Below are 97008 nucleotides of genomic sequence, written 5' to 3' on the forward strand. Positions count from 1 at the left end.
TCTCAGGGAGCAAGCTCCCATTGATTCGCTCGACTTGCATGTATTAGGCACGCCGCCAGCGTTCGTCCTGAGCCAGGATCAAACTCTCCGATAGAATTTGACTTGCTCATGTTGCACTTTTTTTATAGTGTGTGCCCACTCAAAAAATTAACGTTGGCGCTTTGTTTTGTTCAGTTTTCAAAGAGCAATCTTTCAACTTTTTCATCTTAACACAAGAATGAATAGTTGTCAACTTCTACGAAGTTTTTCTGGTTTATTAAATCGCCTTCTCTCTTGGCGACTTCTTTATGATACTCTCCTCACATAATAAAGTCAACATCTTTTTTTAAAAAAATAAACTTACCTTTATTAAAGAAAAATATAAAGCTTATACAATTGATTGAAGCACTTTTTCATTGCATCTATATTATTGTTACTTCTTCAATAAATTAATCAAGATTCACAACGGAAAATAAAATGGCTCATACCATTTATCTTCTATAAAGAGTATCCCTGATTTAACTCTCAACATATATAAAAAGACATACATGCCCCCTATATCAGCATGTATGCCCCTTTTCACCCTTTTTGAATAAACACTACCTTCAAATAGTCGCCTTCTTTAAATTCAGAAATTGTTTTAAAATCCTCTGGTAAAGAAAACTCTTCAAGTATTCTATACCTTTCATTACTCTCACGAAAAGCTCCATCAATAAATTGCTTAAATTTCTTCATATCAAATGTACTACAATTAGTCGAAGCTACAATTATTCCATGATCTTCAGTAATTTGAATCGTTTCTTTTAATAAATTTTGATAATCCTTCGCTGCACTAAATGTAAATTTCTTTGATTTTGCAAAGCTCGGTGGATCAAGGATGACCATATCGAATCTTAAATTCTTTTTTATTGCATATTTAAAATAATGAAATACATCCATTACAACAATATTGTGTTTTTCAGGATCAATACCGTTTACACGAAACTGCTCCTCCGTTTTTGGTAAACTCCGATTGGCTAAATCCACACTTGTCGTTCTTGCCGCTCCGCCTAGTGCGGCAAATACAGAAAAAGCCCCTGTATAAGAGAACATATTGAGCACATGCTTCCCCTTTGCATATTGATCACGAATCGTACGACGTACATCCCGTTGATCAAGGAAAACCCCCACCATCGCTCCATCATTCAAATAGACAGCGAATTGAACGCCATTTTCTTTCACAAGTAATGGAAATTCCGGCTGCTCACCTAGAACAAAATCATCATCTTCCACATACTGCCCTTTCGTATCAAAGCGCTTTTTCTCATAAATTGACTTCACTTTAACAACTTGTTGTAACGCATTAATCACATACTCTTTAAATGTATAAATCCCTTTGCTATACCAGTTAATTACATAGTGACCGTCATAATAATCAATAATTATGCCGCCAATGCCATCTCCCTCTCCATTAAAGAAACGAAAGGCAGTCGTTTCAGGATTTTCAAAGAAAGCTTGGCGGTTCTGAAAGGCTTGACGAATTTTTTTCACAAAAAATTCGGTATTGATACTTTCATGTTCGCTTCGCGTTAGCAGCCAGCCATATCCTTTATTTTGCTTCCCAAAGTATCCTCTAGCAATAAAGTGATTACGCTCATCCACCAACCTAATAATGGCCCCTTCATCTTGAAGATCCTGACTATTTAAGATAGATTCCTTCATAATCAACGGATACCCTTTTTCATACTTAGGAACAAATTTTGCTTTTACTTGAATCTGCATCTCTATATTCATTGATTCCATCTCTTCTCTACTTTCTCGATTTATGTCCTTTCCCATTCTACCCTAAAATGAACAAAAACCTTCATATAGAATAAAAGCAGCTTGATGTTTTCCATCAAGCTGCTTTTATTCTTTTCTATTTTATCGTACTTCTAAATGTAATTCTCCCGCTTTTACTTTCCCCATCATTTTTAATAAACGATGAATAGAAAGTGTAATGATAATAGGCAATACCATACCAACTGCTACGTAAATTAAAAATGTTGTTAATCCTTGTGTTGTGACAATCGCAATCGGTGCAATCAATGAGCTTAATCCCATGCCAGCCAATTCATACGATACTTGAAAATCAAATAACATCGTGGCAATTGGTGCACAAACGATTGCAGCAATAAACGTCGGAATCACATAAAGCGGATTTTGAATTAAATTCGGAAACTGAACTTTCGGTGTAACAACTGATTGAGCTAAGAAACCGCCTAAATCATTATCTCTTAAAGACATAGCTGTAAAGCCTACAAATTGTACTGTACATCCAATTAACGCCGCTGCACTTGATACTGGATCCATCTGCAAAGCAATCGCTAGCGCAGCAGAGGATGCGGGGGTCATTAAAAGAATACTCCATACAAGAGAAATAACCATTGAACCGATTAACGGTGAACCTTCAACCCCCATTGTAATTTGACTACTTAACCAGTTTAAAAACGGTGTTACAACTAACGCTAAATAATAACCGGATACTCCCCCAACTAACACAGCTGCAAATGGAATTGCCATAATATCAAGGATTGTTTTACCCTCTAAACGTTTCCCAATATACGTTGCAATTAACGCTGCGATGACCGCACTAATTGGTTGTCCTGTGACAATCGTAAAAGCACCCTCAGCTGTTCGCTGAATCGCCGCGCCACCGACCGCACTAGAAGCCATTGCACTAAAGATTACTAATGAGTTACCGCCTAACTGATAGGCAACTCCAGCACCGATGGCTGGCCCTAATAGAACTTTCGCTGCGCCACCGATTGCCAAAAAGACATCCCATCCTAGATACTTACCAAATGATTCGAATAATAAACCAATCCCTAACGTGACCAATACCGCATTCGCAATTCCTGTCGAAGCTTTATACATTCGATCACTAACATATCCTCGTTCTTTCATCTTATTTCAACTCCCAGAATTTTCTGAATTTTCAAACCTATATAATCAAATAAAAACCCGTCCTTTTGGATGGGCGCTCGCTTTCACTTATTACTGCTTGAGCGCCTTCGTAAAACAATGACAAGCGGGACTCAAACAATTCCATGTTATGGTTGTTTCAGTCCTTTTAACATAATAAGAGAATAATAATATTAGTAGCTGTATGTGTATGATTACTCATTGAAATGTTCCCCTTCCATAATGTCTGTTGTTATAATATCACTAATATTCTGAAAATGTAAACAATAAATTCTATTCTGATAAAATAAAAACGCTTACATAACAAATATTAAACTGTTGATTTATAAACATTTTACAGAAAATCCTGCGTTTAACAATTGCTCGTCGATATATTTTGATATAATTATTAGTTTTCCTCAAAAATTACTCCAATATAATACAGGAAAAGCACTAACTTTTTTCAATGTTATCTTTATAGAACAATTCTCTAATCCATCCCTAAAAAAGAAAAGTCACTTTTAATCAAAAGGCTTTGTTATAGAAAACGGTTGATTTTTGGCTCCTGCTCGCTCTGGTCTCATAAAACGCGAGAGACCCCAATCGTTTTATCAACAATATTGTCTAAGACAACCAATCAAAAAAGAATCCATCTAAGATGAATTCTCCCCTAATGTTATTGAAACCCTTGTAATTGATTAAAGAAGTCCCTCATAAAATCATAAAAAAGTTGTTCCGTAGGCATCAAGCTTCGATCAGTTGGAATAATCACCCCTACAGAGCGCCTTACTTGAGGATCTTTAATTCGTAATTTCACCGTTGAGCGCGGCAAACTATCCACTAGTGTAATTTCTGGAATTAACGTTACGCCAAGTCCTGCTGCTACTAAACCTTTAATTGCATCAGTATCTTCTCCTTCAAAGGCAACGTTCGGTTCAAACCCGTGCTGACGACAAGCATCAATCACCACGTCTCTTAAAATAAATCCCGTTGGATACAATACAAAAGAATCATTTTGAAGTTCACTTAATTTTAAAGATGATTTCTGAGCTAAAGGATGATTTTCTGAAACAAGCGCCACCAGTTCTTCTGTGAAAAATATTTCACTTTCAATTTTTTTATCACTCGGTGGCGTTGGCCCAAGTAACGCCATACTTATATCACCTTTAATGACTGAATCAATTAAGTGAACATACGCACCTTGCTTTAATTTAAAACGAACATTTGGATATTGCTTTCGAAAGGCAGAAATTACATTAGGCAGTACATTCGCAGCTAAACTACTGGGGAAACCAATTCGAACAGTCCCCTTTTCTGGATCGAGACTTTCCGCTAATTCCCTTTTCGCCTCATTAATAACGCCAACGACTTGTTGCATATGATTTAAGAATGTTTTACCAATTGGTGTAAGTTTAATTGTACGACCTTCACGGAAAAATAAATGTACACCTAATTCAGCTTCTAAATTAAATATTTGTCTACTCACAGCAGATTGAGCAACATGTAAAGCCGCGGCTGCTTCCGTCATATGTTCTCGTTTTGCTACTTCTATGAAGTATTCAATCTGTCTTAGTTCCATATATGTAACCTCTTTCATCTTAAAACGGCATTTTATTTATCTAATATTCAGATTGTTATTATTAATTCTACACGATACGATACATATATCAAAAACATTAAATTAATAACTTTTGTTTACATTATATAATAACCAAATTATTAAATTAAGGGGAGACAGACAAAATGGCAACTATCCAAGAGACAAACCAACAAGAACTTCAAATTGCTAAAGATTATGTAAGCACTGTATACCAACAAGTAAAAGACAGAAATCCAAATGAAAGTGAATTTCACCAAGCTGTTAAAGAAATTTTCCTTTCATTAATTCCTGTTTTCGCTAAACAACCTAAATATATGGAAGCTGGTATTCTAGAGCGTATCGTTGAGCCAGAACGCATGATTACTTTCCGTGTTCCATGGACAGATGATCAAGGTAAAGTACATGTAAACCGTGGTTTCCGTGTACAATTCAACAGCGCAATCGGACCTTACAAAGGTGGATTACGTTTCCACCCATCCGTTAATGCAAGTATTATCAAATTCTTAGGATTTGAACAAATTTTCAAAAACTCATTAACTGGACAGCCAATCGGTGGCGGTAAAGGTGGATCCGATTTCGATCCTAAAGGTAAATCAGATGCAGAAATCATGCGTTTTTGTCAAAGCTTCATGTCTGAATTAGGTCGTCACATTGGTCAAGATACAGACGTACCTGCAGGTGATATCGGTGTTGGCGGTCGCGAAATCGGCTATATGTTCGGACAATACAAAAAAATGCGCGGTGCTTATGAAGCTGGTGTTTTAACAGGTAAAGGTCTTGGTTTCGGCGGAAGCTTAGCTCGTACAGAAGCAACTGGATACGGTACAGTTTACTTTATGCAAGAAATGTTAAAGGATAAAGGCTTACAATTCCACGGCAGCACAGTTGTTGTATCTGGATCAGGTAACGTGTCAATCTACGCAATCGAAAAAGCAACTCAACTAGGTGCAAAAGTAGTTGCATGTAGTGATTCCAACGGTTACATCTACGATAAAAACGGAATTAACCTTGATACAGTAAAACGCTTAAAAGAAGTAGAAAGAAAACGTTTAAGCGAATATGTAGATGCTCATCCTGAAGCGGAATATTATGAAGGCAGCACAGGTATTTGGTCTATCCCTTGTGATATCGCTCTTCCATGTGCAACTCAAAACGAGATTGATGAAGAATCGGCAAAATTACTTGTTAAAAACAACGTAAAAGCTGTTGGTGAAGGTGCGAATATGCCTTCAACACTTGAAGCAATCGATGTCTTCTTAAATAACGGAATCCTTTTCGGACCAGCAAAAGCAGCTAACGCTGGCGGTGTTGCAGTTTCTGCTCTTGAAATGGCTCAAAACAGTGCAAGAATTGCTTGGAGCTTTGAAGAAGTTGATGCAAAACTACACGCAATCATGGAAAATATCTATAAAAACAGCGTTGAAGCAGCTGAAGAATACGGCCAACCTGGTAACCTAGTAGTAGGTGCTAACATCGCCGGATTCCTTAAAGTAGCAGACGCTATGATGTTCCAAGGACTTGTTTAATTTCATATAACTTAGTTAAGACTGTCGAGATTTTCTCGGCAGTTTTTTTATTGATTTTGATCTATTTATAAAAGGCTTTTAGCTTGTTTCACATGAAACAAGCTAAAAGCCTTTTATAAACTGAACGGAATCTTTTATATGCAACATTTTATAAAATGAATGGTAATATAGGGAAAAGAAACATAAAAGGAGGTGCGCTATCATGTCAGGGCTTATGATTGTACACCTAGGGATAGCTTTCCTATTATTGCTGCTTGGCTGGAGTATTCGACAAAAAAAAGCATATTGGTTAATATCCGGCTTTAATAATCGCTCAGATGCAGAACAACAACAGCTAATTCAAAATGGCTATCCTCAAAAAACAGGCTCTTGGCTTCTGCTAACTGGAATGGGCTTGCTTATTTTACTGCCTTTATCCTTTACGTCTTTCCCTTATGCATTCGAAGTTCAATTTGGCTTTCTCCTTATTTTCACATTAAGCGGCAGCATTTATCTATCGAAATATGAGCTGCCAGCAAAGCGTAAGCGAAGCTATATTATTTATTCTACTCTCTTTGTCATTATAGTAGGGTTCGTTACCACGCTTTTTCTTATTGGAGAAAAAAAGAGTGAATTCATTTTAAAGGAGACATCATTTGAGATTACCGGTATGTCTGGGGATGAATGGTCTTACTCAGACATCACAGGAGTGAATTTACTAAATGAAATGCCTACAGTTACATCCAAGTTAAATGGCTTTGGCACCGAACGGGTTGCAAAGGGCTCTTTTAAAGTAGAGGGCTATAACCGCAGTATACTGTTTATTCATAAGGATGGGTCGACTCAAGTTCTACACATAGAAGTCGACGGAAAGAACATCTTCATTAATGGCGAGGATGCAGAGGAAACCAAAGCTTGGTATAAACAGCTACAGTCAGTTACATATAAATAAACCCACCTATCTATAAGGCTGTGTTCAATCAACAGCGTCATATAACAAAGTCTCAAAAAAAGCAGGATTCCTTAAAGAACGAACTTTAAGAAAGCCTGCTTTTTACTGTTTTATTCTTTTGTTACCAATTTCAATGGTACAGAAATCGTTTCTTCTACTTTTTCACCTTTAAGGATTTTTTCAGCAGCTGCGATTGCTTCTTCACCGATTAAAGCAGGTTGTTGCGCAACTGTTGCTGATAAGTCTCCTGCTTCAACAGCTTTTAGTGCATCTTCATTACCATCAAAACCAACAACAAGAATATCTTTACCTGTTGCTTTAATTGCTTCGATTGCACCTAAAGCCATTTCATCATTATGAGCAAATACACCTTGAATATCTTTATTTCCTTGAAGCATATTTTCCATTACATTAAGACCTTTTGTACGGTCAAATTCAGCTGTTTGGCTTGATAAAACATCTAGTTGCTTATCCGCAATATTATGGAAGCCCTCACCGCGTTCACGAGTAGCAGAAGCACCTGATACACCTTCTAATTCAACTACTTTTGCGTTTTCACCAAGTTGTTCTACGATATATTTAGCCGCTTGTTCTCCACCAGCTACATTATCAGAAGCGATAAATGTTACAACTTCTCCTTCATCTGCAGAACGGTCAACTGTAATAACCGGAATTCCTGCATCATTAGCTGATTGAACAGCTGAAGAAACCGCAGCTGAATCTGTAGGATTGATAATTAAAAGGTCTACTTTTTTCAGAATTAAGTCTTCAATTCCACTAACTTGTTTTGCTGTATCATCTTGAGCATCAACAACAGAAACTTTCATTCCTTTTTCTTTTGCTTTTGCTTCAATACCCTCTTTTAATGAAACAAAGAATGGGTTATTTAATGTTGAAATACTTACACCCACCGTTACATCTTCCATTGACTCTTTTGGCTCAGCCTTGTTGTTCTCTAGTTTAGACTCAGATGAGCAAGCTGCTAAAACCATGAGCGAAAGAACCATCAAAATTGAGAATAACTTCTTCATTGTATGCACCTCTTTTAAGATTTTTTACGATCTAATAAGACCGCAACTATGATAACTACACCTTTCACCACTTGTTGATAGAAAGATGAGACACCTAACAGGTTTAGACCATTATTCAGTGTACCGATAATTAGTACACCAATTAATGTACCGAATAAGCGACCTTTCCCGCCATTTAAGCTTGTACCGCCCAATACAACCGCAGCAATTGCATCCATTTCATATGCTTGACCAGCTGTAGGTTGTGCAGAATTTAAACGAGATGTTAAGATTGCTCCTGCCAAAGCGGCCATTGTTCCAGCAATCCCGTAAATCATAATTTTGACACGGTCTACTTTAATACCAGAAATTCGTGCCGCTTTCTCATTCCCACCAATTGCATATGTTTTTCTTCCGAAAGACATTTTATGAAGCAGGAACCATAATACGAAAAAGGCAATAATCATAATGACTACTGGAACAGGTATTCCAAAGAAGTACCCTCGACCAAGCATATGGAATAACTCTGAATCCCCTAATCCTGTAACGGGCTTACCTTCTGTATAAACGAGTGTTAAACCACGATAAATAGTCATCGTTGCAAGGGTTGCAATAAATGGTGCCATCTTTCCTTTTGTAATAAGCAATCCATTTAATACACCCATTAGTGTACCCAGTAAGACCCCAACTAATATAGCTAAAATTGGGTCCATCCCAGACACCATCATACCCGCCATTAATGCACTAGATAACGCTAAAATAGAACCAACAGATAAATCAATCCCACCTGTTAAGATAATAAAGGTCATCCCAAATGCAATGAGTGCATTAATCGATGTTTGACGCAATAAGTTCATAATATTTAAAGGTTCCAAAAAGGATGGATTTAACGCTGCGATGACAACAAATAAAAGCAGCAATGCGAATAGCGGTCCAAACTTTTGCCAAATCGATGTATTACCATCATTTAGTTTTCCTTGTGTACTCAACCTAGTTCCCTCCTGTCGCTAATGCCATAATTTTTTCTTGTGTTGCTTCTTGTCTAGCTAATTCACCAGCAATTTTCCCTTCATGAATAACCAAGATTCGATCACTCATTCCAAGAACTTCTGGAAGCTCGGAAGAAACCATAATAATCGCTAAGCCACGCTCTGTAAGTTCATTCATTAGTTCATAAATTTCTCGTTTCGCACCTACATCAATCCCTCTTGTTGGCTCATCCATAATTAATACTTTAGGAGACGTACCAATCCATTTGGCAATAACGACTTTTTGCTGATTTCCTCCAGATAAATTACCGATAATGGTTTCTGTTGAAGCTGTTTTTACGGACAGACGTTTCACCATCATCTCCACAAACTGCTTTTCTTCGTTTGCTTTCACGATACCATTTGGAGCAAAGCTTCCTAAATTCGGTAACCCTATATTTTCTCGAACTGAAAAGTCTAGAATAAGGCCTTCATCTTTACGATTTTCGGTAATAAAGGCTAGTCCCTGTTTTACCGCATCTATCGGTTGACGAATGCTTACTTTCTTTCCTTCAATGAAAACCTCACCGCTATCGGCCTGATCCACTCCAAAGAGAGCACGCATAATTTCTGTTCGACCTGCTCCCATCAACCCTGCAACACCAAGAATTTCTCCTCGACGTACAGACATATCGACATGGTTAAATACGCCTTTTCGACTTAACCCTTTAATCTCTAAAACCGTTTCACCTAGCTTTGCTTCACGATGCGGGAAACGATCTTCTAACTCACGGCCAACCATTTTCTTTACCACTTCTTCAAAGCTTGTCTCTGGAATAGGAGTCGTATCTACGGTTTGACCATCGCGCATTACGGTAATCCGATCACAGATTGCAAAGATTTCTTCCATTCTGTGTGAAATATAAACAAGTGAGACACCTTTAGCTGTAAGCTCTTTCATGATTTCAAACAGCTTCTCAATCTCTCGATCCGTCAAAGCGGCCGTTGGCTCATCCATAATAATGACTTCTGCATCCGTCATCAACGCTTTCGCAATCTCAATCATTTGCTGTTCTCCAACAGAACAAAGACCTGCCTCTTTATCAAATGGAAGCGAAATATTTAACGTCTTAAAAATGTCACTCGCGATTTTTTGCATTTCTTTTGTTTTTAAAACACCAAATGCATTTGTAAGCTCACGACCAATAAATAAGTTTTCTAAAACAGTCATTTCTGGCCAAATATTTAATTCTTGGCGAATGAAGGCTAATCCTGAACGCTCAGCTTCAAGCGAGTTTTTAAACACCGTCTCTACGCCATTAATCTTAATCGTTCCTTTATCTTGTTTATGAAGGCCGGTTAAGATATTCATCAAGGTTGATTTTCCAGCACCATTTTCACCCATAAGTGCATGGACCTCACCTGGTTCTAGATCAAAGTCCACACCTTCTAGCACCTTATTTTGACCAAACGCTTTATAAATATCGCGCATCTCGATTTTCATCTTCTGCACCTCGTTTCATTAAAAAAATACACCAGACTGTAAGATACAATTGGAATAAGGTGTTATTTCTCCTGTGCGAATAACTACCTTCGCCTTTTTCGTCAGCTCTTTAAATTCTTCATGTGACACATAGACCACATTGCCTTGAAATTGTTGTTCGATAAACTGATGCTGCGCAGGATTCTGTTCCTTCACTTCTTCAGCTGCAATCGTTTGCTCTACGACCATATCTTCGTGTACAAGGCGAACTACTTCTTGAAAAGTAGGCGTGCCTGCTTTTAACGCTAAATCAATTTTCGGTACATGAGAAGGAACAGGTAATCCGGCATCGCCAATCACGATATAATCAGTATGTCCTAAATCAACTAGAACCTTTGCAATAGCACTGTTTAATATGCCGTGACGTTTCATCCATTCAAGCTCCCTTCCACTTCGGCTCTTGTCGGCATACCGCCTTGAGCGCCGAACTTTGTTACGGAAAGTGAAGCTGCTCGATTCGCAAATCTTACGCTTTCTTCATAACTCTTTCCTTCTGCAACAGCTACCGCAAACGCACCATTAAACGTATCTCCGGCTCCCGTTGTATCTATCGCTTCCACGATAAAGCTAGAAATAACCCTCTCTTCATTTCCATCAAAATAGCGAACGCCATTCTTTCCTTCTGTAATGAAAATTTTATTAGGATATCTTTTAAGTACGTCAGCACGATTTTCCCCTTCAAATAAAAGTACAAATTCATGCTCATTTGGTGTAATATAAGTGGATTGTTCAATAACAACCTCACTGATTTTACGCGCAGGAGCTGGATTTAGCAATAATTTTTTACCTAGCTTTGTACAAAGTTCCGCTAAATAAACAACGGTTTCTTCTGGAATCTCTTGTTGTACTAAAATAATATCTGCACGTTCAATAGCTGGCTGAGCTTGTTGAACAAATTGTGGAGTAACAGAATCATTTGCCCCTTTTACGACAATAATACTGTTGTCTCCTTCTGCAAGCGTAATGTGAGCTGTACCTGATGCAATACCTGTAACCGGTTCCACATACGTTATATCAATACCGTTGTCTCGTAAATTATTTTTAATCGCTTGTCCGTAAACATCATCTCCTACACAAGCAATCATACTAACCTCTGCTCCTAAACGCGCCGCTGCAACAGCTTGGTTAGCTCCTTTTCCGCCAGGGACCGTTCTAAATGAATCACCTAGAACAGTTTCTCCTGCGATAGGACGTTTATTTGCTGTCACGACTAAATCTATGGCCACACTTCCGACAACTGCTATTTTCACCATCGTTGATTACTCCACCTCTCTTGTTGTTTCTCTTTCTATAAATGACACAGGAAATACGGTGTGTATCTCTTCTAGTTTTTCCTGATTAATTTTTTTAATTAAAATTTCTGCAGCCTTGGCTCCCATTTCATAGGCTGGCTGTTGAATAGTGGACAACGCGGGATGCAATAAAGCTGTAAATGAAACATCATCATAGCCAATCACTTGAATGTCCTCCGGCACGCGTTTTCCCATTGCTAAAGCTTCCTGCAAAATGGTTGCCGCCACAATGTCATTACAAGCGATAATGCCATCTGTCTCCGGATATTTCACCAATACTTCTTTAGCACACTTTCTTGCTCCTTGATAAGAGAGTGTGGAATCTAAAATATGAACTTTCACATCAGCATCTTCCAGCACACTTAATGCTGATAAATATCGCTCATAGACCGTTTTAATTTCAACAGGCCCTCTAATAATCGTGATTTCTTTTGCACCTCGTGCTAGTAATATCTCTGCAGCAAGTCTACCACCTTGTTGTTGATCGGCATACACAGCTGGCAAATGTCCTGCTGTACGGTCAAGTAATACAGCTGGAATCGTTAAATTATCAAATATCGTATGATCTTGTTCATTAGTCGATATAATCAAGCCAACGACATTGTTTTGCAAAAAGGTATCTAGATACTCTCTTTCCTTTTTTCTATTTTCATCACTATTGCCGAAAATGAGACGATATCCTTCCCGTTGTAAATAATCTTCAATTCCCCTTGCCATTTCGGGGAAAAACGGATTTGTAATATCAGGTAGAATCAAGCCGATTAGTTTTGATTTTCGTTTATATAAAGACCTCGCTACTTCATTCGGTTTGTACTGCAGTTTTTTAACAGCTGCAATTACAGCCTTTCTTGTATCTTCATGAGCATAGCCACTGCCATTTATCACGCGTGAAACTGTTGCAACAGATACGCCAGCTTCCTTTGCTACATCCCGAATTGTTGCCAAATCTCTCACCTCAATCTTGAAAATGTGTAACCGTTTCCACATTATTTAAAGATAGCATGATTTATTTTAGATATCAATAACTCTTTTTATACATTACTTGTGAACTTAAATCATCATCAAGGAGATAAAAAGCAGAACTACTATTTATATGAAGATAATGGTGTATTTTTCATATAAAAGTGTGAAAAAGGGAACAATCGCTTTTTACTAATCAGACAATATCTAGTATGATAATTACAAAAATATACAAAAATAGATAAAAAGGAGGGAAATGAATGAAAAGAAACGATACCATGATGCAATTTTTTGAATGGCATGTACCAGCAGATGGCTGTCATTGGCAAAGATTAAAGCATGCTGCACCTCAGTTAAAAGCAGTCGGCATTAACGCCATTTGGCTGCCGCCTGTTTCAAAAGGGCAATCAGCAAACGACAATGGGTACGGGATATATGACGGCTATGACCTTGGGGAATTTAATCAAAAAGGCACTGTTCGTACTAAATACGGGACAAAGCAAGAGCTCCTTGAAGCAATTGAAGTTTGCCGCCATGAGGAAATTCGTGTGTATATCGATATCGTCATGAACCATAGAGCAGGGGCAGATGAAACAGAACTATTCGATGTTGTCGAAGTGGATCCAGAAAACCGAATGAATGAACTATCGAAGCCATTTGAAATAGAAGGATGGACGAAATTTACGTTCCCAGGTAGAAATCAACAATACTCCTCATTTACATGGAATGCCCATCATTTCAACGGAACAGATTACGATGAGAGAACTAAAAAGATCGGAATTTACCGCTTGCTAGGTGAACATAAAGGATGGAGTAAGAATGTTATCGATGAATTAGGCAACTATGATTATCTCATGTTTGCAAATATTGATTATGATATCCTTGAAGTACGTCATGAAATGATTTCATGGGCAAAGTGGGTCATCGATACATTGAAATGCGACGGCTTTCGCTTAGATGCTGTTAAACATATTAATAGCGACTTTATGAATGAATGGTTACAGGCAGTCCATTCTTATACACGTAAACGCTTTTATATCGTAGGAGAGTTTTGGCAAGCAGATGCTCATGTACTTCAACACTATTTAAAGCAAACAAACTATCAATTGAACTTATTTGATGTCGCTCTTCATTATAAATTTTATGATGCCGCCAAAGCTGGCACCGACTTCGATTTACGAACTATTTTTCATCAAACCCTCGTTCAATCACACCCTTCACATGCTGTTACATTTGTTGATAATCACGACTCCCAACCTTATGAATCACTTGAATCTTGGGTACTAGATTGGTTTAAACCACTAGCCTATGCCCTTATTTTGCTAAGACGCTCTGGCCGCCCTTGCGTATTTTTCGGTGACTATTATGGCATTCGTGGCCCTGTACCAGTCCAAGGCAAACAAGAGATGCTCGACTCTTTATTATATGCACGTTATGAAAAAGCATATGGAAAACAAAAAGACTACTTTGATAATCCCCATGCTATTGGCTGGGTTCGATTTGGAAAGCCTTCGATTCAAAAGTCTGGATGTGCTGTTATCCTTTCTAATGACAAAGCTACCGAAAAGCGCATGTTTGTCGGTAAACAGCGCGCTGGAGAAGTGTGGGTCGACCTCACAGAAGCTCACCCTGCAAAAATCACGATTGAAAAAGATGGATTCGCTACCTTCCCTGTTCAAGCAAAAGGCGTGTCTGTTTGGGCTTTAAAATAGAATTAGTAAAACTAAAGGGCATGAGTCCAGTGCAATACCAAAATCATGCCCAAACGGTTGCCTAACATTCGTGTCTAACCTTTTTGGCTCACTTCATAATAGCAAATTTTGTTTGCTTCTCCTGAAGGCTTCTTTTTAAATCAGCATAACAGTGGCTATTAATCTCGTAATATTGTTGAGATGTCAAATTAAGTTGCTGTTGACTCATAATTTTTGAAAGTAGTTCTCCGCAATATAATGACTAACATAAAATGGAAATACTTACTCATAATAGTCGGCTTTCTTCATCTTTTCTGACGCTTCATCAACAAGATTCATAATTTCCCTCGCATAGTGCAGTAAAATTTCACCTTGCTTCGTTAACTCTACTTTTTTCCAGAACGATGAAATAGCTTAGAATCAAAATTCTCTTCTAATTTATTTATATGATGACTAATTGTAGGCTGAGAACAATACAATCGTCGAGCAGCTTCCGTAAAAGAATGACATTCAGCTAAAACAATAAAGGACTCCATTTTCTCTAATGTATTCATCTCTACTCCCCTTCTCATAAAGATAAACTTAAATACGATAATGATAATCATTATCATATTTAAGTTTATCAGCCATTGCTTTTATTGTCTATTTTTATAGAACACCATTCTCTATTACTCAATGATCTTCATTACTCTTTGCATCTGTATAAGTTGTGTTTTTTGGTCAACAAGCATCGTTCTTGCAATACGTCTCAAGTCCCCACTGTTGGTAAATTGTAAAATTGTAATCTCCATTTCAACCGTTCCTTCATGAAGCGAAATCATTTCTTCTAAAAAATGTTGGTTAATATCCCCTTTAGTTTTAGCCCTTTCCATTTTCTCAATCATTTGTTGAAACGAATCTTTATATACTTCCAAATAAGCTTCTTCCTTTTCTAACTCTATATGGGGATGTTCTTTCATTTCCTCTAAAAGTACCTTCATTTTATCTAATTCAATAAGTTGATTATGGACTATCTTTTTGGCAATCCGTTTCACTTCTGAATGGTCACTAAACCTCATGATATTTTCACACATAGCAATGGACGCTTCATGAAGCGGAATCATTTCATACAAGAAATCAAGTGTTGCATCACCAGTGTTTGGAACATCCTCTACCTTCGTTTTCATCATTTGTAAGGCAATACGATAATAATCGAAGTACGCTTCTTCCTTTGAACTCATTTTTGCATCAACACTATCTATTAATGCAATCCAAACTATAAGTCCAATCCATAAATGCTTGGTCCACCCTCTCATCTAAGCCCCCCTTATCATTAACTCCATTTTATTATGAAAGAAAAAGATTGGGTTTATACTGAACAAAATGCAAAAGGAAACACGCCGCTGTTACTTGTACAAATTTTACACGTGTGAAAAGCCTGAGATAGGAATAGATTAAAATTATTCCCGCCAAACGATACGATTTTATATAATGAAAGAACAAAGAAGCGATTCAATGTAGAGGAGAAAGTAATATGGCCTTAAATTATGATATCGACAAATTAACGAACCTTGGGATTTCCATCGGGATTCTACTCTTATTTTTGTTGTTAAGAAAGATATTTACTACATATATCTTTAAATTCATTTTAAAAATCAGCAAAAAATCGCCGACCAATTTCTTTACACATATTTTTAATTCTTTTGAACAGCCGATTCGTTGGTTATTCATCATAATTGGTGTATATGTAGCACTTCGTTACTTCCCTTATTTAGACCAAAAAGATCCATTGTTCTTAAAGTTCTTTCGTGCCAGCGTAATTTTTATTATTAGCTGGGGATTATATAATATGTCTTCTGCTTCATCAGTCTTATTTGAAAAGATAAGAGACCGCTTTGATATTAATATGGACCAAATCCTTATCCCATTTTTATCAAAGGGTTTACGTTTTATCATTATCGCGATTAGTTTCAGTATTATTGCCCAAGAGTTTAATTATGACGTAAACGGGTTTGTAGCAGGATTAGGACTGGGCGGTCTTGCTTTTGCCTTAGCTGCAAAAGACGCTATTGCCAATTTCTTCGGCGGGATTGTCATTATTATCGAAAAACCTTTTTCGATCGGGGATTGGATTCAAACAGCAAGTGTAGAAGGAATTGTTGAAGATATCACATTTCGAAGTACTTCTATAAGAGCGTTCTCCCAAGCCGTAGTAACCGTGCCAAATGCAGCACTATCCAATGAGGTCATTACCAACTGGAGCAAGATGGGGAAAAGAAGTGTTACCTTTAGACCTGAGTTGAAATACGATACTCCAAGACATAAAGTGAAAAATGTATTAGAAAAAATAGAATTTGAATTACGTAATCATCCAGGCGTTCACCAAGAAACTATTTTAGTTAAGTTGGAGCAGCTACATATAAGCGGCCTTATGATTTACATTAACTTCTTTACGAATTCGACACAACTTGCAGACTATTTAACAGTAAAAGAAGACATCAACTATGCCATTATGGAAATTCTTGAAGAAGAACAGGTATCGCTTGCCTTCCCTACTAGTACAATTATTGTGGAACAAGATAAAACGGCACAGACGAGTCAGGTGTCAAACTCATAATAAACAGGCCCAATAATAAATAGGGCCTGTTTATTCTATATAAAGCCCATTTGATTTTCTGACATCTCTCATACGAACAGGAGCCAAAAATCAACAGTGTATTCAAATAAACATTGTTCTATCAGTTTAACAAGTTGAACAGGTATAGTTTTCATCGAGACTGCTTCTTATAATTTGATGTATCAATATTTGCAACCCTTTTTCTTTGGTAGTAAAATTATTCCATACATCCATATAAAACTTGTACTATAAGCATGATAATTAAGGAAAAACGAATAATAAAAGAGCAATATATACAAAATTTATTCGATAAGAACTATGCGTACATTGGAGGGGATAAACAATGACTAATCACGAGGAAGTACGATTAAGACCATTAGAAAGAGAAGATTTGAAATTTGTCCATAAACTGAATAATAATGCTAAAATTATGTCTTATTGGTTTGAGGAACCGTATGAAGCCTTTGTTGAATTACAGGACTTATTCGATAAACATATCCATAATCAAGGGGAACGCCGCTTTATCCTTCAACAAGGAACGGAAATTCTAGGTCTAGTCGAGCTAGTAGAAATTGATTACATCCATCGCAGAGCTGAATTCCAAATTATTATTGATCCGAAATACCAAGGTTATGGACATTCATTAACCGCGACTCGTTTAGCGATGAATTATGCTTTTTTTATTTTAAATTTACATAAGCTATATTTGATTGTTGATAAAACAAATGAAATAGCCATTCATGTTTACCAAAAAGCCGGCTTTCAAATCGAAGGCGAATTACAGGATGAATTCTTTGTTGCTGGTAAATATCATGATGCATTAAGAATGTGCATCTTCCAAGAACAATATATCGAAATGAAGGAGAGCGAAAATTCCTAAAATTAAGAACATAATATTGTGGGTACTGCTCCCCCTGAAATTATGGTATCATAATAATATGGTAACGTACTAAAGGAATATTATAATATAGACAAAGGAGAATTTCTTCAAAATGAAACGTATAGCAACTATGATTTTGACTTTAGTAGCTATGTTCTCCATCCTTACGGCTTGCGGTACAGCGGAGGATAAAGGAACAGATCAAACTAAAGATCAAAAAGATACTTTAGTTATCGGGATTGACGATCAATTTGCTCCAATGGGCTTCCGAGATGAAAATAATGAAATCGTTGGCTTCGACATTGATTATGCTAAAGCTGCTGCTGAAAAAATGGGCATGACAGCTGAATTCCAGCCAATCGATTGGAAAACAAAGGAATCCGAACTAAGCAGTGGACGAATTGACCTTATTTGGAACGGATATACGATTACAGATGAACGCAAAGAAAAAGTTCTTTTCACAAAACCATACTTAGAAAATGCACAGGTTGTTGTGACTTTAACCGATTCAAAGCTAAAAAAACTGGATGATCTATCAGGCAAAGTTGTAGGTATTCAAGCTCTTTCTTCTGCATCTGATGCCCTAAATGCTAATCCAATTAAATCAAAAATCAAAACAGTAACAGAGTTTAAAGATAATGTACTTGCACTAAGTGATTTAAAGACAGGCCGTATAGATGCAGTCGTTATTGATGAGGTTGTTATTAATTATTATATGTCTAAAGAAAAAGATACATTTAAACTACTTGACGAATCGCTTGCACCGGAACAATATGGTGTAGGTGTGAAAAAAGGAAATGAAGAATTATTAGAAAAGCTTCAAAAAGCACTTGATGAGATGAATGAAGATGGTACAGCTGCTAAAATCTCAGAAAAGTGGTTTGGCGAAGATAAAGTATTAAAGTAAACAGACTGAACAAATTATGACAAAAACAGGATTTCCTCTGGAAACCCTGTTTTGTTTTGGAGGAATCCTTTCATGGCCGATTATTTCAATACAATGATTATGCCTATGCTGGAAGGGGCACAGATGACGATTCTCTTATTTTTGATCGCTATCGCTGTCTCCATTCCACTAGGCTTTCTACTCACATTAGCTGTAAATAGCCGTTTTAAACCATTATCCTGGCTTGCGCAAACCTATATTTACTTAATGCGCGGTACACCGCTGTTACTGCAATTATTGTTAATTTGTTTTGGTCTGCCGCTTATTCCTGTAATCGGGGAATATCTAATTTTGGATCGCTTCGTTGCGGCTTGTTTAGGTTTTATTTTAAACTATGCAGCGTATTTTGCTGAAATCTTCCGCGGCGGCCTTCTCTCTATTGATAAAGGCCAGTATGAAGCTGCTAAAGTACTCGGTTTAAATAAATGGCAAACGACGACACGGATTATCTTACCGCAAATGTTCCGTATCGCCCTTCCTTCTGTTTCGAATGAATCGATTACGCTAGTTAAGGATACGGCTCTTCTCTATGCTGTTGCCGTACCGGAATTATTACACTTTGCTCAGACTGCTGTAAACCGCGACTTTACAATCGTGCCATTCTTTATCGCGGGTATAATCTATCTCTTAATTACGCTCGTCTTAACGATGTTCTTTAAATGGCTCGAAAAACGATTCAAATTCGAATAAAAAGGAGTGGCGAATATGGCTATCATTGAAGTATCCAATCTCAAAAAATCATACGGCAAATTAGATGTACTCAAACAGATTACTTTTGATGTAAATAAAAATGATGTAGTGGCCGTAATCGGTCCCTCTGGTTCTGGTAAAAGTACGATGCTCCGCAGTCTCATTCATCTTGAAGAAATTAACGGCGGCAGCATTCGTGTAACAGACGACTATTTAGTGAAAAACGGCGTTTATTCAAAAGCGCAGGAAGTTAAAAAAATTACTTCCAAAATGGGTATGGTCTTTCAGCATTTCAATCTCTTCCCGCATCTTACGGTAAAAGAAAATTTAGAGATTGCGCCTAAAATGTTAAAAACAGAATCCATATCAGCCATTCAACAACGAAGCGCTGAGCTCCTCAAGAAAATTGGACTATCTGATCGAGCAACAGCATACCCGGCCAATCTCTCTGGTGGACAAAAACAACGAGTAGCCATTGCCCGAGCACTGATGATGAATCCCGAAATTTTGCTGTTTGACGAGCCTACCTCTGCTTTGGATCCCGAATTAACAGGGGAAGTTTTACAGGTTATGAAGGACCTTGCGGAAGAACAAATGACGATGATTGTCGTAACACATGAAATGGGCTTTGCCAAGGAAGTAGCCAATCGAGTCATGTTCATGGATAATGGAGAGATTATCGAATCTGGGCATCCAGAAGAGTTATTTAACAATCCGCAATTTGAGCGAACAAAAGCATTCTTAAATCGCAACTTAAAGTAAGAATTAATACTTTTTCATATAATAAGAATGGCAGGGGGCACACACCCTGCCGTTCTTATTAAAAGTATGTTGAAAACGCTTACTTAGTTCTTTATTTTTGTGTGAAAGTGGCTGGCATTACAACAGCAATCACTTCTCCACGTGCACAAAGTGTATCATTTGCAAATACTTCTGTTTCCACTTTCCATTTCTTCGGATGAATCTCTGTCACTTTCCCAACCGCTCTTAACGGAACATGTTGTGGGGTTGGTTTCATAAATTCTACATTTAATGCAGCCGTTACAAACCGTGGTGGCGGTACGATTCCATCTCCTAGTTCATGTCCATTTTTACGATGCAAGGCTAATGAAGCTGAACCTGTTCCATGACAATCAATGAACGAAGCAATCAAACCTCCATAAACAAATCCCGGAATTGCTGTATGTTCCGGCTTCGGTATGTAAATAGTTAGCGTATTTTCCCCTTCCCAGCCAGTTCGAAAATGATGACCCTCTTTATTTAATCTTCCACACCCATAACACCAAGCAAAATCATCTGGATATTCATCTTGAATAGCCTTTACCAATGTTTCCTCCATAATCTCTCCCCCTTTTAGACTATAGTATAACATATCAAATTCTATATTTTTACATAATAACCATTAATTTTACAAAAAAGACGAAACTTTAATGCTAGATAACTCTCTATCATTAAAGTTTCGTCCTTCTTTTGAATACCTTACGATTCTACTACTTCATCATTTTTTGAACTAACTCTCGATTTCGCTTTTTAAAAACTTCATTATGCGAAGAGACCATTCCAGCATGACTAGCATCAGGTTGAATGAATTGCTTTGCTCTATTTACAGCATTTGCGGCATCTTGAAAAGCACCCGCTATTAGATGGACTTTTCCATCATGCTTTAAAATGTCCCCTGCCGCATACAATCCTTCCACTGAAGATTCGCTAGATGCATTCCCTTCAATATAGTAATCATCCACTAGTTTGATATCCAGTTTACTGTTTTCAAGTAACGTTTTATCCTGTTCATATCCATGATTAATGATGACCTCATCGATCGACACATACGTAACCTCTTCTGTTTCATGATTCGTTAATTGCACCCGTTCAATTGTCTCATGACTAGAATCAGCGATTAGTTTTGTAATAGACGTATTCAGAAAACAAACAGCCGAACTATTCATTAATTGTGTGACTTGCGCTTCATGTCCTGCTAAAACATCCTTTCGATACGTCAAATATACCTTTTTCGCAATAGGCTCTAATTCATTGGCCCAATCGATTGCCGAGTTTCCCCCGCCTGAAATAATGACTGTCTTATCCTTGAAACGCTTTAAAGACTTTACTGTGTAATTTAAATTAGATACTTCAAATCTCTCAGCACCTTCTATTGCTAGCCTTTGTGGATTTAAAATTCCTCCCCCAACGGCCATAATAACCGTTTTCGAAAAGTGCTTTCTTCCAGATGCAGCATGTAAAATAAAAATCCCGTCTTCATTACGTGTAATGGATTCTACTTTCTCATTTAACACGACTTCCGGATGAAACGTTAGTCCTTGCTCTACAAGTTGCTCTATTAATTTTGCTCCAGGAACAGGAGTAATTCCTCCAACATCCCAAATCATTTTTTCTGGATATACATGAATTTTCCCACCTAGTTGTGGTTGGTATTCTATAAGCTTTGTTTTCATTTCTCGAAGTCCGCTATAAAAAGTGGAGTAAAGACCTGCTGGTCCTCCCCCAATCACCGTCACATCAAATAATTCGAATTGTTCCATTTCCGTTCACTCCTTGGTAATCAAACATAAAATGATTATCATTCTCATTTAAATATACCCCTTTTCCCTTGTTTTTACAACCAGAAAATTATTGACCAAAAACCAAATCGCACTTGCCAATATAATTGGACGGAATGTAGTCGAACCTGACGGAATTCCAGTAGGCATTATCGTTGCCTTAATTGGTGCCCCTTATTTTATGTATTTGTTATTAAAAAATAAACGAAACAGAGACTGTCTTACTTAGACAGTCTCTGTTTCGTTTATTACACCATTAGCTTACACAAATCATTTGTAAATTCTAACGGATCTTGAATTGGTAAACCTTCTATTAACAGTGCTTGATTATATAAGAGATTTGTATATAATCGAACCTTTTCTTTATCATCCTGTTCGAAGGCTGATTTGAGTGAATGCCAAATCTCATGGTTTACGTTAATTTCTAAAATTTTATCTGCTTTAACCTGTTGGTTATTCGGCATCATATTCAGTACTTTTTCCATTTCAATCGACAATTCGCCATTAGCTGATAAACAGACTGGATGGGTTTTTAATCGTTTAGATACTTTCACATCTGTTACTTTTTCCGATAATACCTCTTTCATCAAGTCAAAGAGCTCTTTATTTTCCTTCTCCTCTGCTTCATGCTTATTATCGTTTTCTTCTTCAATTCCTAAATCACCGCTGGATACGGATTTAAACTCTTTCTCTTTATAGTTCAGCAACATTTTAATCGCAAATTCATCCACATCATCTGTAAAGTACAAAATTTCATATCCTTTATCAGCAACTAGCTCGGTTTGCGGCATTTTTTCAATTCGTTCGTTTGTTTCACCTGTTGCATAATAAATATACTTTTGATCCTCAGGCATTCTTGATACGTATTCATCTAGCGTTACTAATTTCTTCTCTTTTGATGAGTAGAACATCAATAAATCTTGTAAAACGTCTTTTTCTTGTCCGAAATTATTATACACACCAAATTTTAATTGTCTGCCAAATGATTGATAAAATGCTTCATATTTTTCACGGTCATGTTTTAATAAACTTTCTAGTTCCTTCTTAATTTTCGTTTTAATATTTTTAGCGATGAACTTTAATTGTTTATCTTGCTGCAAAATTTCCCGGGATATATTAAGCGATAAGTCTTCTGAATCAACCATCCCTTTTACAAAGCTAAAATAGTCTGGAAGTAAATCCGGACATTTTTCCATAATTAACACACCGTTAGAATATAGCTCTAATCCCTTTTCAAACTCTTTTGAATAATAATCAAAAGGAATGTTTTCAGGGATAAATAAAATCGCATTATATCTTACCGTACCATCAACTTTTACATGGATATGCTTAATTGGTTTATCAAAGCCGTACCGTTTTTCTTGATAAAAGTTTTCGTAATCCTCAGCAGTCAGTTCATTTTTATTCTTTCGCCAAATAGGAACCATACTATTAATTGTTTGTTCTTCTTGATAATCCTCGTATTCATCTTCGCTACCTTCTTTTAATCTTCGGCTAGTAACATCCATTTTAATTGGATAGTGGATAAAATCAGAGTACTTTTTAATAATTCCCTTCAGACGATACTCTTCTAAATACTCCTCATACTTCTCATCTTCGGTATTCTCTTTAATGGTTAAAATAATCTCTGTGCCGACTGTTTCTTTCTCGCATGGCTCAATTTTATAGCCATCAGCCCCTTCGGACTCCCACTTATATGCTTCATCGCTGCCTAAAGCCTTACTGATGACCGTTACAACATCTGCAACCATAAAAGCGGAATAAAATCCTACACCAAATTGACCGATAATATCGTGGCCATCTTTTAATTCATTTTCACTTTTAAAAGCTAGAGATCCACTCTTTGCAATGGTTCCAAGATGCTGCTCAAGTTCTTCTTTGGTCATCCCAATTCCAGTATCGGTAATTGTCAATGTCCGGCCTTCTTTATCCGCCGAGACCTTTATATAGTAACTATCTTTATCAAACGTTAATGTATCATCTGTTAATGCTTTGTAATAAATTTTATCGATTGCATCACTAGCATTCGAAATCAACTCTCGTAAGAAGATCTCTTTTTGAGAATAAATGGAGTGAATCATCATATCTAATAATCTTTTAGATTCTGCTTTAAACTGCTTTTTTGCCATATTAAAGGGTCTCCTTTCATAATCAAAGTAACTTAACATCCATACTTACTTATATTAGCTGCCATTAGCACTCTTTATACTAGAGTGCTAACCATTATTTAAATAACATATAATAAAGGAAAATGTCAATATATAGGTTGCATTAAATTAAATTTCTTGCATAACAAAACGATTATCCTATATTTTGAGCAATAACAAATTTTGTGTAAAAATTTGTTATTGCATAGACACACACCTTGAATTCTGTTATATTAAATTAGTTACCTTGGGTAATAATTACCTTAACTAACTATATGCAGGAGGTGTTTCCCATAAAGGCATTTCAAAAGTTCTTCCATCAATTCACGCTTTTATACCGCCCTTTTGAAAACAAATTAAATATACTGCTTAGCCAGCATCAGATCCAAAGAGCGCAATGGACGATTTTATACTATTTATCCCTTAACGGTTCAATAACGCTTGTAGAGCTTTCTAACTATTTAAGCGTAGAAAAACCTACTGTTACTAGAACCATAAATCGCTTAGAAGAATTAGGATATGTCGAGCAAATTCCAAGCAAGGACAAACGGGAAAAGAGAATGCAGCTTACCGAGCTAGGCAAAGAAGTATACAAGCATGTCCGTATAACAATTGATCAATTTGAGCAGGACATTTTAAAAGGAATCTCGGAACAAGAGCAGCTCAATGCCATCCATATCATGAAGGAAATACACAATAATCTTATAGAGTGGGAGGATAAAAATTGACTTCATCAAGACCTAAACTTTGGACAAAAGATTTTATCATTGTTTCCTCTGTTAATTTTCTCTTAACTTTAATCTTTTATTTATTAATGGTAACCATTGCAGTGTATGCTGTGAATGAATATCATGCTTCCACAAGCCAAGCGGGACTTGTAACAGGAATTTTTATTATTGGGACGTTAATTGGACGACTATTTATCGGCCGTGTTATTGATTTGATTGGCCGAAAAAGAACATTAATTATCGGCTTAATCTTCTTTACTTTGACGACATTTTTATACTTTTTAAATTTCGGCATTGCTTTCTTACTTTTTAATCGTTTTATACATGGTGTAACGTTAGGCATGGCAAGTACAGCGGCTGGTACAATTGTAGCCCAAATTATCCCGCAAACAAGAAAAGGAGAAGGGATCGGCTACTTTAGTATGAGTGCAACACTCGCTACCGCAATTGGTCCTTTTATTGGGCTATATATGAGCCAACATACAAGCTTTCAGATGATTTTTAGCTTCTGCCTTGCTTTGGGAGTAATTAGTTTAATTACCGCCTTCTTTGTATATGTACCGATATTAGAGAAATCAGCAAAAAAATCAGAGGTAAAAGGATTCAAACTTTCTGATTTTATTGAGCCTAAGGCACTGCCCATTGCATTTGTTACGCTGGCAGTAGCCTTCTGTTATTCCAGTGTTCTTTCCTTTATCAACTTCTATGCAATGGAAATTAACCTGATTGATGCGGCTAGCTTTTTCTTCATTGTATATGCTATTGCAGTATTAGTTTCACGCCCTTTCACAGGCCGCTTAATGGATGTAAAAGGGGCAAATATTGTTATGTACCCTGCCTTTGTTTTCTTTGGCGCTGGGTTGCTGCTTCTCAGTACAGCAAATAACAGCATCACTTTATTATTATCTGGTGCCCTTATCGGTCTTGGGTTTGGTAATATGCAATCCTGTACTCAAGCTATTGCCGTAAAATTGACTGAATCTCATCGCATGGGGTTAGCTACGTCGACTTTCTTTATCTTTCTTGATGCAGGATTAGGTTTCGGTCCTTATGTACTTGGGTTTATTATCCCAATGACTGGCTATAAAAATTTATATATCATTTTAGGTATCTTCAGCTTAGTCGCATCTATTCTTTATTTCCTTCTACATGGTAAGAAAGAAAAAATGATAAGATCTGAATCTGAACATCAAATTTCAGCCTAAGAAAGACAGAAAACGGGATACCCTATCTAGGGTATCCCGTTTTCTTTTCACTTTCCATCATTTAATATAATACGATTCACTATATCGGTGTTATTCATAAAGCATGTATTATGAGAATATTTCATGCCTTAATGCCCTGGAAAAAAGGCCATCTGAATGACAAAAATAATTCCGAAAAGATAAATGATTGGATGTATATCTTTCCCTTTACCACTTACAAGCTTGATGATTGGATACGTAATAAATCCAATTGCAATTCCAGTTGCAATACTTCCCGTTAAAGGCATGGTCAAAATAACTGCAAAGGCCGGGAATGCTTCATCAAATTCCTTCCAATTGATTTTCGCTAACCCTTCCATCATATAACAGCCAACAATGATTAAAGCCGGAGCTGTAATAGCTGAAAGTGATGAAATAGCTGCTACTAATGGTGAGAAAAATAGAGCAATTAAGAAGAGAATCGCAACTACGAAAGCAGTCAGTCCAGAACGACCTCCAGCTGCCACCCCTGACGATGATTCAACATAAGCACTAGATGGACTCGTACCTAGTGTCGCGCCAACTGTTGTCGCAACAGCATCTGCAGCAAGAGCTGATTTAGCTCTTGGCAGCTTTCCATCTTTCATTAGACCCGCTTGCTCCGCTACTCCAACCATTGTTCCCGTTGTATCAAAAATAGTAACAAGCAAAAAGGCAAACACTACTGTATATAATGAATTCGAAAAAACACCTGTAATATCTAAATCAAAAAAGACAATTGCCGGTGGTGTAGATACAACACCTTCCATTTGTAACATTCCCATAAAATAACCGATGATTGCCGTAATAAGCATACCAATAAACAAAGCACCCTTTATTTTACGAGCAATTAAAATGAACGTGATAAACAGGCCAACAATCGATAAGATTGTAACAGGCTTATGTAAATCACCCAAAATTACAACGGAATTAGGGTCCGCTACAACAATCCCCGACATTTTCAATCCAATAAATGCAATAAATAAACCAATCCCTGCTGTAATTCCATATTTTAAGGAAGTAGGCATCGATTCAATAAGCAATTGACGAAATTTAGTCAACGACAAGATGATGAATATAATCCCTGCTAAAAAAACCGTTCCAAAAACAACTTGGTAACTTACTCCTTGGGTAGCAACAACGCTTGTAAAATAAGCATTCATACCCATACCAGGAGCAATGGCAATCGGATAATTTGCCAAGAGAGCCATGATTAATGTTCCAATAGCCGCAGCCAAAATGGTCGCAATAAATACTTGATTAAACGGCACACCCGCAGCGGACAGGATGGCAGGATTCACAACAATAATGTAAGCCATCGTTAAAAAGGTTGTAAAACCAGCTAATATTTCCGTCCTTACATTTGTTCCTAGTTCGCGCAATCTAAATAAACGTTCCATATATCCTCCCTAATAAAAGAAATTCCTAACTATAAATGGGCAGACTGAACTACCCATTCGTAGTTAGGAATTTTCGGCTCCTAGTAGAAACTCTCAGACCGTATCACTGAGAATATACGAATGAACATGATTTTTCTTTTTTTAACTCCGCAATTATATTAAACGAATATTAACATTACGTCAATACACATCGTTCGTTTTATTATGTTTATTTTCACCATTGACGAGTTTAATTTTAAATAACATTATAAAAAACACGAATAAAATGCCCTAAACTATAGGATCTGCTTCATTAGGTATCGATATACCTTTTTCATCAAAGATTAAAGCACTTACAACAAAAATTACCTATCTAACAATTTTTATGTCATATCTTTTAACATAAAAACATTATTTTTAATCATTTTACATTTTTATTTAACCTCGACTTTACTTCTTATAACAAAAAGATTATAAATCTAGTATGTTTGCACAATAAAAAAAGGAATTTTCAGATAAAATTACAATGAAATGTGAAAATAAACATGATACTATAAGAACATAAACGAAATGATGTTATAAAAAATAACATCAATCAGTATATTAATTAACGGAATATTTCGTTTTTATCATTCTTAATATTGAATTCTTATTTAAAGAAAAACACTTTTTATACAGTTAAAAAAGCCATTATTACAGATTGAAACGAATGAAAGAAAGGAATGAACAAACTATGGGATTAGAAGCTTTAAAAGAACAAGTAAAAAGAGACCTTTCCTATCTTGCCTTTGGAGGTGAAGATTGGGTTCACCCACTCAATCATTCTGAAGGACATGTTTATGATGTAGTCATTGTCGGCGGCGGTCAAAGTGGCTTAGGTGCCGCTTTTGGTCTTATACGTGAACGAATATCTAATATCCTTGTAATCGACGAAAACCAGGAAGGATTAGAAGGGCCTTGGGAAACCTATGCTCGTATGATTACATTGCGAACACCCAAACATCTAACTTCCATTGACCTCGGAATCCCTTCACTTACTTTCCGTTCATGGTGGGAAGCACAATTTGGATCAGAAGGCTGGGAACAAATCGTGAAAATCCCCCGCAGTGACTGGATGAATTATTTACGCTGGTATCGAAAGGTTCTCAATCTCCCCGTCATGAATGAAGTAAAGCTTAAGCTCATTGAACCTACAGACGAAGGCATTCACCGATTGCATATCGAAGGGCCTGGAGCTCCATCTAATCTATTACTTGCACGTAAAGTCATTCTAGCTACTGGTATTCAAGGTGGCGGTGAATGGCATGTACCACCTATAATTTCCGAGAAGTTACCACGTCAACTTTATGCTCATACCTCTGAATTTATTGATTTTGAAACACTTAAAGATAAAAAGATTGGAATCTTGGGAGGCGGTGCCTCGGCTTTTGATAATGCTAATTTCGCACTATCGCAAGGTGTAGCCGAAGCACATGTCTTTGTTCGTCGCAAGGAGCTTCCACGTATCAACCCAATTCGCCAGATGGAAATCTCAGGGATGATTGAACGTTTCCATGGTCTATCGGACACCGATAAATATGCTGCTATGGCTCACTTCTTTAAACATAATCAACCACCGACTAATGATACTTTTGAACGCGCATCCTCGTGGTCTGGTTTTCAGCTGCATATAGGCGCACCTTGGGTTAATGTAGAAGCAGCAGACGAAGGTGCGGTAGTCACCACGCCTCAAGGAACGTTCACCTTTGATTTCCTCATCATCAGCACTGGTCTTCTAACTAATCCCGCTTTACGTCCAGAATTGAGACTAATTGAAAACTATATCGCTCGCTGGGAGGACAAATATAAAGCACCAGAAGAAATAAGCAATCCTTTGCTCGATGCCCACCCTTATCTCAGCCCTGGCTTTGCTTTCTTGAGCCGTGATGAAAGGAATAAAAAGTTCCTTCATGGAATTTTTGCTTTTAACTATTCAGCCTTAATCAGTTGCGGTATTTCAGCCTCTGCGCTTTCGGGTATGAAGTTTGGTATCCCTAAGCTCGTATCAGCCGTAGCGGATCAACTTTTCTTAGATAATCGCGAGGAAATTCTTCATAACTACTTTACTTATAGTGAACTCGAGTTTATCGGTGAATGGCCAAAAAAAGGGCAGGCACTTAATGCTACTCTAGCTTCCCAGAAATAAAAGATTCCGTCTTAAAAACTTAAACAGTACCTGACCTATGACAAGTGGAACATTTAAATGAATATCCTTGTACAATATCACTAAAAAAAGGCTTACTGTTGTGTATATTCAGCAGTAGGCCTTTCAATCATTTACAGCCAAGGATTTTATGATAAAGCTAAGATCTCCTTACTTCAAATGTTCATTTAAAACATTCTCTTCTAACACAGCAAATTTATCACCGTATACTTTCATAATATGCTTTTCTCCCCAAGCACAAAGAGAATCTAAAATACTTTGTAAACTCCACCCATATTCACTTAACTCATATTCCACTTTCGGGGGAATTTGATTATACACAATTCTATTAATTACTCCATCCGCTTCTAATTCACGTAATTGCTGGGTTAACATCTTCTGAGTAATATCTGGCATAAGACGTTTCAATTCACTAGTTCGTTTCTTTCCGTGGGTTAGATGGCATAGAATCACACATTTCCACTTCCCGCCTATCACTTCTAATGTCGCTTCTACTGATATATTGTATTTCTTTTTCTTCATAATTTCTCCTCCAAATCTATAGGCACTTAAAAGTACCTATAGAACCTTTAGGTACCTATATTACTTTAAAGTACGTACTTTTCTTTAATTTACATATATCCCATAATAACATTTGCCAGTTAAAAGTTATCGTATTTATTAATTTATATAGTTTACTTTAACTGACTTCATTAATACAGTGTCACAATCACTTTGGAGGGAAAAAAATGTCTATAGATAAAAAAAGAAGTACATTTGCACTGCTTGCATTAGCAGTCAGTGCATTTGCAATTGGAACAACAGAATTTATCAGCGTGGGCCTACTGCCTCTCATCGCGAAGGATTTACAAATACCTGTTACAACGGCCGGTTTAACCGTTTCTTTATATGCTTTAGGAGTAACATTTGGAGCACCCATTCTCACCTCTCTTACTTCGAGGATGTCACGTAAAGCTTTATTGCTTTGGATTATGGTTATTTTTATTATAGGAAACAGTATCGCTGCTGGAGCTTCCAGTATTGGGGTTTTACTTGCAGCCCGTGTGATTTCTGCCTTTTCACATGGTATTTTTATGTCAATTGGCTCCACGATTGCCGCTGATTTAGTACCAGAAAATCGGCGGGCTAGTGCAATATCCATTATGTTCACTGGGCTGACAGTAGCTACCGTTACAGGAGTCCCATTCGGAACATTCATCGGCCAGCAATTCGGCTGGAGAATGGCCTTTATCGTCATAGTAGCGGTGGGTGTTCTTGCACTAATCGCAAATAGTATCCTGGTTCCATCTGATCTGCGAAAGGGCAAGCGTACAACACTGCAGGATCAGTTCAAGTTGGTAACAAACGGTCGCTTACTGCTTATGTTTATCATTACCGCTTTAGGCTATGGAGGAACATTCGTTGTCTTTACTTATTTATCACCATTACTGCAGACTATCACAGGATTTAAGGAAGGAACCGTTGCAGTGATTCTGTTTATTTACGGCATTGCGATTGCAATTGGTAACATGGTAGGCGGAAAGCTATCTAATCAAAATCCGATTAAAGCATTATTTTATATGTTTATTGTACAAGCTGTTATACTATTTATCTTAATGTTCACGGCACCATTTAAAATAGCAGGATTGATGACCATTTTCTTAATGGGACTTATGGCTTTTATGAATGTGCCAGGCTTACAAGTCTATGTAGTCATGTTAGCAGAGCGTTTCGTACCAACAGCAGTCGATGTGGCATCAGCTATTAACATCGCTGCATTTAATGCTGGAATTGCGCTTGGATCGTATTTAGGTGGGGTTATCACAAACTCTATCGGACTAATTCATACTTCTTGGATAGGAGCACTAATGGTACTAATGGCCGCAATACTTACAGGTTGGAGTGGAATTCTTGAAAAAAGATAAATTAAAGGAGGTGATTGACCAAATATTAAACAAGTATAGAACAACTCTATTTTCTTATAACAACAATGGGAGGTTTATTGATAATGAATAGAAACTTACAAGATACAACAACTTTATATAACGGTGTTAAAATGCCTTGGCTTGGTATTGGAGTATTTAAAGTAGAAGAAGGCCCTGAATTAGTGAATGCTGTTAAATTCGCCATTAAACATGGATATCGTAGTATTGATACAGCTGCCATTTATGAAAATGAAGAAGGAGTTGGCCAAGCGATCCGCGAAGGGCTAGATGAAACGGGTATCTCTAGAGAAGAACTATTTGTTACGTCGAAAGTGTGGAATTCTGATTTAGGTTACGAATCAACGATTGCCGCTTATGAAACGAGCCTAAAGAAACTTGGTTTAGATTATTTAGATTTATATCTTATTCACTGGCCTGTAGAAGGGAAATACAAGGAAGCATGGCGAGCATTAGAAACTCTTTATAAGGAAGGGAAAGTAAAAGCAATCGGCGTAAGTAACTTCCAAATCCATCATCTTGAAGACTTAATGAAAGATGCAGAAATTAAACCGATGGTTAACCAAGTAGAATATCACCCACGTTTAACGCAAAAAGAAGTTCAAGCCTTTTGTCAAGAACACGGAATTCGGTTAGAAGCTTGGTCACCTTTAATGCAAGGTCAATTACTGGATAACCCGGTTCTACAAGAAATTGCTCATACACATAATAAAACCATCGCTCAAGTTATTATACGTTGGGATTTACAAAACGGCGTTGTAACCATTCCGAAATCTACGAAAGAACATCGAATTGTTGAAAACTCCGCTGTATTTGACTTTGAGTTAACGAAAGAAGAAATGCAGAGAATTGATGAACTAAATCAAAATCATCGAGTAGGACCAGACCCTGACAACTTTGATTTTTAAAATATAGAACATCCCAAAATAGGCGCTCCCCTTTCATAAGGCAGCGTCTATTTTTAATAAGATTCAGATTATTAGCTAAGCATAACATTGTAAAATATTTATTTTATTTAGTATGTTAACTATATCTTAATAAAGGGGGAAGTAAGCATGAATAAGAATGACCAACATTTATTATCTCCATATACATTTACAAATGGAGTTGAGTTAAAAAATCGAATTGTTATGGCACCTATGACAAACTTCTCGTCTAATCCGGATGGAACAGTAACAGAGGCAGAAGTAAATTATTACGCTCACCGCTCTAAAGGAGTCAGCATGGTGATTACTGCTTGTACATATGTTACGCCAAATGGAAAAGGGTTTCATGGTGAATTTGGTGGTGACAGTGATGAAATGATACCAAGCTTAAAGCAGTTAGCAAAAGGAATTAAAGATCAAGGTGCTAAAGCTGTCTTACAAATGTTCCATGGTGGAAGAATGTGTCCTCCAGAGCTAGTCCCTAATGGTGAAATTGTAAGTGCAAGTGATATACCTGCAGAAAAAGGCGGCGCTTCAACAGAAGAACCAGCTGTAAAGCCAAGAGCTTTGACAGAATCAGAAGTTGAGGAGATTATTCATGCTTTTGGAGCAACGACTCGACGTGCGATTGAAGCAGGATTCGATGGAGTTGAAATTCATGGAGCAAACGGATATTTAATTCAACAATTCTTCTCCCCACATTCTAATCGTCGTGAAGATCGATTTGGAGGTAGTCTAGAAAAGCGTATGACCTTCCCTTTAGCAGTGGTAGATAAGGTAAAGAATGTAGTTAAGGAGCATGCTCAATCTCCGTTTATTGTTGGATATCGTTTTTCACCTGAAGAACCAGAAACACCTGGAATTACAATGGCGGATACACTAGCCTTAGTAGACGCTTTAGCCGATAAAGACTTAGATTATCTACATGTTTCATTAACTGAATTCTTTTCTACAGCTAGAAGAGGCGTAGATGATGTCAATAAAATACGCATTGAATACCTGCTAGAAACGATTAATAATCGAGTTCCTCTTATCGGTGTAGGTTCTATTTATTCTGCTGATGACGCTCGGAAAGCATTTGAGACAGGAGTCCCTTTACTAGCACTTGGTAGAGAGTTAATTATTGACCCTGATTGGGTGCAAAAGGTAGCAGAAGGAAGAGAAGATGAAATCGTAACACAGATTGACAAAAGTAAACAGGAACAATTAGTTATACCTGATCCATTATGGAATGCCATTATTCATACACCAGGCTGGTTCCCAGGTGTTTAACTAAAATAGGTCAGCCCTCAAAAACCTTGAACAATCATGATATCCAGGTTTAGGGGCTGACCATTTTTTATATTAAAATCACATTTATATCTTTTTAACAAATTCGGATTTTAATTTCATCGCTCCAAAACCATCAATTTTACAATCAATATTATGGTCCCCATCGACTAAACGAATACTTTTCACTTTTGTACCTTGTTTTAAAACCGATGAACTTCCTTTTACTTTCAAATCTTTGATAACCGTTACTGCGTCTCCATCGTTTAAAACATTTCCATTTGAATCTTTGACAACCTTTTGCTCTTCGCTATTTTCATTTTCCAAGCCTGGCGCCCACTCATGAGCACATTCTGGGCAAACTAAAAGGCTGCCGTCTTCATACGTGTATTCTGAATTACATTTTGGACAACTTGGCAAATTTGACATAACTCTATTTCCTCCATTCGTAATCGGTTACTCTCCTAATGTATAAGTTAGTTTCAATTCCCTTTTTGCTGCTTCATAGGAAGAGCTGCTACGAACTTGAAATTCACAGAAAACAGATAGAGAGTTCGTTATATGCTTATATACTGTCATAGTCTTCCCATATTGACAAGCCTCCCTTCTGCATTTATTTCTGTATATCAAAATTGATTTTATCCCCTGCCTCATATGAATCAGAAAATCTTTACATTGTTGTTTCCTTTTACTATGTCAGCTTACATATCGTATAGATTTATCCATACTAAAGAATACTAAGCATGCAGATTTTTCTACACTTTAACCTCAAATAATCATAATTAAAAAGGGTGTTAAAAATGAAAAGCGAAGTATTTCGAAAAAAGCCTATCGGAGATTTATTGAAAAAAAGCGGGGAGTCACAGCTGAAGAAAACATTAGGAGCATTTGATTTAGTCTTAATGGGCGTTGGTGCTATTGTCGGAACAGGCATATTCATTCTTCCTGGCACAGTAGCGGCAAATCATGCTGGACCAGCTATCATATTATCGTTTATAATAGCCGCTTTCGTCTGCGCATTAGCAGCCTTATGTTTTTCGGAATTTGCTTCATCTGTACCAGTAACGGGTAGTGCATATACATATGGCTATATTGTATTTGGTGAATTAATCGCTTGGTTAATTGGTTGGGCCTTACTATTAGAATACGGTTTAGCGGTGGCTGCGGTTGCCACTGGTTGGTCTTCCTATCTGCATTCTTTATTAGCAGGCTTTAATATCATGATTCCAAATGCAATTTCTGAAGCTTTTAATCCAGCAAACGGAACATATTTAAATGTACCCGCAATAGCCATTGTATTAGCCATTGCGTGTTTATTAACAATTGGGGTACAAGAATCTGCGAAGTTTAATAAAATCATGGTATTTATTAAAATAAGTGTTATTCTCTTATTTATTGTAGTAGGTGTTTTTTATGTGAAACCTGTTAATTGGCAGCCATTTATGCCATTCGGGATAGGTGGAGTTACGAGTGGAGCAGCCCTTGTTTTCTTTGCTTATTTAGGATTTGATGCTGTTTCATCAGCTGCCGAGGAAGTAAAGAATCCTCAACGCAGCATGCCAGTTGGAATTATTGGTTCATTATTAATTTGTACATTGCTTTACGTAGCGGTTGCTCTTGTGTTAACTGGAATTGCTCCATATACAAGCCTTGATGTAAGTGACCCAGTTAGTTATGCTATGCAACTTATTCAGCAGGAATGGGTGGCCGGAGTTATTTCTCTTGGGGCGATTACTGGGATGACGACGGTTATACTTGTAATGGCCTATGGAGGGACAAGACTTCTTTATGCACTTAGTCGTGATGGATTGCTTCCGAAAAGTATGTATGAGCTGCATAAAAAATACAAAACACCCATAAAAAATACATGGATATTTGCAGTGATTGTAGCTTTTTTTGCTGGTTTTATTCCATTATCTAAACTGGCAGAGCTGGTGAATATGGGAACATTACTTGCATTTACAGTAGTGTCCATCGGAATTATTTATTTACGAAAAGATAAAAGTATACCATCTGGCAGTTTTAAGGTACCATTCTTTCCAGTCTTACCGATTGTATCATTCCTATTATGTTTATTTTTACTTTCTCAGCTCTCCATTGATACATGGATTGCATGCGGAATTTGGTTTGTCATTGGATTGTTCGTCTATTTTAGCTATGGTAAAAAACATAGCTTAATGAATAAAAATTAAAAATAGTGAGCTTACATTGTAATGCAGAGACAATGTAACTCACCTTTATTTTTTTGGCTCATTCGTGTGGAACCGCAGTTTCACACGTGACAATACAGCAGATTTATCATTCAAATGATGATAACACTTAGCTCATGAAGTAAATTTTTTTATTGGAATATTCACAGTTGCTGTAGTCTCTGTTGCCGTTGAATCCATTACTATATGCCCATCATATTTATGAACTATTTCCTTAACAATAAATAAACCTTGTCCTCTAATTTTTCCCGACTCTTTCTTTTTAGTTGAATATCCGCTTTTAAAAATCAATTCCTTATCAATAATCTTTGGACCTGTATTCGTAATTTCAAATAAATAATGGGTTGAATTAGCTTTACATACAATATTTATTTTCCGCTCACCCTCAGGCAGTACTATGGCCGCATCAATTGCATTATCAATTAAATTCGAGAATATTTTAATTAAATCTATGGTTTTGATTGTATCGAATGCAACATTAGAAACTGTAAAATTAATATCGATATTATGGTTTTCAGCAGAAAGTTTCTTTGTTTGAAATAATACAGAAAGCCCAGGGTTATCTATATTTATTTTTAAAGATTCAATAGAACGAACTTCTTTAAATAGAGAAGATAGATACTCTAACGCTTTCTCTGTTTTTCCTAATTTGAGAAGACCATGTAAAACCTGAATATGATTTGTGAAATCATGTCTTAAAGATTGAACAGAAGATATTAACGTTCTAATTTCTGTTTGATATGTATCTTCAGTATCTTCAATTTCCTTTGTTGTTTCTCTTTGATACCATCTCTGCATGACAAAAAAGGATCCTAATACGATTAATACAAATACAGCGTTAAAAGCAAGATTAGAAATACTATTTTTCAGCACTTTATTTTCTATACTATTGAGTGTATCTGCGCTTATATCAATTCCTAAATATCCAATAATCTTACCTTCATGATCCTTAATCGGGGCTCCAACCGATAAATAGTCTTCATATTTAGAGTCCTTGAGCACCCCTGTAACATATGTCTTCCCCTCATACGCTCGTTTCACTTGTTCTTCTGGTACGGTACAAGCCTCTCCTATCGGGTAAGACTGTGCAGCTTCTTTAGGCATTCCCATAATCATAGCTGTCGATACTTTAGGATTATCCACAACAAGGGTGTATACATATAAAGCCCCTATTTTTTCTCTTGCATCATTTAAGTATTTTCTCGTTGCCCAATATTCTTTGTTTTTTGTAGGATTAAGAAGGAACTGCTTATACGCTTCTACATCCATCGAAGCAGCGATTGACTTTGCTGCCTCCAGACTTTGATTTGCAATTGATTCCTCAACCGTTTTTTTTATTTTTACATAAGAGGTAAAGATATTTACACTTATAAAAAAGAATAATAGAAAAACAGATAAGACCCAAATTAATTTTATTTTATTTACTTTCATACTAAATTGTACTTCCCCATCTTTTTATAGAATTGAACAGATCGATCATTTAACTATGCTGCCTCCACCAATGCATCGGCCGAGTCCCAATAAAATGCTATATGATTTGCATGACATATCAAAGTCCCTATTGAGCAAAAGCAAGTCTATTTTACCATATTCACTATGACCTTTTTGTCACATTCGATCCATAAGCCATAATTATAAAGGATGTATTAACCAAATAGGGGAAACATCAGAAGAAGAAAACAACTTTTCCTTGTTAAAAGAAAGATTGTTTTCTTTTTTGAGGTTATATCGATTGAAGATTCTACAGGTGATTACTCGAGTTGACGGGGACATGCGTACACGTTTGGCGCCTTTCCTACAATTATCAAAAAGTAAAAATCATTTAAGATTCTTATTTTCAACTGAACCTGCGTATTCTATCTTTCTTCACGCATTTTACTCTATAACTTCAAACCATAATGGAGACTGGTCCTCTGGGTCTCCATTGTAATTGACCAGTATCTCTTCTCCCTCATGAATATCTTTCATGGCATAAAAGTCTATCGAGTGGTTTTCAATATTAGTAATATACCTCGCATTAGGAGTGTAGGAGTGATTGTATAAAGAACCGTATCCTAAAGCAAGAGCTTTATCCTCTTCCCAACGGAAGATATAGTTTGAAAGAATACACTCCCTCATTAGCTTCCATTCAATTTTAGGAATAACAATTACTGGCGCTTCCTCAAGGAACTCGCCATTCTTAATATTACGTTCTGCAAATATCCCTCTGCCATATTTCTTTGTATTTCTCACACTGATGGGTTCCAAAGGATTCCCCTCCTTATGTTAAGTCCTTTAGATGCTCGCGAAGATACTTATTACGTTTGGCTATAAACTCCAGAATAAGTTCCGGCTCATTAACAAATATATCGATGGACTTCTTTTTATAAGAGTCTAAAGTTATATAAGGGTGTATTTGTCTATGAAGGTTTGTAATTTTCGGTTCTAATGCCTCAGGTGTAAATGAGGTTTCTAATATTTCCTCAAGGAGAAGACGGTACTGGTCCCGGAATACCTTTACATCAAGTAAACGTGCAGTTAGTGTATTATAGCCTTCAATAGGAACATCATCGCATTCCATTATCTCTCCATCCCAATCCCTGCCCCACGTCGCATCATAATCCCAGGGGATTATTTGGAATAATCCACTTTCCCCATTTCGATATAGTGCATAATTGTGAATGAAACCATCAAAGTTCTGTGTACACACAATTCCACATAGCCACAACAAATATTTTTCAACATCTAAGTATTTTGTAATTTCTTTACCAAAATCATTTCGCGAAATCGTATTAATTTTATATATGAGCATTTCTAAATCGAGGTCATCCTCAACCTTACCTAATTTCCGTACATATCCAGATAGAAGAGAAGGTTTCGGATCCTCTTCCGGAGTTAATAAAGAAAAATTAGCATGGTATTCCGTCGCATAAAAAATTGAACCATATGGAAGCTGCCTTTTTTGTAAAAACCATTCATCGACCGATTCAATCTGTAAGTAGATCCCCATAGGCTTTCCATTAAGTTCAACGAAAACATGCTTACAATCAGGAGAAACACTCCCAATGTCTTGAAAAAAATCAAAGGATAGCTTGTTTCGAATGAATGAGGGATCACTATATTCAGCATTAAGGTGAATTTCACGCCCCGTAAATCTCTCGTTATATGTTCCAAAGTCGACTCTAAACGATTTTTGGGGAAAATTGCGTATGTGATCTCCACGATAAGTAATACCCATTTCGTATGGAATGTTGTTTACTAACAGCTTGGAAGGAAGAAGCTCCTCGTTCCAGATGTCGCTTTCCAGTACTTCAAGGTGCTTGGGCTCTAAAAAAATACTCATTGTAGGAATATTATGCTGCATAACATCATTCCCTCTTTTTTTTTACATTGTCATCTTATGAGAGAAGAATGGATTTGATAATAAAATAAATAAAATAAATAAAACCTAGAACAAATAAAAAAAGAATTCATAAACTACATAACCTTACACTTTAAGGGAATTTTATGGAAAGGGGGTTCTATCGATGAGTGGAGCTCAAATTTTAGAGTTAATTGAAACAGCAAAAAAAGCAGGTCTTGGTGAGTACTTAACTCAAAACCCAGTAGCACAAGGTAAAGGAACTGGTAAAGGACCTGGTAAAGGAACAGGCAAAAAGCCTGGTAAAGGAACAGGCAAAAAGCCTGGTAAAGGAACAGGCAAAAAGCCTGGTAAAGGAACAGGCAAAAAGCCTGGTAAAAACTAATTTTAGCCTTATCCTGGCTGTCGGGAAATTCCTCCCGGCAGCTGTTTTGTGTTTAGTTAGAATCTACATTACCGTAAAATAATAATCCCCCTTATTAGACAAGTTCTAAAACTATTTCTAATAGGGGGGATTTATTGTTTCCACTGTACCACAGCTATTTTCGATTTTCAGATAATCAAACGGCCCTATGTCACGCCAATTTCCAACTGCTATTTCTCTAGACTAAAAGTAAACTTTACGACTAGCATCTCTTTATTTTATATTATATAACTTACATTTATCATAAAAACTCGTTTTACCGATTTCCAGCAGCAGAGCCGCTTCTAGCTTATTGCCTTTCGTAACCGCTAAGGCATGTTCAATCGCTTGCTTTTCCACCTGCGCCAGCGTCTCCTTCAATGGCTGAACAAACAATGGTTCCGATGCTGACACAGGACTTTGAGGAACCTCTTGATTGGAATGAATGGCGCTACCGTCCTCCGGCTCAAAATCGCGCAAATACAAGGGCAAATCGGATACCTTAATCATTTTACCGTCCAGCACATTAATCGAACGCTCTAACACATTTTCCAGTTCACGAATATTCCCCGGCCATGAGTGCTGCATCAATCTTTCTTTTACTTCAGCAGACAGCTCAATGCCATTGCGATAAAATCTCGCCTCCAATTTTTTTAATAACCGTTTCGCAATCGGGGGGATATCTGCCTTTCTTTCCCTTAGCGGAGGAATATCAATTTTAATGACATTTAAGCGATAATATAAATCTTGGCGGAACTCCCCTTTTTCAACCATCTTTTCTAAATCACGATGGGTAGCAGCGATAATCCGCACATCAACAGAGATTGACTTATAGCCGCCTACACGAACAACCTCTTTTTCCTGCAACACCCTTAATAGTTTGCTTTGCATCGAGAGCGGCATATCCCCAATTTCATCCAAAAAAAGCGTTCCTCCGCCGGCTAATTCAAACTGCCCCTTTTTGCCGCCTTTTTTCGCACCTGTAAAAGCACCATCCTCATAGCCAAACAATTCCGATTCCAATAAGTGCTCAGGGATAGAGGAACAGTTAATCGCCACAAAAGGAGCGGACGCACGGGTGCTTTTATGATGAATCGCATGAGCAAATAATTCCTTACCGGTACCCGATTCCCCGATTAATAACACCGATGAATTGCTTCCAGATACTCTTTGGGCGAGTGTTTTTGCCGCAAGAAAAATAGGACTGCTGCCGATTAAGTCCTCAAAGCCGTATTTACTCCGTAAATCTCTTTGAGCTTTTGCTTGATAATAGTTTAATTCTTCGACGAGGTTTTGAATTTTTGTTCTATACATCCGCCATTCCTCAGGATTGCGAAACATCACATTTCCCACAGCACCAACAACTTTCCCATCCTCGAAAATAGGAAAACGGTTGGCAATCATTTCACTGCCATTGATTTTTTGAACAGCGGCCAGTTCCGCCTTCCCTGTTTTGACCATCCTGTGCATTCGCGAGTTTTCAATCACATCCTGTACAGGCTGACCAATTGCCTTTTCCATAGTTGTCCCAATAAACTGGCAATATCCCTCGTTGATATATAAAATCATTCCGTTATCATCGATAATAACCACACGTTCCGCTAACAGATTGATAATTTGCTCATGCCAACTGATTGGTACTCCTTCAAATACCCGACTCACTTTTGCTTCCCCCTTGTTGCACTCGTTCTATTTATTATAACAAAAGCAGTCTAAAATTACGTATGGGTGGGTATCCAAAATGATCTAACGATTCCTTAATCAACCATATTGTTTAACGGAGACATTTACGAGGTCAGCTTTCTTTTTATCCCACACTTAACAGGCAGTAAGACCCCCACCTCAAGCTTAAAGATAGGTGGGGGTCTTACTGCCCGTAAAGGTCCGATTGGTGAGATACAGTGAAACTTACCTTTGCGGTTTTCAAAGGTATAGTTGAACCAATCAGGTTCGTACGGTCACTTGATTGAGGCGAAGCAGAAATCTTAGTGACCGTAGAACGTGGCTAACTATCAGTGGGGGAGGGAGCCCCCACTGATGGAAGTTTCACTTTATTGCGCTGTGTACCCGCCATCTAGTACGACGGCCTGTCCTGTTACCCCTCTGCCTTTATCACTTGCTAAAAAGACAGCATAATCAGCAATTTCCGATACAGATAACAACCTTTTTTGTGGAACAAGCGGTAGCAGGACTTCCTCCACAGCTCGATCCAGGCTAACCTTCCTTGTCTTGGCCAAATCAGCCAATTGTCCTCTTACAAGCGGAGTATCCACATAGCCAGGACATAAGGCATTTACTGTAATTCCGTGCGGAGCTCCTTCCAATGCTGCTACTTTTGTCAAACCAATGACCCCATGTTTAGCACTATTGTAGGCCGCTTTGCCGGCAAATCCAACAAGACCATTTATCGAAGCCATGTTGATAACCCGGCCAAAGCCTTGCTCCTTCATAAATGGGAAGACATGCTTAATCCCAATAAAGGGAGCAGTTAACATAACCTTTAGAAGCAGTTCGAATTTTTCTGTTGGGAACTCCTCAATCGGAGAGACATACTGCAGTCCGGCATTATTAACTAAAATATCAATTTTTCCAAAGGTGCTGTGCGCCAATTGAAGACTATTCTTAAACGCTTCCTCATTGGTAACATCGCAAGGAGCAGCAATGGCTTCAAATCCTTGTTCTTTTAGCTCTAGCACCACTTGTTCGCTTTTTTCAGCATCTAAATCAGAAATGACGATATTTGCCCCTTCTTGAGCAAATGTCTTAGCGATTTCTAAGCCGATTCCGCTTGCCGACCCTGTAATAAATGCTGTTTTTCCTGCTAATGTTTTCCCCACGTTCATACCTCCTAAAATATTAAACGATCTAGTTGTCTAGTAAACTTTTATTCTATTAAACAATTCCGAAGAATGTATAAAGAGCAATAATCACAAATACAGTTAATGTTTTAATAACGGTGATGGCAAAAATATCTCTATACGATTGCTTATGCGTTAATCCTGTTACCGCAAGCAAGGTTATCACGGCACCGTTATGAGGGAGAGTATCCATACCGCCTGATGCCATCGCCACTACGCGGTGCATAACTTCTGGAGGAATATTAGCAGCAGCAATCGCTTGATTATACTTATCGGCCATTGCGCCTAGCGCAATACCCATACCACCGGATGCTGATCCTGTCATCCCGGCAAGTGCAGTTGTCGTAACCGCACCGTTAACAAGCGGATTTGTAAATGCAGTAGATATCCCGTCACTGATTTTTGAAAATCCCGGAAGTGCCGCGATAATACCACCAAATCCATATTCAGCACCAGTATTCATAGTAGCCAACAGGGAACCTCCGATGGCCGTATTCACACCATCCTTAAATTTTGCCATTACCCGTCTCCAATCATAAGCAATGGACGTCACAATTCCTACGAGCAGTGCCATAATAATTGCCCAGATTGGGGCAGATACAGCTACATCAACCTTATAAGCATCTAAGCCAAGTGCTGTAAAATCAAAGCCATTCGGATACCATGTCGGAATATACGTTACAAACAGTTTATTCGTTACCCCAACCAAAATAAGTGGAACAAAGGCAAGGATTTGTTTAGCTAACGATTGCTTGGTTGTTAAATTGAGAACAGCAGGTTCTTTCGATTCTGTCTCTTCCTTTTCTAACGCAGCGGCTGTTTCCGCTTCAAAACCATAATAGCCTTCACCGGCTCTTTCAGCTTTTTTCCTTCTCGACTCTAGGTACAATAAGCCTACAGATAAAACGATGATGGCGCCTATGATTCCAAGGATTGGTGCAGCATAGATATCTGTTTTAAAGAAGGCAATCGGAATAACGTTTTGAATTTGCGGTGTACCTGGCAATGCATCCATTGTAAAAGTAAAAGCACCAAGAGCAATCGTACCCGGAATCAATCTTTTCGGAATATTTGCTTGTCTGAACATTTGCGCAGCAAACGGATAAATCGCAAACACAGCTACGAATAAACTGACACCGCTGTAAGTTAAAATTGCACCAAGCAACACAATCGTCAACATCGCCCGTTTCGCGCCAAGCCAGCTGACAATAGTCTTAGCAATGGATTCAGCAATCCCTGACATTTCTACGACTTTACCAAAAATAGCCCCTAATAAGAAAACAGCAAAATAGGATTTAATAAAGCCAACCATCTTTTCCATGAACACGCCTGAAAAGAAAGGCAAAACATGGAGCGGTGCGATTAATAAAACGGCCAAAAGCGCACAGATAGGAGCAAATAAAATAACTGAATAACCGCGGTAAGCAGCAAACATTAATAATCCGAGCGATAATAAAATAATTAATAAATCCATATAAATCCCCCTTAAATTTAATTCCATAAAGGGCCTTTTCTAAGTAAATGTTTCTATAATCATTTGAATATGATCTTCACATTTATACCCTTTTTCATGTTTCATGCTAGTATTTATAGAAATTGGTAACTACTTGTTACTAGCACAATGAATATTCTAATTTTGTTAATAATGGAAGTACCAATGTTAATTTCCAAAATCCTAGAAGATTTTCATGTAGTCTAGTAAAAATTAGTCTTCCATAGAAACAAGTTCATTCACTTTTCCAGCACCCCCTGAGATGATCGATAAGACTTCATTTATTCTCTCAATCCATTATCTGCAAGTATCGTGCCAACTTGGAATTACTAGGTAATATACCTATAAATAGTAAACTACTATTCCGTAAAAGCGGAAAATTCCTGTTTTGCGGAATGAATCAATATAAAAGTCCGAAAAAACGGAAATAGGAGGTGTTGCTCCGGTAGGAGGAAATTCAGCAGCAAGTCAAAGTAGTTCCTTTAACCTACTTTTAGTCTTGTATCTAGGAAGTATGTATAAAAAAGGATTATCTGTACCTTCACATATCTTATTCCTACACTTCAATTGGACAATTAGAAAAGGGACTGATTTATTTAGTGCAACTTATTAAAGGGTATTCTATTAATTGAACTTTATCTAAAGGATACGGTTCACCGCCCCTATTTAACCCGCTGTTTAACTCTATGATTTATATATTTGAGCAATAAAGGGTATGCAAAAAAAATAGGACATCACTTTGATATCCTATTCCTACTAATCATTTAATTTTTAAAAACCAATACGAGTCAGTCATTGTTATGATGTTTAGACATACAGATTATCGACTTGAACAAATCTCCATCAACTTGAATAGAAAACTTCCCATCTTGTAGCTCAATAAGGCTTCTTGCAATTGATAGTCCTAATCCACTTCCCTCACTAAATCTGGATTCATCGCCCCTTTTAAAACGCTCCATTAATTCGTCTGCTGAAATATTTAATTCATAAGCTGAAATATTTTTGAAGGTAAGAAGGACTTCACTGCCCGTATCTTCAATATCGATATAGATCCTTGACCCCTTTAAAGCATATTTAAATATATTGGATAATAAGTTTTCTATCGATCTCCACAGTAATCTTCCATCTGCTTTCATATATACTTTATCCTCGGGATGATTCATCTTAAATTCTAAATCTGAGGCTTCAATTTTGTCATTTACCTCTCCCAACCCCTGGGTGATTAAAGATACGATATCAATTTTCTCTAATTGAACCGGAATATCTCCGCTTGAGGCCTTAGCCGCTTCAAATAAATCGTCTGTTAGCACTTTGAGCCTTTTCGATTTTTGATCCAGTACCTCGATATATTCTTCTACCTTAGAAGAATCCTGTTCTTTTTTCAATAAGTCGACATAAGTAATAATCGAAGTCAAAGGTGTTCGGATATCATGTGATACATTAGTGATGAGCTCTGTTTTTAACCGTTCACTTTTTAGCTCACTATCAACGGCTTTTTTCAAACCATCTGTAATGCTGTTTATATTACCAGCAAGTCTTTCAAGCTCGCCCTCTCCCTCCACGTCGATTCGATGACGAAGGTCCCCGTCCTTTATTCTCTCAACCCCTTCTTGTATAGCATGGAAAGATTTCACCTTTTTAAAAGCAAACCAGGCAGCTACACCTATGGTTACCGGGAACATGAAAAACGTTATTACAACCAATATAGGATAACCGATGACTAGTAATACAGTCTTTACGCCAACACTTCCACTATCATATACATTCCGTACAAATACAAACAGCTTATAGAAAATCCTATAGAGCAAGGTATGCCTGATAAGAGTTCGATTCTTGAAATGCTTCACAAGTGATAAAACGAGTATGAGGCCTGCTGTGGCAATTGGGGCTGTAATTGGAATAGACATTTGATGGGCATTTTCAAAACCTACCCTATCCAACAATGTAACCCAAAGCATTATCATCCCTAGACACAACACTAGGTTAAGATCATTATATAATCTATCTATTGCATGGAAGTGTACTTCTTTATCGTCAAAAGATTTTCTCCCAATTATGAGTAATAAATATAGAAAGGATAAAATAAGCCCTACTAAAAATCCTACTACTTTATATAAGTTATTGGTCGCTGCTACCTTGTCTTCCTTCCATTCTTTCATTTTGAGATTTAAAAATTCTTCTGTAAAAGCTACATAAACCACAGTAGTTTCTGGATCTAATTCGTCTATTTGTCCTGTAACCTGATATAAATGTTTGTTGCCTTCTACCTCTTTCGGGAAAATTTCTCTCTTATAATCCTTGAAAGCCATGTAGGAAGGGTAAGTTTTAAATTGACCTTGCTCTTTTTTTGTACTGTTCGTAAATACATTGGTACCATTACTTGCATAATAAACTAAACCTTCATACGCTTCTAGATTTTGCTTTAGTAAATGGAATTCCCTTAAATCATTCTTAATCAGTCTATCCTTTGCTTGTGCAATCTCATCTTTATATACTTCTTTGAACTTTTTATAATTTTCCGCTTCACTCAAGTTCGGATTATAACTTTTAGATTGGAGTTGAAAATCTGCATATAAGTTTTCCGCTTCGCTTCTTAATTCTTCTTCACTGATACTCCCACCTTTCAAAATATATTTTTCACTCTTATATTCTCCTATTAGTTGAGTTAGGTTGGCGACAAGATTTTCATTTTCTTGTACATACGCTCTACTTTGAAAATAGTTATCTTCAGAAATGATTCCAAAATCACCATCACTTAAAACTGCTGTATCAACAAATGCTGTTAGAGCACCCGTAAAACATGTAATGACTATGGCACAAACGATAATTTTCGTTATGATCGAGTGGCTATAATTTTTCAACTTTGTACCCAATTCCCCACACCACCCTCAAATATTTTGGTTCTTTCGGATTTATTTCTATTTTCTCCCTGATTTTCCTTACATGGACAGCTACCGTATTCTCTGGATTAACAGGCGTTTCATTCCATACCTTCTGATAGATCTCCTCTATAGAAAAAACTCTCCCAGCATTGACAGTCAAAAGCTTTAATATTTTATATTGCACCGGTGTAAGATGAACTTCCTCTCCATCAACAGTGATTACCTTACTTTCATCATCAATGATAAGTCCCCCAGTTTGATAGACATGGTTCTTGGTTTCAAGGCTTCCCAATGTGGTATACCTTCTTAGCTGTGACTTCACTCTTGCTATGAGCTCTAAAGGATTAAATGGTTTGGTGATATAATCATCTGCTCCTAAATTTAATCCTAATATCTTATCATAATCCTCAGACTTGGCAGAAAGCATAATCAACGGTATTTTATTGTCTTCTCTGATTTTCATAGTAGCTGTTATGCCGTCCATCTTAGGCATCATAATATCCATAATAATCAGATGGATCTCATGATCTTCGATTATTTCGATAGCCTCTATTCCATTAGACGCTTTGAGAACTTTATAACCTTCATTTTCTAAGTAAATTCCTATAGCATCTACAATGGCCTTATCATCATCACAAACTAATATATTCATAAAAATTCACTCCTGTATATGAATCGGAACATATGATATCACTCCTATTATTCATTCGTTTAAGGTAATGATACCAATTAAATCTTAATAAACTCTTGGTGTAAATCTTAAGATTTTCTTAGTATTTAAAAAGCCCGCGTTAATCGGGCTAATGAAAGTTAATCCTATTATAATAATTTGTTCCCCAGAATCCTTATAAAGGCGGTAAAACTGCCGCTATTTATGATACGGTTCACCTTGTTATATCTAAATATTTTATTGACAACCTATTAAAGGAGATTTACAGTAATGATATTGATAATTATTATCAACTAATCTTAGATTAAGGAAGGATATACAAAATGATTATAAAACAAAAAATATCATTATTCTTAACATTACTAATTGTGATGCTTATGATTGCACTAGCTGGTTGTTCAAGTGAACAAACAGGTACAAAATCTGAAGCAACTTCAACTGAAGAATCTAATAAGAAAACAGTTGAATCCGAGGAAACAACAACTGAATATCCAATTGTGATTAAACATGCACTTGGAGAAACGACAATTGAAGAAAAACCTGAACGCGTTGTTACTATTCAATGGTCAAACCATGACGTTGCTCTTGCTCTTGGTGTTGTGCCTGTAGGTTTTTCAGCTGCAAACTATGGTGTTCAAGATGATAGCGGAATGTTACCTTGGACTGCGGATAAATTAGAAGAACTTGGTGCAGAAACGCCAACTATTTTTCAAGATACTGACGGTTTAGATTTTGAAGCAATTGCTGACGCTAATCCAGATGTTATTCTTGCAGCATACTCAGGTATTACTCAAGAAGAATATGATACATTAAGTGAAATCGCTCCAGTTGTTGCCTATCAAACTAGCCCTTGGGTAGCTTCATGGCGTGAACAAGTTACGTACAATGCAATGGGGATGGGAATAGAAAAAGAAGGTAAACAACTTATTGCCGATACAGAGAAACTAATTGAAGAAAAAGTAAATGAACACTCTGAAATTAAAGGCAAAAAGGCTGCATTCGTAAGTATGAACGCCGATGATTTATCTAAGTTCTACATCTACACACCAGAAGATCCACGTGGTGCATTCCTTTCTGAGTTAGGGATGGAATACCCTGAAAGTATTACAAGTCAAATCACTGATCCAAATAGTTTCTATATAGAAGTAAGTGCTGAAAATGCAGATATGCTTAACGATGCTGAAATTTTGGTATCATATGGTGACAAAAATACACTTGCGGCTCTACAAGCTGATCCAATCCTTGGAAAAGTCCCAGCGGTAGAGAGAGGTTCTGTCGTAATTATTGGAGATAACACTCCACTTGCAGCAGCAGGAACTCCAAGCCCACTTTCAATTGAATACTCAATTGACGAGTACTTAACTTTACTCTCAGAAGCTGTTAGCAAAGTTCAATAATATGAATCATACATCCGTTTCAGAAAATAAGCAGTTACTTTTACCGAAAAACTTCATAAAAGTTCTTATACTTTCTATTGTCCTACTCGGTATATGTGTATTGGCTTCTCTTGCTTTTGGATCTCGTACAGTTGGATGGAATGAACTAATGGATGGCTTATTCCATCCTGAAGTACAGTCCCACGGAGCAAATGTGGTTCGCCAAAGAATTGCTAGAACTGTTTTTAGTTTGATGTGTGGTGCTGCATTAGGGGTTTCTGGGGCTCTAATGCAATCAGTTACTCGTAATCCTATCGCAGACCCTAGCATTTTAGGAGTTAACACAGGGGCAGCACTATTCGTCGTTTGCGGGATTTCCTTTTTTAATATGGGTACTGCTAGTCAATACGTTTGGCTTGCATTAGCAGGAGCAATCGTAACTGCCATTGTTGTATTCGGAATTGGTTCAATGGGGAGTGGCGGTGCCACGCCCCTTAAACTTGTTTTAGCAGGTGCTGCTACGAGTGCTGCATTATCATCTCTCGTAATGGCCATTATGATTCCTCGCTCTAACGTTATGGATCAATTTAGATTTTGGCAGGTAGGTAGTGTTGGAGCAGGAGATTGGAGCTCTATCTCTCTTTTTATTCCTTTTCTTATTGTTGGAATATTAATAGCCCTGTTCACTGCCCCAGCACTCAATGCATTAGCATTAGGTGATGAAGCAGCTACAGGATTAGGTGTACGTACAGGAACACTTAGACTTGTTTCCGCCTTTGGAGGAGTGCTGTTGTGCGGTGCAGCAACAGCACTCGCAGGTCCTATTGGCTTTATAGGTTTATTAGCAACACATGTGATTCGACTCGTTATTGGTCCTGATTTACGATACATTATCCCAATGTCAGCGTTATCAGGTGCTATTATATTAACCATATCAGATGTATGCGGTCGGATTTTAGGAAGTCCTGGTGAGCTTGAAGTTGGTGTGGTTACAGCATTTATTGGGGCTCCTATTTTAATCTTAATAACTATGAAAGCGAAAATGCGTGCATTATGATAAATGAATCTATGAATCTTATAATGATAGGTAGAATAAAAAGACGTCGCCGTTTTATACTCGTGACCTCTTTGCTTGCAATCATTGCCTTTGCGCTTTGCTCTACGATGCTTATGCTAGGAAATACAATTTATCCTGTTTCAGATGTCATAAGGGTTCTACTAGGTGAGAAAGTAAAAGGTGCATCTTTTGCAGTGGGAACGATACGTTTTCCTAGAATGGTGGCAGGTGTTTTGGCTGGATTTGCTTTTGGTGTTGCTGGACATGTATTTCAAACGATGCTCCGTAATCCCCTAGCAAACCCAAATGTTATCGGAATAACAGCTGGTTCAAGTGCTGCTGCTGTTTTTTGTATCATTGTTCTTCATGCAAGTAATGCCTTTGTTTCTATTGCTTCTATTATTGGTGGACTTGCTACAGTAATCGTTATTTTTCTATTATCAAGAAGTACTTCTTTTTCAATTGGTCGATTAATCTTAATAGGAATTGGCATTCAAGCCATGCTAAATGCTGCCATATCTTATTTATTACTTATCGGTCAGCAACATGATATTCCTACTGCCATGAGATGGCTCAGCGGCAGTCTAAACGGTGCTAAAATGGAAAATCTTTATCCTCTTATGGTTACAGTGCTTATTTTCGCACCCATTATCATTGTTCTCGGAAAACGATTGGATATGTTAGAACTTGGAGAGCAAACAGCAACTTCACTTGGAGTTGATACTGATAAGACACGAATTGTACTTATTATTAGTTCGGTACTTATCATTGCGTTAGCTACCGCTGCAACAGGACCTATCGCATTTGTTGCGTTTCTTTCTGGACCTATCGCAAAAAGACTAGTTGGTGTTGGTTTTTCAAGCATTATCCCAGCAGGTCTTGTTGGCATCATTTTAGTTTTAGCATCAGATCTTGTAGGACAATTTGCATTCGTTGCTAGATATCCTGTAGGTGTCATTACAGGCATTCTTGGAGCACCATACTTGATCTACTTGCTAATCCGAATGAATCGAAAGGGGGATTTATAATGAAACCGACACATGCTTTTCAAACTGAAGGAATCACTGCTGGATACGATAATAAAACGATTTTACATGATGTAAGTCTTTCAATTCCAAGTAATAAAATAAGCATTATTATTGGTTCAAACGGTTGTGGTAAATCTACATTACTTAAAACAATGGCTAGGCTTATTAAACCTACTTCCGGGCAAGTGACCTTGGGAGGGAAACCCATTTATAAAATACCACCAAAGCAGTTGGCTCGTGTATTAGGGCTTTTGCCTCAATCCCCTATTGTCCCTGAGGGAATAACCGTTGCGGATTTAGTTGGACGAGGAAGGTATCCACATCAAACATTTCTAAAAGGTTGGACAAAAAAGGATTATGAAGCCGTTGCAGAGGCAATGGAAATCATGAACATCACGGAATTTGCCGATCGACATATTGACGAGCTTTCAGGCGGTCAAAGACAGCGTGTATGGATTGCTATGGCTCTGGCACAACAAACAGACATACTGTTTCTCGATGAACCGACAACTTATTTAGATATTACCTATCAAGTCGAAATTCTCGACCTGCTAACAGACCTTAACCGAAAATACGGAACAACCATTGTCATGGTTCTTCATGATATCAACCTGTCAGCACGTTATGCAGACCATATTTTTGCTTTGCATAACGGAAAGCTTGTCGCTGAGGGAAAGCCATCAGAGGTTATTACAAGTACATTGATTGAAGATATTTTTGGACTCCATTGTAACGTAATAAAGGACCCTGTTTCGGACTCTCCTTTTGTGATACCAATCGGGCGACATCATAATAAATTAAGAATGTATTCTTAATAAAGACTAGTATTTCTGCACAGCAATTTTCCGTATAGGTCGTGGAAAGGATTTACTTCTCATGACCTATGACGGACTTATGGACCTATGATTCTCATTTACGTATGTTACGGTTCTTCGCATTGACTTAACTGGAAGTTTTTTACAAACCCTTATAAAAGAGAAGCTTTAATTAAAAACATATTTTAGAGATGTTACACCCGCCTATTCCGCCAATCCCATCAACACTAATGGTTGCTACACATCTGGAGCTAAGAAAACAACTCATGAATCAATTTTTTGGGAAGGTTCAAGAAGACGGCTTCACTCGTCTTTTACTTAAGATATGGGGATTAGAGCTCTCCCTCTATAGTTGTTGGTAAGCCCTCAATTGACTACAAATAAAATATGCGAGAAAATATAAGACAAGAGATAATAGCAGAAAGGGCGGATCTCAATGGAACAACGCTCGCTTATTTTACTTGGATTACTCATGAGTCAAAGTCAACATGGATACCAAATCAATGAATTTATAGAGAGAAATTTAAGTGCAGTTACCGACATGAAAAAACCTACCGCTTATGCAACTTTAGATAAACTCAGTCAAAACGGATATATTGACATTCAGTTGGAGCAAGAAGGAAACAGACCGACCCGAAAAGTGTACTCCATAAATGATAGTGGCAAGCAATATTTTTACCAATTATTATTGAATAATTTATCTTCAGCTGAAAGTGTGAATTATCAAGGAGATATTGGGTTAATGTTTATTGATTTTCTCCCTTTAGAAAAAACAATACCTGCGTTGGAAGAACGTTTAAACAATAGCAGGGAATTATTAGAAATCATGAAACAGACCCCCTCCCATGGAGTAAGATCTGGAGTCAATCTTGCAGTAGAACACAAAATTACCATGTTAGAAGCAGAGGTTGCGTTTCTTGAAAAGTCCATAAGAGATCTTTCTCTTTATTCGGAATAATTCTTCTTCTACCAGTGGTGCTAAATTCAAGGAAACCTTGTTAATAGGTTTCCTTTTCCTATTTATACATTATAAAATCCACCACCCTGCCCCCAATTAGTCACGATTGACTAATCACGAATATAATAATATAATCATATTAAATTAGTCATCATTGACTAATCATATTAATTTAAAGGAGGATTTCCATTGTTTCTGGCTTTAAAAGAATTAAAACATGGTAAATTTCGTTTTCTTATGATTGGAATCATAACCGTCCTTATTGCTTGGCTAGTCTTTATCCTATCAGGTTTGGGAAATGGACTTTCCACACTAAGTGCTGCAACATTTAAAAATATGAAAGCAGATTACGTTACTTTTGAGGAAGGATCTAGAGCCTCTATGAGCCGTTCACTATTAACTGAATCATTCGTAGATGAACTAGAAAAGCAAGATAATGTTTCTTCAGCAGCACCGATGGGAGCCACAATGGCTACGGTTTTAAGATTAACTCCTTCCAAAGATAGTGAAAAAGTAGATATTGCTATTTTAGGTATCACTCCGGGAAGTTTTTTAGAACCAAGCATTATTGAAGGAAATCCTCTCAATAATGATAAATCACTAGAAGTTATCGCTAATGACACCTTAAAGGACAAAGGATTTAAAATTGGAGACACACTCTCAATAGAAGGGTCTCCAGAAAAAATGAAAATTATTGGATTTGTAGAAAATGAAACATACAATCATTTACCCGCTATTTTTACTACACTAGATAAATGGCGCTCAATTCAATTTGCAGCACCTGGTTCTGATAATGGTATTAAAAATCCAGTGAATGGTATTATGCTTCAAGGAGAAAATATTGATCCGCAGAAATTAAATGATCTTTTCCATAACACAGAAACAGTAACAAAGGCTGAAGCGATACAAGGAATGCCTGGATACAAAGAGGAAAACGGCACGATTATGATGATGCTTGCCTTCCTTTTAGCAATCTCAGCCTTTGTACTAGCTGTCTTCTTTTATGTACTTACCTTGCAAAAATCCAATCAATTTGGCATTTTAAAGGCGATTGGTGCAAGTAATGCTTTTTTAGGTAAAGCAATTATGTCACAAGTATTTCTACTTTCATTCATTAGTATTGTTGTTGGAATACTCTTAACATATGGAACAGCTTTAATTCTTCCAGATGGAATGCCCTTTTCACTAGATATTAAACTTGTCGTCATTTATGCTATTTTATTGCTAGTTATATCAATATTAAGTTCGTTAATTTCCATTCGTAAAATTACAAAAATAGACCCACTTCAAGCAATTGGGAGGATAGAGTAATGTCAGGAATAAAGTTCAATCATGTATCCAAATTCTATCAACAAGGGGCAAATCAAGTTGTTGCTCTTAATGATGTTTCTCTTTCCGTTGAACAAGGAGAATTTATTGCCGTCGTTGGTCCCTCAGGTTCAGGTAAAAGTACTTTTCTTTCCATCGCAGGGGCCTTACTGCAAGCCTCAGAAGGGGAGATAAAACTTAATGGAAAAGTAATAGGGGATTTAAAAGAGAAAGATTTATCAAAAGTACGCCTTGAGGAAATAGGATTTATATTACAAACAAGCAATCTAATTCCTTACTTAAATGTTCTCGACCAATTACTGGTTGTAAAAAAAATGGCCGGTAAAGTGACAAAAAGAGATAAAGAAAATGCCAAAGAATTACTTCAACATCTTGGCTTAGAAACAAAAATAAAGAAATTCCCAGAACATTTATCCGGAGGAGAACGTCAACGAACGGCTATTGCTCGTGCCTTTATGAATAATCCTTCAATTATTTTGGCAGATGAACCAACAGCAAGCCTCGATACTCAAAGAGCCCATGAGGTCGTCCAGCTTATTGCGAGGGAGGTGAAATCTAGGAATAAGGCAGCCATTATGGTAACCCATGACGAACGAATGTTAAAATACTGTGACAAAGTATATCGAATGGAAGATGGTAAACTTAAGCCGATTGGTTTTCATTTAGAAAATCTGAAATGACAAATAGGGGGAATAATCAATGATTATTGTAACAAACAGAATTAAAGCAAAATTAGGTTTTGCTGAAAAAATGGCTCCAATGTTCACAAGACCAGGAGCCTTACAGAAAATGGATGGTTTTGTAAAAGTCGAAGCACTAATTACTAAAAACCTTTCAGAATATGATGAGCTCAATGTAAATATGTATTGGAACACTATGGAAGACTTTGCCCAATGGAAAAACAGCGATGCTTTCAAAGAAGCCCATACAGGCCCAGCTAATGGTGGACAAGATTCACCTATCTTGGGAAGTGAAATCATTATTTCTGAGGTTGCTTCGACTTTAGAATCAAATATATGATTACTTTTTTTAGTAAATTATAGTCAGTTCCTCTGGCACACTAGACAAAATAGGTAGGCTAAACATAAATCTTGTTTAGCCTATACCTTTCTACAAATCTTCCGATCAATCAATGGAATTCATGTGAAAAACCGCCTTTATTTATGGTACGGTTCCCCCCTCATAATCCGAAATGCTCGGTATACTTGTTCCACCAAAATTAATCTCATGAGCTGATGTGGGAATGTCATTTTGGAGAAAGAGAGTGCTTCATCTGCTCGCTTCATAACCGCTGCACTTAATCCGAGTGATCCGCCAATAATGAAGGCTACTTTGCTTTTACCATAGGTACCGAGCTTTTCAATTGTATCTGCTAATTCTTCTGATGTTTTCATTTTTCCTTCAATTGCTAGTGCAATAACATGTGCATCTGGGTTAATCTTAGATAAGATCCGTTCCCCTTCTTTCTCTTTAATTTGAAGCATTTCTACATCGCTTAATGTTTCTGGAGCTTTCTCATCCGGTAATTCGATAATATCGACTTTGGCATAGGCCGTTAATCGTTTTAAATATTCATCAATCCCCTGTTTTAAATATTTTTCTTTCAATTTCCCAACTGTAATAATCGTTATATTCATTTTTATCCTCACTTTACAAACAGGTTAAGAACAGGTTATCCACATAACTTATCCACATATCCACATTTTTCATCCACATCTTGTATAAGAATATTAGTTCGCTACCATATATATTGCGTTATTTCGACAATATTCACAGGTTGTTGATAATTGTTTTTCCTCTGCTACACTCGTTAAATTAGGGTATGTTTCACACTCATATACAATTTCATCTAGCGCCATTTCAACATGTTCTTGACAACAATATAGTACCATGCATTTCTACTCTCCTTTTGTGTATAAGTTGCTCGTACTATTTATCCACAAACTATATCCTTTCATTTCAACCTCTTTTTTATCCACAGTTATCGTAACAGATTCCTAAAAAAGCGCAAGTAATCACAATAGCTTTTATGCAAAAAAAGCAGGGAGAACTGTCCTCCCTGCTTCTCTTCTATTATTCTTGTTGGTCCGCTGTCGATAATGTGACTGTTGCTGTTTGTTTTTTACCGTCACGATAAATACCTAATTTCACTTTTTCACCAATGTGCTTTTCATTATATAAATATTTTCGTAATGCTACAACATCTTGAATAGATTCTCCATCCATTTCAACAATTACATCAAATTCTCTTACCCCTGCTTTATCAGCAGGTGATCCTGCTTCTACACCAGTAATGGCAACTCCTGATTTGACATCTGACGGCAGCTTCAACGTATTCTGTTGATGATATTGAGAAATCTCTTCAACTGATGCTAAGTTAATACCTAAGTATGGTCGTTTTACCTCACCATATTCTTCAATGTCTGTAATAATTGGAATGACAGAATCAATTGGAATAGAAAGCCCTATACCTTCAACTGCATTTTCAGCAATTTTCATCGAGTTAATTCCGATTACTTGTCCTGCCATATTTATTAATGCCCCTCCACTGTTACCAGGGTTAATTGCCGCATCTGTTTGAATAACTTCTGCATTCCAGTCAACTTGACCATCTTCATTAATATCCACTTCAATTGTCCGTTCTAAACCTGAAATAATCCCTTGAGTAATCGAACCAGAAAATTGTAAACCGAGCGGATTTCCTATTGCTATGACCGGCTCCCCTGGCTTTAATAATTCCGATTTCCCAAATTCAGCAATTGTTTTTACTTTATTACCTTTAACAACAATAACAGCTAAATCCGTCCAAGGATCGCTCCCAATTAATGTAGCCGGCAATTTTGTCCCATCACTTAACGTCACTTCAAGCTCTGAAGCATTTTCGATTACGTGGTTATTCGTCACGATAAATGCCTTATCTCCGCTTTTTTTATATACAACACCTGATCCAGTGCCTGCCTCAGCTGATTGACCATCATTATTTGGATCGCCCATTCCCCAAAAATCTGTTTTTTGAATATTGGTGATTCCAACAACAGCATCTCCGGCTTTATCAACAGCATCCGTTACAGCCGTTGTTACATCCAGGGCCACCTTTTGCTTCGTTACTGCACTTTGATTATTGTCTACTATGGACTGCTCGGTATTATTTGATTCATTCCCCTCAAGAATTCCTACTTCCGGAAATACGAATAAAATGACTAGAGCACCCACAATTGCTCCAATTAACCCAGAGAAAAAGTAGCTAAAGCGACTACGCTTTTTCTGTTGAGTTCGTTCCCCATAATTTGGTTCATTTGATTCCAAAACCTCTCCATCCTCTCTTTTTAGAATGAATAATTGCAATTACTAGTGTTTGGTTAATATATCCTTAATTATACGCTTTCGGCAGAAAATATCTAAAAAAAAGTACCTATACAACCAATACAAATAGGCAGCAACTAATGTGTAGTTGCTGCCTATTTATTCGTTATAGCGTAACAAGCTCAGTCGGTTTTTTTGGATCTGTATCAAATAATGAAAATTGTTCTCCAACAACAACGCCTTTTGATTTCAACGTTTGTTCAACCGACATTCGTGCTAAATCTTTCATATTATTATCTAAACTTAAATGTGCTAAGTAAATCCTTTTTGTATTATCACCAACTACATCATACATCGCAAGGGCTGCATCCTCATTAGATACATGTCCAACATCGCTTAAAATGCGCCGTTTTATGCTCCATGGATATTTCCCCATTCGAAGCATAGATACATCATGATTACTTTCAAATACATACGCATCGGCATTGGAAATAATACCTTTCATGCGGTCGCTCACATAACCTGTATCTGTGATAATTACCACTTTCTTCCCTTCATGATGAAACGCATAAAACATAGGTTCTGCTGCATCGTGAGACACACCAAATGATTCAATATCTAAATCCCCGAATGTTTTTACTTGTTCCATTTCAAATAGGAATTTTTGCTCCGTTGAAATTTCACCAATAGAACGTTCCATCGCCTGCCACGTTTTTGCATTCGCATAAATCGGCAGCTTATATTTTCTAGCAACTACCCCTAACCCTTTAATGTGATCACTATGTTCATGGGTAACAAGAATGCCTGTCAGCTTAGACATATCTCGTCCAATTTCACTAAATAACCCTTCCATTGCTTTACCGCTCAATCCAGCATCAACTAGGAAGGCATGCTTCTCTGTCTCAATAAAAAAAGCATTTCCTGTACTTCCGCTTGCGAGTACACTAAAATGCATCGCCATATGAACACTCACTCCAATATTTTTTCTTCCGTATTTAACTCAATCACACTCTTATCAAAGGCATTAACAAATAAGTCTAACTTATCATTCACAACTACTCTCCATGTTGGAGCAAGCAAGTGCGTAGCAGACGTTGTTTGTAAAGAATTATAATAGCCCAGCTCTACTTTCGTAATATGGCTCTTTGGCTGGATATCACCATTAATATATAGAGTTTCAATCGCTTTAATAGCTGATACTAACTCTTTCGGCTTCTTAAACTTTTCAATTTTCTCTAAGTAAGTTTGTTCATAAGAAATCACTTGCTGATTCTTATTTAAATATAAAGTAACTTTCCCCTTACTATTATTAAAAAACATTTTCTTGTCCCAGTGCTGGTAAAAGACAATGGTGCTATTTTGTTCATCATAGCTCCAGTATTGATAGTCACTGCCATTCCAAATATAATCCTTTAACAACTGCTCTAATTCTGCTGATTGAACGCTCTGACTAATAGACAATGGTTTATCAAAAATACCAACGAGCTTCGTTGGATCATTCATTTTTATCTGCTGATTCGATAATTTTTTAGTATCATCCTTCGTAAAAACTTTACTCTGGGCGATTAAAAATTGCTCTTTCATTGTTGACTTTGGAAGCGGATCATATGTGATTTCGTCCCCTTTTAACATTTCATCAATAGATGCTTCCGTAATCAATTCATATTGATTATTATCTCTTTTCTCTAAATATTGATAGAGTAGAAAGATGTTCAATATAAAAAACACCATGATAAAGATGGATTTTGTCTTACTCCAATCCATTCATTTCTCCTCCTGACTCATCGAATGGAACTGCTAACCAATCCCCTCCAGAACGATAATACCAGGTAGGCTCTAGAAACATAAGATTGTCATCTAAAGGCGCCATCGATAATTTATATCCAATCGTAATATCCTCTAAATTAAAGTAATCAAAGTTACGCATCGTCTTCAATTGTTTCAATACTTCTTCTCCAGATGGCAGGGACACGAAAGATTGCTCAAAAGGATCGGCAGTTTGAAAGGTGAAATACGGACGTTGATAACTATACATTTCATCCTTGCCCCAAATCTCCTCAATTTCAGACATCCCTAAATGATTAAATACAGGATAACCATCATGATATAAACGGAAGATTACACGCTGACTCTCCTCATCCATATAGGCAAAACGATAATTACTTTCCTTCCATCCTGCATGATTATTAACAAACTCAATACTTTTTTTGAGTAAATCACTTGAACTGCTTAATGTCTTACTTTTTTGAGATGTATCAATATAAGAAAGCATATGGGTTGTTTTATCAATCGATAGCAGCCTCGTACTATCCGTATACTCATCGCCGCTCACGACTGTTTCATGGCGAACATTTACGGGATCAGCAAATAAGGCATCCTTGAAATTTTTAATATTTAAATCATCAATTAAATATTTATAGCGAGGCAGCGATATTTCATTTTTAGAAACAAACACCTCGTGTTGATTATTAACAGGAGGTGCAACATACTCTGGATAAGCATTCGCTCCTTGAAAAAAGGTAGTATGGAAAGCACTCAACCTTTTCGTCGTAATTGAGGCTTCTAGAATACTCAATTCTTGAGAAGAAACAAAGTATAAGATACTTTCCTTGCTCTGTATATCTTTTTGCTTATATAAGATTCGATCAAAAGAAAAAGTAGGCACTTCCTTATTTATTATACCAACAGCATTTTTATACAATTGGAATGGCACATCATCGGGAAATATAATTTCCACTGTTCCATCCTCATGCATAAAGTCATTCATTTCTTTCTTTGTCATACGAGTGGAAAGCTTTTTAGCATTATACAAATTCCATTTACTCATTTGCGCTGATGCCTTCTCTAAATCAGCAGGACTAGAGGTTTGGTAATGTCTCTGATTCCGATGAATAAGAATGCTCCTTGGTTTAATGACATCCCCCGCTGTTTTTTCTTCTCGGTCAATCACTAAGAATGGGCCTTGATCAATCTTTTCAAGTTCAGGTTTGTACGTCCAAATGCTCCATGTTAAATAGGTGCTGATTGCAATTAATAGGAATAGCACAATACTTTTTGCACGCTCTAAATTCATGACCATTCATCCTCTTCATCTTGCTCATATGGAAGAGTAAAAAATACAGTTGTCCCTTTGCCTTCCATACTTTCTGCCCAAATTCTACCGCCATGGGCTACTACCATTTCTTTTGCAATAGCCAAACCGAGACCTGTACCACCAAGATTTCGTGACCTTGCCTTATCCACTCGATAAAAGCGATCAAAAATTTTATCAATTACATTTTTCGGAATCCCTACACCTTGGTCACTAATGCTAACGACAATGAAGCTCTCTACAGTCCCTATACGGAATGTGACTTGCCCGCCTTCAGGTGAATACTTTAACGAATTGGAAATAATATTATAGAGTACTTGTGTAATTTTATCTTCATCAATATCAACATAATAATTTTCGTTTGGAATATCACGGACAAACGTAATATCATCATTTTTGGTCATTTCAAAGCGATCAATGATGTGATCATAAAACTTATTAAAATTAACCCAGCCTTTGGATAATCGATAATCTTTACTATCCATCTTCGAAAGCTGAAGTAAGTCATTAACAAGTCGAATCATTCGTTCTGTTTCATTTTGTGTAACATTCAAAAATGAGGGAGCAAGTTCTTTATCCTCCCAGGCTCCATCAGCAAGTGCTTCTAAATAACTCCGCATCGTCGTCAATGGAGTACGCAGCTCGTGAGATACGTTCGCCACAAATTCACGGCGTTCTTCTTCGATTTTTTCCTGCTCCGTAATATCATGTAAAACCGTAATTAAACCATTAACAAACCCTGTTTCCTTTTGGATAACAGAAAGGTTTGCCCGTAAAATATAAGCCTCTTTTTTCGTACTATAATCAAGAATGATGGATTCCCTTTGTTCAAGTAAATCATCAAATGTATATTCCTCTTCCAAGCCGAGTAATTCGATAATTGGTTGATTTAATACCGTTTCACGTGTAACGTTTAGTAACTTTGCAGCTGGTTCATTGATTAAATTGACGCGGCCACGTCGATCCGTAGAAATAACTCCATCTGTCATATTTGCTAAAACAGACGATAACTTGCGCCGTTCACCTTCTGTACTCGACTGCGACTCTTGTAACTTTTTCGTTAAATTATTAAATGTCACTGCTAATTGACCAATTTCGTCATCACCATATATTTTAACTTTCCGAGAAAAGTTTCCTTTAGACATTGCTAAAGCCTGCTTTTGCATATCTGCCATCGGTCTTGTAATCGTTCGTGCAAGTAAGATTCCTAAAAGAGCAGTAATGCTTAAGGCTATAGCAGTTCCCTTAATGAATATATTATTAATTTCAGACATTTGTTCAAAAACATTTTCCATATCTGCAATTAAGTAAATAGCACCAATAACTTCGCTGTTTGCTTCAATTGGTGTCGAAAGCACCCACACACGTCTTCCTGTTTCCGGGTCACGATATATCCCTTCATCGTCTTCCCCTATACCTAACGTTTGCTTCACTGTAATCTCTGTTGTTTTCCTTCCGATAATTTCCTGGTTTCCAGAATCGGAGGTCCCAATCACACGACTACTGCGAATATCTATGACTCGTACTTCAGAGATATCCTTTGATGTGTTATCTTTATCTTTCAAAATGGTATTAATCGCTTCTTCCAAAGTAGGATCATCTTCATCCCGCTCTTTTATCATTTCCTCACCAATACTGTAAGTAAGCAAGTTAATATGACCTTTAATGGAATCTTTAAAATTACTAACAAGATTATCTTCTAATTTCCCAACAAAATACACGCCAATAATCTGCATAGCTACAAAAATGAGCAATACATAAATTAGAACCAATTTAACATGTATCGAGCGGAAAAAACCGACCTTTTTCATAAATAATTACTCCTGTTCAGGGTTGCGCAAGTAATAACCTACTCCTCTTCTCGTTACAATCCAACTTGGATGACTTGGATTGTCTTCAATCTTCTCACGGAGACGTCGGACTGTTACATCTACTGTACGGACATCACCAAAATAGTCGTATCCCCAAACCGTTTGCAATAAATGCTCACGTGTCATCACTTGTCCAATATGCTTCGCTAAATAATGAAGAAGCTCAAATTCACGATGTGTTAATTCAATCATCTCACCACGTTTTGATACAACATAAGCGTCCGGATGGATCACTAATGTACCAACCGTAATTTCTTTTGTCTCCTCTTCAGGATCTGGCGTTGCTACGACTTGCTGACGTCTTAAGTTCGCTTTTACACGCGCAATTATTTCCCGGGTACTAAATGGCTTTGTTACATAATCATCTGCACCAAGTTCAAGTCCAAGCACTTTATCAATTTCAGAATCCTTAGCCGTTAGCATAATAATCGGAACCTCCGATGTTTTTCTAACTTCACGACAAACCTCCATGCCGTCACGTTGTGGAAGCATAATATCAAGCAGGATTAAATCGGGCTGTAGCTCCTCTACCATCTTTAGAGCCTCATTGCCATCATACGCACAATGAACATCATAGCCTTCTTTCTTTAAATTAAATTGTAATATATCTGCAATTGGTTTTTCATCATCCACGACCAAAATTCTCTTATCCATTTTTTAAATCACCCTCCCAAAAGGACCTATTAAGCATAGATATCTTTATTATACTGTATCATTTAAAACGCTTTAAATCATCTTTTTCCTATTATTACAAGCCTAATAAGTCTTTCACTCATTGTACGTAAAAGGCCTTCGAATTTATTCCGAAGGCTTCCTCAACAGCTACTTAAAGCACTAGTATTATCCATTAGAAAGGGAACATTCCTCCCCTTCACTACTCTATCATATAATACTATTTTTTCAGAATTAAACTTTATACTGTAATAAAACTGTATCAATTATTACAAGTAAGTAATAACGATTTAACTTGATTGCTAATATCATGTAACTACATTCTCTATCAAAACAAAAAAACGCCATAATGGCGTTTTTGTGAAGATGGCTCAGGACGGAATCGAACCGCCGACACAAGGATTTTCAGTCCTTTGCTCTACCGACTGAGCTACTGAGCCGTATATAGTTACTCTCTCTCTAACATAAAAACTACTTATCTTTTTCCCAACTCTAAAGCCTTTTCAAGGTACAGCTCATTGAGTATAAAAAATCTAACATCTATATAAACTTGCACCTAGGTACAAGGATAAAAAATGGCGGTCCGGACGGGACTCGAACCCGCGACCTCCTGCGTGACAGGCAGGCATTCTAACCAACTGAACTACCGGACCAAATAGATTATTAATCTAAAAATGGTGACCCCTACGGGATTCGAACCCGTGTTACCGCCGTGAAAGGGCGGTGTCTTAACCGCTTGACCAAGGGGCCCTAATTTAAAAAATGGTGAGTCATGCAGGATTCGAACCTGCGACCCTCTGATTAAAAGTCAGATGCTCTACCAACTGAGCTAATGACTCATTTTCTAAGTTGTTTTCTTTTCTGACGACGCTTATTATAATATCATGGTATTATATAAAAAAGCAATACTATTTCTATATAAATTTTCATAAAAATATTTTTTTATTTATTAGCGGTATAAACCTCTATTTACTAGATGACAAAAGGCTGGATATCCAGCCTTTTGCAATCTATGCAATCATTATCTCCAAGGATTATTAACAACATTTGTTTGTGTACGATCAGGACCTACAGAGAAAGTAGCTAATGGAACGCCGACTAATTCAGATACACGCTCTACATAGTTACGTGCATTAGCTGGAAGCTCCTCTAGTGTTCTACATCCTGTAATATCTTCTGTCCAGCCTGGAAGTTCTTCATATACTGGTTCGCATTCTGAAATTGCGTTTAAGGTTGCAGGATACTCTTGGATTGTTTCACCGCGATATTTATAAGCAACACAGATTTTCACTTTTTCAAGCCCTGTTAATACATCAATAGAGTTTAAAGAAAGATCTGTAATACCGCTTACACGACGAGCATGACGAACAACGATAGAATCAAACCAACCTACGCGTCGTGGTCTTCCTGTTGTCGTACCATATTCACGGCCTACTTCACGAATTTGGTGGCCAATTTCATCATGTAATTCAGTTGGGAATGGACCATCTCCAACACGGCTTGTATAGGCTTTACATACACCCACTACATGGTCAATTTTTGTTGGACCTACACCCGAACCAATTGTTACACCACCAGCTACAGGGTTAGATGAAGTAACGAATGGGTATGTACCTTGATCAATGTCTAACATGATTCCTTGAGCACCTTCAAATAATACGCGCTTTCCTTCATCAAGTACACCATTTAAAACAACAGAAGTATCACAAACATATTGCTTAACTTGTTGTCCGTACTCATAATATTCATCTAAAATATCTTCAACTTTAAATCCTTCTGTTTCATAAAAACGTTCAAACAGAAGATTTTTATCAACAAGATTCTTCGTTAATTTTTCTTCAAAAATCTCACGCTCTAAAAGGTCTGCCATACGGATACCAACACGTCCGACTTTATCCATATATGCAGGTCCGATCCCTTTTATCGTTGTTCCAATTTTATTTGCACCTTTGCGATCTTCCTCTACTCTATCTAATTTAATATGATATGGAAGAATCACGTGCGCACGATTAGAAATACGAAGATTATCTGTACTAATTCCATGCTCATGCAGGTAAGCAATCTCTGTGACAAGAGCTTTCGGGTCAATTACAACCCCATTACCAATGACACAGATTTTATCACTATTAAAAATCCCTGATGGAATTAAGTGAAGTTTATATGTTACTCCGTTAAACTTAATCGTATGCCCTGCATTATTACCACCTTGATAACGTGCAACGGCTTCCGCGCTTTCGGATAGAAAATCTGTAATTTTACCTTTACCTTCGTCTCCCCATTGTGTACCAACGACTACAACTGATGACATTTTATTAAAGCACCTCCAAAGGTTCACTAACTATTCCTTATCAAACAAACCTATTTTACCAAGAAGAGAAATGGAAAGTCAACAAACTTCCGAACATTATAAAATCCTATAAAATATTTGTTCGTATATTTCTATATTAATAGAAGGTAATGCCTCTATCATTGCCTGTCTTTTTCGACTCCTTTGAACTTTTACTCGCTATATAAAATAACCCCCGCTCACTAAACGTGAGGCGAGGATTATTCTACGCTCCTGGCGGCATATTAGAGTCATCAAAACGACGTTCTAGATTAACGAACTTATTATATTCCTTAACAAAAGCAAGCGAGACAGTACCTACTGGACCATTCCTTTGTTTAGCAATAATAATTTCAATAATATTCTTATTCTCAGATTCTTTATCATAGTAATCGTCTCGATATAAGAACGCAACGATATCAGCATCCTGCTCGATACTTCCTGATTCACGAATATCCGACATCATTGGGCGCTTATCTTGACGTTGCTCTACACCACGTGAAAGCTGTGATAAGGCAATTACAGGCACTTGGAGTTCTCGAGCTAACGCTTTAAGCGACCGTGAAATTTCTGATACTTCTTGCTGACGATTTTCACCTGAGCGACCATTCCCTTGAATTAACTGCAAGTAATCAATCAAAATCATTCCAAGGCCATTCTCCTGCTTCAAGCGGCGACATTTGGAACGAATTTCACCAATTCGAACACCTGGTGTATCATCAATATAAATACCTGCATTAGACAAGCTTCCCATTGCCATCGTGAGCTTCCGCCAGTCCTCATCCGTTAAAGCGCCCGTTCGTAAGTTCTGCGCATTAATGTTTCCTTCCGCACAAAGCATACGCATAACAAGCTGCTCTGCTCCCATCTCCAAGCTAAAGATTGCAACATTTTCATCTGTTTTCGTTGCAACGTTTTGAGCAATATTTAGTGCAAATGCAGTTTTACCAACAGATGGACGAGCCGCAACAATAATTAAATCATTACGCTGGAACCCAGCTGTCATTCGATCTAATTCAGCAAAGCCGGTAGGAATCCCTGTGACATCACCTTTACGGTTTGTTAGTTCTTCAATATTATCGTAGGTACGCACAAGCACATCTTTAATATTTTGGAATGAACCACTATTTTTACGCTGGGCGACTTCCATAATATTCTTTTCAGCTTCACCAAGTAAATCCTCTACCTCATCCTCACGACTATATCCTTCTTGAGCAATATTCGTTGCTGTTCGAATTAAGCGACGCAGCAATGACTTTTCTTCAACGATACGTGCATAATACTCGACATTAGCCGCAGTCGGCACAGAACCAGCCAGTTCACTTAAATACGTAACTCCGCCGATTTCTTCTAAACTTTTAGTGGCTGCCAATTCTTCTGTTACAGTAATTAAGTCAACAGCCATTCCTTCATCATTCAACTTAAGCATTACATTAAAGATTTTCTGATGTGCGCTACGATAGAAATCTTCCGGAATTAATACCTCAGACGTAACTGTCAACGACGAAGGTTCTAGAAAAATCGCACCTAACACTGCCTGCTCTGCTTCTATATTTTGCGGCGGGATACGATCTTGAAATTGTTCATTCATATTTAAGAGCCTCCTGTTCTCAGAGGTTATTAAGAAAAGCCCCAGGCGCCCGTTATCGGCAATAAGCATAATGACAAGCGCTAAGGGCGTTCTTTGCCTTCTGAAGTGCTCGTCTAGACCATAGAACCGATAGCGCCCGGAGCTAGACACCAAAACATATCGAAAATTTTATACTCTCTTACCTTATTAACAATAAGCGTAAAGCACGATAACAATTTTATCTACTATTCATAGAAAAAGAAAAAAGTGAAAGGACGTATTGCCCAATCACATTTTTTTCGTCTATCTCTATTTTATCAATTTTCTGCAGATAAGATAGGAGTAAAATTTTCTACTACTTAAAATTACACTAGATTTACTTAATTTCTTTTACATGAACAGTTAGTGTAGCTGTTACTTCATGATGAAGTTTTACTGGGAATTTCGTATGTCCTAAAGAACGAATGCCATCTGCTAAATCCATTTTACGTTTGTCGATTTTAATACCATGTTTCTTTTGAAGTTCATCAGCAATTTGTTTCGTTGTAATCGATCCAAATAATCGACCGCCTTCTCCTGCCTTTGCAGAAAGCTCAACTGTTAATTTCTCTAACGTTTCTTTTAACTCTTTTGCTTGTTGTAACTCTTCTGCAGCTAGCACTTGCTCTTTATTTTGTTGTGCCTCTAATGTTTTGATATTTGCATTATTCGCTTCTACTGCTAATCCTTGCTTTAATAAGAAGTTATGTGCATAGCCGTCCGCTACGTTTTTCACTTCTCCTTTTTTCCCTTTACCCTTTACATCTTTTAGAAATATAACTTTCATTCTTTTTGTCCTCCTTCTAAGTATTCATCAATGGCTTCAAGCAATCTTTTTTCTACTTCTTCAACAGAGCCAATTTGCTGAGCTGCTGCATTCGTAAGATGGCCGCCTCCGTTCAACATTTCCATAATCACTTGAACATTAATATCACCAAGTGAGCGGGCGCTGATTCCAACGGTGTCTTCAGAACGCTTTGCTATCACAAATGATGCTAATACTCCATCCATTGAGAGAAGTGTATCGGCTGCTTGCGCAATTAATACTTGATTATGAATGGCATTGTCTTTAGAGGTGGCAATCGCAATCCCTTGCTTATAAAAGGAAACCTCCTTAATCAACTTTGCTCGTTCAATATACGTATCAACATCTTCCTTTAAAAACTTTTGCACAAGAACAGTATCCGCTCCACGTGCCCGCAAATAAGACGCAGCATCAAACGTACGTGAGCCTGTGCGAAGTGTAAAGCTTTTCGTATCCACAATAATTCCAGCAAGCAGCGCTGTCGACTCCAGCATATCAATTTTACTTCGTTTTGGTTGATATTCAAGTAATTCGGTCACAAGCTCGGCTGTAGAAGATGCATAAGGCTCCATATAAACAAGTAAAGAATGATTAATGAACTCTTCGCCACGACGATGATGATCAATCACAACTACTTTATCGATGCGGTTTAACACGCGCTCATCCATCACCATCGATGGCTTATGTGTATCCACTACAACAAGCAATGTTTCATCCGTAACCATCTCTAATACTTCGTCTGGTGAAATAAAGCGTGTATATAATTCTGGCTTATTTTCAATTTCAGCCATTAAACGACGAACGCTATTATCGAGCTGTTGTCGATCAATGACAATATATCCATCGCGTTCATTCATTTGAGCTACTTTTAAAATCCCAATTGCTGATCCAATTGCATCCATATCCGGATTTTTATGGCCCATAACAATCACTTTATCACTTTCAAGTACCATATCCTTTAAAGCGTGAGAAATAACGCGAGCCCGCACTCTTGTACGCTTCTCCATCGGATTTGTTTTACCGCCAAAGAATTTTACTTTTCCATTTGACTGCTTAATTGCAACTTGGTCTCCACCACGGCTTAATGCCAAATCTAAGCTTGATTGAGCAAGGGCCCCTAGCTCAGGTAAAGATGAAACCCCAGAACCAACACCAATACTTAAAGTTAGCGGAACATTCTGCTTCGCTGTCGTTTCGCGAATCTCATCTAATATTGTAAACTTTCCTTTTTCTAACTGATGAAGAATATTTTCATTAAAGACCGTTATAAAACGCTCAGATGATGTTCGTTTCAAAAACACGCCATTTTCTTTTGCCCACTTATCAAGCAAAGAAGTAACTAAACTATTCAAGCTGCTTTTACGTTGGTCGTCCATGCCCTGTGTTAACTCATCATAGTTATCTAAATAAATCGTTGCAATAACCGTTCTTTCATCTTCATACGTTTTTTCTATTTCTACTTGCTCTGTCACATCGAAGAAATACAGTAATCGTTCATCTCGTTTATGAATGACTTTAAATTTACGCTCGTTTAATGTCACTATGTCCATCTCAATTTCTTGCTTTACAAGCGGTACAAGAGACTCTGCGACATCATACAGCGACCTTCCTGCGAGCGAATCCTCGGCAAAGCAAGACGCTAAAAATGGATTTGTCCATTCGATATAATAATCTTCATTAATTAACATAATCCCAATTGGCATTTCTAATAAGGCTTCCTCACCGACTTTCTTTAGTCGGTAAGATAAGGTTGTAATATACTCTTCTGTTCGACGTTGATGCAGAATCATTTTTTGTATCGTCAAATAAAATAAGCCTGATACGACAACTACTCCAATAGCTGCGATTATCCAATTATAATACGCAAACATACCTATACATAAAACAGCGACAATAAACAGCCCATACAATGGAGATCGTATCGAACGCTCCTTAAAAAAAGATGGCATAATTTCAGCTCCTAAAAGCATCTGGTTTACTAAGACTACTTCGACTTCGTAATTGCCTCACGAAATGGAAATCCTAAATCTATTATACCTAATATCCGGACGATAGTAAGGAAAATCGGATTTAGTAACGATACAACGGTAATTAAGATAGGTACAAATTTTCCCCAACCTTTCACGTAACTTATATAAAAAATAAGTGAAAAGCCTTGTAAAAGGATAAATAATTGCAAAATAAACATCAAATTTAATATCGCCATATTCACATAGCTATGATCATCCGTATTCATGAAAAAAGTAGCTACAAGTATAATTAAATAATACCATAAAATACTTTTGGGCAGACGAAGTTCACGAAAAAGCGGCCATTTCACCACTTTGTCACTAAATCGCTTGATAAACGGTTGAGAAGCTAGAATGAATATATACGCCATTACCATTGCAGAAATAACTAGCATACTCGGAATCATCATTGGAATCATCTCAATCGAATCACGCATTTGCTGCTTCATATCATCTGTTACATTTTGCCCAAGCATATCCATCATATCAAAGGATGTTTCCATCGATTCCTCAACCATCGTTAACGTTTCATCTACTACATTCATGTCTAATATGATATTCGTGGCAATAAGGATGAGTAAACTCCCGACTATAAAAGCAAGAACTGAACTAATAAACATCTGAATCGTTGATTTATTATGTTTTACATGATATCCGATAACAATTCCCATTACTCCCGTTAACAAAACGGTAGGCAAGGATAAAATAGTTCCAATAATGATCCCCAGTACAGAGGCCACAGCTAAAAATCCGATTGACCAAGAAATGCTTTCTTTAATCATTACTAATACAAAAGGGATGGGTAACAAGAAAAAAGTAATCATTCCTAGGAACGGGATATGTATCGTTATAAATAATAAAATACTGTACAGAGCTAAAAGCATACCGCCTTCAGCAATTTTCTTTCCTTTATTCAATCCTTCACATCCTCTCCATCAAACATATTTTCTTATGTACCGCTTTTATTGTAGCTGTTTCTACTATAGAATTTCAAACATCGCTTATATTCCCCTTTTTTAAACCATAACTTGATTCCATAATTTTATTGATAAGAGGGCTTAAGCGATAAAACATTCTAAAAAGAGAACCGCATAATTTGATTGTATTCAAATTGATGATTTGATTAGGAAGCACCATATCCTCCTCAAAAATTAGCTCCAACGATGATTAGAAGGATAAATAAAACAGCTACATATGCAAAACCTCCGCCAACTCCAAAGCTATTACCATTTGGCATAGTAAATCATCTCCTTGTTTTTAAGGAGGTATTTACTATAGGTTGTATCATGTTATGCTCTACCTAGATAAATATCACACCTGCATGTACACAATATGATTTAACAAATCTTAGCTTATAAAAAAAGGCACATTAGGAAAACTCCCAATGTGCCTTTTTATTTGAATTATTCACCAGATACATATGGTAATAATGCCATAGTACGTGAGCGTTTAATAGCAATCGTTAATTTACGTTGGTATTTAGCGCTTGTACCTGTTACACGACGTGGTAAAATTTTACCGCGTTCTGAAACGAATTTTTTAAGTAAATCTACATCTTTGTAGTCAATGTTAGTGATTCCGTTTGCTGTGAAATAACAAACTTTACGACGTTTAGCACGTCCACCTCTACGTCCTCCACCTGCCATGTTAAATTCCCTCCTCAAATTTTAGTATCTTCAAATGTATTAGAATGGAAGATCATCATCGGAAATATCGATTGTTTTACCGTCATTTGCGAATGGATCATCATCTACACGAGTGAAGTTATCATTGTTGCGTTGATTCTGATTTGGATTTGGATTTCCTCCAAACGGATTATCATAGTTGTTATCGTTATAACTTCTCTGAGCTCCGTAAGAACCGCCTTCATTTCTTCCACCCGCTGAACTGCTTCGTGGTTCAAGGAATTGAACGCTATCAGCTACAATCTCCGTTACATATACGCGTTTGCCGTCTTGTCCTTCATAATTACGTGTTTGAATACGTCCATCCACGCCAGCTAAACTACCTTTTTTCAAATAGTTTGCTGCATTTTCTGCAGGTTTACGCCAAACTACACAGTTAATGAAGTCTGCATCACGCTCACCTTGCTGATTCGAAAACGTTCGATTAACAGCTAAAGTAAAGGTAGCTACAGGTACTCCATTTGGTGTATATCGCAAATCAGGATCTTTCGTTAAGCGACCTACTAAAACTACGCGATTCATCATCAGAATCAACCCCTACATTACCGAATATGCCTCACGTGAAACATATTGTGGAATTTATATTAAATGTTAAATTAAGCTTCAACTTTTGTTGCCATGTGGCGAATGATGTCTTCACTGATTTTTGCAAGACGATCAAATTCTTGAATCGCAGCTGCATTAGAATCAGTTTTAACAAGTACGTAGTAACCGTCACGGAAATCATTGATTTCGTAAGCAAGACGACGTTTACCCCATTCTTTAGCTTCTACTGTTTCCGCTCCATTGTCAGTAAGGATTGTGTTGAAACGTTCAACTAAAGCTTTTTTAGCTTCTTCCTCAATGTTTGGACGGATGATGTACATAATTTCGTATTTTCTCATCACTGTCACCTCCTTTTGGTCTAAGCGGCCCAATTGGGCAAGGAGCAATTTTTTATAATTACTCACAAGATAAGATTATAGCATGTTTTTTTAGGCTTTGCAACGAACAAAAGCGAAAGTGCTCAAACTAGACGAATCGATACTATGTTTTCACCTCTACACTCATATTAATACAAGAATCAAAAATGGATTCCCCAAAAAGGAAATCCATTTTCATCTAGTTATTAAACGTTAAAACGGAAATGGATGACATCGCCGTCTTGAACGACATAATCTTTACCTTCTAAGCGAACTTTTCCTGCTTCTTTTGCCGCATTGTGACTGCCCGCTGCTAACAAGTCCTCGTAAGCAACCGTTTCTGCACGGATAAATCCACGTTCAAAATCTGTATGAATAATACCAGCACATTGTGGAGCCTTCATGCCTTTACGGAATGTCCATGCACGAACTTCTTGTACACCGGCTGTGAAGTATGTTGCAAGACCAAGCAAATGGTAGGAAGCACGAATTAATTGATCTAAACCAGACTCTTCAATCCCTAGCTCAGATAAGAACATCGCTTTCTCTTCCCCATCAAGCTCTGAAATCTCTTCTTCAATTTTTGCACAAACTACAATTACTTCTGCATCTTCATTAGCTGCATATTCGCGGACTTGCTGTACATATTCGTTTTCAGACGGATCAGCAATTTCATCTTCACTTACATTTGCCACATATAGCATCGGCTTGATTGTTAATAAGTGCATTCCTTTAACCACTTTTGATTGCTCTTCTGTAAACTCGACCGTACGAGCTGGCTTTTCTGCCTCTAGCGCTTCTTTTAGAGCAACAAGAATTTCATGCTCAAACATAGCATCTTTATCTTTTTGCTTCGCCATTTTCGCTACTCGCTCAATTCGTTTATCAACAGATTCCAAGTCAGCAAGAATTAACTCAAGATTAATAACTTGAATATCATCAATTGGATCAACCTTACCTGATACGTGTGTAATATTTTCGTCCGCAAAACAACGAACAACCTGACAAATCGCATCCACTTGACGAATATGTGAAAGGAATTTATTTCCTAGCCCTTCCCCTTTACTTGCTCCTTTTACAATCCCAGCAATATCCGTGAATTCAAAAGCAGTTGGTACAACTTTCTTTGGTTGTACAAGTTCCGTTAGTTTTTGTAAACGATGATCAGGTACTTCTACAATACCGACATTTGGGTCGATTGTACAAAAAGGATAGTTAGCAGATTCTGCACCTGCTTGTGTAATTGCATTAAACAATGTCGATTTACCTACGTTCGGCAAACCAACGATACCAGCTGTTAAAGCCATTTATCTTCACTCCTCTAAATTACGAACTTAAACCTTTCCCAATTATAGATTTCACATTATAAAAAGACAACCCTATTCCTAGGGTAGACTACACTATCTCCATAAAAAAAGCATGATTATTCCTCATGCTTCAATAAAACTTTTTTCATTTTTTTAACAAACTCTCGTCTTGGCAGCATTACACTATGGCCGCATCCCTCACACTTTATACGAATGTCCATTCCTAAACGGATAATCTTCCACTTATTCACACCGCAAGGGTGCGGCTTTTTCATTTCTACAACATCATATAGTGCAAATTCTTTCTCTTCCATGCTCACACCGATCCTTCCTCGCCACTATTTAACGTCGATTTTATGCCAAACTCATCTAAAATAGGCCTTAATTCTTTCCTAATCAAACGACTTACTTCATCTTGCTTGGTTGGTTTCGTTTCCGTAGTAATTCTAAGAACAATTTCACCCGATTCAAGTATTTCACTTTCTTCAAGCTCCAGTACTTTCACAATTTCATCTGCTTTTCTTTCTAACTGACTTAATTTCTCATATATAAGCTTCTCAGCTAATTCAAGCCGATCATCATTCACGATAGTCATATCTACAATAGACACGCTATTTAAAATCGAGTAGTTCGTCACTTGAAGGATACTTCCATTCGGAATAAGATGTAACTCTCCTGTCTTACTTTTCAACTTTGTCGTTCGCAGTCCGATTTCAAGGACTTCACCTTCAAACGTATTAATTTTAATATAATCTCCTACGGAAAATTGATCTTCAAAAATAACAAAAAAACCGGAAATTACATCTTTGACCAAGCTTTGCGCCCCAAAACCAACAGCAAGTCCAACAATCCCCGCTCCGGCAAGCAATCCTTTTACAGCAAATCCACAGTACTCTAGAATCATAATGGCAGATATAAAATAAATTACGTATGTAATAATATTTTCTAGTAATTTTAATAACGTCGTTTCTCTTCGTTCATTTGTCCGAAGTGGACTTTTTGCTCGAACAAGAAAAATATTACGAAGTGTCTTTTTTGCCACTGTAATTATGACCTTTGATAACACCAATACAAGGATAATTTTAATAATCGTGTCTGTTAGGGCTATCCATGTCGCCTCGTTTGAAATTTTATCCATAAATTGATTATACATACGCACTGAATAATCCATACATTCCCACCTATCTCTTTCAATAAAACAATCTATATTATTTTATCATCAATAAACTCTTTTTCTACAAAAAGCTATACACAATAACATAGTAAAACGATATTTTTTTATAACCACGCAGGAATATATCAGGATTTTCTTTAATATATATTATAGGATATTCTTAATAAAGAACATATACTTCTACTTAACATCCCTCATTTTAACTACTTGTACGTATAATTTTCCATTTTTCACCGTATACTGATTACTAATCATTTTAGAAAGGAGTGGGGCCTATGACGATAAATTCTAGTATATTTAATCATGACAATAGACTGAGCCGCATTCTACACGAGGACTCAGATGCATCATACAAAATATCAAAAGAATTACTAAATCTTCTCCCTAAAGAAAAACTCCAACCCATTGTCTTTGTATGCATCGGTACAGATCGTTCAACAGGTGATTCTCTTGGCCCACTAGTTGGCACACTTTTAAAAGAAAAAAAGACGTCTACCTCTTCCTTCTATGTATACGGTACGTTAGCAGAACCCATTCATGCCATGAATTTAGAGGAAAAGTTAGCGGAAATTGAGAAGTTGCATACTAATCCATTTATTATTGGAATTGACGCTTGTCTCGGTAAAGTAAGAAGTGTTGGTATCGTCCAAATTGGAGAGGGGCCTGTTAAACCAGGGGCTGGAGTTAATAAGGAGCTACCATCTGTCGGTCATGCCCATATTACAGGAATCGTAAATGTTAGTGGGTTTATGGAGTTCATGGTTTTACAAAATACCCGCTTAAACCTTGTACTAAATATGGCTAAAACAATTGCAGATGGCATTCACTCCACCCATCTTCAATTTAACCTCAAACATAATTTTCAACCACTTCCTTGGTCCATCAATCAAGAAAAAACGTTATAAACGAAAAACGTGAGCAGTTTTACCCACTCACGTAACACATTCAATGATTCCAAAAAGGGAAGGTGTGGGAAGTCCCCGTCTTTCCTTTTTTTCATGGCTATCATTAATGAATATTGTTGATTGATACAATTTTGGCCCATTCGTATAAAACCACGGTTTCACACGACTGAGCCAAAAATGAGCGACATTATTTAACAGGACCTTTTTCATATTATAAAAATAAATAAACAAACGATACAAGTATACCAACGACTAAAATTCCAGGCAGCAGGTTAGCGGCTCTAATTTTGGTTAATCCCATAATATTTAGTCCAATAACGGCAATCATTAATCCGCCTGTAGCTGTCATTTCAGCAATAAACATGTCCATCAACCCCGATGGAATCCACTGATCAATTTGTGTTGCTAAAAGAGCAATAACCCCCTCATACAAAATAATAGGGATGGCTGAAAACAAAACGCCGATTCCTAATGTACTCGAAAGAATAATCGCTGTAAAGCCATCAATAATGGCCTTTGTAATTAACACTGTATGATCATTTCGAATTCCACTATCTAAGGCGCCTAAAATAGACATTGCTCCAATACAAAAGATGAGCGTTGCTGTCACAAACCCTTGTGAAATAGACGTTCCCTCTGTTTGTTTCATTTTACTTTCAATCCATTTTCCTAACGCATTTAAATGCTTCTCTATATCAATCCATTCTCCAATGACCGCTCCGATTACAAGACTTAAAATAACAATTAAATATTGTTCACTTTTAAAGGTCATTTGTAATCCCATAACAGCGACCGCTAAACCAATCCCACTCATCACAGTTTCTTTCACTTTTTCAGGGATATTTTGTAGTAACCTACCAACAATTGCTCCGATAGCAATACATGCTGCATTCACTAATGTTCCTAATAAGACCATAATCTCTCCGCCAGTTGTTATTATCCGTTCTCTTGATTAATTAATTCTAATATACGAGTTAAATCTTCTTGGGAGAAAAACTCAATTTCAATTTTTCCTTTTTTCTTACTTTGCTTAATTGTCACGGTTGTCCCTAATTTCTCACGAAGATTCGTTTCATACTCTTTAATAAAAATATCTTTTTTCGTTTGCTCTTTCTTCTTTGTTTCACGTGAAACGCCCTCATTTAATTGCTGAATGTATCGTTCTAATTGACGAACATTCATCTTTTCTTGCATCACCTTTGAAACAACTATATTTAATTTCTCCTTTTTCTTTAAAGAAAGCAAGGCTCGTCCATGCCCCATTGAAATCTTGCCTTCTGAAATATAATTTCGAATTTCTTCCGGCAATGTTAATAGTCGAACATGATTGGTAATATGGGGACGACTTTTCCCAAGACGCTTTGCTAGTTCATCTTGAGTGATATTTAATCGCTCTAGTAATAATTGATAAGCAAACGCTTCCTCAATTGGATTTAAATCTTCTCTTTGTAAATTTTCCAAAACAGCAAGCTCCATCATTTGCTGCTCGCTAAATTCCCTCACCACAACAGGTACAGTTTTTAAACCAGCCTCCGTTGCTGCACGGTATCGCCTTTCACCGACAACAATCTCATAGCCTTTAATACTTTTTCGGGCAATGATGGGCTGCAAAATACCATGTACAAGAATGGATTGCTTTAGTTCTTCAATTGCCTCTTCATCGAATATTTTTCTTGGCTGGTAAGGGTTCGGTCTTAATTCTTTTAACTTCACTTCTTTAATAATTTCATCTTTTTCGACTTCAACCTTTTCAACATTATTAAACAATGCATTAATCCCTTTGCCAAGTCCTCTAGCCATTTACTACCACTTCCTTTGCCAATTCTAGATAAACCTCCGCCCCTTTTGACTTTGGGTCATATATAATAATCGGTTCTCCGTGGCTTGGCGCCTCACTTAAACGAACATTCCGTGGAATAATTGTACGATAGACTTTATCTTGGAAATATTTCTTTACCTCATCAATAACTTGAATACCTAAATTTGTTCTAGCATCAAACATAGTGAGTAAAACACCTTCAATTCTCAAATCCTGATTTAAGTGCTTTTGCACAATTCGAACCGTGTTAAGCAGCTGACTTAAACCTTCTAAGGCGTAGTATTCACATTGTACAGGAATTAAGACAGCATCCGCAGCAGTAAGTGCATTTAACGTAAGCAAGCTTAATGATGGCGGACAATCAATCAAAATATAATCATATTGATGAGCAACCTCTTCTAAAGCCCGCTTTAAACGAATTTCCCTTGAAATGGTTGGCACAAGTTCAATTTCAGCTCCTGCTAACTGAATCGATGCTGGAATGACATCTAGATTTTCAATCTTCGTTTCTTTAATGACAGCACTTGCTTCCACATCATCCACTAATACATCGTAAATACATTGTTCCACATCCGATTTATCAATCCCTGCACCACTTGTTGAATTTCCTTGCGGATCAATATCTACAAGCAGCACTTTTTTTCCTATATAGGCTAAACAAGCACTAAGGTTAACGGTTGTTGTCGTTTTTCCAACACCGCCTTTTTGATTCGCAATGGCAAGAATCCTACCCACAAAGTCACCTACTTTCGACACAAATCTATCTCTCTATCTATTATCTATTTTATCATGAATAATTTACTAAAATCTTATAAATATTGGTTATTTGTTAGATTACCTTTTCACGTAGATTTGTTTTAATGCCCCTTTCCTCGCTATACTAAAAAACGGCATTATGCTACATTGCGTGGTTAATGAAAAAGAAGCTTGGCAATCCAAGATTACCAAGCCGCTCGCTATTTAAGGTCTTTTCTTCGGTATTTTAATCGTAAATTGATAATACTCATCGAAATCTTCTTCTTCTGTATCTACATTAATGCCATTATCTGTGACCATATTTAAAGATTGGCGAATCGTGTTGACCGCAATTCGCATATCTTTACTAAAAGCTTTACGCTTTGGCTTTGGTTTCGGTTTTTGATCAGAATTGGAGAGTAGTTTAACTACACATTCTTCTGTTTGCTTGACATTTAAACCCTTTTCGATAATTTCCTCTAAAAGCTTTACCTGCATCATCGGATTTTTCAAAGGGATTAACGAGCGGGCATGCCGTTCAGTAATTTGTTTTTGAAGAAGAGCATCTTGAACTTCTTGTGGAAGCTTAAGTAGTCGGAGCTTATTCGCAACTGTAGATTGCCCGATACCAAGTCTTTGAGCTAATGCTTCCTGGGTTAAACTATGTAATTCAATTAGCTTACCATAGGCAATAGCTTCTTCGATTGGTGTTAATTCTTCACGTTGTAAATTTTCAATTAAAGCAACGGAGGCTGTTTCAGCATCATTAAATTCTTTCACAATAACAGGGGCTTTTTCCCAGCCTAACTTCTTCATTGCACGGTAACGACGCTCACCAGCAATAATTTCAAACTTCCCTTGCTCATATTCTCTAACAACAATCGGTTGAATAATCCCATGTGTATGAATGGTTTGAGCTAGTTCAGCAATTTTCTCTTCATTAAAAACAGTCCTTGGTTGATAACGGTTAGGCACAATCTCAGAAATGGAAATTTCCCTGATGCCTTCTTGACTGCTAGGCGTCTCTATCTCTAGTTGTTCTTCCTTTTCACCAAATCCAAAGAACCGCGAAAAAGGATGCTTCATCTCCATACACCACCTTTTAAAACTCCCAATTAACATATTCTCTATTAACTTGACAAGTCCTGCATAAATTTGTCATTTCCCATTGACCTGTCTTAATAGCTAACAAAAATCGGGGCTTGTATTCGTTGAAATTTGCTAGTAATCCGCTTATTCAATCGGTTGTTTATTTGGTGTACCAGGCTTTCGAGGATATTTTTTTGGTGTATTTTTGACCTTTTTAACGATCACAATATTCCGATCACTATGTTCTTCTGGTAAAGAGAAGGAGTGAACTTCCTCGACTTTTCCACCAAGTGTAACAATCGCTTTCTTTCCAACCTCTATTTCTTCATTGGCACTTGCTGCTTTCATCGCAATGAAGGTTCCGTCCACTTTTGCAAGCGGTAAACAAAGTTCGCTTAAAACGGACATTCGAGCAACAGCACGCGCCATCACGATATCGTACGTTTCCCTTTGCTCTGCTTTTTGGGCAAATGTTTCTGCACGATCATGATAGAATTTCACACCTGTTAGCTTTAAAGAACTGGCCAAATGGTCTAAAAAAGAAATACGTTTATTCAGTGAATCGACAATTGATACCTGAATATTAGGGAAACAAATCTTAAGTGGAATGCTCGGAAACCCTGCTCCAGCTCCTACGTCACAAAGATGATAAGGCTTGTTAAAATCAAAGTAAAAAGAAGCACTAATTGAATCATAAAAATGCTTTAAGTAGACTTCCTCTTTATCTGTGATAGCCGTTAAATTCATCTTTTCGTTCCATTCCACGAGCAATTTGTAATATGTTTCAAATTGCTCAAGCTGTTGTGTCGAAAGGGTAATTCCCTTCACCTCTAATGCTTGCTGAAATTGTTCAATATTCATCTATTTATTCCATCCTTTATAGGAAAAGGGGCGGAACTCCGCACACTTTTTTGATTAACCTTGAGTTTGAGAACTACCTCATTAAGCTTAAGGCTTTTATTCGTGCGTGCTTCGTTCGCGCCGCCTTTAATAATATTACTTTTGTTTCGACTATTGTGAAATACGAGCAATTTTACCTTGCTCTAAATACACAAGAAGAATAGAAACATCGGCTGGGTTTACTCCAGAGATACGAGAAGCCTGTGCGACAGAAAGCGGGCGAACTTGCTTCAATTTTTGACGAGCTTCTGTAGCTAAACTACCGATTGCATCATAATCAATATTTTCTGGGATTCTTTTGTTCTCCATTTTCTTCAGACGATCGACTTGTTGCAGGGATTTTGCAATATAGCCCTCATACTTAATTTGAATTTCCACTTGTTCCATTACCTCATCGTCTAGCTCGATTTCGCTCGGTGCTAATTGTTGAATATGCACATAACTCATCTCAGGACGCTTTAATAAATCAGCAGCGCGAATTCCGTCTTTTAACTCTGTCCCGCCGTTCTCTCTAATCACTGATTGAACTTCTTCAGATGGCTTTAAAATAATGGATTGTAATCGTTCTTTCTCCGCTTCAACGGCCGCTTTCTTAGCTAAGAAACGCTCATAACGTTCATTGCTAATCATGCCAATCTTATGGCCAATTTCCGTTAAACGCATATCGGCATTATCATGACGAAGCAGCAAACGATATTCTGCACGAGACGTTAATAAGCGATATGGTTCATTCGTTCCCTTTGTAACAAGGTCATCAATAAGAACACCAATATAAGCATCGGAGCGGCTTAAAATAACTTCTTCTTTACCGATGGCTCTTAATCCGGCATTCATACCAGCCATAAGACCTTGACCTGCAGCTTCCTCATATCCGCTCGTACCATTAATCTGACCAGCTGTGTATAAGTTCTTCACCTTTTTCGTTTCTAATGTTGGCCAAAGTTGAGTTGGAACAATCGCATCATACTCAATCGCATAACCTGCACGCATCATTTCAACGTTTTCTAAACCAGGAATGGAAGCAAGCATTTTACGTTGAACATCTTCTGGTAAACTCGTTGATAAACCCTGTACATAAACTTCCTGTGTATTACGGCCTTCTGGCTCAAGGAAGATTTGGTGACGCGGTTTATCATTAAAACGAACAACTTTATCTTCAATGGATGGGCAGTAACGCGGACCTGTTCCTTTAATCATCCCTGAATACATCGGTGAGCGGTGCAAGTTAGCATCAATAATTTGATGCGTTTCTAGACTCGTATACGTTAACCAGCATGGTAGTTGATCGGTAATATATTTCGTCGTTTCATAAGAAAATGCACGTGGTACATCGTCTCCAGGTTGGATTTCGGTTTTACTATAATCAATCGAAGAACTATTAACCCTTGGCGGTGTACCTGTTTTAAAACGAACTAAGTCGAAGCCCAATTCCTCTAAGTGCTCAGATAATTTAATTGAAGGCTGTTGATTGTTCGGACCGCTCGAGTATTTTAATTCTCCAAGAATAATTTCTCCTCGTAAAAACGTTCCTGTTGTAATCACGACCGTGTTTGCACGATAAATAGCGCCCGTTTGTGTAATAACACCCTTCACGATGTCGTCTTCAACAATAAGCTGCTCAACCATACCTTGTCTTAGTGTCAAATTAGGTTGATTTTCAATCGTCCTTTTCATCTCATGCTGGTATAGAAATTTATCAGCCTGAGCACGCAAAGCACGTACAGCTGGACCTTTCCCCGTATTCAACATTCTCATTTGAATATGCGTCTTATCGATATTGCGTCCCATTTCTCCGCCTAATGCATCGATTTCTCGCACAACAATCCCTTTTGCAGGACCGCCAACGGAAGGATTACAAGGCATAAACGCCACCATATCCAAGTTGATTGTTAGCATTAAAGTTTTCGCACCGACCCGAGCGGCTGCAAGACCGGCTTCGCTGCCCGCATGCCCTGCTCCAACGACAATTACGTCATAACTACCTGCTTCATATTGCATTTAAAAACGTCTCCTCTTAACTTTTATTTTCCTAAACAAAATTGTGAGAACAACTGATTAATTAAATTATCTTGAACACTTTCTCCAATAACTTCACCTAGCAATTCCCATGCTTTTGTAAAATCAATTTGGACTAAATCAATCGGTGTATCCATTTCAATCGCATCAATTGCATCCGTAACAGCCTGTAAAGCTTGCCCTAACAAGGCAATATGACGAGTATTGGATACATACGTTAAATCGCTTGCTTCTAGTGAGCCTTCAAAGAATAAATCAGCAATCGCTTCTTCCAATTCATCAATACCTTGTTCCTCCAATAAGGAAGTTGTGACAACTTTATGCGATCTGGCTAATTCATAAACACGTTCCAAATCAATTTTTTGCGGTAAATCAGTTTTATTCACAATCACGATAACATCCATACCACTAACCGCTTCAAACAGACCTTCATCCTCTGCTGTTAATTCATCTGAATAATTCAACACAAGTAAAATTAAATCTGCTTCTTTTAGAACAGCACGTGACCGTTCGACACCAATACGCTCGACGATATCCTCTGTTTCACGAATGCCAGCTGTATCAACAAGCTTTAAAGGAACACCACGAACATTGACATACTCTTCAATGACATCACGGGTTGTACCAGGTATATCGGTAACAATCGCTTTATTTTCCTGAACTAAACTATTCAATAGTGAAGACTTTCCAACATTCGGACGGCCAATGATAACCGTTGCTAATCCATCACGTAAGATTTTTCCTTGCTGTGATGTTGTTAATAGCTTTTCAATTTCCTGCTTTACATAATTCCCTTTTTCCAAAAATAAACGATGCGTCATTTCCTCCACATCATCATACTCTGGATAATCTATATTAACCTCGACAACAGCGAGTGTTTCTAAAATTTCCTGTCGCAATTTTTGAATGAGTTTTGATAAACGTCCTTCCATCTGTCCTAAAGCAACATTCATCGCCTTATCTGTTTTGGCACGAATTAAGTCCATTACAGCTTCTGCCTGTGAAAGGTCAATACGCCCATTTAAAAAGGCACGCTTCGTAAACTCGCCAGGTTCTGCAAGTCTAGCTCCTTGTGATAAAATGAGCTGTAATACCCGATTCACAGAAACAATGCCTCCATGACAATTGATTTCCACGACATCTTCTCTTGTAAATGTTTTTGGCCCCTTCATAACGGACACCATGACTTCTTCGACGATCTCCCCTGATTTCGGTTCTATTAAATGGCCGTAATGAATCGTATGAGAGTTCACTTGAAGAAGACTTTTTCCGCTTGGACCTCGAAAAATCCCATCAGCTATTTTAATTGCTTCATCCCCACTTATACGAACAATAGCAATTGCTCCTTCGCCAAGCGGCGTTGAAATAGCGGTGATTGTATCAAATTCCATGCTTTCACCTCTTACCTAGAAATCGTTCTATGTGTATTGTTCTATTCTAATAAAATGAAACTTTCGTCAACGGATGGGCCATTTCCCCCACTGATGATTCGTTGAATGAATTAGGCCTTTACGGGCAGTTATTCCCCACTTATCTGTGATTGATTCCTCTCCGTCCCAAAGTGAAAGGCTCATGGCCCGTTCATCTGCAATAAAGTCCCTAAATACCTACAATACCACAGGAAAGAGGTGAAAAAAAGTAGAGACTATTCCCTGCCTTCCGTTATCCACAAGCTTTTAAAGCTATATTCTGTAACGTTTATTTTAACTTATCCACATGTGAATAACAATATAAGAAGATAACAACTAGATTATTGAAGCTGTTAACCTTCTTAATCTTTGAACAAAGACACACATCCTTTGTCAGTCTGCACTAGTCCTTTTTCTTCATCATTCCAAATCTCTTATCGTTTCCTCCCGGCATAAGAAAAAACCCTTCGTCTCATTCCTACGAAGGGTTTTTCTATCTTTATTGGATTGGTGTAATGACTAAGTAGCGATAAGGCTCAGTACCATGAGATGTCGTTTTAATTTTCCGGTCATTCATAAGAGCAGTATGAATCACCTTTCGCTCATATGAAGGCATTGGCTCTAGTGACACGGCCTTCCCTGTTCTAACTGCTTTATCAGCCATTCTCGTTGCTAACAAAATGAGTGTTTCGTTTCGACGTTCTCGATAACCTTCTACATCGACGACAACATTCAAATATTGTTTAGCATGTCGATTCACCACAAGTTGAGTCAAATATTGAAGAGCATTTAATGTTTGACCTCGTTTTCCAATTACTAAAGCAATTTTTTCTCCGGATAGAAGAAATGTAATTGCTTTTCCTTGCCGATGAACCGTTATATCAGCTTGTACCCCCATTTCTTCACTTACTTTTTTCAAAAAGTGAAGAGATTCCTCGATAGGATCCGCTAACAACGTTACATGGACGATAGCTTGTCTAGAACCAAATAAACCGAATAGCCCTCTCTTGCCTTCATCTGCAATTTCAATTTCAACGCGATCTCTTGTGCTGTTAAGCTGAGCTAAAGCTGATTCAACTGCTGCTTCGACAGATTGTCCTGTAGCAGTTATCTTTTTCACTTTTTCTTTGCTCCCCCTGCATTTTCTGCAGCTGCTTTTTTCAACTCTGGGCCTTTAATAAAATAAGTTTGAACAATACCATAGATGTTCCCTACTACCCAATATAACGAAAGAGCCGCTGGGAAATTAAAAGCAAAAATCATAATCATAATTGGCATAATATACAGCATCATTGTCATTTGCGCTTGCATTTGTGGATTTGTATTCATACCAACCATTGACATTTTTTGCTGAATAAATGTCGTAATCCCTGCCACAATTGGCAAAATAAAAAATGGATCTGGTGAACCAAGGTCAAACCAAAGGAAATTGTCATTTGCGATTTGCCCCGTACGACTAATCGCATGATAAACACCAATTAAAATTGGCATTTGAACTAGGATTGGTAAACATCCAGCAAGCGGATTGACATTATACTTTTGAAATAAAGCCATTGTTTCTTGCTGTAATTGTCGTTGCGTAGCCTGATCTTTCGAACTGTATTTCGCTTGAAGTTCTTTCATTTCGGGCTGAATTGCTTGCATTGCTTTTGAGCTTTTTACTTGTTTAATCATAAGTGGAAGAATAGCTGTACGGATAATTAATGTAGCAGCAATTAAACCCCATCCATAACTATGGCCTAAATGTTCAGCGAGCCAAATAATTAACAATGACAGCGGATAAACAATATAGGAATTCCAAAATCCTTCACTTTCTGCGGTAATCGGCTCATTAATTTCTGTACAACCCGCTAGTAGCATCATAATCGAGGCCAATCCAATAATAGGTAATATTCGTTTCTTCAACCGTAACTTCCTCCTGACTACAATCAATCTCTATGAAACAATTTTGAACTGTTTAGACGCAGACTTCAAGTAAAAATTATCCAATTTAGAAATTCATATCTTACCTTAAGAAAGCGCATTCTTCCTAGTGCAGCCTTGTTTCATCTATCTATTCATATATACCCTAGTTGTTTTTCAGTTTAAAAGTTAGTGATTTGGAACGTTTGAGCACATGGATTAAACTGCTCTTTACTTGAAAGAAGTCCATATCTGCGGCTGGTTTACGAGCAATAATGACATAATCCTTTCCGACATCAATTTCATTCTTTAATTCCAAAAACGTTTGTCGTATGTATCTTTTCACTTGATTCCGGACGACTGCATTGCCTACTTTTTTACTGACAGAAAGGCCAATTCGGAAACAATCTTGGTCAGGTTTTTCAAGGACATAAACTACAAATTGACGGTTTGCAAAAGATTCCCCTTTTTTAAACACAAGTTGAAATTCTTTATCCTTCTTTATCCTTAACTTTTTTTTCATTTTCTACACCTTCAATAAACGAATTGGATCCCTAAATGATTGTCTATTTGCGAAAAAAGACCACTGAGACTTTTCAGTGGTCTATGCAGATAATACTTTTCTGCCCTTGCGGCGACGTGCAGCTAATACTTTACGTCCGTTTTTTGTGCTCATGCGGGCACGGAATCCGTGAACTTTACTATGCTTGCGCTTATTCGGTTGATAAGTACGTTTCATTCTCTATGACACCTCCCTGAGGAATAACAGTTAAAGACAGTCCTTATGATTATATAGATGAGGTATAGTAAATGTCAACCTCATCCTTTGAATTTTTCTTTTTACACCTATTTGTCCAGTGAGTCTTTTTAAACGTTCTTCTCCATTGTAAATCATTTTCCTCATAATCGACATAGAAAATTTTGCCCAAATCCTTAAAAAGTATTGGTCGTGGAAATAAATGATTGAAATATGACAGATTAAGAAAAGACATTTGTCGAATACTAAGACAAAATGATGCGTCAATCTTTCAGTGCCTGTCCTAATAATGATTGTGGATAGTTTTTTCGCGTTTCTAACAATATCCACAACTTTTTTCAACACTTTTACACATAATAATACCCTGTGGAAAAGTTTTTCCCACAGTCTGATATAGTTGTGGATAAAGTTTTGAAAACCATTGCACAAAGCCTAAAGTTTTGATATTATATATGTGTTTTCACTCTGAATAACTTTATCAACAGATTAGAGTTATCCACAAAATGTGGATAAAGTGTGGATAGTTTATTCCAACTGTGTATATAATGTTATCCACAACGCGTGGATATTGTAGAAAATCTCCTTTTCTTCCTTATTAATATATACAGCTTAATGCCTGTTGATGAATAAATATACGTATAAATTCTCTTATTCTACATATAGGGTAGACAAAGGTTGTACAACACTATATGTGGTGTTCTGAAGATTAGTTATGGTCGATTGCTATGTCGAAAATTATTTGAAGGACACGGCAATCGATACATTTATTTTGTCCTGCAAACATAAACTGCGATTCCATATATTCGCTCCTTATTTAAAAAAATGAACGATTGAACAAACAGCTTTTCAAATTTAGTAGCAAAGGAGGGGGACACTTGGAAAACATCGATAGTCTTTGGGATCAAACCCTTATAAAAATCCAAAAAAAGATTAGTAAGCCTAGCTTTGAAACATGGTTAAAGGCTACAAAAGCTTATGCCTTGCAAGGAGACACTTTAACTATCACTGCTCCTAATGAATTTGCTCGTGATTGGCTCGAAGAACGTTATTCCAAGCTTATAGCCGGCATTTTATTAGAATTAACAGGGGAAGAACTTGAAGCTAAATTCATCATTCCACCAAACCATGATGAACCGAATGTTGCTCCTTCAACAAAAAAGGTGAAAAAACAAGAAGAAGATCAACATGATTTTTCGCAGCATATGCTTAACACCAAAAATACATTTGATACATTTGTTATTGGCTCTGGGAACCGCTTTGCCCATGCTGCGTCTTTAGCTGTTGCTGAAGCCCCGGCTAAAGCTTATAATCCCTTATTTATTTATGGAGGCGTAGGGCTTGGAAAAACCCATTTAATGCACGCAATAGGCCATTATGTATTAGAGCACAACCCGCAAGCCAAAGTAGTCTATTTATCATCTGAAAAGTTTACAAATGAATTCATTAATTCGATTCGGGACAATAAAGCCGGTGAATTCCGGGATAAATACCGAAGTGTTGATGTGTTATTAATAGATGATATTCAATTTCTAGCTGGAAAAGAATCTACTCAGGAAGAATTCTTCCATACATTTAATGCTCTTCATGAGGAAAGCAAGCAAATTGTAATTTCTAGTGATCGACCTCCTAAGGAAATCCCTACATTGGAAGATCGTTTGCGTTCACGCTTTGAATGGGGCTTAATTACAGACATTACCCCGCCCGATTTAGAAACTAGAATTGCTATTTTAAGAAAAAAAGCAAAAGCAGATGGTCTTGATATTCCAAATGAAGTGATGCTCTATATTGCAAACCAAATTGATTCTAATATTCGTGAACTAGAAGGAGCTTTAATACGTGTTGTTGCGTACTCATCCTTAATTAATAAAGATATTAATGCAGATTTGGCTGCGGAGGCGCTGAAGGATATCATTCCTAGCTCTAAACCAAGGATTATTACGATTCATGAAATCCAAAAAACAGTTGGTGAGCACTACAATGTAAAACTCGAAGATTTCAAGGCAAAAAAACGAACAAAATCTGTAGCATTTCCAAGGCAAATTGCTATGTATCTATCGCGTGAACTGACAGATTCCTCACTCCCTAAGATTGGAGATGAATTTGGAGGGCGAGACCATACAACTGTGATTCATGCTCATGAAAAAATTTCAAAGCTTTTACTCACAGATTCTCAGCTGCAGCATCAAATTAAAGAAATCCAAGATCAATTAAAAGTATAGTGCCCTTGTTTATAGTGTGAATAACTTGAACTCACTTACACACAGTCTGTCCACATGTGGATAGACTGTTTTTCCTTGGCTTTCTTATACTTATCCACATATTCACAGGACCTATTACTATTACTACTATATTTTTAACTAAATTAATTAATAATATATGCAAGTTAGTAAAAAATATGACTGGAGGGGAACTCATGAAATTTATCATTCAACGAGATCGATTAGTTCATAGTGTTCAAGAAGTAATGAAGGCTGTTACGTCTAGAACAACGATTCCGATTTTAACAGGGATTAAAATCAATACGACCACAGAAGGAATTACACTTACAGGAAGTGACTCTGATATTTCTATTCAATCTTTTATTCCAGCGGAGGAAGATGGAAATGAAATTGTCGAAGTACAAACAAGTGGTGATATTGTTTTAAATGCTCGTTTTTTTAGTGAAATTGTGAAAAAGTTACCAATGGATACTGTAGAAATTGAAGTTCAAACAAATTTTCAAACGATTATTCGTTCAGGAAAAGCAGAGTTTAATCTAAATGGTCTAGATCCAGAAGAATATCCACATCTACCTATCATTGAAGAAGCCAATTTATTTAAACTGCCAACGGATCTTTTAAAAACATTAATTCGCCAAACTGTATTTGCAGTGTCCACCTCAGAAACACGCCCAATCTTGACAGGTGTAAACTTGAAGGTTGAAAATGATGAATTAACATGTATTGCTACAGACAGTCATCGTTTGGCCATGAGAACAGCCAACATTGAAAGTAAAATCAATGGTACCTATAGTGTTGTTATTCCAGGAAAAAGCTTGAATGAACTAAGTAAAATTCTTGATGATACGAATGAATTAATCGAGATTGTTATTACTGAAAATCAAGTTCTGTTTAAAGCGAAAAATTTATTATTCTTCTCTAGATTGCTAGAGGGAAATTATCCGGATACATCTCGACTTATTCCGACAGATAGTAAAACAGATGTGATTGTTAAAACGAAAGAACTCCTACAAGCGATTGATCGAGCATCTTTATTGGCGAAGGAAAACCGCAATAATGTAGTCAAATTACTGACACATGACGGAGGAGTTATTGAAGTGTCGTCTAATACACCCGAAGTTGGTAAAGTTGTAGAGGAAGTTGTTGCTGAAGCCATTGAAGGAGAAGAATTAAAAATCTCTTTTAGTGCAAAATTTGTTATGGATGCATTAAAAGCATTAGAAGGTACAGATATTAAAATTAGTTTTACAGGAGCGATGCGTCCATTCGTTATTTGTCCACTTCATGATGATCGAATGCTGCAATTAATTCTTCCGGTTAGAACCTATTAAGGGGATATGCGGAAAAATAAAGACTTGATATTCAAGTCTTTATTTTTTTGTATGGCTCATGCAAAAAGTTCTGCTAGTCAAAATTTTGTCTTATTAACAGATATTTAGTAAAATAAAGTATTAGAAATTATTTTGAAATGAGTGAAAAATGGATGACAGACATACAAATCAGTACGGATTATATTACACTGGGACAGTTTTTGAAGCTTGCCGATGTGATTCAAAGCGGCGGTATGGCGAAATGGTTCTTAAGTGAACATGAAGTATTTATTAATAATGAGCTTGATGTACGGAGAGGAAGAAAGTTAAGAGTGGGTGACAAAATCGAGATTCCCGAATTCGGTAGCTTTACGATTATCGGCTAACGCCGAAAGGAAGAGCAGATTATGTATATTGAAAATATTCATTTGAAAAATTACCGAAATTATGAGGAAGTTGAGCTTTCCTTTGAAAACAAAGTAAATGTCATTCTAGGGGAAAATGCTCAAGGGAAAACGAATGTCATGGAATCAATCTTTGTTTTAGCAATGGCAAAATCCCACCGAACTTCAAATGACAAAGAACTCATTCGCTGGGACAAAGAATATGCTAAAATAGAAGGTAGAGTTAAAAAGCGGAATACATCCTTACCACTTGAATTAACCATTGCCAAAAAAGGAAAAAAAGCAAAAGTTAATCATATTGAGCAACAAAAGCTTAGCCAATATGTAGGCAGCATGAATGTGGTTATGTTTGCACCAGAAGATCTTCATTTAGTAAAGGGGAGTCCGCAAGTTCGACGTCGTTTTATTGATATGGAGATTGGTCAAATATCTCCTGTTTATCTTCATGATATGAGTCAATACCATAAAATTGTGCAACAACGAAACCACTATTTAAAACTGTTGCAAACAAAAAAACAAAGTGATACAACGATGCTTGACGTTTTAACAGAACAGTTTATTCAACATGCAGCGAAAATTGTCGAAAAAAGATATCAGTTTTTAGCTGTTTTACAAGAATGGGCAAAACCAATTCATTCTGGCATATCACGAAACTTAGAAGAATTGAAAATACAATATAAACCATCTCTTCATGTATTAGAAACTATGGATTTGTCGAAAATAATAGAAGTGTTTCAAGAAACATGTGATCGAATAAAAACAAAAGAAATAGACCGTGGAGTTACATTAGTTGGTCCTCATCGTGATGATCTTATTTTTTACGTCAATAACCGTGATGTGCAAACATTTGGTTCACAAGGTCAACAACGCACAACGGCTCTATCTTTAAAATTAGCAGAAATAGAACTCATTCATGCAGAAATAGGCGAATATCCAATTTTGCTTTTGGATGACGTTTTATCAGAGCTGGATGACTACCGACAATCTCATTTATTAAATACAATTCAAGGAAAAGTTCAAACATTTGTTACAACAACTTCTGTTGAAGGAATCGATCATCAAACGTTAAAAGACGCATCCACCTTTTTTGTGAAACAAGGAACGATTACAAAGGTAAAGTAAAGAGGTGAACTTATGTATCTTCATATCGGTGAAGACATTCTTGTAAAGACAGATGAAATTGTGACGATTTTAGATAAAAAGCTGCTCGAATCTTCCCCTATACTTGCAGAGTTTCTACAGCAAAAGGCAGATGTCACATTGCATTTAGCGAAGAATTCCATAAAGTCCATTGTTGTAACAACTAAGCATGTATATTACTCACCTCTTGCTTCGATGACTTTAAAAAAACGTTCGCAGCAACATTCAATTGTAGTAGATGAATAAGTAGACGGATTGCTTCTTAAGTTTGAAAAATGTTAAATGTGAATAGAAAAGTGTAGGTGATTTGAGATGACAATGGAACAAAGTGAACTACAACCTCAAGAATACGGTGCAGATCAAATACAAGTATTAGAAGGCTTAGAAGCTGTACGTAAACGCCCAGGGATGTATATCGGAAGTACGTCTTCAAAAGGTTTACACCACCTTGTTTGGGAAATCGTCGATAATAGTATCGATGAAGCACTAGCGGGTTTTTGTACAGAAATCCAAGTGAAAATTGAAGAAGATAATAGTATTACAGTCGTCGATAATGGACGCGGGATTCCCGTTGATACACAAGAAAAAATGGGGCGTCCTGCTGTAGAAGTTATTTTAACTGTCCTTCATGCTGGAGGTAAATTTGGCGGCGGAGGGTATAAAGTATCTGGTGGATTGCATGGAGTAGGTGCTTCCGTTGTAAATGCCCTCTCTACATTATTGGAAGTATTTGTTCATCGAGATGGAAATATTTATTACCAGCAATATAAGCAAGGTGTTCCACAAGCTGATTTAAAAATTATCGGTGAGACAGATCGTACAGGAACGACTATTCACTTCGTACCAGATGGCGAAATCTTTAAAGAAACGTTGGAATATGAGTATGACACGCTAGCGACAAGAATTCGAGAGCTTGCCTTCTTAAATAAAGGGTTAAAGCTCACTATTGAAGATAAACGCGGTGAAGGGAAGTCTAATGAGTACCATTATGAAGGCGGAATTAAATCGTATGTAGAGCATTTAAATCGTTCAAAAGAAGTACTTCATACAGAACCAATTTTCATGGAGGGCGAAAGGGACGGTATTTCCGTGGAAATAGCTCTTCAATACAATGAAAGCTATATTAGTAATGTATTTTCCTTTGCTAATAATATTCATACGTATGAAGGGGGAACTCATGAATCAGGCTTCAAAGCGGGGTTAACTCGTGTCATTAATGACTATGCACGTAAAAATGGTTTAATCAAAGAATCCGATGCTAACTTATCAGGTGAAGATGTCCGTGAAGGATTAACAGCTATTGTTTCCATTAAACACCCTGACCCACAATTTGAAGGGCAAACGAAAACGAAACTAGGTAATTCTGAAGTACGATCTGTAGCAGATTCTATTCTATCTGAAAAGCTTGATTCCTTTATGTATGAAAATCCAGCTGTAGCTAGGAAAATCGTAGATAAAGGCTTGATGGCTGCACGTGCCCGCCTTGCAGCGAAAAAGGCTCGTGAAATGACGAGAAGAAAAAATGCCTTAGAAGTTTCAAGTTTGCCTGGGAAATTGGCAGACTGTTCATCAAAAGATCCTTCCATTAGTGAATTATATATCGTAGAAGGAAACTCAGCGGGCGGATCTGCAAAACAGGGGCGTGATCGCCATTTCCAAGCTATTCTGCCTCTAAGAGGAAAAATTCTAAACGTAGAAAAGGCTCGTTTAGATCGAATTCTTTCCAATGCTGAGATCGGTACGATTATTACCGCACTTGGGACAGGTATTGGTGATGAGTTTAATATTGAAAAAGCAAGATACCATAAGATTGTTATTATGACGGATGCCGATGTCGATGGTGCTCATATTCGTACTCTTATGCTAACCTTTTTCTACAGATATATGAGAAAAATTATTGAATACGGCTATATTTATATTGCTCAACCGCCATTGTATAAAATTCAACAAGGTAAAAAAGTAGAATATGCTTATAATGACCGTCAGCTTGAGGAAATTATAGCGAGCTTACCAAGTACACCTAAACCTAATTTACAGCGTTATAAAGGGCTTGGTGAAATGAATCCAGAGCAGCTATGGGAAACGACGATGAACCCTGATACACGTACGCTATTACAAGTAAGTTTAAAAGATGCAATTGAAGCGGATGAAACTTTTGAAATGTTAATGGGGGATAAAGTAGAGCCGCGTCGTAACTTTATTGAGGAAAATGCCATTTACGTTAAAAATTTAGATATTTGATTGGACAACAGGATGATGGATTCATCCTGTTGTTTATATGACATCTCATTGATGAAATGAGGTTAGAAGCTTTATATAGGAGGTTGGCTCCATGTCAGAACAAGAAAGATCCAATGTTAAAGAAATTAATATTAGTACCGAAATGCGGACTTCGTTTTTAGATTATGCGATGAGTGTTATTGTGTCACGAGCCCTACCTGATGTCAGAGATGGACTGAAACCGGTTCATCGGAGAATTTTGTATGCAATGAATGACCTTGGAATTACGGCAGATAAACCTTATAAGAAATCTGCCCGTATTGTTGGGGATGTTATTGGTAAATATCATCCGCATGGTGATTCAGCTGTATATGAAACAATGGTACGTATGGCTCAGCCATTTAATTACAGGCATATGCTTGTAGACGGCCATGGGAATTTCGGTTCTGTTGACGGCGACCAGGCAGCGGCCATGCGTTATACAGAAGCGAGAATGTCTAAAATTTCAATGGAACTCGTACGGGATTTGAATAAAGATACTATTGATTATCAGGACAACTATGATGGTTCTGAAAGAGAACCATCTGTTATGCCGGCACGTTTTCCTAATTTATTGGTAAACGGTTCATCAGGAATTGCCGTGGGAATGGCTACAAATATTCCCCCGCATCAATTAGGAGAAGTCATTGATGGTGTTCTTGCTTTAAGTAAAAATCCTGACATTACAATTCAAGAGTTAATGGAGTATATTCCAGGTCCAGATTTCCCAACAGCCGGTTATATTTTAGGGCGTAGTGGAATTAGAAAGGCCTATGAGACAGGCAGAGGTTCCATTGTCCAGCGGGCAAAAGTAGATATTGAAGTGAAACCTAATGGGAAACAAATGATTCTTGTGACTGAAATTCCGTATCAAGTAAATAAAGCGAGACTAATCGAAAAAATTGCTGATCTTGCTCGTGAGAAGAGAATTGAAGGGATTACAGACTTAAGGGATGAATCGGACCGAAATGGTATGCGTATCGTCATGGAAGTTCGGAAAGATGTAAATACCAGTGTTTTATTAAATAATTTATATAAACATACATCTATGCAAACGACATTCGGTATTAACCTTCTAGCTCTTGTAGATGGCCAGCCGAAAGTATTGAATTTAAAACAATGCTTATATTATTACTTAGAACATCAAAAAGTGGTTATTCGTCGTCGCACAGAGTTTGAACTGCGGAAAGCGGAAGCTCGTGCTCATATTTTAGCGGGATTGCGAATTGCTCTCGATCACTTAGATGAAGTTATTGCTTTAATCCGTAGTTCGAAGACTACTGATATTGCACGTGAAGGTTTGATGGAGAAGTTTTCACTTTCCGAAAAACAAGCGCAAGCGATTTTAGATATGCGTCTCCAACGTTTAACTGGTTTAGAACGTGAAAAAATTGAAGAAGAATATCAAGCGATTATGGCCCTTATTGCAGAATTAAAAGCGATTTTAGCTGATGAAGAAAAAGTGCTGGAAATTATTCGTGAAGAGCTTCTTGAAATTAAAGAGCGTTTTAATGATACAAGACGTACAGAAATTTTACTAAGCGGCTTTGAGAGTTTAGAGGATGAAGACTTAATTCCGGAAGAAACCATTATTGTTACGTTAACGCACAATGGCTATATTAAACGTTTACCTGCTTCAACATATCGCAGTCAAAAACGGGGTGGCCGTGGTATTCAAGGAATGGGGACAAATGAAGATGACTTTGTAGAGCATCTTTTAACAACCTCAACACACGATACGCTGTTGTTCTTCACAAATAAAGGGAAAGTATACCGAGCTAAAGGCTATGAAATCCCAGAGTACGGAAGAACAGCGAAAGGTTTACCTTTGATCAACCTAATAGAGGTCGAGAAAGGGGAAACGGTTAATGCGATTATCCCAGTGAAGGAATTTGTGGATGATTGGTTCCTATTCTTTACAACAAAACATGGAATATCAAAACGAACTCCTCTATCTTCTTTTGCTCATATTCGTAATAATGGATTAATTGCATTAGGTTTACGAGAAGATGATGAGTTAATTTCTGTTCGTATGACAGATGGTAACAAACAAATTATCATTGGAACAAAAACAGGAATGATGATTCGTTTCCCAGAAAGCGATGTTCGTACGATGGGAAGAACAGCAGCAGGAGTTAAAGGAATTTCTTTACGTGCTGAAGATGAAGTCGTCGGTATGGAAATATTAGAAGAGCAAGAGGAAATCTTAATTGTTACGAAAAATGGATATGGAAAACGAACAGCTGAAGAAGAATATCGAATTCAGAGTCGTGGCGGTATAGGAATTAAAACGTGTAACGTTACTGAGAAAAATGGTGAGCTTGTCTCTATTAAAACAGTAGTGCCTGGAGCGGAAGAAGATTTAATGCTTATTACGGCAGCGGGTGTTCTAATTCGAATGGCTGTTGAAGATATTTCAAAAACAGGTCGCAGCACACAAGGTGTAAAACTTATTCGTCTTGAAGAAGCAGAAAATGAATATGTATCTACCGTTGCGATTGTTGAACGTGAAGATGACAAAGAAGATGATGATGAAGAGAATTCTTCTGAAATTATGACAGAAGAATTTGACGGAGAAGAGTGATAGAAAAGCCAGGCATAAAGCCTTGGCTTTTTTAATTAGTTCTTCTATATGAAGTTCAGTTCATTATAAATTTCACATGATAATAAAAACGGTAAGAGTAAATGATGTTTCACGTGTAACATGATTTTTTTAAATTAATCTATTGAATTTAATGGTATATAATGTAAAATGATAGTTTTTAAAAAAAGAGCTTGCAATTGCTCATAATACTAGTTATACTTATTTAAGTCGACAGGGAAATAGAAAAAGTTGTTGACATTATAGTTTTTAAGTGTTATGATATTGAAGTTGTTTCTTCGGAATTAATAAATATTGCTCTTTGAAAACTGAACAAAACAAAGCGCCAACGTTAATTTTTAAAGTGAGCACACACTATTAAAAAAGTGCAACATGAGCAAGTCAAATTCTATCGGAGAGTTTGATCCTGGCTCAGGACGAACGCTGGCGGCGTGCCTAATACATGCAAGTCGAGCGAATCAATGGGAGCTTGCTCCCTGAG

The 97008-nt window shown here is 37.2% G+C and carries 88 protein-coding genes, 4 tRNA genes, 2 rRNA genes, 1 pseudogene and 1 riboswitch; of the genes and pseudogenes, 34 read left to right on the plus strand and 61 right to left on the minus strand.

What is annotated here, in order from left to right:
- From ACE199_RS17040 to gltC, 4 genes are all read right to left on the minus strand, one after another.
- Positions 1–94 (minus strand): 16S ribosomal RNA (locus ACE199_RS17040); the annotation flags it as partial.
- Between the two features lie 464 nt (positions 95–558).
- Complete coding sequence (locus ACE199_RS17045) at positions 559–1752, minus strand: class I SAM-dependent rRNA methyltransferase (RefSeq protein WP_375350899.1); 1194 nt, start codon at positions 1750–1752, stop codon at positions 559–561.
- Between the two features lie 129 nt (positions 1753–1881).
- Positions 1882–2904: a PTS sugar transporter subunit IIC gene (locus tag ACE199_RS17050; RefSeq protein WP_252287879.1), complete on the minus strand. Its 1023-nt coding sequence runs from the start codon at positions 2902–2904 to the stop codon at positions 1882–1884.
- 673 nt (positions 2905–3577) lie between these two features.
- On the minus strand, positions 3578–4480 hold the full coding sequence (gene gltC, locus ACE199_RS17055; RefSeq protein WP_252292299.1) for a glutamate biosynthesis transcriptional regulator GltC: 903 nt from the start codon (positions 4478–4480) through the stop codon (positions 3578–3580).
- A gap of 164 nt (positions 4481–4644) precedes the next feature.
- Between gltC and gdhA the strand changes: the two genes are divergently transcribed.
- Entirely contained in the window at positions 4645–6027 is a 1383-nt protein-coding gene (gene gdhA, locus ACE199_RS17060; protein WP_127762319.1) for an NADP-specific glutamate dehydrogenase, read from the plus strand.
- Positions 6028–6229: 202 nt separating this feature from the next.
- Positions 6230–6958: a DUF3784 domain-containing protein gene (locus tag ACE199_RS17065; RefSeq protein WP_375350900.1), complete on the plus strand. Its 729-nt coding sequence runs from the start codon at positions 6230–6232 to the stop codon at positions 6956–6958.
- Positions 6959–7068: 110 nt separating this feature from the next.
- Here ACE199_RS17065 and rbsB read toward each other — a convergent pair whose 3' ends face one another.
- Genes rbsB through ACE199_RS17095 form a run of 6 tightly spaced genes read right to left on the minus strand, consistent with a single transcriptional unit; the run spans position 7069 to position 12716 of the window.
- Positions 7069–7989 carry a ribose ABC transporter substrate-binding protein RbsB gene (gene rbsB / locus ACE199_RS17070; RefSeq protein WP_375350901.1) on the minus strand — a complete coding sequence of 307 codons (921 nt, stop codon included), beginning with the start codon at positions 7987–7989 and terminating at the stop codon, positions 7069–7071.
- Positions 7990–8003: 14 nt separating this feature from the next.
- A complete protein-coding gene (locus ACE199_RS17075) occupies positions 8004–8957 on the minus strand; it encodes an ABC transporter permease (RefSeq protein ID WP_127762322.1) in 954 nt (317 codons plus the stop codon).
- Between the two features lies 1 nt (position 8958).
- The gene (locus ACE199_RS17080; protein ID WP_375350902.1) at positions 8959–10440 is read right to left on the minus strand and encodes a sugar ABC transporter ATP-binding protein; all 1482 of its coding nucleotides are present in this window, start codon (positions 10438–10440) and stop codon (positions 8959–8961) included.
- Between the two features lie 18 nt (positions 10441–10458).
- A complete protein-coding gene (gene rbsD, locus ACE199_RS17085) occupies positions 10459–10851 on the minus strand; it encodes a D-ribose pyranase (RefSeq protein WP_375350903.1) in 393 nt (130 codons plus the stop codon).
- Complete coding sequence (gene rbsK / locus ACE199_RS17090) at positions 10848–11732, minus strand: ribokinase (RefSeq protein WP_375350904.1); 885 nt, start codon at positions 11730–11732, stop codon at positions 10848–10850. Before rbsK ends, rbsD begins: the two co-directional genes overlap by 4 nt.
- A gap of 6 nt (positions 11733–11738) precedes the next feature.
- Complete coding sequence (locus ACE199_RS17095) at positions 11739–12716, minus strand: LacI family DNA-binding transcriptional regulator (protein ID WP_375350905.1); 978 nt, start codon at positions 12714–12716, stop codon at positions 11739–11741.
- Positions 12717–12991: 275 nt separating this feature from the next.
- Here ACE199_RS17095 and ACE199_RS17100 point away from each other — a divergent pair, with 275 nt between their 5' ends.
- On the plus strand, positions 12992–14443 hold the full coding sequence (locus ACE199_RS17100) for an alpha-amylase (protein ID WP_375350906.1): 1452 nt from the start codon (positions 12992–12994) through the stop codon (positions 14441–14443).
- A 365-nt stretch (positions 14444–14808) separates the two neighbouring features.
- Here the strand turns inward: ACE199_RS17100 and ACE199_RS17105 are convergent, their stop codons facing one another.
- Both ACE199_RS17105 and ACE199_RS17110 read right to left on the minus strand, forming a co-directional pair.
- On the minus strand, positions 14809–14976 hold the full coding sequence (locus ACE199_RS17105) for a helix-turn-helix domain-containing protein (protein WP_375350907.1): 168 nt from the start codon (positions 14974–14976) through the stop codon (positions 14809–14811).
- Between the two features lie 114 nt (positions 14977–15090).
- Complete coding sequence (locus ACE199_RS17110) at positions 15091–15717, minus strand: DUF305 domain-containing protein (protein ID WP_375350908.1); 627 nt, start codon at positions 15715–15717, stop codon at positions 15091–15093.
- Positions 15718–15935: 218 nt separating this feature from the next.
- On the opposite strand from ACE199_RS17110, the gene ACE199_RS17115 reads away from it, so the two are divergent.
- The 5 genes from ACE199_RS17115 (at position 15936) to ACE199_RS17135 (ending at position 20296) form a co-directional block, all read left to right on the plus strand.
- Positions 15936–17018, plus strand: coding sequence for a mechanosensitive ion channel family protein (locus ACE199_RS17115; protein WP_375350909.1), 1083 nt, complete (start codon positions 15936–15938; stop codon positions 17016–17018).
- 343 nt (positions 17019–17361) lie between these two features.
- Complete coding sequence (gene speG, locus ACE199_RS17120) at positions 17362–17898, plus strand: spermidine N1-acetyltransferase (protein ID WP_375350910.1); 537 nt, start codon at positions 17362–17364, stop codon at positions 17896–17898.
- Between the two features lie 112 nt (positions 17899–18010).
- On the plus strand, positions 18011–18805 hold the full coding sequence (locus tag ACE199_RS17125) for an amino acid ABC transporter substrate-binding protein (protein WP_375350911.1): 795 nt from the start codon (positions 18011–18013) through the stop codon (positions 18803–18805).
- Positions 18806–18877: 72 nt separating this feature from the next.
- Complete coding sequence (locus tag ACE199_RS17130) at positions 18878–19534, plus strand: amino acid ABC transporter permease (RefSeq protein ID WP_252292342.1); 657 nt, start codon at positions 18878–18880, stop codon at positions 19532–19534.
- A gap of 15 nt (positions 19535–19549) precedes the next feature.
- Positions 19550–20296, plus strand: coding sequence for an amino acid ABC transporter ATP-binding protein (locus tag ACE199_RS17135; RefSeq protein ID WP_375350912.1), 747 nt, complete (start codon positions 19550–19552; stop codon positions 20294–20296).
- 91 nt (positions 20297–20387) lie between these two features.
- On the opposite strand, the gene ACE199_RS17140 is transcribed toward ACE199_RS17135, so the two are convergent.
- Together ACE199_RS17140 and ACE199_RS17145 are read right to left on the minus strand one after the other, a co-directional pair.
- Entirely contained in the window at positions 20388–20873 is a 486-nt protein-coding gene (locus ACE199_RS17140; protein WP_127762335.1) for a PaaI family thioesterase, read from the minus strand.
- A 151-nt stretch (positions 20874–21024) separates the two neighbouring features.
- Positions 21025–22074: an NAD(P)/FAD-dependent oxidoreductase gene (locus ACE199_RS17145; protein WP_375350913.1), complete on the minus strand. Its 1050-nt coding sequence runs from the start codon at positions 22072–22074 to the stop codon at positions 21025–21027.
- A 106-nt stretch (positions 22075–22180) separates the two neighbouring features.
- Here ACE199_RS17145 and ACE199_RS17150 point away from each other — a divergent pair.
- Positions 22181–22321, plus strand: a pseudogene (locus tag ACE199_RS17150) (iron chelate uptake ABC transporter family permease subunit); the annotation flags it as partial.
- Positions 22322–22340: 19 nt separating this feature from the next.
- On the opposite strand, the gene htpG reads toward ACE199_RS17150, so the two are convergent.
- Positions 22341–24221 (minus strand): molecular chaperone HtpG, encoded by a 1881-nt coding sequence (gene htpG, locus ACE199_RS17155; RefSeq protein ID WP_375350914.1) that lies wholly within the window; start codon positions 24219–24221, stop codon positions 22341–22343.
- 293 nt (positions 24222–24514) lie between these two features.
- Between htpG and ACE199_RS17160 the strand changes: the two genes are divergently transcribed.
- Together ACE199_RS17160 and ACE199_RS17165 are read left to right on the plus strand one after the other, a co-directional pair.
- Complete coding sequence (locus ACE199_RS17160) at positions 24515–24967, plus strand: MarR family winged helix-turn-helix transcriptional regulator (protein ID WP_375350915.1); 453 nt, start codon at positions 24515–24517, stop codon at positions 24965–24967.
- On the plus strand, positions 24964–26172 hold the full coding sequence (locus tag ACE199_RS17165; protein WP_375350916.1) for an MFS transporter: 1209 nt from the start codon (positions 24964–24966) through the stop codon (positions 26170–26172). Before ACE199_RS17160 ends, ACE199_RS17165 begins: the two co-directional genes overlap by 4 nt.
- Positions 26173–26300: 128 nt before the next feature.
- On the opposite strand, the gene ACE199_RS17170 is transcribed toward ACE199_RS17165, so the two are convergent.
- Complete coding sequence (locus ACE199_RS17170; protein ID WP_375350917.1) at positions 26301–27590, minus strand: NCS2 family permease; 1290 nt, start codon at positions 27588–27590, stop codon at positions 26301–26303.
- A 40-nt stretch (positions 27591–27630) separates the two neighbouring features.
- Positions 27631–27730, minus strand: a riboswitch (purine riboswitch).
- Between the two features lie 572 nt (positions 27731–28302).
- On the opposite strand from ACE199_RS17170, the gene ACE199_RS17175 reads away from it, so the two are divergent.
- Entirely contained in the window at positions 28303–29754 is a 1452-nt protein-coding gene (locus tag ACE199_RS17175) for an NAD(P)-binding domain-containing protein (protein ID WP_375350918.1), read from the plus strand.
- Between the two features lie 168 nt (positions 29755–29922).
- Here the strand turns inward: ACE199_RS17175 and ACE199_RS17180 are convergent, their stop codons facing one another.
- Positions 29923–30294, minus strand: coding sequence for a winged helix-turn-helix transcriptional regulator (locus tag ACE199_RS17180; RefSeq protein ID WP_252287940.1), 372 nt, complete (start codon positions 30292–30294; stop codon positions 29923–29925).
- A gap of 206 nt (positions 30295–30500) precedes the next feature.
- Between ACE199_RS17180 and ACE199_RS17185 the strand changes: the two genes are divergently transcribed.
- From ACE199_RS17185 to ACE199_RS17195, 3 genes are all read left to right on the plus strand, one after another.
- Positions 30501–31676 (plus strand): MFS transporter, encoded by a 1176-nt coding sequence (locus ACE199_RS17185; RefSeq protein ID WP_375350919.1) that lies wholly within the window; start codon positions 30501–30503, stop codon positions 31674–31676.
- A gap of 83 nt (positions 31677–31759) precedes the next feature.
- A complete protein-coding gene (locus tag ACE199_RS17190) occupies positions 31760–32602 on the plus strand; it encodes an aldo/keto reductase (protein ID WP_375350920.1) in 843 nt (280 codons plus the stop codon).
- A 147-nt stretch (positions 32603–32749) separates the two neighbouring features.
- A complete protein-coding gene (locus tag ACE199_RS17195) occupies positions 32750–33892 on the plus strand; it encodes an NADH-dependent flavin oxidoreductase (protein ID WP_375350921.1) in 1143 nt (380 codons plus the stop codon).
- A gap of 84 nt (positions 33893–33976) precedes the next feature.
- Here the strand turns inward: ACE199_RS17195 and ACE199_RS17200 are convergent, their stop codons facing one another.
- The gene (locus ACE199_RS17200) at positions 33977–34318 is read right to left on the minus strand and encodes a zinc ribbon domain-containing protein YjdM (RefSeq protein ID WP_375350922.1); all 342 of its coding nucleotides are present in this window, start codon (positions 34316–34318) and stop codon (positions 33977–33979) included.
- Between the two features lie 371 nt (positions 34319–34689).
- Here ACE199_RS17200 and bcaP point away from each other — a divergent pair, with 371 nt between their 5' ends.
- Positions 34690–36081, plus strand: coding sequence for a branched-chain amino acid transporter BcaP (gene bcaP, locus ACE199_RS17205; RefSeq protein WP_375350923.1), 1392 nt, complete (start codon positions 34690–34692; stop codon positions 36079–36081).
- Positions 36082–36213: 132 nt separating this feature from the next.
- Here the strand turns inward: bcaP and ACE199_RS17210 are convergent, their stop codons facing one another.
- The 3 genes from ACE199_RS17210 to ACE199_RS17220 all read right to left on the minus strand — a co-directional run bounded on the left by ACE199_RS17210 (position 36214) and on the right by ACE199_RS17220 (position 39442).
- Positions 36214–37530, minus strand: a complete 1317-nt coding sequence (locus tag ACE199_RS17210; RefSeq protein ID WP_375350924.1) for a sensor histidine kinase — start codon at positions 37528–37530, stop codon at positions 36214–36216.
- A gap of 444 nt (positions 37531–37974) precedes the next feature.
- Entirely contained in the window at positions 37975–38346 is a 372-nt protein-coding gene (locus tag ACE199_RS17215) for an SET domain-containing protein (protein WP_375350925.1), read from the minus strand.
- Positions 38347–38359: 13 nt separating this feature from the next.
- Positions 38360–39442 (minus strand): CotH kinase family protein, encoded by a 1083-nt coding sequence (locus ACE199_RS17220; protein WP_375350926.1) that lies wholly within the window; start codon positions 39440–39442, stop codon positions 38360–38362.
- A gap of 163 nt (positions 39443–39605) precedes the next feature.
- Here ACE199_RS17220 and ACE199_RS17225 point away from each other — a divergent pair, with 163 nt between their 5' ends.
- Entirely contained in the window at positions 39606–39824 is a 219-nt protein-coding gene (locus ACE199_RS17225) for a hypothetical protein (protein ID WP_375350927.1), read from the plus strand.
- 252 nt (positions 39825–40076) lie between these two features.
- Here the strand turns inward: ACE199_RS17225 and ACE199_RS17230 are convergent, their stop codons facing one another.
- From ACE199_RS17230 to ACE199_RS17250, 5 genes are all read right to left on the minus strand, one after another.
- On the minus strand, positions 40077–41504 hold the full coding sequence (locus tag ACE199_RS17230) for a sigma-54 interaction domain-containing protein (RefSeq protein WP_375350928.1): 1428 nt from the start codon (positions 41502–41504) through the stop codon (positions 40077–40079).
- A 389-nt stretch (positions 41505–41893) separates the two neighbouring features.
- The gene (locus ACE199_RS17235; RefSeq protein ID WP_375350929.1) at positions 41894–42679 is read right to left on the minus strand and encodes a 3-hydroxybutyrate dehydrogenase; all 786 of its coding nucleotides are present in this window, start codon (positions 42677–42679) and stop codon (positions 41894–41896) included.
- A 55-nt stretch (positions 42680–42734) separates the two neighbouring features.
- Positions 42735–44174, minus strand: coding sequence for a GntP family permease (locus tag ACE199_RS17240; RefSeq protein WP_375350930.1), 1440 nt, complete (start codon positions 44172–44174; stop codon positions 42735–42737).
- A gap of 806 nt (positions 44175–44980) precedes the next feature.
- Positions 44981–47065, minus strand: a complete 2085-nt coding sequence (locus tag ACE199_RS17245) for a HAMP domain-containing sensor histidine kinase (protein WP_375350931.1) — start codon at positions 47063–47065, stop codon at positions 44981–44983.
- Positions 47040–47726 carry a response regulator transcription factor gene (locus ACE199_RS17250; protein ID WP_375350932.1) on the minus strand — a complete coding sequence of 229 codons (687 nt, stop codon included), beginning with the start codon at positions 47724–47726 and terminating at the stop codon, positions 47040–47042. Before ACE199_RS17250 ends, ACE199_RS17245 begins: the two co-directional genes overlap by 26 nt.
- Before the next feature lie 341 nt (positions 47727–48067).
- Between ACE199_RS17250 and ACE199_RS17255 the strand changes: the two genes are divergently transcribed.
- The 8 genes from ACE199_RS17255 to ACE199_RS17290 all read left to right on the plus strand — a co-directional run bounded on the left by ACE199_RS17255 (position 48068) and on the right by ACE199_RS17290 (position 55327).
- Complete coding sequence (locus tag ACE199_RS17255) at positions 48068–49141, plus strand: iron-siderophore ABC transporter substrate-binding protein (RefSeq protein ID WP_375350933.1); 1074 nt, start codon at positions 48068–48070, stop codon at positions 49139–49141.
- A 1-nt stretch (position 49142) separates the two neighbouring features.
- Positions 49143–50177, plus strand: coding sequence for a FecCD family ABC transporter permease (locus ACE199_RS17260; RefSeq protein WP_375350934.1), 1035 nt, complete (start codon positions 49143–49145; stop codon positions 50175–50177).
- A complete protein-coding gene (locus ACE199_RS17265) occupies positions 50174–51205 on the plus strand; it encodes a FecCD family ABC transporter permease (protein ID WP_375350935.1) in 1032 nt (343 codons plus the stop codon). Before ACE199_RS17260 ends, ACE199_RS17265 begins: the two co-directional genes overlap by 4 nt.
- Positions 51205–52020, plus strand: coding sequence for an ABC transporter ATP-binding protein (locus ACE199_RS17270; RefSeq protein WP_375350936.1), 816 nt, complete (start codon positions 51205–51207; stop codon positions 52018–52020). The genes ACE199_RS17265 and ACE199_RS17270 overlap by 1 nt, the downstream gene beginning before the upstream one ends.
- Before the next feature lie 436 nt (positions 52021–52456).
- Positions 52457–52978 (plus strand): PadR family transcriptional regulator, encoded by a 522-nt coding sequence (locus ACE199_RS17275; RefSeq protein ID WP_375350937.1) that lies wholly within the window; start codon positions 52457–52459, stop codon positions 52976–52978.
- Positions 52979–53167: 189 nt separating this feature from the next.
- Complete coding sequence (locus ACE199_RS17280) at positions 53168–54289, plus strand: ABC transporter permease (RefSeq protein ID WP_375350938.1); 1122 nt, start codon at positions 53168–53170, stop codon at positions 54287–54289.
- Positions 54289–54987, plus strand: coding sequence for an ABC transporter ATP-binding protein (locus ACE199_RS17285; RefSeq protein WP_375350939.1), 699 nt, complete (start codon positions 54289–54291; stop codon positions 54985–54987). Before ACE199_RS17280 ends, ACE199_RS17285 begins: the two co-directional genes overlap by 1 nt.
- A 19-nt stretch (positions 54988–55006) precedes the next feature.
- Positions 55007–55327 (plus strand): heme oxygenase, encoded by a 321-nt coding sequence (locus ACE199_RS17290; protein ID WP_375350940.1) that lies wholly within the window; start codon positions 55007–55009, stop codon positions 55325–55327.
- Between the two features lie 137 nt (positions 55328–55464).
- Here ACE199_RS17290 and rlmH read toward each other — a convergent pair whose 3' ends face one another.
- The 24 genes from rlmH to ACE199_RS17410 all read right to left on the minus strand — a co-directional run bounded on the left by rlmH (position 55465) and on the right by ACE199_RS17410 (position 75058).
- Positions 55465–55944: a 23S rRNA (pseudouridine(1915)-N(3))-methyltransferase RlmH gene (gene rlmH, locus ACE199_RS17295; protein WP_375350941.1), complete on the minus strand. Its 480-nt coding sequence runs from the start codon at positions 55942–55944 to the stop codon at positions 55465–55467.
- Between the two features lie 93 nt (positions 55945–56037).
- Positions 56038–56199 (minus strand): CxxH/CxxC protein, encoded by a 162-nt coding sequence (locus ACE199_RS17300; RefSeq protein ID WP_252292391.1) that lies wholly within the window; start codon positions 56197–56199, stop codon positions 56038–56040.
- Positions 56200–56380: 181 nt separating this feature from the next.
- Positions 56381–57613 (minus strand): S1C family serine protease, encoded by a 1233-nt coding sequence (locus ACE199_RS17305; RefSeq protein ID WP_375350942.1) that lies wholly within the window; start codon positions 57611–57613, stop codon positions 56381–56383.
- Positions 57614–57776: 163 nt separating this feature from the next.
- Positions 57777–58571 carry an MBL fold metallo-hydrolase gene (locus ACE199_RS17310; protein ID WP_119119020.1) on the minus strand — a complete coding sequence of 265 codons (795 nt, stop codon included), beginning with the start codon at positions 58569–58571 and terminating at the stop codon, positions 57777–57779.
- 8 nt (positions 58572–58579) lie between these two features.
- On the minus strand, positions 58580–59374 hold the full coding sequence (locus ACE199_RS17315; RefSeq protein ID WP_375350943.1) for a two-component system regulatory protein YycI: 795 nt from the start codon (positions 59372–59374) through the stop codon (positions 58580–58582).
- A complete protein-coding gene (locus tag ACE199_RS17320) occupies positions 59361–60683 on the minus strand; it encodes a YycH family regulatory protein (protein ID WP_375350944.1) in 1323 nt (440 codons plus the stop codon). Before ACE199_RS17320 ends, ACE199_RS17315 begins: the two co-directional genes overlap by 14 nt.
- Positions 60680–62512 carry a cell wall metabolism sensor histidine kinase WalK gene (gene walK, locus ACE199_RS17325; RefSeq protein ID WP_375350945.1) on the minus strand — a complete coding sequence of 611 codons (1833 nt, stop codon included), beginning with the start codon at positions 62510–62512 and terminating at the stop codon, positions 60680–60682. The genes ACE199_RS17320 and walK overlap by 4 nt, the downstream gene beginning before the upstream one ends.
- A 6-nt stretch (positions 62513–62518) precedes the next feature.
- Entirely contained in the window at positions 62519–63226 is a 708-nt protein-coding gene (gene yycF, locus ACE199_RS17330) for a response regulator YycF (protein WP_127762369.1), read from the minus strand.
- 385 nt (positions 63227–63611) lie between these two features.
- A tRNA-Phe gene (locus ACE199_RS17335) sits at positions 63612–63684 on the minus strand.
- A gap of 136 nt (positions 63685–63820) precedes the next feature.
- Positions 63821–63897, minus strand: a tRNA-Asp gene (locus ACE199_RS17340).
- A gap of 22 nt (positions 63898–63919) precedes the next feature.
- Positions 63920–63994 (minus strand) — tRNA-Glu (locus ACE199_RS17345).
- 13 nt (positions 63995–64007) lie between these two features.
- Positions 64008–64083 (minus strand) — tRNA-Lys (locus ACE199_RS17350).
- 182 nt (positions 64084–64265) lie between these two features.
- Positions 64266–65552: an adenylosuccinate synthase gene (locus ACE199_RS17355; protein ID WP_375350946.1), complete on the minus strand. Its 1287-nt coding sequence runs from the start codon at positions 65550–65552 to the stop codon at positions 64266–64268.
- A 244-nt stretch (positions 65553–65796) separates the two neighbouring features.
- Positions 65797–67161 (minus strand): replicative DNA helicase, encoded by a 1365-nt coding sequence (gene dnaB, locus ACE199_RS17360; RefSeq protein ID WP_375350947.1) that lies wholly within the window; start codon positions 67159–67161, stop codon positions 65797–65799.
- Between the two features lie 355 nt (positions 67162–67516).
- Positions 67517–67966 (minus strand): 50S ribosomal protein L9, encoded by a 450-nt coding sequence (gene rplI, locus ACE199_RS17365; protein ID WP_127762372.1) that lies wholly within the window; start codon positions 67964–67966, stop codon positions 67517–67519.
- The gene (locus ACE199_RS17370) at positions 67963–69933 is read right to left on the minus strand and encodes a DHH family phosphoesterase (RefSeq protein ID WP_375350948.1); all 1971 of its coding nucleotides are present in this window, start codon (positions 69931–69933) and stop codon (positions 67963–67965) included. Before ACE199_RS17370 ends, rplI begins: the two co-directional genes overlap by 4 nt.
- Positions 69934–69968: 35 nt before the next feature.
- Positions 69969–70910: a YybS family protein gene (locus tag ACE199_RS17375; RefSeq protein WP_252292406.1), complete on the minus strand. Its 942-nt coding sequence runs from the start codon at positions 70908–70910 to the stop codon at positions 69969–69971.
- A 227-nt stretch (positions 70911–71137) separates the two neighbouring features.
- Positions 71138–71230, minus strand: a complete 93-nt coding sequence (locus ACE199_RS17380; RefSeq protein ID WP_375350949.1) for a YjcZ family sporulation protein — start codon at positions 71228–71230, stop codon at positions 71138–71140.
- A 166-nt stretch (positions 71231–71396) separates the two neighbouring features.
- Positions 71397–71639, minus strand: a complete 243-nt coding sequence (gene rpsR / locus ACE199_RS17385; protein ID WP_252292408.1) for a 30S ribosomal protein S18 — start codon at positions 71637–71639, stop codon at positions 71397–71399.
- Between the two features lie 39 nt (positions 71640–71678).
- Positions 71679–72203 (minus strand): single-stranded DNA-binding protein, encoded by a 525-nt coding sequence (gene ssb / locus ACE199_RS17390; RefSeq protein WP_252292410.1) that lies wholly within the window; start codon positions 72201–72203, stop codon positions 71679–71681.
- A gap of 71 nt (positions 72204–72274) precedes the next feature.
- A complete protein-coding gene (gene rpsF / locus ACE199_RS17395; protein WP_119118357.1) occupies positions 72275–72562 on the minus strand; it encodes a 30S ribosomal protein S6 in 288 nt (95 codons plus the stop codon).
- A gap of 224 nt (positions 72563–72786) precedes the next feature.
- Positions 72787–73887 carry a redox-regulated ATPase YchF gene (gene ychF / locus ACE199_RS17400; protein ID WP_375350950.1) on the minus strand — a complete coding sequence of 367 codons (1101 nt, stop codon included), beginning with the start codon at positions 73885–73887 and terminating at the stop codon, positions 72787–72789.
- 116 nt (positions 73888–74003) lie between these two features.
- Positions 74004–74201, minus strand: coding sequence for a DUF951 domain-containing protein (locus tag ACE199_RS17405; RefSeq protein ID WP_119118368.1), 198 nt, complete (start codon positions 74199–74201; stop codon positions 74004–74006).
- A 2-nt stretch (positions 74202–74203) separates the two neighbouring features.
- Complete coding sequence (locus ACE199_RS17410; RefSeq protein WP_375350951.1) at positions 74204–75058, minus strand: mechanosensitive ion channel family protein; 855 nt, start codon at positions 75056–75058, stop codon at positions 74204–74206.
- Positions 75059–75336: 278 nt separating this feature from the next.
- Between ACE199_RS17410 and yyaC the strand changes: the two genes are divergently transcribed.
- Positions 75337–75966, plus strand: coding sequence for a spore protease YyaC (yyaC, locus tag ACE199_RS17415; RefSeq protein ID WP_127762379.1), 630 nt, complete (start codon positions 75337–75339; stop codon positions 75964–75966).
- A gap of 211 nt (positions 75967–76177) precedes the next feature.
- Here yyaC and ACE199_RS17420 read toward each other — a convergent pair whose 3' ends face one another.
- The 11 genes from ACE199_RS17420 to rpmH form a co-directional block, all read right to left on the minus strand.
- Positions 76178–76882 carry a DUF554 domain-containing protein gene (locus ACE199_RS17420; protein WP_375350952.1) on the minus strand — a complete coding sequence of 235 codons (705 nt, stop codon included), beginning with the start codon at positions 76880–76882 and terminating at the stop codon, positions 76178–76180.
- A 20-nt stretch (positions 76883–76902) separates the two neighbouring features.
- Positions 76903–77766: a ParB/RepB/Spo0J family partition protein gene (locus ACE199_RS17425; protein WP_252288058.1), complete on the minus strand. Its 864-nt coding sequence runs from the start codon at positions 77764–77766 to the stop codon at positions 76903–76905.
- Positions 77759–78520 carry a ParA family protein gene (locus ACE199_RS17430; RefSeq protein ID WP_252292421.1) on the minus strand — a complete coding sequence of 254 codons (762 nt, stop codon included), beginning with the start codon at positions 78518–78520 and terminating at the stop codon, positions 77759–77761. The genes ACE199_RS17425 and ACE199_RS17430 overlap by 8 nt, the downstream gene beginning before the upstream one ends.
- 225 nt (positions 78521–78745) lie before the next feature.
- Complete coding sequence (gene noc, locus ACE199_RS17435) at positions 78746–79606, minus strand: nucleoid occlusion protein (protein ID WP_127762383.1); 861 nt, start codon at positions 79604–79606, stop codon at positions 78746–78748.
- A 147-nt stretch (positions 79607–79753) separates the two neighbouring features.
- Positions 79754–80470 carry a 16S rRNA (guanine(527)-N(7))-methyltransferase RsmG gene (rsmG, locus tag ACE199_RS17440; RefSeq protein WP_375350953.1) on the minus strand — a complete coding sequence of 239 codons (717 nt, stop codon included), beginning with the start codon at positions 80468–80470 and terminating at the stop codon, positions 79754–79756.
- 150 nt (positions 80471–80620) lie between these two features.
- Positions 80621–82507 (minus strand): tRNA uridine-5-carboxymethylaminomethyl(34) synthesis enzyme MnmG, encoded by a 1887-nt coding sequence (gene mnmG, locus ACE199_RS17445; RefSeq protein ID WP_375350954.1) that lies wholly within the window; start codon positions 82505–82507, stop codon positions 80621–80623.
- 23 nt (positions 82508–82530) lie between these two features.
- Positions 82531–83916: a tRNA uridine-5-carboxymethylaminomethyl(34) synthesis GTPase MnmE gene (gene mnmE / locus ACE199_RS17450; RefSeq protein WP_375350955.1), complete on the minus strand. Its 1386-nt coding sequence runs from the start codon at positions 83914–83916 to the stop codon at positions 82531–82533.
- A gap of 517 nt (positions 83917–84433) precedes the next feature.
- Positions 84434–85054, minus strand: a complete 621-nt coding sequence (jag, locus tag ACE199_RS17455) for an RNA-binding cell elongation regulator Jag/EloR (protein WP_375350956.1) — start codon at positions 85052–85054, stop codon at positions 84434–84436.
- Positions 85051–85839, minus strand: coding sequence for a YidC family membrane integrase SpoIIIJ (gene spoIIIJ / locus ACE199_RS17460; RefSeq protein WP_252292429.1), 789 nt, complete (start codon positions 85837–85839; stop codon positions 85051–85053). Before spoIIIJ ends, jag begins: the two co-directional genes overlap by 4 nt.
- 163 nt (positions 85840–86002) lie before the next feature.
- Positions 86003–86359, minus strand: a complete 357-nt coding sequence (gene rnpA / locus ACE199_RS17465) for a ribonuclease P protein component (protein ID WP_127762389.1) — start codon at positions 86357–86359, stop codon at positions 86003–86005.
- 81 nt (positions 86360–86440) lie between these two features.
- On the minus strand, positions 86441–86575 hold the full coding sequence (gene rpmH / locus ACE199_RS17470; RefSeq protein WP_019243402.1) for a 50S ribosomal protein L34: 135 nt from the start codon (positions 86573–86575) through the stop codon (positions 86441–86443).
- An 893-nt stretch (positions 86576–87468) separates the two neighbouring features.
- Here rpmH and dnaA point away from each other — a divergent pair.
- The 8 genes from dnaA to ACE199_RS17510 all read left to right on the plus strand — a co-directional run.
- Positions 87469–88812, plus strand: a complete 1344-nt coding sequence (gene dnaA / locus ACE199_RS17475; protein WP_127758585.1) for a chromosomal replication initiator protein DnaA — start codon at positions 87469–87471, stop codon at positions 88810–88812.
- A 194-nt stretch (positions 88813–89006) separates the two neighbouring features.
- A complete protein-coding gene (dnaN, locus tag ACE199_RS17480; RefSeq protein WP_375350957.1) occupies positions 89007–90143 on the plus strand; it encodes a DNA polymerase III subunit beta in 1137 nt (378 codons plus the stop codon).
- Positions 90144–90295: 152 nt separating this feature from the next.
- A complete protein-coding gene (gene yaaA, locus ACE199_RS17485; RefSeq protein WP_252291789.1) occupies positions 90296–90508 on the plus strand; it encodes a S4 domain-containing protein YaaA in 213 nt (70 codons plus the stop codon).
- Between the two features lie 21 nt (positions 90509–90529).
- Positions 90530–91648 carry a DNA replication/repair protein RecF gene (recF, locus tag ACE199_RS17490; protein WP_375350958.1) on the plus strand — a complete coding sequence of 373 codons (1119 nt, stop codon included), beginning with the start codon at positions 90530–90532 and terminating at the stop codon, positions 91646–91648.
- A gap of 12 nt (positions 91649–91660) precedes the next feature.
- Positions 91661–91912, plus strand: coding sequence for an extracellular matrix regulator RemB (gene remB, locus ACE199_RS17495; RefSeq protein WP_119118341.1), 252 nt, complete (start codon positions 91661–91663; stop codon positions 91910–91912).
- 72 nt (positions 91913–91984) lie between these two features.
- On the plus strand, positions 91985–93907 hold the full coding sequence (gene gyrB / locus ACE199_RS17500) for a DNA topoisomerase (ATP-hydrolyzing) subunit B (RefSeq protein WP_375350960.1): 1923 nt from the start codon (positions 91985–91987) through the stop codon (positions 93905–93907).
- Between the two features lie 91 nt (positions 93908–93998).
- A complete protein-coding gene (gene gyrA, locus ACE199_RS17505) occupies positions 93999–96509 on the plus strand; it encodes a DNA gyrase subunit A (RefSeq protein WP_375350959.1) in 2511 nt (836 codons plus the stop codon).
- A 406-nt stretch (positions 96510–96915) separates the two neighbouring features.
- Positions 96916–97008: ribosomal RNA gene (locus ACE199_RS17510) — 16S ribosomal RNA — on the plus strand; the annotation flags it as partial.

It is taken from the genome of Peribacillus sp. Hz7, from assembly GCF_042136355.1.
In the GTDB taxonomy this organism is placed as follows: domain Bacteria; phylum Bacillota; class Bacilli; order Bacillales; family DSM-1321; genus Peribacillus; species Peribacillus asahii_A.

Bases quoted from the DNA above. Each gene is read 5' to 3' on its own strand.
- ACE199_RS17045 (WP_375350899.1), bottom strand. From the start codon at position 1,752: ATGAATATAGAGATGCAGATTCAAGTAAAAGCAAAATTTGTTCCTAAG.
- ACE199_RS17050 (WP_252287879.1), bottom strand. From the start codon at position 2,904: ATGAAAGAACGAGGATATGTTAGTGATCGAATGTATAAAGCTTCGACA.
- gltC (WP_252292299.1), bottom strand. From the start codon at position 4,480: ATGGAACTAAGACAGATTGAATACTTCATAGAAGTAGCAAAACGAGAA.
- gdhA (WP_127762319.1), top strand. From the start codon at position 4,645: ATGGCAACTATCCAAGAGACAAACCAACAAGAACTTCAAATTGCTAAA.
- ACE199_RS17065 (WP_375350900.1), top strand. From the start codon at position 6,230: ATGTCAGGGCTTATGATTGTACACCTAGGGATAGCTTTCCTATTATTG.
- rbsB (WP_375350901.1), bottom strand. From the start codon at position 7,989: ATGAAGAAGTTATTCTCAATTTTGATGGTTCTTTCGCTCATGGTTTTA.
- ACE199_RS17080 (WP_375350902.1), bottom strand. From the start codon at position 10,440: ATGAAAATCGAGATGCGCGATATTTATAAAGCGTTTGGTCAAAATAAG.
- rbsD (WP_375350903.1), bottom strand. From the start codon at position 10,851: ATGAAACGTCACGGCATATTAAACAGTGCTATTGCAAAGGTTCTAGTT.
- rbsK (WP_375350904.1), bottom strand. From the start codon at position 11,732: ATGGTGAAAATAGCAGTTGTCGGAAGTGTGGCCATAGATTTAGTCGTG.
- ACE199_RS17100 (WP_375350906.1), top strand. From the start codon at position 12,992: ATGAAAAGAAACGATACCATGATGCAATTTTTTGAATGGCATGTACCA.
- ACE199_RS17105 (WP_375350907.1), bottom strand. From the start codon at position 14,976: ATGAATACATTAGAGAAAATGGAGTCCTTTATTGTTTTAGCTGAATGT.
- ACE199_RS17110 (WP_375350908.1), bottom strand. From the start codon at position 15,717: ATGAGAGGGTGGACCAAGCATTTATGGATTGGACTTATAGTTTGGATT.
- ACE199_RS17115 (WP_375350909.1), top strand. From the start codon at position 15,936: ATGGCCTTAAATTATGATATCGACAAATTAACGAACCTTGGGATTTCC.
- speG (WP_375350910.1), top strand. From the start codon at position 17,362: ATGACTAATCACGAGGAAGTACGATTAAGACCATTAGAAAGAGAAGAT.
- ACE199_RS17125 (WP_375350911.1), top strand. From the start codon at position 18,011: ATGAAACGTATAGCAACTATGATTTTGACTTTAGTAGCTATGTTCTCC.
- ACE199_RS17130 (WP_252292342.1), top strand. From the start codon at position 18,878: ATGGCCGATTATTTCAATACAATGATTATGCCTATGCTGGAAGGGGCA.
- ACE199_RS17135 (WP_375350912.1), top strand. From the start codon at position 19,550: ATGGCTATCATTGAAGTATCCAATCTCAAAAAATCATACGGCAAATTA.
- ACE199_RS17140 (WP_127762335.1), bottom strand. From the start codon at position 20,873: ATGGAGGAAACATTGGTAAAGGCTATTCAAGATGAATATCCAGATGAT.
- ACE199_RS17145 (WP_375350913.1), bottom strand. From the start codon at position 22,074: ATGGAACAATTCGAATTATTTGATGTGACGGTGATTGGGGGAGGACCA.
- htpG (WP_375350914.1), bottom strand. From the start codon at position 24,221: ATGGCAAAAAAGCAGTTTAAAGCAGAATCTAAAAGATTATTAGATATG.
- ACE199_RS17160 (WP_375350915.1), top strand. From the start codon at position 24,515: ATGCAGGAGGTGTTTCCCATAAAGGCATTTCAAAAGTTCTTCCATCAA.
- ACE199_RS17170 (WP_375350917.1), bottom strand. From the start codon at position 27,590: ATGGAACGTTTATTTAGATTGCGCGAACTAGGAACAAATGTAAGGACG.
- ACE199_RS17175 (WP_375350918.1), top strand. From the start codon at position 28,303: ATGGGATTAGAAGCTTTAAAAGAACAAGTAAAAAGAGACCTTTCCTAT.
- ACE199_RS17180 (WP_252287940.1), bottom strand. From the start codon at position 30,294: ATGAAGAAAAAGAAATACAATATATCAGTAGAAGCGACATTAGAAGTG.
- ACE199_RS17185 (WP_375350919.1), top strand. From the start codon at position 30,501: ATGTCTATAGATAAAAAAAGAAGTACATTTGCACTGCTTGCATTAGCA.
- ACE199_RS17190 (WP_375350920.1), top strand. From the start codon at position 31,760: ATGAATAGAAACTTACAAGATACAACAACTTTATATAACGGTGTTAAA.
- ACE199_RS17195 (WP_375350921.1), top strand. From the start codon at position 32,750: ATGAATAAGAATGACCAACATTTATTATCTCCATATACATTTACAAAT.
- ACE199_RS17200 (WP_375350922.1), bottom strand. From the start codon at position 34,318: ATGTCAAATTTGCCAAGTTGTCCAAAATGTAATTCAGAATACACGTAT.
- bcaP (WP_375350923.1), top strand. From the start codon at position 34,690: ATGAAAAGCGAAGTATTTCGAAAAAAGCCTATCGGAGATTTATTGAAA.
- ACE199_RS17210 (WP_375350924.1), bottom strand. From the start codon at position 37,530: ATGAAAGTAAATAAAATAAAATTAATTTGGGTCTTATCTGTTTTTCTA.
- ACE199_RS17220 (WP_375350926.1), bottom strand. From the start codon at position 39,442: ATGCAGCATAATATTCCTACAATGAGTATTTTTTTAGAGCCCAAGCAC.
- ACE199_RS17225 (WP_375350927.1), top strand. From the start codon at position 39,606: ATGAGTGGAGCTCAAATTTTAGAGTTAATTGAAACAGCAAAAAAAGCA.
- ACE199_RS17240 (WP_375350930.1), bottom strand. From the start codon at position 44,174: ATGGATTTATTAATTATTTTATTATCGCTCGGATTATTAATGTTTGCT.
- ACE199_RS17250 (WP_375350932.1), bottom strand. From the start codon at position 47,726: ATGAATATATTAGTTTGTGATGATGATAAGGCCATTGTAGATGCTATA.
- ACE199_RS17255 (WP_375350933.1), top strand. From the start codon at position 48,068: ATGATTATAAAACAAAAAATATCATTATTCTTAACATTACTAATTGTG.
- ACE199_RS17260 (WP_375350934.1), top strand. From the start codon at position 49,143: ATGAATCATACATCCGTTTCAGAAAATAAGCAGTTACTTTTACCGAAA.
- ACE199_RS17265 (WP_375350935.1), top strand. From the start codon at position 50,174: ATGATAAATGAATCTATGAATCTTATAATGATAGGTAGAATAAAAAGA.
- ACE199_RS17270 (WP_375350936.1), top strand. From the start codon at position 51,205: ATGAAACCGACACATGCTTTTCAAACTGAAGGAATCACTGCTGGATAC.
- ACE199_RS17275 (WP_375350937.1), top strand. From the start codon at position 52,457: ATGGAACAACGCTCGCTTATTTTACTTGGATTACTCATGAGTCAAAGT.
- ACE199_RS17285 (WP_375350939.1), top strand. From the start codon at position 54,289: ATGTCAGGAATAAAGTTCAATCATGTATCCAAATTCTATCAACAAGGG.
- ACE199_RS17290 (WP_375350940.1), top strand. From the start codon at position 55,007: ATGATTATTGTAACAAACAGAATTAAAGCAAAATTAGGTTTTGCTGAA.
- rlmH (WP_375350941.1), bottom strand. From the start codon at position 55,944: ATGAATATAACGATTATTACAGTTGGGAAATTGAAAGAAAAATATTTA.
- ACE199_RS17300 (WP_252292391.1), bottom strand. From the start codon at position 56,199: ATGGTACTATATTGTTGTCAAGAACATGTTGAAATGGCGCTAGATGAA.
- ACE199_RS17310 (WP_119119020.1), bottom strand. From the start codon at position 58,571: ATGGCGATGCATTTTAGTGTACTCGCAAGCGGAAGTACAGGAAATGCT.
- ACE199_RS17315 (WP_375350943.1), bottom strand. From the start codon at position 59,374: ATGGATTGGAGTAAGACAAAATCCATCTTTATCATGGTGTTTTTTATA.
- ACE199_RS17320 (WP_375350944.1), bottom strand. From the start codon at position 60,683: ATGAATTTAGAGCGTGCAAAAAGTATTGTGCTATTCCTATTAATTGCA.
- walK (WP_375350945.1), bottom strand. From the start codon at position 62,512: ATGAAAAAGGTCGGTTTTTTCCGCTCGATACATGTTAAATTGGTTCTA.
- yycF (WP_127762369.1), bottom strand. From the start codon at position 63,226: ATGGATAAGAGAATTTTGGTCGTGGATGATGAAAAACCAATTGCAGAT.
- ACE199_RS17355 (WP_375350946.1), bottom strand. From the start codon at position 65,552: ATGTCATCAGTTGTAGTCGTTGGTACACAATGGGGAGACGAAGGTAAA.
- dnaB (WP_375350947.1), bottom strand. From the start codon at position 67,161: ATGAATGAACAATTTCAAGATCGTATCCCGCCGCAAAATATAGAAGCA.
- rplI (WP_127762372.1), bottom strand. From the start codon at position 67,966: ATGAAAGTTATATTTCTAAAAGATGTAAAGGGTAAAGGGAAAAAAGGA.
- ACE199_RS17370 (WP_375350948.1), bottom strand. From the start codon at position 69,933: ATGCCATCTTTTTTTAAGGAGCGTTCGATACGATCTCCATTGTATGGG.
- ACE199_RS17380 (WP_375350949.1), bottom strand. From the start codon at position 71,230: ATGCCAAATGGTAATAGCTTTGGAGTTGGCGGAGGTTTTGCATATGTA.
- rpsR (WP_252292408.1), bottom strand. From the start codon at position 71,639: ATGGCAGGTGGAGGACGTAGAGGTGGACGTGCTAAACGTCGTAAAGTT.
- ssb (WP_252292410.1), bottom strand. From the start codon at position 72,203: ATGATGAATCGCGTAGTTTTAGTAGGTCGCTTAACGAAAGATCCTGAT.
- rpsF (WP_119118357.1), bottom strand. From the start codon at position 72,562: ATGAGAAAATACGAAATTATGTACATCATCCGTCCAAACATTGAGGAA.
- ychF (WP_375350950.1), bottom strand. From the start codon at position 73,887: ATGGCTTTAACAGCTGGTATCGTTGGTTTGCCGAACGTAGGTAAATCG.
- ACE199_RS17405 (WP_119118368.1), bottom strand. From the start codon at position 74,201: ATGGAAGAGAAAGAATTTGCACTATATGATGTTGTAGAAATGAAAAAG.
- ACE199_RS17410 (WP_375350951.1), bottom strand. From the start codon at position 75,058: ATGGATTATTCAGTGCGTATGTATAATCAATTTATGGATAAAATTTCA.
- yyaC (WP_127762379.1), top strand. From the start codon at position 75,337: ATGACGATAAATTCTAGTATATTTAATCATGACAATAGACTGAGCCGC.
- ACE199_RS17420 (WP_375350952.1), bottom strand. From the start codon at position 76,882: ATGGTCTTATTAGGAACATTAGTGAATGCAGCATGTATTGCTATCGGA.
- ACE199_RS17425 (WP_252288058.1), bottom strand. From the start codon at position 77,766: ATGGCTAGAGGACTTGGCAAAGGGATTAATGCATTGTTTAATAATGTT.
- noc (WP_127762383.1), bottom strand. From the start codon at position 79,606: ATGAAGCATCCTTTTTCGCGGTTCTTTGGATTTGGTGAAAAGGAAGAA.
- rsmG (WP_375350953.1), bottom strand. From the start codon at position 80,470: ATGAATATTGAACAATTTCAGCAAGCATTAGAGGTGAAGGGAATTACC.
- mnmG (WP_375350954.1), bottom strand. From the start codon at position 82,507: ATGCAATATGAAGCAGGTAGTTATGACGTAATTGTCGTTGGAGCAGGG.
- mnmE (WP_375350955.1), bottom strand. From the start codon at position 83,916: ATGGAATTTGATACAATCACCGCTATTTCAACGCCGCTTGGCGAAGGA.
- rnpA (WP_127762389.1), bottom strand. From the start codon at position 86,359: ATGAAAAAAAAGTTAAGGATAAAGAAGGATAAAGAATTTCAACTTGTG.
- rpmH (WP_019243402.1), bottom strand. From the start codon at position 86,575: ATGAAACGTACTTATCAACCGAATAAGCGCAAGCATAGTAAAGTTCAC.
- dnaN (WP_375350957.1), top strand. From the start codon at position 89,007: ATGAAATTTATCATTCAACGAGATCGATTAGTTCATAGTGTTCAAGAA.
- yaaA (WP_252291789.1), top strand. From the start codon at position 90,296: ATGACAGACATACAAATCAGTACGGATTATATTACACTGGGACAGTTT.
- recF (WP_375350958.1), top strand. From the start codon at position 90,530: ATGTATATTGAAAATATTCATTTGAAAAATTACCGAAATTATGAGGAA.
- remB (WP_119118341.1), top strand. From the start codon at position 91,661: ATGTATCTTCATATCGGTGAAGACATTCTTGTAAAGACAGATGAAATT.
- gyrB (WP_375350960.1), top strand. From the start codon at position 91,985: ATGGAACAAAGTGAACTACAACCTCAAGAATACGGTGCAGATCAAATA.
- gyrA (WP_375350959.1), top strand. From the start codon at position 93,999: ATGTCAGAACAAGAAAGATCCAATGTTAAAGAAATTAATATTAGTACC.